Raw genomic sequence first — 110,239 nt, 5'->3', positions numbered from 1 at the left:
GCCTGGATCCTCTGGCCCTCGTTCCTGCTGGCCTGCGTGGTGGAAATGCTGGTGTTCGCGCTGGTCGATCCGGGCGACCTGCACTGGCGCGGCGAAGCGCTGCCGCTGTCGCGCCAGGGCATCTACACGCTGGGCTTCTTCGTCTTCTGGGCGCTGGGCATGGGCTCGAGCGCGCTGACCGCGCTGCTCGGCATGTCCAGGCGCGAGATCAACAGGCCGGAGGATTGACGATGCGCTTGAGCTTGTCGGCGTCGACGATGCGCACATGGCGCTGCTGCACGGCCACGATGCCGTCCTCGACGAACTTCGACAGCGTGCGGCTCACGGTCTCGAGCTTGAGTCCGAGGTAGCTGCCGATCTCTTCACGGGTCATGCGCAGCACGAGCTCGGACTGCGAAAAGCCGCGCGCATGCAGCCGCTGCACCAGGTTCAGCAGGAAGGCCGCCAGCCGTTCTTCGGCGCGCATGCTGCCCAGCAGCAGCATCACGCCGTGCTCGCGCACGATTTCGCGGCTCATGATCTTGTGCACATGGCGCTGCAGGGCCGTGACTTCGCGCGACAGCTCCTCGATGCGGTCGAAGGGCATCACGCAGACCTCGGAATCCTCGAGCGCCACGGCGTCGCAGGTGTGGTGATCGCTCACGATGCCGTCCAGCCCGATGATTTCGCCCGCCATCTGGAAGCCGGTGACCTGGTCGCGGCCGTCCTCGGCCGTGATGCAGGTCTTGAAGACGCCGGTGCGGATCGCATAGAGCGAAGTGAAGCGCTCCCCGTTGTGGAACAGCGCCTCGCGCCGCTTCACCTTGCGCCGCGTCGCGACGATCTCGTCGATGCGTTCCAGCTCCGCGGGCTGCAGGCCCACGGGCATGCACAGCTCGCGCAGGTTGCAGTTGGAACAGGCGACTTTGATGATTTCGGGTGTCATGGCGGTTCGTGCCGGCCGGGAAGAGGACGGCGACGCTTCAAGTTGGTGCCTCGATTGTCCTCCTCCCCCCGAGCACGGGACTTGATGCAGGTCAAGGAAGTCCGGCCCGGTCGTCGGCACAGTCACGGAGCCCCGTGTGCCACATCACCATGCCAACCACCCTTTCTCCCGTCCTCGCTGCGCCTGCGGCCTCCGCCACCTCGGCTTGCGCCGTGCCCGTCATGACGCCCGAGATGCTGCAGCGCTTCGACGTGCAGGGGCCGCGCTACACCTCCTACCCGACCGCCGACCGCTTCGTCGAGGCCTTCGGCAGCGACGACTACGCGCAGGCGCTGCGCCAGCGCGCATTGAGCACCGGCCCCCGCGCGCTGCCGCTGTCGGTCTACGTGCACCTGCCGTTCTGCGCCTCGCTGTGCTACTTCTGCGCCTGCAACAAGATCGTGACCGGGCATCCGGAACGCGCCGAGGCGTACCTGGACTATCTCGAGCGCGAGATTGACCTGCAGGTGACGCAACTCGGGCGCGGTGCGGCCGTGAGCCAGTTGCACCTGGGCGGCGGCACCCCGACCTTCCTCGACGACGCGGCGCTCGCACGCTTGATGGCGATGCTGCGCGCCGCCTTCACCTTGGCGCCCGAAGGCGAATACGCGATCGAGATCGATCCGCGCACCATCGACGCGGCGCGGCTCGAACGGATCGCGGCGCTGGGCTTCAACCGGCTGAGCTTCGGTGTGCAGGACTTCGATCCGGCCGTTCAGAAGGCGGTACACCGCATCCAGCCCGCCGAGCAGGTGTTCGAACTGGTCGCGTCGGCGCGCCGGCTGGGTTTTGCATCGATCAACGTCGACCTGATCTACGGCCTGCCCAGGCAGACCGCGGCGTCGTTCGACCGCACGCTCGAGCAGATCTGCGAACTGCAGCCCGAGCGCATCGCGCTCTATGCCTATGCGCACCTGCCCGAGCGCTTCAAGCCCCAGCGCCGCATCGACCCGGCCGAGCTGCCCGACGCCGTCACCAAGATCGACATGCTCTCGCGCTCGATCGCTGCGCTCACCGCGGCCGGCTACGTCTACATCGGCATGGACCACTTCGCGCTGCCGACCGACCCGTTGGCCATCGCGCGCCGCCAGGGCCGGCTGCACCGCAACTTCCAGGGCTACAGCACGCAGCCGGATTGCGACCTGGTGGCGCTCGGGGTGTCGGCCATCGGCCGGATCGGCGCCACCTACAGCCAGAACGCCAAGACGCTCGAGGAGTACTACGACCTGCTCGACCAGGGCCGGCTGCCGGTGGTGCGCGGCCTCGCGCTGTCGCGCGACGACGTGCTGCGGCGCGCCGTGATCATGGCGCTGATGTGCCAGGGGCAACTGAGCTTCGAGTCCATCGGCCTGGCGCACCTGGTCGACTTCCGCCAGCACTTCGCGGCCGAGCTGGAAGTGCTCGCGCCGCTGGTGGCGCAGGGCCTGGTCACGGTCGATGCGCACGAGATCGAGGTCACGCCCATCGGCTGGTTCTTCGTGCGCGCCATCGCGATGGTGTTCGACCGCTACCTGCAGGCCGACCGCAACCGCTCGCGCTTCTCCCGGATCATCTGATGCAGACGGCGCTCATCGGCACCGCGTTGCTCATGGGCCTGGCCGGCGGCCCGCACTGCGTGGCCATGTGCGGCGCGGCCTGCGCGGGCGTGATCCGCTTCGCGCGTGCGCCGGGAGGCGGCGGTGTGGCGGTGCTGCCGACGCCCGCAGTGTCGGCGTCGGTGGTCTTCCATGCGGCGCGCGTGGCCAGCTATGCGGCCGGTGGCGCACTCGCGGCCACCGCCGTGCAGGGCCTGGCGCTCGCGAGCGAGCAGGTCGCAGCGCTTCGGCCGCTCTGGCTGCTGCTGCACGTGGCCGTGTTCGCCTGGGGCCTGCTGCTGGCCGTGGCCGGGCGGCAGCCGCTGTGGGCGCACAGCCTGGGTCGGCTGCTGGCGAAGCGGCTTCGACCCCGGGAGGGCTCGCGCTGGCGCGTGCTCGCGACGGGCGCGCTGTGGGTCTCGATGCCCTGCGGGCTGCTGTACTCGGCGCTGATGGTCGCGGCCCTGGGCAACAACGCCTGGCAGGGCGCGGCCGTGATGGCTGCGTTCGCCCTCGGAAGCGGCGTTGCGCTGTGGATTGCGCCCTGGCTCTGGCGGCGCCTGCACGGCGTCTTCGGCGAGTCCCGCCGCGAATGGGGCACGCGGCTCGCGGGCGCGGTGCTGGCGGTGGTGGCGCTGCAGGCCGTGTGGCACGACCTGAGCCGGCAGATCGCGATCTGGTGCCAGTAGCGTCCAGATCGACTGCCGCGCGAGCTCACTTCACCAGTTTCAGCGTGCCCTTCATGAGCGACGAGTGGCCGGGGAAGGAGCAGAAGTAGGTGTAGCTGCCGGCCGCGTCCAGCTTGGCGACCGCGAAGCTCACGCTGTCGCTCTCGCCGCCGCCGACGACCCGGGTGTGGGCCACCGCGCGGGCATCGCCGGCCTTCACGTAGTTCTGCGCTGCACCGGCGGCGATGCCGTCGGCCGCGACCGCCTGCACATCGGCCGTCTTGCTCAGGACCCAGTTGTGGCCCATGGCCTGCTTGGGCAGCTTGCCGCTGTGCTTGAGCTTGACGGTGAACTCCTTGCAGCTCTTGCTGACTTCGATCACCGGCTTGTTGAACTGCATGGCGTCGTTGCCCTCGATCTCGATCGTGCAGTCGGCGGCGAAGGCGGGCGCGGCGGCGCAGGCGAGCAGGGCAAGGGCAAAACGAGGGCGAAGCATGGGATGGGTTTCCTGAAGAAGGCGGCAGGTCGAGGTGCCCGCCGCATCACAGGCATTGTGCGAACGGGTGCCGCGCCTTCGTCTGACCTGCATCAAGGGCCGTGCACTTGGGCTGGCCCTTGCGCCGCTCAGGGGCCAGTCTCGATCCCGTGCGATCGCACCTTGTCGTAGTCCCTGAAGTTCATGGCGGTGTCCGGCGGAAGGGTCAGGCGATCGCGGCGGCGTCGCCGGTGCGCGCGAGCAGGGGCCTGACCTGCCAGCTGCCGTCGACACGCTCGAAGCGCAGCGGTTGTGCATTGCCCAGGATGGCCGGCTCGATTGCCACGCCCAGCAGCGCGGCCAGCACGTACAGCGTGCCGCCGTGCGCCACCACCAGCACGGGCGCGGGTTGGGCCAGTGCGTCGGCGAGCGACACGCGGTTGCGGTCGACGAACTGCGCCAGCGTCTCGCCGCCCTCGGGCGCGCAGGCCCAGTCGAGATCGACGGAAGAGGTGCCGATCAGCGCGCCGAAGTGGCGTTCGCGCAGGTCCTCGCGCGCCAGCGGCACGATGCGCAGGCTGGCGGCCACGGTGTGGGCGGTGTCGAAGGCGCGGCGCGCGTCGCTGCAGACGATGGTGCGGATCGGCTCGCCGGTCAGACGCTCGGCCGCGCGCACGGCCTGCTGCTGGCCCAGTTCGCTCAGCGGCTCGTCGACGGCCTGGAAGATGCGCGAGGCGTTGCGGCCGGTCTGGCCGTGGCGCAGGAAATAGAAGTGGTCGCAGGCCGGCGCGATCGGCTGGGCCGAGGCCAGGCGCACGAGTTCGTCGAAACCGGCCGGATGCTGCTGGGTGAAATGCGCGGTGGTGCTCATGGGGCTTTCGAAAGAGGAAGGATCAGCCGATCTTCATGGCGTGGGGGCGCGCCAGCAGCCGGTCGATGTAGGCATCGATCTTCGCACTGCCCGAGCGCCGGCCCATCATGCGCTGCCAGATGAACATCGCGCCGACCATCACGTCGGCCGCGGTGAACTGCGCGCCGAACAGGTAGGGGCCTTCGCCGAGTTCGCGTTCGACCACGTCCTTGACGATCGCGAAGTCGTTCCAGCCGCGCGCGGCCGGCGTCGGCAGCTTCAGCAGATCGTCGCCCATCGAGGGTTCGAGCTGCGCGGTGGCGTAGACCATGAGCGATAGAAAGCGGCCGCGTTCGGCCGTGCCCAGCGGAGGCGCGAGCTTCGTGTGCGGGTACTTCTCGGCGATGTAGAGCGCGATGGCCGGGTTCTCGAACACCCGCGCCTTGCCGTCGACCAGCGCCGGCAGCTTGCCTGCGGGGTTGATGGCCCGGAAGGCAGGCGTCTTGTGTTCCTTCTTCTGGAGATCGACGGGCACGATCTCATAGTCGACGCCGGCCTCGTCGAGCAGCCACTTGGCGATCAGTGCGCGGCTGCGCGGGTTGAAGTAGAGCTTCAGGGTCATCGCGGTCTCCTCAGAATTTGGGAATGCGCAGCGTCTTGCTCACCATCAGCGTGCCCGACAGCGCGAACAGCAGGACCAGCGGGTGCAATTGCCACGGGCCCAGCACCCAGGCGCCGCCCCAGACCGCATCGCCCACGCGACCCTGCCAGGCGGCCCAGGCCAGCACGCCGACCAGCACCACGCTGGTCGGAATGGGCGTGCCTTCGAAGTACTTGACCTTGTCCGCGCCCTCGGACAGCGCTTCGGCCGTGACGTTGTAGCGTGCCAGCCGGCTCACGCCGCAGCAGACGAAGTAGATCAGCACGAGGCAGTCCCAGCCGCCGTCGAGGCCGGCCGCGAAGGCCAGCGCAGCCGGTGCGACGCCGAAGGAGATCACGTCGGCCAGCGAGTCGAGCTCGCGTCCGAGCGCCGAATGGGTCTGGCGCCAGCGCGCGATGCGGCCGTCGAACACGTCGAAGATGAAGGCGGCCGGTGCCAGCGCCGCGGCCCAGAGGAAGTGCGCGAGCGATGGCTTTCCCATGTAGGCCATTGCGAGGAACACCGCGCCGACGCCGCAGGCAGCATTGCCGAGCGTGAACACGTCGGCCAGGTGAAAGCCGCGGATCATGGAGAAGTGCTGGCGCGCCGGCGCGGCGTTGGGCAGGGGAGCGGGCATGGAGCGGTTCCTCGGTGCGGAGATTCGGGCCGCCGGGTGTCGGCTGCTTCAACGCCGCACCTTAGCGCAATCGGCGCGGGCCCCTTGTAGGCCGCCGTCCGGCGTGCGGCGGTCGCCGCTACCTGAGCGCGCCGAAGCGCGCGGTGTAGAGCTGCGTCACCCAGTCGATGAACACCCGCACCCGCGGCGAGAGCTGCCGATGGTGCGGGTACAGCACCGAGTGGACCATCGGCGGGCAGGGCGTGTGCGCGAGGATCTCGATCAGCGTGCCCTCGCGCAATTGCCGGTCGATGCCGTAGCGCGGCACCTGGATGATCCCGCAGCCCTGCTCGGCGCAGATCTTGTAGCTGTCGGCGCTGTTCACGCTGATCCAGCCCTTGAGCGTGTGCGCCTCGATCTTGCCGTCGACCTCGAACAGGTAGGGAAAGACCTCGGGCCGCGACGCCGAGAAGAAATTGACGCCGATGTGCCGCGCCAGGTCGGCCGGTTGCAGCGGTGTGCCGTGGGCCGCGAGGTAGGTCGGACTGGCGCAGGTGACCTGCGGCACCAGCGCGAGCCGCCGGGTGACCAGCGACGAATCGCGCGGCTCGCCGCCGCGCACCACGCAGTCCACGCCTTCGCGCACCAGGTCCACCAGCCGGTCGCCGCTGCCCACCGCGAGCTCGATGTGCGGATAGCGTGCATGGAACTCGCCGATGCGCGGCAGCAGCAGCTCGTTCGCGGGTGCGCCGTGGATGTCGATGCGCAGTCGCCCGCGCGGATTGACGGCCAGTTGCGCGAGCGAGGACTCCGCGTCTTCCAGGTCGCGCAGCAGGTGCCGGCAGCGCTCGTAGAAGGCCTGGCCATCGACCGTCGTGCGCACCTGGCGGGTGGTGCGCTCGAGCAGCCGCACATGAAGCCGGGTCTCCAGCGCCTTGATGGCGTGCGTGGCGGTGGCGCGGGGGATGTCGAGCGCCGTGGCGGCCTGCGTGAAGCTGCCCAGCTCGACGATGCGGGTGAACAGTCGCATGGCATCGAAACGGTCCATGGCGTTTGCTCTTCGTCTTGATTGTTGAGTCTCTTTGGATTCTATTGCTAATTTTTCTGTATTTATTCAATGGATGGAAATAGAGAGACTGCCTCGACCCACCACTGAGAGACGCCATGACCCTGATCCTTCCGCGGCTGATGAGCCTCTATGACCGCCTCGAGCCTCTGAGCTACCTGCTGCTGCGCATCGCCTTCGGGCTGATGCTCATGACCCATGGCGTGCCCAAGCTGCTGGGCCGCAGCCACGGGACCATGGCCGACCCGATGGCGGGCTCGGTCAACCTGATCGCCAACGTGCTGCACCTGCCGGCCGCGCCGCTCATCGGCGGGTTCATCGCGCTGCTCGAAGGCGTGGGCGGGCTGATGCTGGCGGCGGGGTTCCTCACGCGCCTCGTCGCGCCGATGGTGGTGGTGCAGATGCTGGTCATCAGCTACCTGTTGGCGCCGACCTTCCCTTGGATCGACCGCGGCTTCGAGTACCCGCTGATGCTGGTGTTCGTGGCGCTTTTCATCACCGCGCGCGGCGGCGGGCGCGGCTCGGTCGATGCCTGGCGCGGACGCGAGTTCTGACACGCGACCCGATTCTCTCCCCAGAAAGCCCACGATGAACGACACCCCGACATGGCGCGCGGCCGGCGGTCAGCCCGCGCTCAGCAGGCGCACCTTCATGATGACCACGGCAGCCGGTGCCGGCGCGGCCGCTGCTTCCAGCGCGATCGCCGTGACGGGCGATGCCGCCGTGCAGCCCAACCCGCACACCGGCTCGCAGGCCACGCGCGTCACCGTCAACGGCAAGCTGCACGCGCTGATACTGGAACCCCGGGCCTCGTTGCTCGACGTGCTGCGCGAGCAACTGGGTCTCACCGGCGCCAAGAAGGGCTGCGACCACGGCCAGTGCGGCGCCTGCACGGTGCACATCGACGGACGCCGCGTTGCGTCGTGCCTCACGCTCGCGGTGAAGGCCGATGGCTGTGCGGTCACCACCATCGAAGGCATCGAGGCGGCCGACGGCACGTTGCACCCCATGCAGCAGTCCTTCATCGACCACGACGCGCTGCAATGCGGCTACTGCACGCCGGGCCAGGTGATGGCGGCGATTGCCTGCGTGCGCGAAGGCCACGCCACCAGCGACGCGCAGATCCGCGAGTACATGAGCGGCAACATCTGCCGCTGCGGTGCCTATGCAGGCATCCTCGAGGCGATCCGCGAGGCCGCGCCCCGGATGACGCAGATGCGCCGCATGGAGGGCCGCGGCCATGCATGACTTCGCCTACCTCCGACCGCGCAGCACCGGTGAGGCCGTGCACCTGCTCGCGCAACACCAGCCCGGCGCCCGCTACTTCGCGGGCGGCACCACGCTGTTCGACCTGATGAAGCTCGGCGTCGAAGCACCGGCCACGGTGATCGACATCACGCGCATCGAAGGGCTCGCCCGCATCGACACCGGCGACCGCGCGGAGCTGCGCATCGGCGCGCTGGCGGCGATGAGCGACGTGGCGGAGCACACCGTGGTGCAGCGCGAGTTTCCGGCGCTGTCGGAATCGCTCTGGAAGGCCGCCTCGCAGCAGCTGCGCAACATGGCGACCGTCGGTGGCAACCTGCTGCAGCGCACGCGCTGCGCCTACTTTCGCGGCGGCCCCGAGTTCGCCTGCAACAAGCGCGCGCCGGGCAGCGGCTGCGCGGCTCTCGGCGGCCAGAACCGCGGGCACGCGGTGCTCGGCGGCAGCGAGGCCTGCGTGGCGATCTACCCCGGCGACATGGCCATCGCGCTCACGGCCTTCGACGCGATGGTCGACACCGTGAGCCCGCGCGGCGAACGTTCGGTGCCGGTGCGCGAGTTGCACCGCGAGCCCGGCGCCACGCCGCACCTGGAGACGGTGCTGGCGGCCGACGAGCTGATCGTGCGCATCCGCATTCCGCGCGGGCCCGTCGGCCGCGCCTCGACGTACCACAAGATCCGCGACCGCGAGTCGTACGCCTTCGCGCTCGCCTCGGCGGCCGTGGCCGTGCACATACGCGGCCAGCGCGTGGCCGATGCGCGCATCGCGCTCGGCGGTGTCGCGACCCGGCCGTGGCGGGCCACCGAGGCCGAGCGCAGCCTGGTCGGGCTGCCGCTCACGCGCGCCGCCGCACGGCGCGCGGCCGAGCTGGCCTTCGCGGGCGCGAAGCCGCTCGAACACAACGCGTTCAAGGTGGCGCTCGGCATCGAGACGGTGACCGACGCGCTCATGCTGGCCAAGGACAGGAGCTGAAGATGGCAAACCCCACGATCGCGACGAAGAAGAACACGCCGCAGAACATCCCGCGTGCGGGCGCCGAACGCGTCGACGCGCGCGACAAGGTGCGCGGCGCCACGCGCTATGCGGCCGACGACGCGCGCCCCGGCCTGCTGCATGCCGCGCTGGTGCCCTCGCGCATCGCCTGCGGCACCGTCACGGGCATCGACACGGCGGCAGCGCAGCGGGTGCGCGGCGTGCGCAGCGTGCTCACGCACGAGAACGTCGGCACCTTCGACACCGGGGGCTTCCTGATGGGCGGTGGCTTCGGCTTTCAGAGCGTCTATCCGCTGCGCTCGGCGCAGATCGCCTACCGCGGCCAGAGCGTCGCGATGGTGGTGGCCGACACGCTCGAGGCGGCGCGCGAGGCCGCCGCGCTGGTGCGGGTCACGTACGACGCGATGCCGTTCGTGGCGACCCTCGACGCACCCGACGCCGAGCCGCTCGCGCAGACGGCGGTGCTGCCGCAGCCGATGTTCGCCGACCGCCGCGTGGGCGACCCGGAGGGCGCGCTGGCGGGCGCGGCCGTGACGCTGGACCTGCACTACACGCTGCCGGCCCAGCACCAGAACCCGATGGAGATCATCGCCACCGTGGCCGAGTGGAACGACGGCGTGCTCACCATCCGCGAGCCGACGCAGAATGCCGAGGGCGTGCGCCACGGCCTCGCGAAGCAGCTCGGCATCGAGCCGGCGAAGGTGCGCGTGCTGTCGCCCACGCTGGGTGGCGGTTTCGGCCAGAAGAACTCGCTGCAGTCGCACACCGCGCTGGTGGCGATCGCGGCGCGCACGCTGCAGCGGCCGGTGAAGCTGGTGATGACGCGCGCGCAGCTGTTCCACAACGCCAGCTTCCGCCCAGCCAGCCGGCATCGCGTGCGGCTCGGGGCGGACCGCAGCGGTCGGCTGCTGTCGGCGATCCACGAGATCGACCAGCAGACCTCGCGGCACGACCTGTTCCCCTCGATGGGCACCGAGATCACGTCGCGGCTCTACGGCATCTCCAACTTCCTGGGCCGCGAGCGGCTGGTGCGCACCGACGTGCAGACGCCGGGCTACATGCGCGCACCGTTCGAGCACCCGGCGGCCTTCGCCTTCGAGAGCGCCATCGACGAGATGGCCTATGCGCTGGCCCGCGACCCGGTGGCCTTCCGGCTCGCGAACGACGCCGCGGCCGATCCGCTCACAGGCAAGCCGTTTTCGTCGCGCCACGTGGCCGAATGCCTGGTCAAGGGCAGCGAGACCTTCGGCTGGGCCCGCCGCACGATGGCGCCGGGCTCGATGCGCGCGCCCGACGGCAGCCTGGTCGGCTGGGGCGTGGCGATCGGCACCTACAAGGCCGCCATGGCACCCGCCATCGCGACCGTGCGGCTCCACACCGACGGCGTGGTGCGCGTGGCGGTCGGTGGTCACGAGATGGGGCAGGGCATGCGCACGGCCATCGCGGTGACGGTGGCGCGTGCGCTCGGCGCACCGGTGGCTGCGATCGAGATCCTGCTCGGCGACACCGGCGCCGCGCCCCAGCATCTGACGGCCGGTTCCTGGGGCACGGCGACGGCGCTGCCGCCGGTGCTGGAAGCCGCGCAGCGGCTGATGGACGACCTGCGGCAGAACGCGGGCCGCACGGCGAGCGAAAGCGGTGTCACCGCGCTCGCCTTGCTGCGCGCATCCGGCCGCCCGTTTGCCCAGGCCGAGAGCCGCCGGCGTGCGCCGGGCCAGCCCGAGCAGGTGTTCGGCCGGCTGACCGGCGGGCTGCCGGCGGCCGCGGGGCCGGTGTACCCCGATTTCGTCGGCTTCAGCTTCATCGCGCATTTCGTCGAAGTGCGCATCGAGCCGACCACGCGCCGCATCCGCGTGCCGCGTGTGGTCAGCGTGGCGGACTGCGGCATCGTCGCCAGCCCGCGCACTGCGCGCAGCCAGGTCGAGGGCGGCGTGGTCTGGGGCATCGGCGCCGCGCTGCGCGAGGTGAGCGAGGTCGACCCGCGCTACGGCGGCTTCCTCAACGCCGATCTGGCGGAGTACGTGATGCCGGTGGCGGCGGACATCGGCCGCATCGAGGTCGATTTCGTCGGCAAGCCCGACACGCGACTCAATGCGATGGGCGTGAAGGGCCTGGGCGAGGTCGCGATGGTGGGCGTGGCGCCGGCCATCGTGAACGCGGTGTTCCACGCGACCGGCAAGCGCCTGCGCCGGCTGCCGCTGATGCTGGAGGACCTGTTGGAGACCTGAGCCTGGTCGCGGCCGGGCGTCAGGACGCGAAGGCGCGCTGCAGGGCGTGCGAGAGCTCGCCAACCAGCGCCTCGCGCTGCGGCGAGGCGCGCCGGAAGTGGCGGACCACGCCGCCGCGCGATTCCCATTCCGGATGGTTGCGTGCCGGCTGCGCGGCGCGCACCGCGGCCGTTGCGGCGCGGGTGGGCGCGTCGCCGTCCTTCGATGCCTCCGTGTCGATGCGCTGCGTGGCCGCATGGCCGCGCCGCTCCAGCGCCTGCGTGAGTTGCAACTGCCACGCGGCCAGCGCGAACAGCACGCCGTCTTCGACCGTGAGCTCGTGCACGTCGCGCAGCTTGTTGGCGAGCTTGCGGCCCAGCGGGCCCCAGCCTTGCGAGATCGCACCACCGATGGCGCCACCCAGCGCAGCGCCCGCGCCCAGCGAAAGACCGGCCAGTGCGAGGTCGGCGACCACGCCCACGGCGACGCCCACCGCGGCCCCCTTGCCCAGCCGCAGGCTCGCGTCCTTGAGCGCCTCGGGGCTGAAGAAATCCATCGACCAGCGGCCTTCGAGCAGCGGCAGCGCGGCCTCGGCCGCATCGCCTTCGCGGAAACCGTAGAGCGCGAGCAGGTCGGAGGTGCAGCGCTGCGCCTTGGCCGACACGGCCTGCTGCAAGGCCGCGATCTGCGGTGCGCGGCGCGCCGCATCTTCGAACTCGGCCGCGGGCAGCGTGCGACGCGTGGCGGCCACGTCGACCAGCAGTTCGGCGATGCGTGCGGCGGCCTCGTTGCGGCGCTGGGCAAATTCGCTGTCGAGCGCGGCGATCACGTCCTGCAGTTGCGCGCGGCGTTCGCGCAGCAGCGTGACCAGGTCCTGGTACAGATCGTGCTCGGCACCGACGAAAGGCGCGGCCGCATCGAAGCGCACCACCGCGTGCATGCCGTAGGCCGCGAGCAGCGTGCGCCATTCGGGCTCGCGTGCAGCGGCGTCGCGCACGAAGTTGAGCACCGGCAGCACCGGCCGCGCGCAGGAGCGCAGCAGCTCGATCTCGTCGCGGTACTTGGGCAGCACGGGTTCGCGCGCATCGATCACGAGGAAGGCGGCATCGACCTCCAGCAGCGTGCGCAGCACCTTGGCCTCCTGCTCGAAGCTGCCGCGCGCCTCGGGCCCTTCGAGGAAGCGGCGGATGCGCTCGGGCGGCGTGGGGGCATCACCGAGCTGCGCGATGTGTTCGCGCAGGCTCACCGCGTCTTCCAGCCCGGGCGTGTCGAAGAAGCGCACGGCCGCTTGGTCGCGCACCTTGAGTTCGATGCGTTCGACATGGCGCGTGGTGCCGGGACGCGTCGACACTTCGCCGAAATCGACGCGCCGGGTCAGCGTGCGCAACAGCGAGGTCTTGCCGGCATTGGTGTGGCCGACCACGGCGATGCGGATGGCGCTGTCTCCCGTGCGTTCGATGCTTTCCATGTTCACCATCCTGCCAGCGCGTCGGTCAGCCGCTCATGGGCGGCGATGCGCTCCAGGCCGGTGTCGCGCAGCCAATCGCGCCAGCGCCGGATGCCGGCCTCTGACACCATGGCGCTGCCGTCATCGGGCAGCAGCCATAGCCGGCATTCGCCACAGTGCGCGAGCAGCTCGCGCAGCAGGCGCTCGGTGCCGCGGTCGGGGCTGGCCGCCGCGCGGCAGGCCAGCAGCAGCGCGCGTGGTCGCAGCCGCGCCGCAGTGTCGAGCAGCGTGCGGCGCGCCTCGGCGCCGCCGTCGATGCGCAGCCACTGCGCTTCGGCGGGCAGGCCGGCCGGCGGCCAGGCGATGTCGGGCGGCAATTCGAAGCCGACGGCGATCAGCGCATCGCCGGTGTCGAGGGGGCGCAAGGGGGCTTGCGGATGCAAGGCACCGGGGTCGGCGTCGACGATGGCCGGGGGCGCCAGCGCATCGAAGCGCGCGGCCAACCGGCGGTAGTAGGGCGCATCGAGCGCAGGTTGCAGGCCGCGCCGGCGCCACTGCCACATCGCGGCGCTCCAGAGCAGAAGCAGCAGGCGCGGCAGCAGTCCGTAGACCACGATGCAGCCGGTGAGCCACAGCGCCCAACTGCGCTGGCCGACCGCATCGGCCATGCCGCCCGGTGCGAGCACGACGCCAGCATCGGGTGTTGCGAAGCCGAACCACGCGGGCAGTCGGCCCAGCGCCTGCACCGCCTGCAGGAAGAACTGCGGGTCGAGGATGGTCGTCTCCCAGTTCAGCGTGTAGCGGTGAAAGGCCAGCGCGAAGAGCAGGGCGCCCAGCACGACGACGAAGGACAGCGTCCAGATGCCATGGCTCACCAGCCCCAGCGCCCACGGCAGCAGGCGGGCGCGCGACAGCAGCCGCGTGGCGGCGCGCAACAGCACCGGGGCCTGGCCCTTGCGCCCGCCCGCGACGCGCGCCGTGAGCGTCATCCACAACCAGCCGAAAGACAGGCGCGGCGCCCGCAGGGGCAGCAGCAGGCCCACCAGCCAGGCCAGCAACGTCAGCAGATGAACGCCCAGCAGGCTGATCAGCGCCGCCATGATGTTGATGCGCCGCTCGGGGCCACCGACCACGCTGCCGGCCATGGCCAGGCCCGCGAGAACGATCACCAGCACCAGGCCCAGGCCGACCCAGGGCGCCCACAGGCGGGCGCGTGCGAGTTCGTGGGGAAGGCCGAGGCGCTGGCCCAGCAGCTGCGCGCGTTGGGCGATCCGGCCCGGGGTGTCAGATCGCCGGGCGAAGGCTTCGCGCATCGCCGCCGCATCGTCGAGCGGGCCGGCCTCCTCGATCAGCTGGACGGCTTCGGTGATCAGCGCATTCGGCGGCGGCGTGGTTGCGGGCGGGCGCGATGCGATGTTCAACGGCTTTTCTCGGTTCTTCTCGGACGCCGCGGCATGGGCGCGCGGCAGGGTGCGGGAAATTATGCCGTGCGCACCAACGCGAAGGGGCCGCGAACGGCCCCTTCGGATGGCCGGCCTTGCAGCCGGCGCTCTGGCGTATCGAGCTCAGCGCAGGCCGAAAAACGACAGCACTGCGACCACGACCACGACCAGACCGACGATATAGATGATGGAATTCACGCGAGGGCTCCTCTTTGTTGACAACAGCGACAGCCTCTCACGCAGCGGAATTTTCACTGTCGGCGGCCAGCGGCCTGTGCTGTAGGACGCACCGATCTTTGCGCGGAGGGCCCCGAGCCTGCCTTCAGAATCGGCGCTGATTTCACTCTCTCGCCGACCGACATGCCCACGTTTCGCCTTCGCTCCCTCCTCTTCCTGTGCGGCCTGGCCTCTGCCGGCCTTTGCACGGCGGCCGACCCGGCCAGCGACGACACCCGCCAGGCCCGCCTGTTCATCGACGCCGCCGGGCAAGCCCAGTTCGAGCCGCCCGCGGGCTGGAAGCCGTTGTCGACCGCCGAGGGGGAGGGCAAGCGCTTCTTTTTCTACAGCTACGCGCTGCCCGGCGTGAAGGGCGCGCGTGCGGTGGCCCGTGTCTCGCTGAAGCCGGTGTCGCGATCGGTGCGGCTCGCCGACCTGACGCCCGAGGAGCAGAAGGTGGCCGAACGCGCCAGCAGCGCCGCCATCGAAGACATGCAGCGCGAGGTCAACGCCATGCCCGGGCTCGACTTTCTCGCGGGAGGCACGCAGTACATCTACACGGCGCTCGAGGACGGCAAGCGCTTCCACTATTCGCAGTTCATCAACGTGAAAGGCGTGACCCGGAAAGACCAGGCGCTGCGGCCGGCGGTCGCGATTGGGCTGCGCTGCCGCAACGCGATCGCCGAGGGTGCACCCGGCGCGGCCAAGGCGGCCGAGGCGCTGGAGGCGAGCTGCTACCAGACGATGCTCGGACTGCGGACGCAGTAGCAGCGGGCCCGAGGCGCAGCGGGCTTCACTGCTCGCCCAGGAACCCGCCGCTCTGGTGCGCCCAAAGGCGGGCATAGAGCCCGCCCTGGGCCAGCAGGGTGGCGTGGTCGCCTTCTTCGACGACCTTGCCTTCGTCGAGCACGATCAGGCGGTCCATGGCGGCGATGGTCGAGAGCCGGTGGGCGATCGCGATCACGGTCTTGCCCTCCATCAAGCGGTACAGGCTGGCCTGGATCGCGGCCTCGACCTCGGAGTCGAGTGCGCTGGTGGCTTCGTCGAGCAGCAGGATCGGCGCGTCCTTGAGCATCACGCGCGCGATGGCGATGCGCTGGCGCTGGCCGCCCGAGAGCTTGACGCCGCGTTCGCCCACGTGCGCCTCGTAGCCGCTGCGGCCCTTGGCGTCGCCCAGTGAATCGATGAAGGCCTGCGCCTCGGCGCGCTCGGCGGCTTCGCGGATCTCGTCGTGCGGCGCATCGGGCCGCCCGTAGGCGATGTTGTCGGCCACCGAACGGTGCAGCAGCGAGGTGTCCTGCGTGACCATGCCGATGTGCTTGCGCAGCGAGTCCTGCGTGACCTGCGCGATGTCTTGGCCGTCGATCAGGATGCGGCCGCTGTCCAGGTCATGGAAGCGCAACAGCAGGTTCACCAGCGTCGACTTGCCGGCGCCCGAGCGACCGACCAGGCCGATCTTCTCGCCGGGGCGCACCGTCAGCGTCATGTCGTCGATCACGTTCGGGCGGCCCTCGCCATAGCGGAAACTCGCATGCTCGAAGCGCACCTCGCCACGCGGCACGGCCAGCGCCGGCGCGGCCGGCGCGTCGACCACGGTGCGCGGGCGCGACAGCGTCTTCATGCCGTCCTGCACTGTGCCGATGTTTTCGAACAGGCTGGTCATCTCCCACATGATCCAGTGCGACATGCCCTGCAGCCGCAGCGCCATCGCGGTGGCCGCGGCCACCGTGCCGACGCCGACCACGCCGCGCGACCACAGCCACAGCGCCATGCCTGCCATGCCGGCGGTGAGCGCCATGCTCAGGATGTGGTTGGTGATTTCGAAGGCGCTCACCAGGCGCATCTGGGCCTGGCCCGTGGCCTGGAATTCCTGCATCGCCGAGCGCGCGAAGCCGGCTTCGCGCTGCGTGTGCGAGAACAGCTTGACGGTGGCGATGTTGGTGTAGGCATCGGTGATGCGCCCGGTCATGAGGGCGCGCGCATCGGCTTGCGCCTTGCCGATCTTGCCCAGGCGCGGCACGAACCACGCGAGCTGCACGAAGTAGAGCAGCAGCCAGACCACGAAGGGCAGCATCAGCGAGGTGTCGAGCACGGCCGCCAGCACGATCAGCGTGGCGACGTAGACACCCATCGCCACCAGCACGTCGGCCAGCACGAAGATCGTGTCGCGCACCGCGAGCGCGGTCTGCATCACCTTGGCCGTGATGCGGCCGGCGAACTCGTCCTGGTAGAAGGCCATGCTCTGGCCGAGCATCAGCCGGTGGAAATTCCAGCGCAGCCGCATCGGCAGGTTGATGGCCAGCGTCTGGTGCTTGACGATGGTCTGCAGGCTCACCACCACGATGCTCGCGACCAGCGCCGCGCCCAGCCACATCAGCGTGGTGCCGCGGTCCTGCCACAGGCGCTCGGGCACCTGGCCGCCGAGCCAGTCGACGATGCGGCCCAGCATGGCGAACAGCAGGGCCTCGAAGGCCGACATGACGGCGGTGAGCGCCGCCATCGCGCCGATCTTGCCGCGCGTGCCCTTGGTGCAGGCCCAAAGGAAGGCGAAGAAGCCGTCGGGCGGCGGCACGGGTTCGGCGGCGGGGTAGGGCTGGAGAAGTCTTTCGAAGAAACGGAACAAGGCAGGCGGTCTTTCAAGTGGAAAAAGGCGCCAGGCGCCTTTTCGAGAGGGCTCCACTGTACCGGGCGCCCGGGGCCCGCGTGCGCGTCAGGACTTTGTTTACGCTGCCGCCGGTCAGCGTAGGTGCGGACGCACCAGGAATTTCTCGCCGGTCGCGCGCTGGTTGTAGCGCGCAATGGCGGCCGGCGAGAGCACCTCGGTCAGCGACAACTCGCCCGCGTAGCGGCTGGCGAAGGTGGTCTTGAGTTCGGCGGCCACGCGCTGCTTGAGCACCTGCGCGGCGGCGGGCCCGATCTTCTGCAGGAAGGGAAACAGCAGCCAGCCGCCCATGCCCCAGGCCATGCCGAAGCTGCGGTTGAAGGTGGTGGGCCGAACGTCGAGGCCGCCGTAGAGATAGACCTGCTTGTGCGTGCTCGAGCCGTAGCGGTTGTAGACCTTGGCCGTGCGGGCGATCGCAGCCTCCATGCACGAGAGGATCTGGCCGGCCAGCGGTCCGCCGCCGGTGGCATCGAAGGCCAGCGTGGCGCCGGTCGCGGCCAGCGCATCGGTCAGGTCCGCGAGGAAGGTCGGGGCACTGCTGTCGCACACATGGGTCGCGCCCATGGCCTCGAGCAGCGCCACCTGTTCGGGCTTGCGCACGATGTTGACCAGGGCCACGCCGTCGGCCAGGCAGATGCGCTGCAGCATCTGGCCCAGGTTCGAGGCGGCGGCGGTGTGCACCAGCGCGGTGTGCCCTTCACGCTTCATGGTCTCGACCATGCCGAGCGCGGTCAGCGGGTTGACGAAGGACGAGGCGCCTTCGGCCGCCGTGGCGTCGTCGGGCAGCAGCAGGCACTGGTCGACCGGGACCGCGCGGAACTGCGCATACATCGCGCCGCCCAGCACTGCGACAGTCTTGCCGAGCAGCGCCTGGGCCGCGGGGGACTGGCCGGCGTCGATCACCACGCCCGCGCCCTCGTTGCCCACGGGCATCGATTCGTCGAGCCGCGCGGCCATGGCCCGCATCCCGGCCTCGGGGATCCGGGCGGTGAGCAGCGGACGCTCGGCCGTGCCGCCTGCCACCGCGGTCTCCAGGTCGGCGGTGCCGAAGAGCAGGCCCAGGTCCGAGGGGTTGAGCGGGGCGGCTTCGATGCGCACCAGCACCTCATTGTCGGCCACGGCGGGGATGGGGAGTTCGGCGAGCGAAAGCTCCAGTTCGCCGCTGCGTTTGACCAGCGAGCGGAGTTGAAGGGCGGTGCGGGGAATGTCGAGGGCCATGGAGCCTCCAGGAAGGAATGAGCGGGCGCCAGTTTAGGACGCCGTGGCGCTCAGGCCGTGTCGCCGTCGCGGCACAGGGCCTGGCCCAGGTGGTCGATGAAGCTGCGCAGCTTGGGTGCCATGTACTGCCGGCTGGTATAGACCGCGAACAGCGTGACGGGCTGGGCGCTGTACTCGGGCGTCACGCGCACCAGCGTGCCGGCCGCCAGGTCGTCGTCGACCAGCCACTCGGGCAGGAAGGACATGCCCAGGCCTGCGCGCACCGCATGCAGCGTGAGCGTGGTGTCGTCCGAGCGCAGGACAGGGTTCAGCCGCAGCGGTGCCTGCCGGCCGCCGGGCCCCTTGAGCGACAAGCCCTCGATGTTCACATAGCTGGGCACGATGGCGCCGAGCCGGGCCAGCTCCGAGGGGAGCGAGGGCGTGCCGGCGCGCGCCAGCAGCGCGGGCGTGGCGACCAGGTGGAACTGCACGCGGCACAGGCGGCGCGCGATCAGCGCCGGGGAGGGCTCCTGCGTGGCGCGCAAGGCCAGGTCGTAGCCGTCGGCCGCGAGGTCGACCTTGCGGTTTTCCAGGTGCATGTCGACCAGCACCTCGGGAAAGGCCGCGTGGTAGCCGGCCAGCACGCGCGCGAAATGCGGGGTGGCGCACCACACCGGCGCGCTCACCTTCAACTGGCCGCGCGGCGCGTCGTTCTTGCGGCCGATCGCGGCCTCGGCCGCGTCCAGCAGGTCGAGCGCCAGCCCGCTCTGCGCGTACCAGGATTCGCCCGCCTCGGTCAGGCTCAGGTGCCGGCTGGTGCGGTTCAGCAGCCGCGCGCCCAAAGACTTCTCCAGCTGCGCGACATGCTTGCTGGCCATCGGGGCCGAGATGCCCAGACGGTCGGCCGCGGCGGTGAAACTGCCCGCGTCCACCACGTCGCGGAACACCCGGAGGCTGGTCATGCGGTCCATCGATGATTTCCTGTGGAGAAACGAATCGTTGAATCCTAGCCTATCGATTTCCTGTGGAGAAATCTCTAGACTCGTGGCAAAGGAGCACTTCCATGACCCCCACGACTTCCACCGACCGACTGCTGCCCACCTACTTCATCTCGCACGGTGGCGGCCCGTGGCCGTGGATGAAGAAGGAGATGGGCAATGCCTATGCGCAGCTCGAAGCCTCGCTGGCGGACATCCCGCGCCAGATCGGCCGCGCGCCGCGCGCCATCCTCATGGTGTCGGCGCACTGGGAGATGCCCGCCTTCACCGTGCAGGGCCACCCCAAGCCGCCGATGATCTACGACTACGGCGGCTTCCCGGCCCACACCTACCGGGTGCACTACGACGCGCCGGGTTCGCCCGAGGTGGCGCAGCGCGTGATGGCGCTGCTCGAGGCCGCGGGCCTGCCGGCCGCAATCGACCCCGAGCGCGGCTTCGACCATGGCGCCTTCTCGCCGATGGCGGCCATCTACCCGAAGGCCGACGTGCCCATGGTCCAGCTGTCGCTAAAGCGCGGCCTCGACCCGGCCGAGCACCTCGCGCTGGGCCGCGCGCTGGCGCCGCTGCGCCGCGAAGACGTGCTGATCGTCGGCAGCGGCCTGAGCTATCACAACCTGCGCAACTTCGGCCCGCAGGCCAGTGAGGTGTCGAAGGCCTTCGACGACTGGCTCGACACCGCGGTGGTGGGCGCGACGCCGGCCGACCGCGTCGCGCATCTGCTCGACTGGGCCTCGGCCCCTTCGGCCCGCATCGCACATCCCCGCGAGGAGCACCTGATCCCGCTGATGGTCGCGGTCGGCGCGGCCGAAGCCGAAGCGGGCGAACGCGTCTATCACGAGCAAGCCTTCATGGGCGGGATCGCGGTGTCGAGCTTCCGCTTTGGCGCCGCACAGGGCTGAGGCGGCGACGGTCCTGTCCGGCACTGGAGGGCACACCGGTGTCAATGCCCGCCTGCGGGATGGCGTGGCCACGCATGGATCGGATGAGCCCGGCATCGCGGGCAGGTCGTACGACGATGCCCAGGCCGGCGTCTGCGTGATGCCCAAGGCAACGACGACAGAGCGGCCGGACAGAGGCATCAGATCGATCGCTGGTTGACCCGCTTGGAAAGTTGCTCGGCGCTCTCCCTGCGCTCGCTGTAGCGGTCCACCAGGTAGGCGGCCGAGTCGCGCGTGAGCAAGGTGAACTTCACCAATTCCTCCATCACGTCGACCACCCGCTCGTAGTACGAAGATGGCTTCATGCGGCCCGCATCGTCGAACTCCATGAAGGCCTTCGCGACGGACGACTGGTTCGGGATGGTGACCATGCGCATCCAGCGCCCGAGCACCCGCAGCTGGTTGACGGCATTGAAGGACTGTGAGCCGCCCGACACCTCCATCACCGCGAGCGTCTTGCCCTGCGTGGGCCGCACCGCGCCCATGGCCAACGGAATCCAGTCGATCTGCGCCTTCATGATGCCGGTCATGGCGCCGTGGCGCTCGGGCGAGGTCCAGACCATGCCTTCGGACCATTGCGCCAGGTCGCGCAGTTCCTGCACCTTCGGATGGTCCTCGGGCGCGTCGTCCGGCATCGGCAAGCCCCGCGGGTCGAAGATGCGTGCTTCCGCGCCGAGGGCCTGCAGCAGACGTGCCGCTTCCTCGGTCAGCAACCGGCTGTATGAACGCTCGCGCAGCGAGCCGTAGAGCAGCAGGATGCGCGGCGGGTGCGTGGCGCGTTCGGTCGGATGCAGGCGTTCCGGATCGGGCTGGTGAAAGAGCCCCGCGTCGATGTTGGGGAGCTCAGGGCTTGACGACACGCTGCCCCTTCGCATCGACTACGGCCTCGCCGTCTTCCTTGGTGAAGGCGCCCTGTTGCGGCTGCGGCAGGATGTCGAGCACGGCTTCCGAAGGGCGGCAAAGTCGTGTGCCGAGCGGCGTGACCACGATGGGTCGGTTGATGAGGATCGGGTGCTGCAGCATGAAGTCGATGAGCTGCGCATCGGTCCACTTCGGGTCGCCCAGGCCGAGCGCGTCGTACGGTGTGCCCTTCTGCCGCAGCACGTCGCGCACCGGCACGCCCATCGCCGTCGTCAACCGGACGAGCGTCGCTCGATCCGGTGGATTCTTCAGGTATTCGATCACCTCCGGCGCCTCGCCGGTGTTGCGGATGAGCGCGAGCACGTTGCGGGAAGTACCGCAGTCGGGGTTGTGATAGATGGTGATGTGGGTCATGGGATCAGGAATAAAAGTTGCAGGGCATCGGCTCAGCTCAGGCGCAGGGCGAGCGCAGCCAAGGTCACGAAGAGCACCGGCACGGTCAGCACGATGCCGACCTTGAAGTAGTAGCCCCAGGCGATCGTCGTTCCCTTCTTGGCCAGCACATGCAGCCAGAGCAGCGTCGCCAGGCTGCCGATGGGCGTGATCTTCGGGCCGAGGTCGCAGCCGATGACGTTGGCATAGATCATGGCTTCCTTCACTACGCCGGTCGCAGAGGAGGCGTCGATCGACAGGGCACCAATCAACACGGTCGGCATGTTGTTCATCACGGAGGACAGCAGCGCCGTGAGGAAGCCGGTGCCCATCGCCGCGCCCCAGACGCCGCTCTGCGCAAAGATGTTCAACAGGCCGGCGATGCGATCGGTCAGGCCCGCGTTCCGCAGGCCGTAGACCACCAGGTACATGCCCAGCGAGAAGATAACGATCTGCCAGGGCGCGCCGCGCAGGACCTTGCGCGTGCTGATCACGTGGCCGCGCGCAGCGACGGCAAGCAGCAGCGCGGCACCGACGGCGGCGACTGCGCTCACCGGCACACCCAGTGGCTCCAGGCCAAAGAATCCGACCAGCAGGAGGACGAGCACGACCCAGCCAGCGCCGAAAGTTGCTCGATCCCTGATCGCGGCCGAGGGCGTTTTGAGCTGAGCCACATCGTAGGTGGCGGGGATGCCACGGCGGAAGTACAGCATCAGCACGACCAGGCTGGCCAGCACCGAGGCCACGTTGACCGGGACCATCACCGCTGCGTAGTCGTCGAAGCCGATCTTGAAGAAATCGGCCGAGACGATGTTCACCAGGTTCGAGACGATCAGCGGCAGGCTGGCGGTGTCGGCGATGAAGCCGGCGGCCATCACGAAGGCCAGCGTCGCGGCCGGCGTGAAGCCCAGGGCGATGAGCATGGCCATCACGATCGGCGTCAGGATCAACGCAGCGCCGTCATTGGCGAAAAGCGCCGACACGGCGGCACCGAGCAAGACGATGAAGGCGAAGAGAAGGCGCCCCCGGCCGCCGCCCCAGCGCGCGACGTGCAACGCCGCCCATTCGAAGAAGCCGGCCTCGTCGAGCAGCAGGCTGATGATGATCACGGCCACGAAGGTGGCGGTGGCGTTCCAGACGATGCCCCAGACGACGGCGATGTCGCCGAGGTGAACGACACCCAGGAGCAGCGCGATCACGGCCCCGAGCGATGCGCTCCTGCCGATGCCCAGACCTCGCGGCTGCCAGATGACCAGCACGAGCGTGAAGATGAAGATGAGGATGGCGGCCAGCATGGAAGCTTCTGGTTGGGACTGAAGGAAAAAGAGACCGAGCTGGAGGCCCGGTCTGAACTCAAAGCGCTGCGAGAGCGGCCCGCAATTGGGCGTCGTCCAGCGATTCGAAAGGCACTTGCGCGAGCTGGCGCATGCGCTCGCCGACAGCCTGCCGGGTGGCTTCGAATGCAGCGCGCTTCTCGTCGGCGTTCGCACCGACGTTGGACGGATCCGGGTAGCCCCAGTGGATCTTGACCGGCGCGCCCGGCCAGTAGGGGCAGATCTCCTGCGCGGCACTGTCGCAGACAGTGATGACCACGCGCATCTGCGGCGCGTCCGGCTCTGTGAACTCGTCCCAGCTCTTGCTGCGATAGCTGGATGTGTCGATGCCCGCAGCCTGCAGCACCTCGATGGCCGTCGGATTGATGCGCCCGCTCGGGGCGCTGCCGGCGCTGTAGGCCTGCACCTCCACGCCGAGTTGCTTCGCCCAATGGTTCAGCATGCCCTCGGAGAGCACGCTGCGCGCCGAATTGTGGGTGCAGAGAATCAGAATGTTTGTCGTCACTGGCGAGTCCCGATCTCACGCACTTCACGCTGGATCGCCATGCGCTCCAGCTTGTCCATGGGCAGGGACAACATGAACTCGATGCGGCGTTTGAGCGTCACGGCCGTGTCCATGAAGGCGCGCTTCTTTTCTTCCTCGGTGCCTTCCACGGCAGCCGGGTCCGGCAGACCCCAGTGCGCGGTGATCGGCTGGCCCGGCCACACCGGGCACATCTCTCCCGCGGCCTGGTCGCAGACGGTGATCACGAAATCCATCGGCGCTGCGCCTTCCTTGGCGAACTCGCCCCAACTCTTGCTGCTGTAGCCACCGTCTGCGATGTGGAGCGTGCGCAGTGTTTCCAGGGCCAAGGGATTCACCGCACCCTTGGGATGGCTGCCTGCGGAAAAGGCCTTGAACCGGCTGCTCCCAAGTTGATTGAGCAAGCCTTCGGCAATGATGGAGCGAGCCGAGTTGCCGGTACAGATGAACAGCACGTTGTGAAGAGGGGCAGTCATGATGGTCAGTGGGTTGGGGAATTTCGAGCGCCAGGGGGATCGAAGGACGACCTGCTCAGGGCGAACAAGCCAGCGAGCCATCCGAGGCCACGCAAGCCTCGCCTTGGCAGCAGTTTTCCGTGAGGTAGCCAAGCAGGGCCGTCATCTGCTCGAACGCAGCGCGGTAGATGAGGTGGCGGCCCTGACGTTCTTGCGTCACAAGGCCGGCGTGCGTCAGCTCCTTGAGATGGAACGACAGGCTCGTGGCGGGTACGCCGATCGCCTCGACGAGCGCACCCGGCGTCAGCCCCTCCTGGCCCGCCACGACCAGGGAGCGAAAGACCTGCAAGCGCATCGGCTGCGCCAAGGCCGCAAGAAAACGAACGACATCGGTTGATTCCATTATTCAATGATAGTTGAATAATTGGAAGAAAAATGAAGTTTTTGTGACACCTTGGCGGCTCAAGAGCGGCATTCACCGATGTCGCTTTTGGCCGAGGCGGTGTGAAAACCCGCGAAGTTGATGTCCCATGGCGGTGCCCGGCAAGTCCGTGCGCGCCCTCCATCGTCGCATCCCTCCAAACCAGTTTTCGAGCACAAAAGCGGGACTCGCGCTTATTCGTTTTTCTTCTGCCCTTGCTACAAATGGGCGCAAGGCGAAGCCCTCTGCAGACTTTTGCGCGGACAGAATCAGGGGTTTCCACGACGAAGATGGCTCGTTGCCAGCAGAAGCCCGGCGACATCGGGCCGGCAAGTTTCCCGATGACCCAAGAAATTCGCCTCAATGCTTTCATGATGAATTGCATTGGGCACCTGGCCCCCGGCCAGTGGCGCGGTGCGCAGGACCAGTCGACCCGCTACCTCGATCCCGACCATTGGATCGGCTTGGCCACCCTGCTCGAAAAAGGGCTGTTCGACGCCTTGTTCCTCGGCGACGTGATCGGTGTCTACGACGCCGACGGCGCCTCTCCCGATGCAGCCCTGCGGCACGCCGCGCAGGTGCCGATGAACGATCCGTTTCCGCTGATCCCGCTGATGTCGCACGCCACCCGCCACCTGGGTTTCGGCGTCACGGCCTCGGTCACCTATGAGCCGCCCTACCTGCTGGCGCGACGCCTGACGACGCTGGACCACCTGACGCAGGGGCGTGTCGCATGGAACATCGTGACCTCCTACCTGCGCAGCGGTGCGGCGAGCCTGGGCCACACGGCACTGGTCCCGCACGACGAGCGCTACGACAGGGCCGATGACTTCCTTGCGCTTTGCTACAAGCTCTGGGAAGGCAGTTGGGAGGAGGGGGCCGTGCTCCGCGACGCGGAGCGCGGCATCTATGCCGACCCGGGCCGCATCCATGCAGTGTCCCATGACGGGCCCTACTTCCAGTCGCATGGTGTCTACCAGTGCGAGCCCTCGCCGCAGCGCACGCCGCTGCTGTTCCAGGCCGGCGGCTCGGCGCGAGGCACGCTGTTCGCGGCGCGCCATGCGGAATGCATCTTCGTGGGCGCACCGACGCGCGAAGGCGTGCGCCGCACCGTCGCGAACATCCGCCGGCAGCTGGAACTGCAAGGCCGCGCCCCCGACAGCGTGCGCATCTTCGCCATGTTCACGGTCATCGTCGACGCGACCTCCCAACGCGCGCAGTCGCGTTTCGAGGCCTACCGTGAGCGCGCCACGCACGAAGGCGCGCGGGCCCTGCTGTCGGGCTGGACGGGCGTCGATCTGTCGCGCTACCAGCCGCACGACACCTTGACCTACGTGGACACCGAAGCCGGGCAGTCGGCGCTGGCATCGTTCAGCAAGCTGGACCCGCGGCGCACCTGGACCGTGAAGGACGCGGTGGATTTCGTCGCCATCGGAGGACGGGGGCCGGTGGTCGTGGGCAACGCGCAGGACGTGGCCGACGAGCTGCAATCGTGGGTGGAGGAAACCGGCATCGACGGCTTCAACCTGGCCTATGTCGAGTCGCCCCGGACCTTCGAGGACATCGTCGAGTTCCTGATCCCCGAATTGCAGGCGCGCGGTGCCTACAAGAAGTCCTACGAGGCCGGAACCTTGCGCGAGAAGCTGCTGAAGCAAGGCCCGGGCCTCGCCGACAACCACGTCGGCGCCGCCGCTCGCCGGCGCGCCTGAGCACCGACCCTCGGCGGCCGCGCGCCGCCGACTTTCCTTCCTCCGAAATCTTTTCGAAAGCACCGACATGCCCAGAGTTTCCGAACTGGACCCCGCGTCCTTCGACCCGCAGTTCAAGGATCTGTTCGAGCGCTTCACCGGCGGGGGCACCACCTTCGCCGACCAGTTCTCCGTGATGGCCCATGTGCGCCCCGCGGCCGAACACCTGTTTGCCATGCTGCTCGAACTCAAGGCGCGCGAGGGTGTGTCCTATCGCTATGTCGAGATGGCTATCGTGGTGGTGTCCTTGCTCAACCAGTGCACCTACTGCGTCGACAACCATGCGCCGCGCCTGTCGGTGGAGGGCATTTCGCGCGAGGGCGCATTGAACCTGCTCGACTTCGCCGAGCACCCCGAGCTGACGCCGGTCGACAAGGTGGTCGTCGAATACGCGATCGCGGTCACGCAGGCACCGCAACGCATCCGCGATCAGCTCATGACCCGTCTTCGCGCGCATTTCAGCGAGGCCCAGGTGGTCGAGCTGACGCTGCGCATTTCCCTGTGCGGTTTCTTCAACCGCTTCAACCAGGCCCTTCAGATCGGAGAGGAAGACACCGCCGTGCCGACCGCCGAAGTTTCGTCCCCGAGGAGTATTTGATGACCCGTTTTCACCCCCTCTCGCGCCGTACCGCGCTGGCGCTCGCCGCCGGCGGCCTCGCACTGCTGGCCGCGCCGCATGCCGCCCTGGCCCAGTCCGCCGCCGAGCCCATCCGCATCGGCGTGCTCGTGCCGCTGAGCGGTGGCGGCGGTGCCTACGGCGCCGGCATGGCGGACGCCGCGAAGAAGGCCGCCGAGTACATCAACACCGAAGCCGGTGGCGTGCTCAACGGCCGCAAGCTGGAGATCGTGATCGAGGACGACGAGAGCAATCCGACGGCCGGCGTCGCCGCGACGCGCAAGCTGCTCGAAGTGTCCAAGGTGTCGGCCATCGTCGGTCTGTGGAGCAGCGCGGTCGCCATGGCGGTCAAGCCGCTGACCATCGAGAAGGGCATCCCGCTGCTGGTGACCGGCTCGGGCGACGAGGTGACGCAGGGCGACAACAAGGGGCTGGTCTGGCGCTTCCAGGCCACCGGCCGCGACTGGGGCCAGGTCTTCGCACGCGCCGTGGCCAAGGACGGCGCACGCAAGGCTTCGCTGCTGGTGCTGCAGACACCGTTCACGCTCAGCATGGTCCAGCCCTTCGTCAACGAGTTCAAGAAAGGCGGTGGCGAGATCCTCGACATCGTCTACTACAACCCGAACCAGCCTTCGTACCGTGCCGAGGTGGAAAAGGTGTTCGCCAAGAACCCCGATGCGGTGTTCCTGCCCAGCTACCTGCCCGATCTTTCCGCGGTCACGCGCGAGGTCTACCGCGGCGGCTTCACCAGCAAGATCTACGCGAACTCTTCGGCGGCGGACGCCGAGGGCGCCTTCGTGAAGAACGTTGGCAAGGCCGTGGCCGAAGGCATTCATCACGTGCAATCGATTCCGCCCAAGGACTCGACGGCCTACAAGACCTTCGCCAGCCGCGCCGGCATCGCGCCGAACACGCTGGCGATCTTCCCGTCCAACGTGTGGGATGAAATCTCCGTGCTCGCGCTGGCCATCGAGAAGTCGGGCAGCGCCGATCCCAAGGTGTTCTCCAAGTCGATCCTCCAGGTGGCCAACGGCGTCGGCACCAAGGTCGAGAACCCGGTCGACGGCCTCAAGGCCCTGCGCGCCGGAAAGGCCGTGGCCTACAGCGGCGCCGGTTCGCAGTTCACCTTCACGCCCACGGGCGACCAGCTCAATCGCGAGTTCGGCCACTTCGTGATCCGCAACGGCGTGAACGCGCTGGTGGACGTGCTCAAGTAATGGGGGCTGCCGTCATCGAACGCGGGGCCGGTGCCACGGCGCCGCACGCCCGGCTGGTCGCGCGGGACGTGTCCCTGGCCTTCGGCGGTGTGTCCGCCTTGCGCCTGGCGACGCTGGCCATCGCGCCGTCGCGCATCACCGGCATCGTCGGTCCGAACGGTGCTGGCAAGTCGACGTTGTTCAATGTGCTGGCCGGCACGCTGCAGCCCGACCAGGGGCAGGTGCTGTTCGATGGCGAAGACATCACCGGGCTGGCCGTGCACCGCCGCGCACAGCGTGGCATCGCACGCACCTTCCAGCTGTCCAGGGAGCTCGACAGCCTCACGGTGCTCGAGAACCTGTTGCTGGCCGCGCCCGCGCATCCGGGCGACACGCTGCGCGCGGTGTTCCTCGGCCGCGGCAAGGTGCGTCGTGCCGAAGGGCAGGCCAGCGAGCGTGCCGTGGCCCTGCTCGATCGCGTGCGGTTGACCCGGCTGCTCGACGAGCCCGCGGGCAGCCTGTCGGGCGGCCAGAAGAAGCTGCTCGAGCTGTGCCGCGCGCTGATGCGCGATCCCGCGGTCATCCTGCTGGACGAACCGGCCGCGGGCGTGAACCCGGCCTTGATCGACGAACTGGTCGATTTCATCCGCACGCTGCGCGACGAAGGCATGACCTTCGCCATCGTCGAGCACAACATGGAGATGATCGCCGCGCTGTGCGACACCGTCTATGTGCTGGCCGAGGGCACCGTGTTGACGCAAGGCAGCTTCGCCGAAGTCACGGCCGACACGCGCGTGCAACAGGCCTACCTGGGGGGCTGAATGACTGCATCGCTTTCGATCGACAAGCTTCACGCCGGCTACCACGGCAAGAACATCCTGCACGGGGTCTCGCTGGAACTGCCCGCGGGCGGCGCCCTGACCATCATCGGCCCGAACGGCTCCGGCAAATCGACCTTGCTCAAGGCGGTGGTCGGGCTGCTGCCACCATCGGAGGGCCGCTTGCTGCTCGCCGGGCAGGACATCAGCCGCCTGAGCGCACCCGCACGGGCGCAGCGCGGCATGGCCTACGTGCCGCAGGAAGACAACGTGTTCCGCAACATGGATGTGGCGGACAACCTGCGCATGAGCGGCGAATTCCTGCAGTCCACGCGCGCCGCATCCTCCCTGCGCGCGCGCACCGACGCCATGCTGGACCTGTTCCCCGAACTGCGGCCGCATCTCCGAACCTCGGCGGGCCTGCTCAGCGGCGGACAGCGCCAGATGGTGGCGATGGCGTCCGCGCTGATGCAGTCGCCTTCGCTGCTGGTGCTCGACGAGCCCTCGGCAGGCCTGTCGCCACGCAATGCCGAGCTGCTGTTCGTGGCCATCCGCCGCATCCGCCAGACCGGCGTCACGCTGCTGATGATCGAGCAGAACGTGAGGCTCGGCCTGTCCGTGGCCGACACCGGCCTGGTGCTGGTGGCCGGCAAGGTGCGGCGGCTGGGCGCCGCCGATGAACTTGCAGCCGATCCCCGCCTGCACCACCTCTATCTGGGAAGCGGCCAATGATGCAGCTCTTGTTCAATGGCCTGGTCTCCGGCATGTTGGTGGCCTTGCCCGCGTTGGCGCTGGCCCTCACGTTCAGCGTGTTGCGCTTCGCCAATTTCTCCATCGGCGCCATGCTCACGGTCGGGGCGTACCTGATCTATTGGTGCAACACGGCCTGGGGCCTGAACCTGCTGTGGGCCGCGGTCGTGGGCACCGGCCTGGCCGCGCTGCTGGCCGCCGCGATCGATCTCGTCGTGTACCGGCCCTTGCGTGATCGCTCCACGATCACCCTGCTGGTGGCCTCGATGGGCGTGTCCTTCGTGCTCGAGAACGCGGTGAGCTTCCTTGCGGGCAACACACCGGTCGGCTATGCGGTCGACGTGGCGCGCCCGCTGCGTTGGGCCGGGCTGCGGGTCAACCACGAGCAGCTGCTGGGAGCCGGCGTGAGTCTGGCCAGCCTGGTGGTCATCGGCCTGATCTTCGGCTACACCCGGCTCGGCCGCGCCATGCGGGCGGTGGCCGACAACCCGTCGCTGGCGGCCACGCGCGGGGTCTCCCGCCAACGCGTGGCCACCCTCACCTGGTTGCTGTCGGGCGCGCTGGCGGCCATTGCCGGCATGCTGATCGGGCTGGACACCACGCTCGATCCGCAGATGGGCTGGAACTACGTGCTGCCGGTCTTCGCGGCGGCGATTCTCGGCGGGCTGACGCACCCGCTGGCCGCGATCCCGGGCGCGCTCGTGATGGGCGTGTTCGCCGAACTCTCGACCTTGGTGCTGCCGCCGCACTACCGCACGCTGGTCGCCTTCGTGGTGCTCAGCCTGCTGCTGGTCGTCAGGCCTTCGGGCTTGCTGGGCAGGAAGTGGGTCCATAAATGACGACGTATCTTTTCTCCATCCTCGTTCTGGTGACCCTCGCCAGCCTGGCGGGCCTGGCGCTCAACATGCAGTGGGGCCTGACGGGCCTGGTCAACTTCGGCCTGTTCGGTTTCTACATGCTGGCGGCTTACCTGTGTGCGCAGATGGCGACGCGACTGCACTGGAATCCCTGGCTGGCCATGATCGCCGCCATCGCGTTGACGGCCTTGGCGAGCGCGCTGGTGAGCCTGATCTCGATCCGCCTGTCGGAGGACTATCTCGCCATCGTCACCCTGGGTTTTGCCGAGAGCCTGAAGCTCGTGATCACCCACGAGTCCTGGCTCACGCGAGGCAGCCTGGGCATCTCCGCGATTCCGCGGCCGGTGGAGAACGACACGGCCTTCCTTCTGCTGGCGGTGGCCCTGCTGGCGCTGGTGTTCATCGTGTTCGAAATCGTGGCCCGCTCGCCCTTGGGGCGCACGGCCCGGGCGCTGCGCGACGACCCCGTGGTGGTCGCGACGCTGGGCAAGAACGTGCTCGGCCTGCGGCTCAAACTCTTCGCACTGGGCGGCGTGGCCGTGGGCGTCGCGGGTTGCCTGCATGCCTTCTACTACCGCTACATCGACCCCACGCAGTTCGGTCCGATCATCACGGCCTATGCCTTCATGGCCGTCATCATCGGCGGGCGCGGCAGCAACCGCGGCGTGCTGCTGAGCGCGGGCACCGTGATCCTGCTGCTGGAAGGCACGCGCTTTCTCAGCGACTACGTGTCGTGGCTCAGCCCCAGCCAGCTGGCCTCGTTGCGCCTGATGCTGATCGGCGTCGGACTGATCCTGATGCTGATCTACAAGCCCCAGGGAATGACCCGGGAGTACCGGCTGCGCAGCGGGCGTTCGGCCTGAGCGCGCGCAGGCGATGTCCTTGGAAGGCGCGGGCAGAATGGGCGGGTGAACGCCTCCCCCTCTTTCCTCACCGCCACCACCGACGCCGACGCGCGCCGCCTGCTCGCGCAGATCGATGCACGCGCCACCCGGCACGATGCCGAGCACCAGGGCGTGCGCGTGCGCTGGCGCCGCTTCGGCCCCAACGCGTCTGCACTGCCGCCGCTGGTGCTGCTGCACGGCGGCCACGGCAGCTGGATGCACTGGCTGCGCAACATCGAGGCACTGTCGGCCGAGCGTGCGCTGTGGCTGCCCGACATGCCGGGCTTCCACGATTCCGGCGTGCCACCCGCACCCGCGGCGGGCGAGGCCGCCATCGACCCGCTGCTGCGCGCGCTGAGCGGCACGCTCGATGCGTTGATCGGCGCGGGCACGGTCATCGACCTCGGCGGCTTCTCCTTCGGCGGCCTGACCGCGGCGCAGTTCGCGGCCCGCCGCGGCGCGGTGCGCCGGATCGCGCTGCTGGGCAGCGGCGGCCACGGCACGCTGCGCCGCATGACGGTCGAGATGGTCAACTGGCGCGCTGCACCCGACCGTGCCGCGGAGATCGCCGCGCTGCATCACAACCTGGGCGCGCTGATGCTGCACGACCCGGCCGCGATCGATGCGCTGGCCTTCGCGATCCACGACATCTCCTGCCACGGCACGCGCTTTCGCAGCAAGGACGTCTCGCTCGCGGGCGGCCTGCAGGCCGCGCTGGCCGCGCACGACGGTCCGCAATTGCTGGTCTGGGGCGCGTACGACGTCACGGCCGATCCACGCCCGCTGGTGGCCGGCCTGGTTGCCCAGCATCCGCGACGCCGCGGTGTGGTGGTCGATGGCGCTGGCCACTGGGTGCAGTACGAGCGTGCCGAAGAAACGAACCGGCTGCTGCGCGACTTCTTCGGCGCGCAGGGCTGACGCGCTTCAGTCCAGCGGGATCGGCATGCCCAGCAGCAGCTGCGCCATGCCCTTGCCCATCGGGTCGGGCCGCAGCGACGTCGGGCCACCGCCGTCGAGCGCCTCGGTCATGAAGAAGTTGAAGGCGCCGAGCCCCGGCACTTCGTAGCGCGTGACCTCGCCGTGCACCAGGTGCGCGAGGTAGGCGCGCACGCGCTCGGGCGTGAGCACGCGGCGGAGCAGCGTCAGGTCTTGGGGGCGCCGCGCGATCACCGCGATGTTCGAGGTGTCGCCCTTGTCGCCCGAGCGGCCGTAGGCCAGCGAGATCAGCGGGACCTGGCGCATCGACGCGGCCGTCGCCATCGGTTGTGCGCTGCCCGGCCCGGCGCTCGGTGCGGCTGCGCTCGGCCGTACCGGCTCGCCGCCGCAGGGAATCGCCACGCGCTCTTCGTGCTGGCCCATCACGACGCGCGGTGCGGGCAGGCGGTCTTTGGCCACGAGGCAGGAATACAGCCGATAGCGCGGCTCGACCGCGGCGCGCCCGTTGAGCGTGAGCGCGCTGCCGCTGGTGGTGCCGGGCGCGAAGGACACGCCCGGTGCACGCGCCTCGCGCGAAAAGAGCTCCAGCGCCTCCTTGCTCGCATGCGTGACCGCGACACGCGCGATCGCCTCGCGCAGCACGCTGAGTGCGGCGTGCGGGCCGTAGCTGTCCTCGGCGCCCAGCACCGTGACGGCGCTGCGCTCGACGTCGTCCATTCCCCTCTCGCGCAGCAGCCTGCGCACGCGGCCCAGCAGCGCATCGCCGGTGCGGCGCGCCTTCGCCACCGCGTCGGCGCCGAACACGGAGACCTGCGCGGTGCAGCGCCAGCCTTGTTGGTAAGTCGCGGCGAGCTTGTAGGTCGGCGGCGGCGCCATGCCGCGTGCGCCCGTCACGCGCACGCGGTCGGGGCCGGCAGCCACGGCCGTGACCTGGGTGAAGTCGCAGACCACGTCGGGCAGCACATAGCGCGCCGGGTCGCCGACCTCGTAGAGGATCTGCTCGCTGACCGTGGCCGGGGTCACGCAGCCGCCCGTGCCGTCGGGCTTGCAGACGACGAAGCCGCCCTCGGCATCGCATTCGACGTATGGATAGCCGATGTTTTCCCAGTCGGGCACCTCGGCCCAGTCGGTGAAGATGCCGCCGGTGGCCTGGGCGCCGCATTCGAGGATGTGGCCGGCCAGCGAACCGGCTGCGAGCCGGTCGTAGGCCTCGGCGGCCCAGCCGAACTCGTGGATCAGCACGCCCAGCGTGGTGGCGCTGTCGACGATGCGCCCGGTGACCACGATGTCCGCACCGAGCGCCAGTGCGCGTGCGATCGGCAATGCGCCCAGGTAGACGTTGGCGCTGTCGATGGCCTCCGGCATCGCGTCGCCGGTGTAGAAGTCGGGCGTGTGCTCGGCCGCCAGCGCGGGCAGCAGGTCGAGGCTGTCGTCGCCCTCGATGAAGGCGACGCGCGGCGCGCAGCCCATTTCCTTCGCGAATGCTTCGATGGCCGCCGCGCAGCCGCGCGGGTTCAGGCCGCCCGCATTGGCCACCAGCCGGATGCCGCGTTCGAGGCAGCGCGGCAGGATCTCGCGCAGCGTCACCTCGACGAAGTCGCTCGCGTAGCCCAGCGCGGAATTCGTCTTGCGCGCCTGGGCGAAGCTCGACAGCGTCATCTCGGCCAGGTAGTCGAACACCAGGTACTGCATGCCGTCGACATCGACGAGCTGGCGCGGGCCGATCAGGCTGTCGCCGATGAAGGCGCAGGCGCCGCCGATCTTCACGGTCTTCTTGCTCATCGGGTCAGTCCAGCGAAATGTGGAGTTGCCGGATCACGTCGCCATTGACCTTGGCCTCCTGCGCGATGAAGCGCGCGAACTCCGCGGGCGTGCTGCCCACGGGCTCGGTACTGATGGCCGCGAGGCGGGTGCGCAGTTCGGCACCCTTCATCACGGTGGCGATCTCACCGGCCAGCCGCTGCACGATGGCCGGTGGCGTGCGTGCCGGCGCCATCACGCCGGCCCAGGCGTAGGTCACGAGCTCGGGATGGCCCAGCTCTTTGAGGTTCGGCACCTCGGGCAGCAGCGGCGAGCGCTCCTGCCCGGTCACGGCCAGCGCCGTGAGCTTGCCCGGCCGGATGTGCGGGCCCATGGCCGAGATCGCGTCGAACATGAAGCCCACGCGGCCGCTGACCAGGTCGGTGGTCGCATCGGCCGTGCCCTTGTAGGGCACGTGCATCGCGCCCTTCATGCCGGTGGTGCGCGCGAAGCGCTCGCCCAGCAGGTGCGCGGCCGAGCCCACGCCGCTGCTGGCGAAGCTCTGCGGCGCGTTGGCGTCGCCGCCCGAGCGCACGAGGTCGTCCAGCGTGCGCAGGCCCGGGCGCGCCGTGACCAGCACCAGCGAGGTCCGCGTGAGCTGCGCGATGGGCGCGAGGTCGGTGGGCTTGTAGGGCAGGCTGCGGTAGAGCGCCTCGTTGTTGGCATAGGCGCCGATCACCACCAGCAGGGTGTAGCCGTCGGGCGCGGCCTTGGCCACGATGTCGGTGCCCAGGATGCTGTTGGCACCGGGCTTGTTGTCGATCACCACCGGCTGGCCCAGCCGGCCCGCGACCTCCTTCATGACCTCGCGCGCAATGATGTCGGTGTTGCCGCCGGCCGGGTAGGGCACGACGACGCGGATCGGGCGGCCGGGATAGGCCTCCTGTGCGCTGGCGAGACCGATTCCGAAGGTGGCCAGGACGGCGAGGGCGGCAAGACGCAGCGCGTCCTGTGCCCGATGGGCGGATGTCTTCTGCATGTCTGTTGTCTCCGTTGGCCAGCGTCTGGGGCGCCGGGACAAGGCCCGCCGCGTCGCGCTGTGCGGCCCATTATGGAAATCGACCGCCTGTGCGACCAGACCTATCATGGGGTTTTGCGATAACGATCTGGAATCGGTCGTCGACTCTCCGCCATGCAGCTCAAGGACCTTCAATCGTTCAGGATCGCGGCCGAACTGGGCAACCTGCACAGCGCGGCCGACGTGCTGGGCGTGACGCAGCCGGCGCTGTCCAAGGCCATCCAGCGGCTCGAGACTTCGCTGGGCGTGCGGCTGTTCGAGCGCACGCCACGCGGCGTGGCGCTGACCGCCATCGGCCAGGCGCTGTACGCGCGCAACCTGCGGCTGGGCCAGATGGTCGACGACATGCGCCAGGAGGTGCAGGACCTCAAGACCGGCCAATCGGGCGAACTGCGCATCGGCACCGTGCCGGCCGTGGTCGAGTCGGTCGTGACGCCGGTGCTGGCCTCGTTCCTGAGCGCATCGCGCGACGTGCGCTTTCAGGCCCATGTGCAGCTCAGCGGCGTGCTGATGCACCAGCTCGAAACCGGGCTGCTCGACTTCGCGATCGCGGCGGTGCAGGCCGAGACGCCGGCTGCGCTGTCCTGCGTGGTGCTGGGCGAGCAGCAGTCCTTCGTGGTCGCGCGCAAGGGCCATCCGCTGCACCGGCGACCCTTCACGCTGCAGGACATGGCGGGGCAGGCCTGGGCGCTGCCGCCGTCGAACATCGCGCTGCGCACCTGGGTCGAATCGATGTTCGCCGAGGCGGGCATCGAGATGCCGGCGGCCTTCCTGCAGACCGATGCCTCGCCCGCGGTGTTCGCGCCTCTGGTGCGCAGCAGCAACCTGCTGACCGTGATGACCGCGGATTCGCTGGGCGCGAGTACCGGCGCAGGCCTCGCTGCATTGCCCGCGCCGGCGCCGGTATGGGCCTTGCAGATCGGCCTGTTCTGGCGCCGCAATGCCTACTTCTCGGCGCTGATGAAGGACTTTCGCGACCAGGTGGTCGAGGTGTTCAGTGCGCGCGACGCGCTGTTGGATCGGCGGCCGGCGCGGGCAGGGCGCTGAGCCCGTTTCCCCGGATCGAATCTCTTTCTATTGAGAATCATTCTCATGACCGGCTATGATCCCGGCCTCATGAATCCATCCACGCCGTCGAACGGCGCTCTTCTCGCCGTCTTCGAGCAGCACTACGCCGAGCTGGTGCGCTACATCGCGCGCCGCACAGGCAGCGTGGAAGACGCGCGCGGCCTGGCGCACGACACCTGGCTGCGCATCGCCGAGCGCGCGCCCGACAAGGAGGCCGCGCTGGCCGATCCGCGGGCCTACCTGTTCACCATTTCGCACAACGTGGCGATGAACCACCTGCGGCGCGGCAATTGGCTGCAGGGCTACCTGGCCGAGTGCGGGCAGATCGACGGCGCCGCGCCGGCCCAGGCGCCCGACGTGGCCGAGAGCGCGATGTACCGCCAGGCGGTGGCCAGCGTCGAGACCGCGCTGGCCAGCCTCCCGGCGCGGGTGCGCGACGCCTACCTCGCGCACGGCCTGCACGGCGAGAAGCAGGTCGACATCGCGGATCGCCTCGGCCTGTCGATCGACACCGTCAAGCGCGACATCGCGCAAGCCACGCGCTGCATCGAGCAGGCTTTGCACCAGTGGCGGCACACGGCGGACAAGGACAAGGCCACCACGACGCGCACCGGGCGCCGCAAGTCGCTGGCCGCGTTGCTGGGCGTCTTCGCCGTGGGCGTGAGCGGCACGGCCGTGTGGCAGCACGTGCAGCGCGAGGCCTTGAGATTCCAGAGCACGCTGGCCACGCTGCGTGGCCGCATGCTGCAGCGCAACCTGCCCGACGGCTCGGAAGTCACGCTCGATGCGCAGAGCCGCCTCGACGTGGACTACACGGCCGAACGTCGCCTCACGCGGCTGAAAGAAGGCGCGGCCTTTTTCGCGGTCCAACGCGATGTGGCGCGTCCCTTCATCGTGCAGGCGCTCGGCGTGGAGGTCACGGTCCTCGGCACGCGCTTCGGCGTCGAGATCGACGGTGGCCGGGGTGTGATCGTGCAGGTCGAGTCGGGCAGGGTGCGTGTCGATGCCAGCGGGCAAAGCGCCGAACTCGGCGCCGGCCAGAGCCTGCGGATATCCGGCGCAGGGCGTGCGCTGACGAGCGTCGCCAACCCCGCCGCCTGGCGCAACGGCGAACTCGAATTCGACGCCGTGCCGCTGGCCGATGCCCTGGCCCGCGTGGCGCGCTATTCGCCCGCGGCGCTGCGCGTCACGCCCGCGGCCGCACGCCTGCCGATCAGCGGCAAGGTGCGCGTGGCCGACGCACACGGCTGGCTGGCCTCGCTGCCGAGCGTGCTGCCCGTGCGCGTCGATCGGCAGGCCGACGGCAGCATCGAGATCGCGCACCGCTGACCGCGCGATAGCGCGTCTCGCAAAACAAAAAGTCTGCCCCGTTTTTTCCGCTCGTGGGTCTTACAGGTTGTGAACCCGAAACAACCAACCAAGGTCCCCGTCATGCAGAAGAAACTCCAGGCACGCCGCACCGGATTGGCACGCGCCGTTGCCGCCCTCGGCTTTGCGCTGTCGCTCCAGTCCGCCCTGGCGCAGAACGTCGTGTTCGACATTCCCGCCCAGCCGCTGGCGAGCGCACTCAAGGCGCTGGCCGACCAGTCCGGCCTGCAACTCGCGTTCTCGCCCGCGCAGGTGCAGGGCAAGCAGGCGCGCGGCCTCCAGGGCACGCGCGATCCGCGCAGCGCGTTGAATGAACTGCTGCAGGGCTCGGGCCTGCAGGGGCGGGTGGAAGGCACGACGTTGACGGTCCAGCCCGTCGCCACGGGCGCGGCGGATGCGACCTTGCCGTCGGTCACGGTGAGCGCGCAGGCCGATCGCAGCGGCACCACCGAAGGCACGGGCTCGTACACCACGCGCGCGACCGCGGCCGCGACCGGCCTCGCGCTGTCGCTGAAGGACACGCCGCAGTCGATCAGCATCGTGACGCAGCAGCGCATCGAAGACCAGCGCCTGCAGAGCCTGACCGATGTGCTCGCCAACACCACGGGCATCTCGGCCAGCATCAACGACGGCAACCGCATGACGTACTACGCGCGCGGCTTTTCGATCACCAACTTCCAGTACGACGGCATCCCCACGGCCGGCACCTCGAACTGGTATGCGGGCGAGTCCGAACTCGATGCCGCGCTCTACGACCGCGTGGAAGTCGTGCGCGGCGCCACCGGCCTGCTGACGGGCGCGGGCAACCCCGCGGCCTCGATCAACCTGGTGCGCAAGCACGCCGACAGCAAGGTGTTGGCGGGCGAGGTGTCGCTGGGCGCGGGCTCGTGGAGCAACTACCGCGGCTCGGTCGACCTGAGCACGCCGATCACGGCCGACGGCCGGGTACGGGGCCGCATCGTGGCCGCCTACCAGGACAGCGATTCGTACGTGAAGCTCAACAATGTGAAGAAGAAGGTCTTCTACGGTGTGGTGGATGCGGACCTCACGCCCTCGACCAAGCTGAGCATCGGTGCCGACTACCAGGACAACGACCCCAAGGGCACGCCGTGGGGCGGCTTTCCGCTGTGGTTCGGCGACGGCACCCGCACGAACTGGGACCGCTCCGCGACGCCGGCGGCCAACTGGTCGTACTGGGCCACGCAGACCGAAACGGCCTTCGCCACGCTCGAACACCGCTTCGACAACGACTGGAAGGCCCACGTGGGCCTGACCCACAGCAAGCAGTCGCTCGACACCAAGCTGCTGTTCCTCACGGGCTGGCCCGACCGGACCAGCGGCCTGGGCATGAAGGCGATCGGCAGCATCTACAAGGGCTACCGCGAGCAGGACACGCTCAACGCGCAGTTCAGCGGCCCGATCGAACTGCTGGGCCGCAAGCACGAGCTGACCTTCGGCCTGATCAACAGCGAGCAGAAGTACCGCTACGACTACCGCCAGGCGCAGAACCTCGCGCCCGTGGTGTTCGACGAAAGCTGGAACGGCGCTTACCCGGAGCCCGACTGGAGCGCCAGCCGGACGCTGGACGAGGGCAAGGTCACGCAGCGCGGCTTCTACGGCGCGGCGCGCTTTTCGCTCGGCGAGCGCACGAACCTGATCGTCGGCGGCCGCTACAGCACCTGGCGCGACCGCAACGTGGACACTCTGCGCGAGGACAAGAAGTTCATTCCCTATGCGGGCCTGACCTTCGACATCACGAAGCGCACCACCGCGTATGCGAGCTACACCGGCATCTTCAACCCACAGGATGCGCGCGACCGCAACGGCCGCTACCTCGACCCGATCGTGGGCAAGAACTTCGAGCTCGGACTGAAGAACAGTTTCCACGACGGCCGCCTCAACACCTCGGTCGCGCTGTTCAGGATCCAGCAGGAGAACCTCGCGCAGGCCGACGGCGACTTCATGATTCCCGGCGGCCTCGACCAGGCCTACTACGGTGCCAAGGGCGTGCGCAGCACGGGCGTCGACATCGACGTCTCGGGCGAGCTGCTGCCGGGCTGGAACCTGTCGGGCGGCTTCACGCACTACACGGCCAAGGACGCCCTCGACGTGACGGTCAACACCAACCAGCCGCGCACCTTGCTGCGGCTGTTCACGAGCTATCGCCTGGGCGGCAACTGGAACCGGCTCACGCTGGGCGGTGGCGTCAATTGGCAGAGCAGCAACTACACGATCGCGAGCGGTCCCAACGGCCGGGAACGTGTCGAGCAGGAGGCCTATGCGCTGGTCAGCCTGATGGCGCGCTACCAGTTCGATCCGCGCCTGTCGCTGCAGGTCAACGTGAACAACGTCTTCGACAAGGCCTATTACAGCCAGCTCGGCTATTACAGCCACGGTGCCTGGGGCGCGCCGCGCGGCGTGCTCGCCACGCTCAACTACAAGTTCTGAGAACGTGCGAATGAACCTGCTCGCGACGGTTCCTTCACACGTTCCAGCGGTCTGTAGCTGGGCGGCCATGCTTGCGGCCCGTTCGACATTGGCCGCCTTGTCCGACAGCACGGCAGGCGAGGGCTGGCCACAATGAGGCCATGACCCTCGACACCCGCACCCAGAAGCAGAAGATGCTCGCCGGCGATCTCTACGACGCCGGCGACCCCGAAATCCAGGCCGACCTCGCGGCCACGCGCGAATGGCTCGTGCGCTACAACGCCTCGCTGGGCGGCACCAGCGCCGAGCGGCATCGGCTGCTGGTCGAGCGCTTCGCATCGGTCGGCAAGGGCGCGGGCATCCGGCCGCCTTTCCATTGCGACTACGGCTTCAACATCACGGTCGGCGAGGGCGTGTTCCTCAACTTCAATTGCGTGATCCTCGATGTGGTCGAAGTCACGATCGACGACAAGACGCAGATCGGTCCTGGCGTGCAGATCCTCACGGCCGACCATCCGCGTTCGCCGCAGGAGCGGGCCTCGGGGCTCGAGTTCGGCCGACCGATCCACATCGGTCGCAACGTCTGGATCGGCGGCGGCGCGATCATCCTGCCTGGCGTGACCGTGGGCGACGATGCGCTGATCGGCGCGGGCAGCGTGGTCACGCGCGACGTGCCGGCCGGTGCCACCGTGGTGGGCAACCCGGCGCGCGTGCGCACACCGTCGCCCGATCGAAGCCAGGCCTGAGTCGCGACCGATTCGATGTGCCACGCGGCAAGGTCGGGAAGGCCCGTCATGGCTGGCCTCCGCGACCCCGGAGATCGTGTGAACAGGCCCTGCTAGCCAATCACCGACGCCGCATGCCGCCGCCAGAACGCTGCATCCGGCACATCGCCGAAGCCCGCCTTCGCGTTGTCGGTCATGTGCTCGGGCCGGCTGGTGCCCGGGATCACGCAGGTCACGGCCGGGTGGCTCAGCGTGAACTTGAGCAGCACCTGCGCCCAGCTCGTGGCGCCGATCTCGGCGGCCCATGCGGGCAGCGGCTTGTCGCGCAGGCCGCGCAGCAATCCACCGCCGCCGAAAGGCTGGTTCACGATCACGGCCGCGCCGCGCTCGGCCGCGAGCGGCAGCAGGCGCTGCTCGACCGCGCGGTCGTCGATCGAATAGTTGATCTGCAGGAAGTCGAGCTTCTCGGCGCGCAGCACCGCCTCGACATCGCCGAAGGCCGAGGCCGTGTAGTGCGTGATGCCGATGTAGCGGATGCGGCCCTGGGCCTTCCACTCGCGCAGCGTCGCGAGCTGGGTGCGCCAGTCGACGAGGTTGTGCACCTGCATCAGGTCGATGCGCTCGGCCTTGAGATGGGCGAAGGATTGCGTCATCTGCGCGATGCCGGCCTCGCGCCCGCGCGTCCAGACCTTGGTCGCGAGGAAGGCCTTGGCACGGTCCTTGGAAGCGCTCAGCAGTTCGCCCGTGGTCTGCTCCGCGCGGCCGTACATCGGCGAGCTGTCGAGCACCGTGCCGCCCGCGTCGAACAGTGCCTGCAGCACACCCGGCAGGCGCTGGTACTCGGCACTGCCGGGTGCGTGGCCGAAGCCGACCCAGGTGCCGCAGCCGATCACGGGCAGGGCTTCCTTCGTGGAAGGGATGGGGCGGGTGTTCATGGTGGTTTTCTGCTGCGCGGCGGCGCCGAAGGGCAGGCCGGCGGTGGCGACGCCGGTCGACAGGCCGACGGCCATGCGCAGCACCTGGGCGCGCGTGAGTCCGGCGGGGTGGGCGTGTGGCAACGGTGGCATGGCGACTCCTGAGAAGGAAGGGGTGTCAATCGGCAGCGTGTCCTGCGGTGGATGCCCCGGGCGCGGTCGAGTTCCCCGAGGATGCGTACAAGCGCCGCTCCTGCTGCCGCGCGAGCCACAGCGACAGCACGGCCCATGCGGCCGCCAGCGGAATCGCCAGCGCCGCCAGTCCCGCGAAGCCCACGCCCAGGGCGCCGAGGCCGGCCGAGATCCAGCCGCTGACCGCGTCGCCACCGCGGTAGACCACGGTCTCGATCGCGTTCTTGGCCTTGTACTTGGCCTCGCGGCCGACCACGGTGAACAGCACCTCGCGCGCGGGCCGCGCGATGGCGTAGTCGAAGGCACGTCGCAGCGCCTGTGCGCCGGCCAGCACGAGCACCGTGGGCGAGAGCGCCACCGCCGCGAAGGCCAGCGCCGAGGCGATCGGCAGCAGCACCAGCGCCGTGCCCACGCCGAAGCGCTTTATGAGCCGCCCGGTGACGAAGAGCTGCAGCAGCAACGTGAGTGTCGACACGCCCAAGTCGACCAGCGCGAAGAAGCGCGTGCGCGAGGCGGTGTCGGCGAAGGCGCCGGCCACGATGCGGCCCTGCTCGAAGTAGAGGAAGGTCGAGGCCGCGGTGTGCAGCAGCAGGTAGCCGCACAGGCCCAGCAGGTAGGGTGAGCGCGCGATCAGCGCCAGGCCGGCCAGCACGCTGCCGCCGATGGCGCGGTCGTCGCCGGTCGCAGTGGCGGCGCCTGCCGCGCGGTCGTGCGCGGGTGCCTCGCCGTCGCGCGGGTACAGCCGATGGAAGCACTGCAGCGCGGCCTCGAGCAGCAGTGCCGCGCCCAGCGTGAGCGCGACCGGCCCGAGCGTCGTGACCAGCGAAGCGGCCAGCGCCGGTCCGACGAAGGTGCCGGCCGTGCCGCCGGCCGCGATGAAGCCGAACAGCCGCCGGCCCTGTGCATTGCTGAAACAGTCGGCCAGCACGCTCCAGAAGATGCTGATCACGAACAGGTTGAAGACGCTGATCCAGACGAAGAACACGCGGCCCACCCAGGCGCTGTGCACGCCGCTCGCGATCAGCACGCAGAAGACCAGGATGCTCACGGTGAAGAAGCGGTAGGCCAGCGGCACGAAGCGCCGTGGCGGCAGCCGCGTGACCAGCAGGCCGAACAGGGGCACCAGCGCGAGCATCGCGACGAAGGTGGCACTGAACAGCCATTGCAGTTCGTCCGCGCCGCCGGCCAGACCCAGCGCGTCGCGCAGCGGTCGCAGCAGGTAGTAGCCGCCCAGCAGGCAGAAGAACCAGCCGAAGCCCAGCAGCGTTGCGCGCACCTCGTCCGGTCGCACGTCCACGGCATGGTGCAGCCAGCGGTGCAGCAGGGCAGGGGGCGTGGGTGAGGGCGAGACCACGCAGCAAGTTTGCCCAAGAAGCGGCCCGTTGCCGTCCGATGCCCCTGCAATGGCCTTGGCTCTCGGCCTGATCCACGCAACTTGCATACAAGGGTAAACCCCGATGTTTCGTCTGAAACCGGTTTCATACACTGGCCAGCCCACGCATCGCTTGCCTGTCCGCAGGATTTGCCCAGTGAATTACCAATTCCAGTTCGACGCGGTCTTTGCCGCCTGGCCACTGCTCCTCAAGGGCACATGGATCACCGTCCAGCTCTCGTTGGTGGCGACCGTGCTCGGCCTCGTCGTCGCCATCTTCTGCGCCTGGGGCAAGACCTCGGGCCCCGGTTGGTTGCGCTTCATCGTCAATGCCTACATCGAGGTGATCCGCAACACGCCCTTCCTCGTGCAGCTGTTCTTCTTCTTTTTCGCGCTGCCGGCCATCGGCCTGCGCTGGTCGCCCTACACGGCCGCGCTGACCGCGATGGTGGTGAACCTCGGCGCCTATGCCACCGAGATCATCCGCGCGGGCATCGAGTCGATTCCCAGGGGCCAGATCGAGGCGGGCCGCGCGCTCAATCTCAAGCCCTGGGAGATCTTCCGCTTCGTGATCATCAAGCCCGCGCTCAAGGCCATCTACCCGGCGCTCACCAGCCAGTTCATCCTGCTGATGCTGAGCTCGGCCGTGGTGTCGGTGATCTCGGCCGACGACCTGACCTCTGTCGCGGCCAACCTGCAGTCGCAGACCTTCCGCAGCTTCGAGATCTACATCGTGGTGGCAGGCATCTACCTGTTGCTGGCGCTGGCCTTCTCGGGCCTCTTCAAGCTGATCTATCAGCGGACCCTCAACTATCCGGATCGTCGATAGCAATGGCTCGCCCCCAGTCTTCGCGCACTTCGTGTCGCTTCGCCAACCCCCTACCGGGGGCAACACCAGCGGCCCGGCAAAGCCGGTTCCGCGGTGTCACTGGTCTCGCCCCCAGTCTTCGCGCACTTCGTGTCGCTTCGCCAACCCCCTCCGGGGGCAACACCAGCGGCCCGGCAAGCCGGTTCCGCGGTGTTTCCCGACCAAGCCGGCGTCGACTTGACCTCCTGATTGTTCGTTCGCTGACAGACTGAGACTCGACATGCGTACCTTCGGCTTTCCCGAATTCCTCTTCATCCTCCAGGCCGTCCAGTGGACGCTGGCGCTGTCGCTGATCGCCTTCGTCGGCGGCGCGGTGCTGGGCCTGGTGATCGCGCTGGCGCGCACCTCCGAGAGCCGTGCGGCCCGCGGCATCGCCGTCACCTTCATCCAGATCTTCCAGGGCACGCCGCTGCTGCTGCAGCTGTTCCTGATCTTCTTCGGCGCACCGGTGCTGGGGCTGGACATCAACCCGTGGGTCGCCGCGGGTGCCGCGCTGATCCTCAACAGCGCCGCCTTCCTGGGCGAGATCTGGCGCGGTTGCATCGAAGCCGTGCCGCGCGGCCAGATCGAGGCCGCCCAGGCGCTCAACCTGCGCTACGTCGCTCGCATGCGCGACGTGGTGCTGCCGCAGGCCTTCAAGATCGCGCTCGCGCCGACCGTCGGCTACGTGGTGCAGATCATCAAGGGCACCTCGCTGGCGGCCATCATCGGCTTCACCGAGGTCACGCGCGCCGGCCAGATCATCAACAACGCGACCTTCCAGCCGCTGGAGGTGTTCGCCACCGTGGCCGCGATCTACTTCGCGATCTGCTGGCCGCTGTCGCTGCTGGCCTCGCGCATGGAGCGCCGCCGCGCCCAGGCGCTGGCAAGATGAACACACCCCCCGTCTTCGCGCACTTCGTGTCGCTTTCGCCAACCCCCTCGCCGGGGGCAACACCAGCGGCCCGGCAAAGCCGGTTCCGCGGTGTTCCACGAATCGATCGTCCATCACGCTGATTCTTTTCTCGTCGCTTCCTTTCATTCATTCAGGAGACACATCCCATGACCGTTACCACCACCCGCCGCGCTGCCATCGCCGCTCTCGGCCTGGGCGCCGCGCTCACCGTGTTCGCACCCTTCGCCACCGCGCAGTCGATCGCCGACATCAAGAAGAAGGGTGAAGTCACCATCGGCATGCTGGTCGACTTCCCGCCCTACGGCACGACCAACGCGCAGAACCAGCCCGACGGCTACGACGCCGACGTGGCCAAGCTGCTGGCCAAGGAGTGGGGCGTCAAGGCCAACATCGTGCCGGTCACCGGCCCGAACCGCATTCCCTTCCTGCTGACCAACAAGGTCGACCTGCTGGTCGCTTCGCTGGCCGTGACGCCCGAGCGTTCGAAGCAGGTGCAGTTCTCCACGCCCTACGCGGCCGCGACCATCGTGCTGTACGGCAAGAAGGACGCCAACATCAAGGGCGCATCCGACCTCAAGGGCCAGCGCATCGGCGTCGCCCGCGCGTCCACGCAAGACGTGGCCGTGACCAAGGCCGCACCGGAAGGCACGGAGATCCGCCGCTTCGACGACGACGCCTCGGCCATGCAGGCCCTGATGTCGGGCCAGGTCGATGCCATCGGCTGCTCGGTCACCGTCGCGGCGCAGATCGCCAAGCGCGTGCCGGCCAACACCTTCGAGAACAAGTTCACGCTGGTGCAGCAAGCCATGGGCATCGCGATGCGTCCGGGCCAGGAAGAACTGCTGAAGAGCGTGAACGGTTTCGTCGAGAAGAACACGGCCAACGGCGAACTCAACAAGCTGTATCAGAAGTGGCTGGGCGCCGATCTGCCGAAATTGAACTGACCCCCGAGTCTTCGCGCACTTCGTGTCGCGTGCGCCTTCCCCCTTCCAGGGGGCGACACCATCGGCCCGGCAAAGCCGGTTCCGCGGTGTCTCACGCAAGACCAGTGTGCGCGTTCGATGAAGAAACTTTGGAACGAAAAACTATGACCGACGCAGTCACGACCCCTGCCGGCACCGAGCCGATCATCCGCATGGAAGCGGTGAACAAGTGGTACGGCGAATTCCAGGTGCTGACCGGCATCGACCTGAGCGTGCGCGCGGGCGAACGCATCGTGATCTGCGGGCCCTCGGGCTCGGGAAAATCGACGCTGATCCGCTGCATCAACCGGCTCGAGACGGTGCAGAAGGGCCGCATCGTGGTCGACGGCATCGACCTCACGGCCGGCGGCAAGAACGTCGATGCGGTGCGCGCCGAAGTCGGCATGGTGTTCCAGCAGTTCAACCTGTTCCCGCACCTGACCATCCTCGAGAACTGCACGCTGGCGCCGATGCGCTCGCGCGGCATGAATCAGGCGCAGGCCGAAGAGGTGGCGATGAAGTACCTCACGCGCGTGCGCATTCCCGAGCAGGCGAAGAAGTACCCGAGCCAGCTGTCGGGCGGCCAGCAGCAGCGCGTGGCGATCGCGCGCGCGCTGTGCATGTCGCCCAAGATCATGCTGTTCGACGAGCCCACCTCGGCGCTCGATCCCGAGATGGTCAAGGAAGTGCTCGACACCATGATCGGCCTGGCCGAAGACGGCATGACCATGCTGTGCGTGACGCACGAGATGGGCTTCGCCCGCAGCGTGGCCGACCGCGTGATCTTCATGGCCGACGGCAAGATCGTCGAGCAGGCGCCGCCGGCCGAGTTCTTCAGCAACCCTAAGAACGACAAGACCAAGCAGTTCCTGGGTCAGATCCTTTCTTCGCACCAGGCGCACTGATGGCCTCGATTCCCGTACTGATCTCGCTGTCGTCTTTCGGCGCGGCCGAGGTGGGCCGGCACGGCCAGCTCTGGTGTTCCGAACTCGCGCGCGCCGCGGGCGCCGATTCGGTCGAGGTGCGCGGCGAAATGCTGCGTAACGCCGACGCCGAACTGCCCGCGCTCGCGGGCCATGCCTCGGTCTACAGCAGCCCCGAGGGCCTGTGGGCCGAAGGCGGCTGGCTCGACAGCGCGGCGCTGTCGCGCGGCATCGCGGCCGCGACCACGCTGGGCGCCAAGCGCTTGAAGATGTCCATCGGCGACTTCCGCACCACGTCGCACGGTTCGCTGTGGGGCCTGAAGACGCAACTGGCCGAGACGCGCGTCGAACTGCTGATCGAGAACGACCAGACGGTATCGGCGGGCACCTTGCCCGCCTTGCTCACCTTCTTCGACGTGGCCGATCGCGCCGGGCTGAACCTGGGCATGACCTTCGACATGGGCAACTGGCACTGGCTGGGCGAGTGTCCGCTCGAGGCGGCCAAGGCGCTCGGCCACCGCGTGCGCTATGTGCACTGCAAGGGCGTGCAGCGGCTGCCGGCCAAGTGGGTCGCGGTGCCGCTGGCCGATTCGTCGGCCCCCTGGCGCGCCGTGCTGCGTGCGCTGCCGGCCGACGTGCCGCACGCCATCGAATACCCGCTGATCGGCGACGACCTGCTGGCCGCCACACGTCAACAAATCGACTTCATACGCGCCGCCCGCGCCTTGCCATGACCGATACCGCCTTCGACGTCGCCCTGTTCGGCGAAGCCATGCTGCTGCTGGTGGCCGACCGGCCCGGACCGCTGGAAGACGCGCAGTCCTTCCACAAGCGCACCGCCGGCGCCGAGACCAATGTGGCCATCGGCCTGTCGCGCCTGGGCCTGAAGGTGGGCTGGGCCAGCCGGCTCGGCACCGATTCGATGGGCCGCTACCTGATCGCGACCATGAAGGGCGAGGGCATTGACTGCAGCCACGTGATCTGCGATGCGGCACAGAAGACCGGCTTCCAGTTCAAGGGCCGCGTCACCGACGGCAGCGACCCGCCGATCGAATACCACCGCAAGGGTTCGGCCGCGAGCCAGATGACGGCCGACGATGTCGACGTGGCCTGGCTCGGCTCGGCGCGCCACCTGCACGCCACCGGCGTGTTCGCCGCGATCTCCGCGACCACGCTGCCGGCTGCGATCAAGACCATGGACGTGATGCGCGCCGCGGGCCGCACCATCTCCTTCGACCCCAACCTGCGCCCTACGCTATGGGCCTCGACCGAGGCCATGCGCAGCGCCATCAACGACCTCGCCTCGCGTGCCGACTGGGTGCTGCCCGGCATCGAGGAGGGCCTGCTGCTCACCGGCGAAAGCACGCCCGAAGGCATCGCCGCCTTCTATCGCAAGCTCGGCGCGAAGCTGGTGGTCGTGAAGCTGGGCACCGAGGGGGCCTATTACGACAGCGACGTGGCGGGCACCGGTCGCGTCGCGGGCTTCCCGGTCAAGGAAGTGATCGACACCGTGGGCGCGGGCGATGGCTTCGCGGCCGGCGTGATCAGCGCCTTGCTCGAAGGCCGCAGCGTGCCCGACGCCGTGCGCCGCGGCAGCTGGATCGGCGCGCGCGCGGTCCAGGTCCTGGGCGACACCGAAGGCCTGCCGACGCGGGCCCAACTCGACGAGGCGAAGCTGGGATGACTGCTGCAATCCGCAAGAAGGTGCTGGTGTTCCGAGAACTGCCGGAAGATCAGCTCGCACGGCTGCAAGCCGCGCACGATGTGACCGTGGCCAACCCGAAGGTCGCCGCACAGCGCGCGGCCTTCGATGCCGCGCTGCCCGAGGCGCAGGCGCTGATCGGCTCGAGCTGGCCGGTCGATGCGGCGCTGCTCGATCGCGCGCCGAAACTCGAGGTGATCTCCAGCGTGTCGGTGGGCGTCGACAACTTCGCGCTGGCCGAACTGCACCGGCGTGGCATCATGCTCTGCCACACGCCCGGCGTGCTCGACGAGACCGTGGCCGACACCATGTTCGCGCTGCTGATGGCGACCAGCCGTCGCGTGGTCGAACTGTCGAACCTGGTGCGCGAAGGGCAGTGGACGAAGAACATCGGCCCCGATCTGTTCGGCACCGATGTGCACGGCAAGACGCTGGGCCTGCTGGGCTTCGGCCGCATCGGCCAGGCCATCGCGCGTCGCGCGGCGCTGGGTTTCGGCATGCCGGTGCTCTACCACGCACGCCGCCCGGTCGACCTCGCGGTGCAGGCGCCCGAGCTGCAGGGCCATGCGCTGCACACGCCGCTCGACGAACTGCTTGCACGCGCCGATTTCGTGGTCGCGATGCTGCCCCTGTCCGATGCCACGCGCGGCATGATCGACGCCGAGGTGTTCGGCGCGATGAAGCCGGGCGCGATCTTCATCAACGGCGGCCGCGGTGCCACGGTGAACGAAGCCGCACTGCTGGCCGCGCTCGACAGCGGCCGTCTGCATGCAGCCGGGCTCGACGTGTTCGCGACCGAACCGCTGCCGCTCGATTCGGCGCTGCGCACCCATGCGCGCGTGACGCCGCTGCCGCACATCGGCTCGGCCACGCACGAGACGCGCCACGCGATGGCCGAGCTGGCCACCACGAATCTGCTGCAGGCGCTGGCCGGCGAGAGGCCGGGCGCCGTCTTCGACACGGCCTCGGCGTGAGCACCCGGGCACCGCGCAAGAAGCCCGCGGGCCAGCGGGCCACCATCGCCGACGTGGCGGCGGCGGCCGGCGTGTCGAAGGCCACGGTCTCGCGCTTCTTCAACCACCGCGAGCGGCTGCTGAGCCCGGACATCGCGGCGCGCGTGGAGACCGCGATCGCCGCGCTCGGCTATTCGCCCAGCCCCATGGCCCAGGCCCTGAGCCGCGGCACGACGCGCTTGATCGGCCTGATCGTGGCCGACATCACCAACCCCTATTCGGTGGCCGTGCTACGCGGCGCCGAGAAGGCCTGCCAGGACGCGGGCTACCTCGTGATGCTGTTCAACCTCGGCAACGAGAGCGGCCGCGAGCGCGAAGCCATCGACGCGCTGGCCGGCTACCAGGTCGACGGCTTCATCCTCAACACCCTGGGTCGCGGCGCGAGCACCGTCGATGCGGTGGCGCTGCACGGCAGGCCGGCGGTGCTGGTCGACCGGCGGCACGCAGGCATGCAGGCCGACTTCGTGTCGCTCGACAACCCGGGCGCGATGGCGCAGGCTTGCGAGCACCTGCTCGAGGGCGGCTACCGCGAGTTCCTCTACATCACCGAGCCGCAGAAGGGCGTGAGCACGCGGCGGGAGCGCACCAACGCCTTCGGCGACTGCATGGCCGCGCATGCGCCGGGCGTCAAGGGCGAGGTCTTCGAAAGCGAGGAGGGCGACACCGCCGGCCTCGACGCCGCGCTGCGTGCCCTACGCCAGCGGGCCCGGCGCGGGCGGCGTGCGCCGGCCGTGATCTCGGGCAATGCGGTGGTCACCTTGCGCGTGGCCGCGGCCGTGGCGCAATTGGGCTGGCGCTTCGGCGACGACCTGGGCTTCGTCGGCTTCGACGAGGCCGAGTGGTCGCCACTGGTCGGACCGGGCCTCAGCACCATCGCGCAACCCACGGCCGAGATCGGTCGCGGCGCGGCCAACTGCCTGATCGAACGCCTGCGCGGTCTCGACGTGCCGCCGCGTGTGCTGCTGCTGCCGGGCGAACTCGTGGTGCGCGGGTCGTCGCGGCGCGATGCGTCGAGCACCGACGCCTGAACGCGCCGCACTGTCAGCCTGAACGAACGGTCGGCGTTCGTTGGGCCTTCATTCGCCCGCGACGGGCCGTCTCCGAACGATCAGAAAGAACAAAAGACAGGCCAGGGCCAGCAGCCCGAAGAAGGTGAGCCCGAGCATCGAGTTTTCCGAGCCGATGTCACCGAGCAGGGTGCGTGCGTCCAGTGCGACGTACAAGCTGTAGAAGAAGGTTGGCAAGAACAGCACGACGGCCAGCACCCTGGCGGGCTTGCGCGATCGCAGCACCAGCAGGATCGCCAGAACGACCGATGCGGCAAGCAACAGAGGCACGCCGACCACGAGCGTGAGCAGGCCGTGCGGGTTGGACGCGAGCGCCGCGGACGGGCCAAGGACAAGGGCGGCTGCGGTCAGAAGTCGCAAGGTCATTCGCATGGGCTTTCTCCTGGTGTGGACGGCACTGTCTGCGGTCCGGCGCGCGAGGCGTGGGGTGCAGGCGCGGCGACAGGTCATGCGGCGTCGGCCGCCGGGCCATGGCAGGCGACACAGAGCTTGTTTCCGTCCGGGTCGCGGAAGTACGCGCCGTAGTAGTTGTCGTGGTACTGGGGGCGCAGGCCCGGCGGACCTTCGCAGGTGCCACCGTTGTCCAGCGCAGTTCGGTATGCAGCTCGGACGACCTCCCTGGAGGCCGCCGCGAAAGCGATCATCTGCCCGTTGCCGGGGTGATGCGGCTGGCCGTCATGGGGCGTGCAGATCACGAAGAAAGGGCGCGTCCCATCGGCACTGTGCCAGCCCGCCCACGGCCTGTTCCGCTCGCAGAAGCGCAGCGCGAGACCCAGACTCTCCATCACCGGACCGTAGAAGCGCAGGGCGCGTTCGAAATCGCTGACGCTGACGAAGACATGGGAGAACAAGGGGGCTCCTCGGGTCGTTGGAAGGACGGTTTCGACCGCCGGGATGTGGGCAAAGCGGTCGGCCTCCAGCATGCCACAGGGCCGTCCCGGCAAAGCCGCGTCGGCCGTCCGAGCGCCCGCAACCGGCCAGTGCGCCCGGGGGGCATTCGGTGCGCGACGTGGCGGGCCGCGCCGCAGCGTGCGCGTCCTACAATGGCGCGCCGGCACGGGGACACGTGCACACGTTCGTCGAAGCCGACGACCGCGGCAACCCCGGAACGGTCCGTCGTTCCGATCCGCCTCGCACTGCGCGCCATCCGATTCCCACCATGCGTCTGCGCCATCTCGAGATCTTTCATGCGGTGATGCGCACCGGCTCGATCAGTGGCGCCGCGGACCTCCTCAATCTGTCGCAGTCTGCCGCGAGCAAGGCCCTGGTCCAGGCCGAGCACGCGGTGGGCATCACGCTGTTCCAGCGCGTGCGCGGCCGGCTCGTGCGCACGCGCGAGGCCGAGCAGATCTTCGCGCAGACCTCCTTGCTGTTCACACAAGCCGAGAACGTTCAGCGTCTGGTGCGCAATCTCAAGCGCAACCCCGAAGACCATCTGCGCGTCGGCTGCCTGCCCAGCCTGGGGCTGGGCCTGATCCCCTGCGCCTTGGCGGCCTTCCGTGAGCGCTGCCCCGGTGTTTCGCTCGAGCTGTCCACCGGCAACGGCGACGAGCTGCTGGAGCGCCTGCTCGTGCACGAACTCGATGTCGCGGTGTCGTTCGACATGCCCTTGCGCCAGGGGCTCGCGCGGCTGCCGGTGGGCGATGTTCCAGTGGTGCACGTGGCGTCGGAAGCCGATGCCGACGCGGGCGACTGCGTGCATCTGGCGGCGCTGGACCCGCAGCGCTGGATCGGCAGCGGCGGCAGCGATCCGCTGGCGCAACGCATCCGCGATACCTGCGACCGACTGCACCTGCCCGAACCGTCTCCCATGATCGAGACGCGCACCTACTACATCGCGGCCGCTCTGGCGCGCCAGGGCGTCGGTTTCGCACTGGTGGATGCGTTCACGGCGCACGCCATCGCGCACGATCTGCGCATCCGGCCGCTGGAGCCGGCCATGGTTCTCGACGTGGTCGCGTTCCATGGTGTCTCGGCCATGCGTTCGGTGGCTTTCGACACCTTCATCGCGACGCTGCAATCACAGTTCCCGCGGTCCTGAATCGGCGGACTCCGTCGGTCTTTGCATGCGGCCCGTGCACCGGCGTGCGCGGCGGCGGCCTCGGGGTATTCCAAAACGACTACCTTGCGCGCTTCTTTTCCATCGCCGCCACGACGTTTTATTTCAATACTCCGCCTGCGTTCCGCATCCACGACCAGAACCAGGAGACAAGCGACCATGAAGTTCCCATCGACGCGCCGCCTTTTCGTCAGCACGGTGATCGCGCTGGCGTTCTCCGCCGCCCATGCCCAATGGCCGGAACGGCCGATCAAGATCATCGTGGCCTCTGCGCCCGGCGGCAGCCCGGACATCGTCTCGCGCCTGATCGGTGCGGAGCTCGCCAAGCGACTCGGCCAGCCCGTCGTGATCGACAACCGGCCCGGCGCCGCGGGTGCCATCGGCATGGCTGCGCTGGCCAATGCGCCGGCCGATGGCTACACCATCGGCTACGGCAACAACGCCACGCTGGCCACCAACGAGTTCCTCTACGCCAAGCTGCCTTACGACGCGAGAAAGCTCGAACCCATCATCAACACCTCCAGGACCGCAAGCCTGTTCGTCGTGAACAACGACCTGCCCGTGCGTTCGATCCAGGAGTTCATCGCCTACGCCAAGCAAAACCCCAACAAGCTGTCGTTCGCCACGGGCGACGCGGGCGGATCCGGCCACATCGGTGCCGAGCTGTTCAACCGGACGACCGGGATCCAGGTCGTCCATGTGCCCTACAAGTCCGCCTCGCAGGCCATGACTGATCTGATGGGCGGCCAGGTGGCCTACCTCATCGACAACTACTCCGTCGCGGGCCCCCACGTCAACGCGGGAAAGATGCGCGCGCTCGCCGTCACCGCGCGTGAACGCACGCCGCTCTTTCCCGATGTGCCGACGATGGAGCAGTCCGGCCTGCCAGGCTACGACATCACCGCCTGGGGCGGATTCGTGGCCCCGCCCGGCACGCCGAGCGAGGCCATCACGCGGCTGAACAAGGAACTCAACGCCATCATCCAGGAGAAGGAGTTTCGCGAGCGTCTGCTCAAGATCGGCTCCACCGTGGTCGGCGGTAGCCCGGAAGACTTTCGCAGCCTGATGGAGAGAGAGCGCGTCAAGTGGGGGGAGCTGGTGCGCATGGCGGGCGCCAAGGGCAGCTGAGGCGCCGCGCGATCCGATAAACATCCTTCCCGGTGCCTGAACCCTCGTGATTTCACTGTTCGATCCCATCCTGCGCAGCATCCCCCTGGTCGAGAGCGATGAGCCTTTCGTCGATCTCGGCGCTGCGGGCATGCCCGTGCTGGCGGACCATCTGCGCATCGGCGTGTCCAATCCCAGCGAGCACTTCCTGAAGGTGCGCCGGGGCGTTGCGCAACGGCTGTTCGCGGCCGCCGACCGGCTGCCGCCAGGCCTGCGCCTGCTCGTCAAGGAGGGTTACCGACCGCTGGCACTGCAACGGCTCTATTTCACGCGCCGTGTCGCGAGACTGCGCGAGTTGTACCCGAGCGCCACCGAAGTTCATCTGCAGGAACGGGCCGCGCACTACGCGGCACCGCCGGAGGTGGCCGCCCATCCCACCGGTGCAGCCGTCGACCTGACGCTGGCCACGGCGGACGGCATCGAGCTCGCGATGGGAAGCCCGGTCAACGCGAACGATGACCTGTCGTCGGGGAGTTGCTACACGGCCTCTGAATTCATCAGCCGCCAGGCGCGCAGCCACCGGGATCTGCTGATCGAGGTCATGACGCACGCGGGCTTCGTCAACTACCCCGCCGAATGGTGGCACTGGTCTTTCGGCGATCGGTACTGGGCCGTGGTCACGGGTCACCCGCACGGCCTCTACGGCCCCGTCGAGGAGTCGGCGCTGGGCTAGACATTCAACTGCGTCGTCGACAGCACTTCCTTCAGCACCAAGAAGCTCCGGATCTGCCGCACGCCCGGCAGGTAGAGCAGTTGCTCGGCGTGCAGCCGATTGAAGCGCTCGTGTGCACAGCTGCTTTGAAGCTTGATGGCGCCGATGCGAGGCGCGATCCTGGCCATCACGCGCAAGGGGCGCGTCGTGCCCGAACTGCTGCGAGCCTTCGCCCGGCGGGGCGGCGCTACCTGAGCCTCAGCGGCGACGACGTCGAGGCCTTGCGCGAGACCGCGCTGAGGCTGGATGCGGAGATCGACATCGAATGGTCGAGTCTCTCCGCGATGTAGCGCGGTCCGATCAGGGCGAGCGCGTGGGCGCGCTGCCGTAGTGCCTCAGGCCCAGCACCGACAGGCGCTCCGGGCACTCCCAGTACGCCTCGTCCAGCGTCTCGAGTTCGGCCTGCTCGGCCTCGTCGAGCTGCGTGTAGAGGTCCATCAGGCTCCGGATCGCGGGCGACCCGTCCAGCCTGCTGAGCACTGCGCGCATGTGCTTCACCAGTGCGAGCCGCTGCGTGGCGCCGATGGTCTCGAGCGCATCGATGGCGATGCGGCAGTTGGCCTCGCCCCAGTTGCAGAAGAACTGCAGGAAGCCGCCGTTGTGGATGTCGGCTTCCATGCGCCACAACGCGACCAGTTCTTGCGTGCGCGGCGGCAACGCATCGACTTGCCAGCCGGCCTGCCGGAGGGCAGCCAGTGCCTGGTCGAGCTGTTGGTCCCAGACGATGTCGCGCACGTTCACCATGCCCTCGGCCGAGGCCGGCCACAGGTCGGGCCAGACGAGGCCATGGTCGTCGTCGACCCGTTGCCATGCGAGCCGCTGTGCCGGCGTGGCTTTCTCCAGACGGATGTGGCGCTGAAGCGGCTCGTGCAGCAGGCGACCATCGGCCAGCGTGAGTACCAGCTCGGTGGCGTCGATGGCCACCGAGCGGACCGCGAGCCCGGAGGCGCTCATCGTTCGATCCCCTTGCGATAGACCGCACGACTGAGCTCGGTGGCTTCGCTGCCGTCGGCCTTGCTCTTCATCCAGCGCACCGGCCCCTCGAGGTAACCGTCGACCAGCGTGCCTTCGCGCCAGCGGAGTTCGCCCTTCTCGACGGTCAGGAACTGGTGCAGTCGGCCGGTGCCTTCGGGCGCCAGCGACTGGCCGTCGCGGTCGAGCACCTGGAGGTAGCGTTCGCGGCGGGTTTTCTCGTCGTAGACGCTCTCGGTGTTGAGCGCGCCGCCGGGCCAGTAGCGGCTGCGGTGCTCGCCGTCGGCGCGTTTCTCGTGGCGCAGCTGGAGCGTGCCGTCGGCGAAGAAATGCGCATCGCCCAGCGACTGGTTGTCGCGATAGAGCGACGCCGTCTTCGGCATGCCGTTGGCATGCATGGATTCGCGCAGGCCGTGCTTGCTCCACAGCGCGCGCGTGCCTTCATGCGACTGCAGCTTGCCGCCCTTGAGGCGCCAGTTGCCGCCGGCCTGGCTCGGGTAGTGCAGCCAGTTCCGCGTGCGCGTGCCGCCGTAGCCGCTCTCGGTCTGCAGCAGCTGCCGGTCACGCGAGAACCAGACCACGTCGCAGTCGCCATCGCCGCGCTCGAGCAGGTTCGGACCGATGGGGAAGCCGTTCTCGAAACGCAGCCGGTGCGTGCCGTCCTTCAGCGCGACGTGCGCCACGCCGCGGTCCGGCAGGCCGGGCACGGCCGCGATGTCGAAGTAGTCGTGCGGTGACTGCACGATGGCCGCGCACAGCCGTTGCGAGATGGCGTGGTTGACGGCGTAGAAGTCTTTCTCCAGCGCCTCGAAGCGATCACGGTGGCTGGCGAACAGCGATTCCGGCCACGCGTCGCTGTTGCGCGCCGACGCGACCGCCGGCGCCACGTCGGCCCAGGCTGCATGCACCGCCTCGACGAAGGGCAGGGCTTGCGACAGGTGCGGGTTCTGCGCGACGAAGGCGGGCACCTGCGCGAAGCCGGGTGTCGACAGCGCGAGGTTGTAGAAGTACTGCATCACGCCGCCGTTCGAGATCTGGCCGTCGAACAGGTCGTAGAAGTAGGCGGCACGCACCAGCGGCGCGGCGTCGAGGGCCTGCTCCGGCGACAGCGTGTCGATGATCGCGGACGTGAAGTAGGGTGCGGCCTGCAGCAGGCCCGACCAGTCGATCGCGGGGCGAAGGGTGGGGGTGTTCAACGGGGATTCCACTCGAAAGGACGATGGCATGAGTATGCCGAAGCGCATGCGGCGCGCCCTTCGGCCGCCTCGGTGCGGGCTCCTAGAATCTGCGCTCCTGGTCCGACGCGACACGCGCGTTCCGGACGCATCACTCTCCCGGCACCTCGCATGCATCTTCGTTTTCCTTTCCTTCCCTCCGCCTTCCTCGTCCTCGTGCTTTCGGGCTTCCATGGCGGCGCCGCGGCCCAGGCCCCGACGCCCCAGGCGGCCCCTGTCACCACTGCGGTGGCCGCGCCGCGCCTGCGGCTCAGCGAACAGCCCAAGGTCCGCAGCGCCGTGATCGGGCTGCTCGGCTACGCGCGCGGCAATTTCAACGAGGTCGATGCGCTGATCGCCAGCCAGGTGCTCGCCGGCATGCGCTCGCGCCACGACATCACGCGCACCGTCTGGCCTGATGGCCGCATGGTCATCGCGTCCGTCGATGGAGGCGGTCACGGCGAGGAGCGTGCCGCCATGCTGCTCGATGCCGAGGGGCGCTTGCTGGCGCTGGGTCTGGTCAATGGGCACTGCCGGGCACCGGTGAGCAGCGACGAGCGCAAGGTGTGCAACCCCGCGCCCCAGACCGTGCTGTCGATCTTCCAGCCGGCCGGTGCGAAGCAGGCCGATGCCGATCCGCTGGTGGTCTGGGGCAAGACGCTGCCGAAGTTTCTGGCAGTCATGGCCGAGAGCGACGACCCGGTGCTGTCGGCGGACGCGCAGAAGATCGCGAGCGTCGAGTACCTCACCGGCGAGCCGACGACACCGGGCTGGCGCGACGATCAACTGCCCCCGGGATTCCCGGCCTCGCTTCGACCCTTGCTGCTGCAGACGGCCGAGGTGAACAGCACGGCCAGCGCCGGCAAGGTCGTGTTGCCCAAGGGTCTGGCGGGTCAGCCCATGCGGACGGCCTATCAGCGCGCGCAACGCGACGAGCCTCAACTGCCCGATGCCGAGGTGACGCTGCGCAGCTATGCCGCGCTCGACACACTGGTCGATGCCTATGGTGCGCTCACCCAGGGTGCGAGGCCGGAGGAGAGCGGCCGCGAGGTGGTGTTCAACGGCACCGACGGCGCTGGCCGCTACAGCGTCCGGCTGCGCGATGCGCAGGAGACCGGTGTGTTCATCACCGTCTCGAGCTGGAAGCGCCGCTAGCCAGCGAAGCCGCGGGCCAGGCGCCGATCCGGATCAGGCGATCTCGGCGATCAATTCGATTTCGACGCAGGCACCCGTGGGGATCTGCGCCACGCCGAAGGCGCTGCGTGCATGGGCGCCCTTTTCCGGACCGAAGACTTCGGCGAAGAGTTCGCTCGCGCCGTTGGTCACCAGGTGCTGTTCGGTGAAGCTGCCGGTCGAGTTGACCAGGCTCATCACCTTGACGATGCGCACGACCTTGTTGAGGTCGCCGACGGCCGCGTGCAGCGTGCCGAGCAGGTCGATGGCGATGGCGCGTGCGGCCTTCTTGCCTTCTTCGGTCGCGATGTCCGCGCCGAGCTGGCCGACCCAGGACTTGCCGTCCTTCTTGGCGATGTGACCCGAGAGAAAGACCAGCTTGCCGGTCTGCACGAAGGGCACATAGGCGGCGGCGGGCGTGGCCACGGGCGGCAGGGAGATGCCGAGCTGGGAAAGCTTGTCGTAAACGCTCATGAAAAAAAACTCCTGATGAAAAGCCTTGGAGGTTAACGCGGTTGTCCATGGATTTTTGCGTATCCGCAAGAAATCCGGGCGTCGATGCGCGATATGGACGATGTGGGCATGCGCCGCTGGCGCGCAATTTTTCGCGGCGAGCAAGGTCGGATGCGGCGCGATCTGGTGTCAAATTGTAAGGATCGACGCCATGGCGATCTTCCGGCTGGCGTCGATGTGCGGATGCCACGGGGTCCGCACGTCCGTGCCTCTTCACCTGTTCTCCGAAAGCCCCGATCCATGTTCTCTGCGCTCAAACTGCTTTTCCTGTCCGCCGTGCTCGTGCTCACCGGTTGTGCCGCCAACGTGCAGCGCCAAGGCAGCGTCGACAAGCAACTCGTGATCTCGCCGGTCGCGGCCAAGCGCATCACGCTGGAGGTGCAGGGCAGCAAGGCCCTGGCCGCGTCGAAGGATTGGGAGCAGTTCCGCAACGAATGGCGCATCGGCATGGAAGAGGCGACCAAGGCCGCGGGCATGACGCTGGCGCCGGTGGATGCGTCCGCCGCGACGACCACGCAGCCCTCGACCCGGGTCACCGTCAGGATCAACGACTACCGCTACATCACGCGCGGGGCCCGCGTTGCCGTGGGGATCATGACCGGCAATGCCTACATCAATGCCGACGTCTTCTTCACCGAGTTGCCGGGGACGGCGCTTGCGGGCACGCGCAAATACGCGACGACATCCTCCGCCATCCAGGGGGTCTTTGCGCCGATGACCGAGAGCCAGATTCGCGGCATCTGCGACGAGATCGTCAAGGACGTCGCGCAGCACTAGCGAAAGACAGCGGCTGTTCCTTGTCATTCATGTCCGAGACGCGCTGCATGCAAGCCACTTTGCGGCATGTAAACGCACGCGGGGTGGCTGCTTCACCAGTGGCGGACCTTCAAAGGGAGGCTTCATGTTCAACGTACTGACGGACGTCGTCGTCGGAATCTTCGAGTTCATCGTTGACGTCGTTCTCCTCAGAAGACAGCGCCGTAAGCGCGGTCACAGCGACCGCGCATTCTCGGAGGACGCGCGCGCGGTCGCACACTTTGACCTCTTCACGTTGACCTACATCATTTTCGTATCGGTCGCGTTGATGCTTTTCCTGAGCTTCGTCGCTGGTGTTTCCGTGGGCCGGAGCATCGCAGTGGGTGTCGCCGTGGGCGTGGTTTGGGGCGTCTGGCAATACATGCAACTGGTCAACAGGCAGTAGGTGCCTGGGGCTGTGATAGCGGTGCCGTTGGGCGTCCAATGAAATGACAAGGTGGGTCGGGTGGCCCAGGATGCAACCATGTGACGTGGAATAAGTCATCGCTGCCCAAGATCAAAAGCGATTGACAAAGCTGAGAATCGTCGACCAGGCCAGCTCAAGCAAAGCCCATGCGGAAAACAATCCGTTCACCACAAGAAAAAGCGCGCCAACGACAATCACTAAAACGATGAGGTGCATAGCCTTCATACGATGAATTTCCCGGAAAGCGCAACGCAATGTGTCCCGCAAACCTGCAGGATAAGCGGGGTGGTGCGGGGTATTCTGGACGCCAAGTTCTGCTGAAAGTGGCTTGTGGCTTGGGTTTTCACTCTGTTGCTCAACATCCAGGTATAAAAATCCGCGAAACCCGGCAAGCCTTACCTGAGCAAACTATAGCTTCAAGCAGGCAGGGGACCGGACACTCAAGAGCCCGTTTCGGGCTGCGCGATCAAGCCGCGTGTTGAATCAATGATCACTTTGACGACCAAGGCCCACCGCCGGCTTAGGGGCCCAAACGTGCCTGCGATCCTGTGGCAGGATTCGGCCAAAACCTGCCCGCCGGCGGGCGGCATGATTTCGACTGGAGCCACATCGACCAAACGGAGCCCACCATGCTGATATCTGCCACTGTCAGGAACTCCCAGGCCCAGCACGAAGTCGCGGTGCGCACGGGTAGTTCCACGCAGTCTCTTGCTGTGCCGTCCAAGCCTTCTGGTAAAGGTTCGGCAGTCAATGGTGGTGAGTTCCTAATGCTCGCGCTGGCGACCTGCTACTGCAATGACCTCTACCGTGAGGCCGAACGCCTGAACGTCGCCGTTGAGGGGGTCGTGGTCGAGGCGACAGCGGATTTTCCGGGCGCTGGCTTGGCGGCCACCAACATCCAATACAAAGTCAAGGTATCGTCACAAGCGAGACTCGAGGACATCGCCTATTTGGTGCGGCAAACAGATGCGGTCGCCGAAGTTCACAACACCATTCGGGCGGGAGCTGCGGTCACCCTTTCGAGGGACCGCGCTGAACTGTGAGCTGCCCTTTCATTCGGGACATGTGGCAGCATCCGGCCAAAACCGGACCTTCACGGGTGTGGCAGGATTCCCGCCAAGTAGTCGCTCCGCATCACCACCATGAACGTTCATCGCTCCGTTTCGTATCGCGCCCAGCGCATCAGCGGGCCGACCGCAGTCCTAGTCTCCCTGCGGTTCGGAAAGACGCCGGCGCCGGGACCACACATGATTCGACTACTGGGCGAAGGAGAAGGACCGGCCGCGAGATTCGACCTTACTGCTCATCGCGATGAGGTCCTTGCCGGCGTGGCCCGGGCCAATTACGAGCTGAGCGGGTGCTTGGAGGTTGAAGCAATCGAGGTTGTCCCGAGCGACACTCCTGGGACGGGCGACGTGGAGCAGCTTGCCTACGAGGTGGCTGTGGCGGTTCTGCGTGGAACGGTCTGACTGCTGCTCTCGGCCAATAGCAGACCCTCACGACTCGACTCACATGTCTAAGACCAAACCCTTCAGCGCATCGATTCTGTTGCTCGCTCTTCTTGGCACATCGGCCGTGCAGGCAGAGGGTACTGCAGGAGAGCTCTTGCCCCGGATAGTCAAGGCAGACGGTGCCGTGCAGACAAGGGGGCAACTGACCGCTCGTTCGACTTCTGCCACATTCGCCTATGTGGGCGACTTGGCGGTGGTCCTCGCATTCCAAGGCACAAGTGAAATCTCAGATGCCTCCCGCGACGACCTTGACCGGCTGCATCTCAGCGATGCCTTGGCAGTCAAAACGGCGCTTGATAACTTGATGCGTACCTGCCCGCCTAAGTTCGAGAGGTTTGAGGGAAATCTGTGGTCGGTCGATACTCCGTACCGTTGCCAGAGTGCACCATACCTTCTACATGACAGTCTATGGGGTGGGGTCGGACAGAAGCTCGCGAACGGAATTGTTGCCGCCCTGCCAACGGTGGATGGCCCAATCTTTTTTGTACCAGCAGACGACACGGGTGCAGTTGAGCGGCTGAGCCGGTTGGTCCAGACGGAACAAGGACGGTCGATGGCACGACCGCTCTCACAGCATCTGTACCTGAATCGCGGCGGGGAATGGGCAATGCTTTAAGGCGCAGCCAGTAAGTAGGACCGAGCGACTGCCACTTCAGAACGCCAGCTACGTTGCGTTTGCGAACGCAGCTAGCGGCAGCTTTCCGGTGTTGCGTGATGTCCGCTTTGGAGCGACTTGAACTTCTGCTTCGGGCCCAAACTCGCCGGCGATCCTGTGGCAAGATTCGGCCAGAACTGGAACTTCCCAACGCCCCTTCTGAATATGGCAAAACTGTTGAACGTGGACCTTCGGCGTAGCCTTCCGGCGCCTGAAGCATCTCCAGAGTTAAGTGACCTCAATCGACTGTTCGACATTGAAGGCTTTCATCTGAACAGGGGTAGGCGTTTCCATTCACTTTGGGGCGACGTGCGCGTCCAAGTGAAGGATGACAGGGAAAGTCCGCCGGGTTTGACGGACTTCTTCCAGACGGTTCCCTTTGATATTGTGTCCAAGCCTTTTGTCGAACTGCTCGAGCGATTCGACTGCGCTTGCGAGTTTCTCCCGTTGCGGGTTCAGTACAAACGGAACTGGCTGCTTGGCGAGTATTTCGCTCTCAACGTGCTGGCGGTCGTCGACGATGCCGTGGATCGTGACCGGTCGAAGTTCGCGGCCTACGATGAGGGCCCGTTGGAAGAGGTCGAGCATCTCGAACTAAAGCCCTCGGTTCTCGCCGCTAACCCGATCGCCTATCTCAGTGAAATCAGCCGTTGCGTGGTAAGTGATGAACTCGCGGCGGCAATCTCATCCGCTGGCATGCGAGGCGTCGCCGTGTCTCGGCCAGACGAATTCCGGAGCTAGGTTCTGCACGCGTCGTAGGCCGGGCTAGGTCGAGCTCAAGCGTCTGCTTTGTAGGAAGTACATCCGCTCTGGGCCCAGCGAAGCCGTGACGAGGGGGCAAAGTGTCGGTCCCCAAACTGCGTTAGGAGACCGAAATGGAATCACCGCTCGTCTCAACACTCCGCCACCCATGGAACAAGGGCAAGCTCGTTGGACAGAAGAGGCCCTTCAAGCTCAAGGAAATCTGGGCGATCCGCGTGCGCTTGCAGCTTTCCTGCCGAACTCGCGAACTGGCGCTGTTCAACCTTGGCATTGACAGCAAGCTTCGAGCATGTGACCTGGTCAAGCTACGCGTGCGCGACGTGGCCACCGGTGACCGTGCTGCCGCTCGGGCCAGCGTGATCCAGCAAAAAACCGGGCGTCCTGTTCAATTCGAGCTTACGGACCCCACCAGAGAAGCTGTAGCGAACTGGATGAAGGTCGCCCACCTCCGCGCTGAGGACTTTCTGTTTCCGAGCCGGGTGAGCTCATCCCCGCATCTTGGAACACGCCAGTACGCGCGCATCGTTGACAGATGGGTAGAGGAGATCGGGTTGAATTCGGCCGCCTACGGTACGCACTCGATGCGACGCACGAAGGCCTCACTGGTCTATCGCCGCACCAAGAATCTGCGCGCGGTTCAGCTTTTGCTCGGACATACCAAGCTGGAAAGCACCGTGCGCTACCTTGGCATCGAGGTGGAAGATGCGCTGGAGATGGCCGAGCAAACTGACGCCTGATGTACAGGACGCTCGTACGGCGGGCGTCCACAAAAGGCAGAATGCGGCCAGAACCGGTCGTTGGCCGCTACGGCAGAATTCGGCCAAGAGCGGTCGGTCGGTGCTGCCACAGAATTCGACCGTTCGCAGACTGTCCTGAACGTCAGTTGGGGTACTGTCAGGAAATGGATTCGACCGACACAAACCGCCCGTTGACCGCCGCTGAGCACACCCTAGCTCGGTGGATGTTGGAGAACGGCCTCCCAGAGGCTCGGGCATTTATTGAGCAGCTCGATGAGGCCGAAGTAACGCCGTGGCGATGCCCGTGCGGGTGCGCAAGCATCAATCTGCGAATTAGGGGGCGTCCTGCGGCGCCACCGGGCGTCCATGTTCTTGGCGACTATCTATGCGGTCCAGTCGACGCGCCGGCGGGTGCCTTCATTTTCGAAAGCGACGGCGTACTTGCTGGAATTGAGGTGTACTCGCTTGCCAGCGATGCGCCCTCAACGCTGCCTTATCCTCCACTAAGGCAGTTTGGGTAGGCCGGCTCGCGGCCACAAGTCGACACTCGCATGCCCCTCCAGTTTTCAAGCCAGCACAGGAAAAGATGAACACACGTCGCGTCCACGAACTCATGCGAGCTAACTTTCCTGCTACAGGTACCGAAGGTCTCGAATGGACCAACCTCGTTGATGAGCGCAGCCGCCTCATGGAGGACCGGTCGAGGGTTGTCTTGCTGGACCAGTTTGTCAAACGCAACGTGGCGGAGGTGCTCGTGGAGGTTCACCGAAAGCTTGGGGCACGCCTACTTGTCAACGATGTCGTCCCGTACCTCCAACGCTACGTCGGACAAGGCAACATCCGAATCTCGGACCGGGAATTCACAATGTTCGCCGTCCTGGCTGGAAATGGCGTCGGGGTAAGCTGGCGGGCAGCCGCTTAGTCGAGATTCGGCCAGAAGCGGACATCTGCAGCGACCTTAGAACCCGGAAAAATGGTCGACGTTTGACTCAACTCAGCCCGCTCGTGTTCATCCGCTTCGTCTTTCACAAAAAGGACCCGGACTCTGGACGGCGACAGGGTCTATTCCAAGCCCTCTCGGACTTGGAAAGCGGCGGCATCCTAGTCGGCGACGAGCAGGACCGCTATCGGGAAATCTCAGATTGGTTTCGCAAGCAGCTACACAAGCCAAGCAGCTTCACAAGGTCAAGCAGGCCGCACGCGAAGAAGGTCGCCTTGAGCTGGTTCAAAGACACCGCCGTCCTGCACATCGGCAGAATGCGTGAGCTCGCACAGGTTCTGGAAGCGCATGATGTCGCCGTTGATGTGTTGCAAAGCCTAAGGCCTGGCTATGTGGTCTACGAGGACGATTTTCAGGTTGCAGCTGAGCCCTTCGTCGACACACCGACCTAGCTACATCGAAACGCCCCTGAGATTCAGCCTACGGCCACAAGCTGACCTCCGCCCCATCCCTTCTTAGGCCAAAAGAAATGTCATGACCTGGGTCAAAAACGTAGCCGGCTTCAGAGACTTCCTTTCCCTCGTCATCGTGCATGCGCCCGATGATTTCCCCGAAGAAGACTATCTCGCCCCTGGCGAGCAACTCAACCTCGTTCGAGCGTTTGGCGAACTCTACAAAGGCCTGGAGCTGGTGTCGTCAAGCGCCGGCTCAAATCTGATAGATGTGCCTGCGCTTCGCGACCTGCTGGACCGTGCCCTTGTGGCGTACCGCGCCGGTGAAGATGTGAAAGGTGCTCACCTGCTTCAGGAATTTGAGGCGGCTGCATTCAGATGAAGGTCCGCTTCGGAGCGCGGCGTACAGCCGCTTCGGGCCCAAAGCGGGCTTAGGTTTTGCTCGAAAGCAGACGTCTACTCACCCGGCGTAATCCGCCCAGCGTTCCTGTGGGTTTTTCCGGCAAAAGTCATGTGCCTTCAAGAGCCGAGCTCTCGTAAGCCGCTGATTGCCATCGCCGGCAAGCGAGGCGTCGCACTGTTGGGAAAGCCACATGATGAAGAGCTCCGCGCTCGGAAATTCTGTTCGCTCATCCTTATGTTTTGGATAGGCAGCGAGCTCCTCCTCCGACTCTTTAGTAGTAAGCAAATGCCCGTCCTGCAGTGCGCCGTAGACAAAGGTGCCATCGAACTCGCGCAGACCCATGCCGCAGTAGTCGCGATGGCGATAACAAAGCTGCAGCCCCTGCCGCAGAAGTTCAGCTGTGCGCTCGCTGAGTTCCTTCCCGATGGGCACAGTGGCCAACGCCTCTACGTTCTGAACCAAATTCGCGGCTGCGCGCCCTCGCCGCTTGCTCCGAACAGACAGTAAGAAAATCGTTGCTCCAATGATGGGGAGCGGGGCGACAAAGAGAAATGTCTCCCAAACCGTTGCCTGCATCTTTGCTGTCCCTTGAAACTCGATTCTGGGCTGACGCCCGGTGTCCGCTTCTGGCCGACATCAGTCGACAAGCACCGGCTCGCCGTCTACGAATCGGTACTCGTTGCGGCCGAGGGGCTTCCGGGACTCTTGCCCAGCTCGAATTACGAACACCTCGACGGCCTGCCGTACTTCGTCAGAACAGTCCGAAGCGAAGTACGCCACCGATTCAGGCGCCGGAACTGAGGCCATCAATTGACTCGCACCCAGCGAGTTTGCTATCCAAGGCATGAGACCGTTATGAAGGACAGTTGCTCCTGCAAGCCAATGTTGGTCGAAAAAGGCAAACTTCCCGCCATTGGGCAACTCCGCGATGCCCAACAGGAGTCGTGACTCTTGGATTTCGCGGCCCAGGTTCGCCATCGCGATGGTCGCTGCCTCATGTTCGCTACCCGCCCACGTCGAAGCTTCCGCGGGAGTAATCGCCCTCGTCGCACTTCCGAGGTCCTCCCAGAGTAATGCGCTCACTCTGGGTCCGAGGTCCCAATACTCATACGGCTTCGAGCCCAGGGTGCTGAGGATGCCTCGCTGAGCAATGGCCGGGAAAATCTTGGAACGGTCCAGCATTTTTATAGCGTCGCAGCTTTTGAGAGGTGATAAGGACGGCAATGGCCAGGGTGAGCGCAGACCATGGCTGATTGTTGCCTCTAAAGCAGTTGGTGCGCACACGCTTCAAGGTGGAGCCGGCTTCATTTCGCCTAGGGTTGTGAGCGTCGCGAACGTCCGATTCGACGCGATTTCCGCTCAAGTGTCGAATGACGGCTTCTGGCCGACTGTAGCCGGTCGGGCCGCTGTCGCGAAGGGGCCCAAATCGGCAACACGTCAGGCCCGATGCGCATGTCCTTTGCAGCGAAAGCAGGCATCCGTGACTGCTGCACCTTGTCGCCCTCTGCCACAACGTCGTGCTACAGGTGAACCGAATACGATCGGGCATGACGCGCACGCACGACGAACTAGTTCTCAACGAAAAATTTCTCCAGCAGATCCCTCAGATCAAGAGGGTCGCTGAGGGAACGTGGCGTGAGCAGATTGCGATTGCGCTGTGTCACCTCAGCATCGAGCATCACAGTGGCTTGATAACGTTGATTCAAGAACGCCAGCTCAGTCCTGCCCTTGCAATGTTTCGTCCTCAGATGGAGGCATGGCTCCGCTCGATGTGGGTAAGCCAGCAAGCACCCGAAAAAGAGCTGCAAGCGTTCATGAAAGGAGAAGAGTTCGTTCTGGTGGCAAACAAGAGGAATGGCGGGGTGGACAAGAAGAAGCGCATACCCCCACCGATACGAGAAATTATCGAAAGGGTTAGGGACGACGTTGAACGCGAGGCGCTCTTGTCGAACTACGACTCGACTTGGAAGTCGCTCTGCGACATGACACATGGTGGACCGCTTCAGGTCAACGCTCGACTTCAAGCTCACGGAATTGAGACCATCTACCCTGACCTGCACATCGGCGGCCTCGTTCATGCCAGCACGCGACTGGCATACCTTGCGATGATGGAGATGGCGGAGGTCCTACACGACCCCGAACTGCGTGACGGCATCCACGAACTTTTTCTATCGATCTACCCAACACCTCACGTGATGGTCGGAAAAAGCTGACCATCCAGCAACGTACTCGACACCGCACCACGGAACCACGACTGCCAGCGGTGGGGGAAGGCCGCCATGGTCCTGTTCTAAAGTCGCGTGAGTGACCACATTCCGACAAGGACCGATGTCCGCAACGTTCGCAGCTGCGCCACTGGCCCTCCGGCGTCAACGGCAGCAACCAGTCTGAAGCGGACGTTGGGCCCGACGCGCTCAACGTCCGCTTCTGGCCGAGTTCAGCCGCTCAGTTGAGCGTCCGGTCTTGGCCGCAAGCGGCCTGCAAGAGGGATGCTACTGGGGTCTGCTTCGTGGATGAGTGCTGTATGCATAGCGATCGCATGCGGTCCGTGCCGTCGTGCTGCGCATCGAGCCGCTGAGCGTCTCCTCCTGCCGGCCATCCATGGCTCGGTGCATGGGACTGGGGACTATCGGCTCGCCGTCGAAGACGGTCTCTTTCCTATGGTTTTCGCTGCGCGTCGTTCTCGTCGCTGACGTGGTCTAGCAGATCGTCAACAGTGTTGAACGGCACCGTTTCTGCATCCACTTCTCGCGCGTCGACGGCAAGGTCATCGAGAGCAAGTTGTTCGTCAAGCTGAGCATGGATCCAGCTGTCTGGAAACTGGCGCGGCGCTTCGAAGCGCAGAAGTGTCGCTCCGGCGAACACAACGACAGACTTCAAGACCAAGTCGGAGCGCAGGCTGCTGGTCTCCTGCACTGGCTCGTCACCGACGGCCGCCTCAATCTCGCCTACGACCTGGTCGATGATCAGTCCCCACTGCGTTGGCGAGACGCCGAGTATTTGGTCGATGCCGCGCAGCAGCGCCGTAGCGTCCGGTGCTTCTCCGCCCTCGAGTTCAGGATCGACGTTGACCCAAACGTCAGCTTGCGCTGCCAACACTCGAGCCCGGCCCACGACAATGTCCTCGCTCACCTCAACATCGGTCAGTATCCCGCTGCTTGCGATCGCCTCTCTGAATTTGTGGATCACTCCGTCTCCCTGTGTGAAAGCACCGTCCAAGTCTGCTTGTGGCCGTCAGCGGCTGGTGAGGACCGTGGGTTTTCCGCCAACGCCGTCACGGCCGTTGGAAGTGCAAAAAACCTTCTTATGCCAGTACATGTGCGGGGCAGCAAACCAGGTCTGGTTCTCGTCATTCTGGAACTGGGCCAGCTGAGACATGGGTATCCCATACCTGTGGAAAAGAGCGATGAGGTCACGCAGGCTCCCCTGCGAGAGCCGTTTTGACCGGACGACAATGGTGTCCTGCTCCCATCGAAGCACCCCGGGAATCTCGACCGCCCATTCAAACAGATGCTTTTCGTCCAGCTGTGAGCCGAACATGATTCCAGAGCAGTCCAGGTAAACCATTTACGCGTCCGAGCAGGGTGTGATCTTCGAATGCTAAACGGAGGACGAAGGCGAAGGTCCTGTACTGGCCGGATGCTGTCTCAACGAGCGATGGGCTACTCAATTCGGTGCGCCCAAACCCAGGTGGCGCGACGCCGCCTCCACCGCCGCAGCCAAGCCAGTTGCAGGGCTGCTGAGGGGGCGTGGGCCCGCTGTCACGAGCGCGGCCGCGCCACGCATCGAGGCTTGTGCCAGCGCAACGACTGAAGCACCGCCGACATAGGCGCGATCCGCAGCCTCTGCAATGGTCGACAGGTATCCGTCGAGGTCGCCAGCCTTGAACAGGGCCCACGCCCCTGGAACAAGCTGCACCTCGACGGTAGCGTCCGACTGCCGCACCGCATGGGAGAAGAGACGGGACGTTGGGTCAATGGTCGTTTCGACCGCGCACAAGGCGACGATTCTGCCGCCTGCATTCGCGGCGGCAATTGCCAGCGCGCCATCTGTCCTCAGGACAGGGGCTCCCGTGTTTGCTACGGTGGCATCGACAGCCGGCCCCAAGGTCGAACACGTGAGAATCACAGCATCGGCATCTTGAGCGAGCGAAATCAGCGCCAGTCTCGTTGCGTCGGCGATATCGGCGGTCAGTCCGCCAGCCTTCTCGGCTGCGGCCAAAAGGTCGGCTCGGACCTCATGCCGGAGAGCATCAGGCGGAATACCAAGCTCCCTGGCAGTGGCATCAAAAACTGCGATGTTGCTATCGGCAGTGTGGAGACAGGCAATTCGCATAGAACCGATTTCACCTCATTCATCCAAAACATCTTCGAACGGCTCTGCCTACGAGGCACCCAGGACCAACTTGCTGCGCCGGGCAGCGAAGGGCTCCTGTTGGCCGAGCGCCGCCGAGTGCCGCAATCACTAACTCAAGTCCCAGCCGAAGAGGACTTGGTGACAGTGGCGGCACACGAACTTGTAGAGCGCCGAATCACCGCCGGGCCGATAGCCCGTTGTCGCTAGACGCCATCCTTCCTCACCCTGCTGATGAGCGGCCAGCCAATAGCTTTTCGTTTCCTCCGATGCATTCATGACATCCTCGACGGTCGCATCCCCGTGGAACTCGCAAGCGTCCCCGCAATGGGTCAACCACTGCTCCTGTTGCCAGGATACGTAGCCGGGGGTCCGAAGATGGACTTCGGCCACCACGGAATCTGGGACTTGGGCTTGGATCAGCGGGTGGGCGTCGGCAAACGATGCATGGAACTTCTCCGCAGCGTCTCCACTGGCAATGCACCACGGGCAGATGGACTCCCGAAGGTCTTCAACAGCGTAGACCGGCCCGACGTAGATGAACCCCCTCGCTCGACCACAACATGCGCATTGAGCCGGGCTCTGCTTAACCACACCGGTGGCAACGGGGTTGGGGTGGTAGCGAAATGTTGGCAGGGGCTCGGACATGATGGTGCTGGAGGTTCACGGGGAAGGTCTGCTTCCGGCCGCATTGTGCCTTCGCCTTGGCGCCCGCAGCGGCGGGTATGCGGCCACAAACCGTCCAGCATCGGTCAGTCCTGGCAACTCCAGCGCATCCTCGGCCTCGATGCCTGGATCGCGAACGGTGCTTCCCGATAGGTTCGCCATTCGTTCGGTTCCGCCGGTCGAACAGAGATCACAACACCCACTTTCTGCTTGAGAACATTCCTGAATCCCGATTTGAGGCCTGTTTGAATGACCGCGGCACGGCTTGACGATGTGGCGCGCGCGGCTGTTCGCGACCATGCGGCACAACGTCGGCAGCGTGGCCGACTTCCTCAGGCTGCCGTCGAACCGGGTGATCGAACTGGGCGTGCGCATCGAGATCCAGGCGCACGGCGAATGCAGTCAGGCGCCACTTCGCGATTGCGACTGCGACTGCGACTGCGACTGCGCGCCCCCGCGCGTCGCCGACGCTGCTGCGAACTCCGCCGCCAGTTCTTCCGACGGCCGCACCGTCACCCCCACGTCGAGCGTGTGGCGTGCGCCGCCGTGCAGCACGCCGCGCATCGGCGAGACGTCGGCGTAGTCGCGGCCGATGGCCAGCGTGACGTAGTCCTCGCCGGGCTGGCGGCCGTTGGTCGGGTCGAAGTCGGCCCAGTCGCCGGGGCCGTCGGCGCCGGGCAGGTAGACCGACACCCAGGCATGCGAGGCGTCGGCACCGACCAGCCGTGGCTGGCCCGGCGGCGGCTGCGTGAGCAGGTAGCCGCTGACGTAGCGCGCGGGCAGTCCCATGGTGCGGAAGCAGGCGATCAGGATGTGGGCGAAGTCCTGACACACGCCCTTGCGCTGCGCCAGGGCCTCGACCGCGGGCGTGCTGATCTCGGTGCTGGTCGCGTCGTAGTCGAAGTCGCGGTACATGCGCAGCATCAGGTCGGACGCGACCTCGAAGGTCGGGCGGCCCGGCGCGAAGCTGGCGCGGGCGTAGGTGGCGAAGTCGTCGTGCCGCGGCACGTAGCGCGAGGGAAAGACGAAGTCCGATGCGGCATCGAAGCGCGCACCCTTGGCGAAGCGGAAGCGCTCGCGCACCGTCTCCCAGGGCAGGTCGCGCGCGATGCTCCTGGCCAGCACCGGTTCGGAGGTCTCGACCACGCTCTCGGCCTTGACCACCAGGTGCTCGTGCGTCGACTCGAGTGCGAAGAAGGCGCGCGTGTTGCCGTAGACGTCGGCCGACTCGCTGCGTTGCGCGGGCTCGGGCGTGATCGACAGCGCATGGCTCAGCAGCTTCTGCGAGGCGGTCTCGCGCGGCTTCAGGTGCGCGAGGTGCTGCGCGGTCTCGACCGGCGGCACGTAGTCGTAGCGGGTCTCGTGGGTGACGTGCAGGCGCATGGTCGTGGGGGGCTCAGGTCATACGCCTACCGAGCGCACCGACTCGGAAGTGAGCGTGAAGTAGCGGATGCCGATCGCGTCGGACACGTGGTAAGCCGCGGTCTCGCAGAATTCGAAGAGCTGGATCAGCGCCGGGTAGCGGCCGTCGGCATCGGTCTCGCACAGGTGCTCGAGCGTCCACATGGCCGGGTCGGGCAATTCGTACGACAGCGCGGTCAGCGTGCCGGGCGCGCTGCCCGCGAGCTTGGCGATGCGCCCGCGCAGCGTCTGCGTGACCCAGGCCAGCGAACGCGGGTTGTCGCCGTCGAGCACCAGCAGGTCGACCATGGTCGCGACGTCGCGGCGCTGCTGGTAGCGCGCATGGAAGGTGATGGTGCTGTCGAACAGCGCGACCATGGCCTCGAAGCCGCTGACCTCGTGCACCGCGCCGTTGGCGAAGCCCGCGGCCATCGCGCTCGACAGGAAGGCCAGCCGCTCGATGTGGCGGCCGATGGACAGCAGGCGCCAGGCGTCGTCGCGCGTCATGCGGTCGGTCTGCGCGCCGGTCATGGACGACAGGGCGGCACTCGCCACCTCGAGCGAACGCAGCGCGGCGCCCGCGGCCAAGGTGCCGTCGAGCGTCTCGCCGGGCTCCTCGGTGGTTTGCTGCAGGAAGTCGATCTCGGCGCGCACGATCTGGTTCCAGTGGTCCTGCGACAGCCGCTCGCGCACCGCGGCCGCGGCCTGCCGCACGCAGCGCAGGTTGTAGCCCACGCTGCCGCCGGTCTCGACGTTGCCCAGTTCGGCGATCAGCGCGCGCTCGAACACGCGGCGCGACTTGGAGCCGATCGGCACGCCGGGTGCGATCAGCGCATTGCGCGTTGCCAGGCCGTGCAGCCATTCGAGCAGCGGCCGGGAAGAGGGGTCTTCGCCGCCCAGCAGGTCGAGCGTGATGCGCGCCAGGCGCACCGCATTCTCGGCACGCTCGGTGTAGCGGCCCAGCCAGAACATGTTTTCGGCGGCGCGGCTGGTGACGGGTGCGCGGTGCCGCGCCAGCGAGGCCGGCGTGGCCTGCGGCTGCAGCAGCGTCGTGCGGTCGACCTCGCCGTGCGTCTGCACCCACACGTCGGCACTGCTGCCGCCGCGTTGCATCGACGCGATCTGCGCATTGGCACCGGCCAGGCGCGCCAGCCCGCCGGGCAGCACGCGCCAGGACCGCGCGCCGTCGCTGACCGCGAACACGCGCAGCAGCATCGAGCGCGGCGCGATCCGGCCGCGCTCGGCGTGGTCGTGGTTCTCGGCCCAGGTCGGCATCTGCGACAGCGGAAGGTAGCTCTGCACCGTGTGCTCGTCGCCCTGGCGCACGATGCGGCCGGCCCATTCGTCGAGTTCGCGCCGGCCCATGCGGCTGCCCAGCACGGCCTCGAAACTGGTGTGCGAATCCTCGCCCGGATAGGTGGCCTTGATCGCGCAGTCGCCCAGTTGCGGCAGCGCGGCCTCGAGCGCGGCGCGCTCGCCGCACCACCAGGTCGGCAGCGCCGGCAACTGCAGCTTCTCGCCGATCAGGCGCCGGGCCAGCGCGGGCAGGAAACCCAGCAGCGCGGGCGATTCGAGGAAAGCCGAGCCCGGCATGTTGGCCACCAGCAGGTTGCCCGCGCGGATCGCCTGCAGCAGGCCGGGCACGCCCAGCGTGGAGTCGGGGCGCAGTTCGAGCGGGTCGAGGAACTGGTCGTCGAGCCGCTTGATCAGGCCGTGCACCGGGCGCAGGCCTTGCAAGGTCTTGAGGTACACGCGCTGGTCGCGCACCGTGAGGTCGCTGCCCTCGACCAGCGTCACGCCCAGGTAGCGCGCGAGATAGGCGTGCTCGAAGTAGGTTTCGTTGTAGGGGCCGGGCGTGAGCAGCGCGATGTGCGGCGGCGAGCCCGCCGGGCACATGCGCTGCAGGCCTTCCATCATTGCGCTGTAGGTCGCGGCCAAGCGCTGCACGTGAAGCTCTTCGAAGGCCTGCGGGAACTGGCGCGAGATGGCCAGCCGGTTCTCGAGCAGGTAGCCCAGTCCCGACGGTGCCTGGGTGCGCTGCGACACGACCCACCAGTTGCCGTCGGGACCGCGTGCCAGGTCGAAGGCCGCGATGTGCAGCCAGGTGTCGCCGGGCGGCTTCACGCCGTGCATCGCACGCAGGTAGCCGGGATGGCCGCGCACCAGCGCCGCGGGCAGCAGGCCCTCGGCCAGCAACTGCTGCGGACCGTAGACGTCGGCCATCACGCGATCGAGCACGCGCACCCGCTGCTGCACGCCGGCCTCGATCTGGGTCCAGCTTTCGGGCGAGATGATCAGCGGGAACAGGTCGAGCGACCAGGGGCGTTGCGGACCGCCGGCATCGGCGTAGACGTTGTAGGTGACGCCGTTGTCGCGGATCTGCCGCGCCATGCGGGTGGCGCGCTGCGGCAGGTCGGCAAAGCCGCCGCGGCCCAGGTGTTCGAAGAAGCGGCTCCAGGGCGGCGTGAGCTCGGACGGTGCCGGGTCGATGGCGGTCGGGGCGGCAGCCGCAGACGGCGCCTGCGCCGCGTCGTGCAGCACCGGCGCGGGCGCGGTGGTCGGTGCAGCCGCCCGCGCCAGCGCGACCGGCGTCGCCGCGCCGCGCAGTTCGTCGAAATGGCCGGCCGAGGCGGCAGGCGCCAGCGCCGATGCCAGCGCGGCAGGAGATTCGAGCGCCTGGGCTTCGAAGAGGGATTCGTTCAGCGGTTCCACGGTGCGCCGATTGTCACACCGCCGTCATCGACGGCGCCCGGGAACACGTGACAAACGGCCCGTACCCGGCTGCCCCATGCGCATCTTTTCGTGAGACACCGCGGAACCGGCTTTGCCGGGCCGCTGGTGTCGCCCCCTTGAGGGGGAAGGCGAAGCGACACGCAGTGCGCGAGCCCTCGGGGGAGAACCCAATGCGACCGCGGAACCGGCTTTGCCGGGCCGCTGGTGTCGCCCCCTTGAGGGGGAAGGGGAAGCGACACGCAGTGCGCGAGCCCTCGGGGGAGGGCCATCACCGGCGGAGGTCGAGCGTGAACGGGAATTCGCGGCTGCCCGCGAGTTCTATCGTCGCCGGCGGCGTCTTCATCAAGCCCGGCGTGTGGCCGGTGCGGGTGAAGCGCGACATGCGCCGGCTCTCGGCCTCGTAGGCGTTGACCGGGAAGGTGTCGTAGTTGCGGCCGCCCGGGTGGGCCACAAAGTACTGGCAGCCGCCCAGCGAGCGCTTCATCCAGGTGTCGACGATGTCGAAGGTCAGCGGCGCATGCGCGCCGATGCTGGGGTGCAGCGCCGAGGGCGGATTCCAGGCCTTGTAGCGCACGCCGGCGACGAACTCGCCGACCGTGCCCGTGGGCTGCAGCGGCAGCACCTTGCCGTTGACGGTGATCACGTGGCGGCTTTCGTTCAGGCCGGTCACGCGCACCTCGATGCGTTCGAGAGACGAGTCGACATAGCGCACCGTGCCGCCGGCCGAACCTTCCTCGCCCATCACGTGCCAGGGTTCGAGCGCGTTGCGCAGCGACAGCTCGACGCCCATCGCCTGCACCTGCCCGACCAGCGGGAAACGGAATTCGAGGTGGGGCGCGAACCAGTTCGGGTCGAAGGCGAAGCCAGCCTCGCGCATCTCGCTGATCACGTCGTCGAAGTCCATCTTGACGAAGGTCGGCAGCAGGAAGCGGTCGTGCAGCTCGGTGCCCCAGCGCGTGGCCGGCGCCTTGTAGGGCGCGTCCCAGAAGCGTGCGATGAAGGCGCGCAACAGCAGTTGCTGCGCGATGCTCATGCGCGCATGCGGCGGCATCTCGAAGGCGCGCAGTTCCAGCAGGCCCAGGCGGCCGGTGCTGGAATCAGGCGAGTAGAGCTTGTCGATGCAGAACTCGCTGCGGTGCGTGTTGCCGGTCACGTCGACCAGGATGTTGCGCAGCGTGCGGTCGACCAGCCAGGCCGGCATGTTGGCGCCGTAGATCTCGCGGTTCTTCGCGATCTCTTTCAGCGCGATCTCCAGCTCGTAGACCTGGTCGTTGCGCGCTTCGTCGACGCGCGGCGCCTGGCTGGTCGGGCCGATGAACATGCCCGAGAACAGGTAGCTCAGCGAGGGGTGGTTGTGCCAGTAGAGCAGCAGGCTGGCCAGCAGTTCGGGCCGGCGCAGGAAGGGGCTGTCGTTGGGCGTGGCGCCGCCCATCACGAAGTGGTTGCCGCCGCCGGTGCCGGTGTGGCGGCCGTCGGTCATGAACTTCTCGGCCGACAGCCGGGTCTCGAAGGCCGCGTCGTAGAGGAACTCGGTGTGCGCGACCAGTTCCTTCCAGTTGTTGGCCGGATGGATGTTGACCTCGATCACGCCCGGGTCGGGCGTGACGGCCAGCATCTTCAGGCGCGGATCGCGCGGCGGCGGGTAGCCTTCCATCACGATCTGCAGGCCCAGTTGCACCGCCGTGGCCTCGATGGCCGCGACCAGGTCGAGGTAGTCCTCGAGGCGCTTGAGCGGCGGCATGAAGATGTACAGCACGCCCGAGGCGCTGCCGACTTTCTCTGCAGCCGGACCGTTGGCGCGGCGCGGATCGCGCACCTCGACGCACAGCGCGCTGCGCGTGATCCAGTGGGCCGATTCGCCACGACCGGGCTGGCGCGGCGTGGTGCCGTCGGCCTGGGTACTGCCAAGGCCCGTGGCGCTGCCGCTGGCGGCACCGGCGCGACCCGCAGGCGTCTGCATGCGCAGCGCCGCGGCCGAGGCCGGCGGCGTGCCGAAGGCATAGGGCACGGTGCCCATGTCGGCCTTGGGTCCGACCGGCGGACCGGCATAGCGCGCGCGGTAGTCGGTTGCGTCGGGCAGCGTGCCCAGCGGCGCGGTCGGGTCGCGGTCGATCAGGTAGGGGTAGTCGCCCTTGCGCACCCAGGGCTGCGAGTCGAGCGGCAGCCGGTAGCCCATGGGCGAGTCGCCCGGGATCAGGTACATGCGGTCGTCGCGCAGGAACCAGGGGCCGGTCTTCCAGCCCGGGCCTTCGAGGGCGGGCGCGTCGCGGTCGGCGCTCGCGGGTTCGATCGGCAGCATGTAGCCGATCACCGCGTCGAGCTTCTGCGTGAAGACCCGTCGCAGGCGCACGCGCTCCATCTCGTCGTCGAGCTTGGAGTCGAAGGGGTCGACGTTGACCGGCAGCCGGCGCTCGCGCCAGAGGTAGTAGTAGGTGTCTTCGTAGGCCGGCTGGATGTAGCGCTCGGTCAGGCCCAGGCGGTGCGCCAGCACGGTGGTGAAGCGGCGCGCGTCTTCGCTGGTGTAGTGCGTGGGCACGCGCTCGTCGGCGAACAGTTCGGGGTCGTTCCACACGGGCTGGCCGTCGGCGCGCCAGAAGATCGACAGCGCCCAGCGCGGCAGCTGCTCGCCCGGGTACCATTTGCCCTGGCCGAAATGCAGGAAGCCGCCTTCGCCGTATTCGGCACGCAGCTTCTGCACGAGTTCGGTGGCGAAGCCGCGCTTGGTCGGGCCGAGCGCATCGGTGTTCCATTCGGCCGCGTCGCGGTCGCCGGTGGCCACGTAGGTCGGCTCGCCGCCCATCGTCAGGCGCACGTCGCCGGCCGCGAGCCGCTTGTCGACGGCCTCGCCCAGTGCCAGCACCTCGGCCCATTGCTCTTCGGTGTAGGGCTTGGTGACGCGCGGCGATTCATGGATGCGCGTGACCACCATCTCGTGGCCGAATTCGACTTCGGCGTCGTCCACCACGCCTTCGATCGGCGCCGCGCTCGAGGGCGTGGGCGTGCAGGCCAGCGGGATATGGCCTTCGCCGGCCAAGAGGCCCGAGGTGGCGTCGAGTCCGATCCAGCCCGCGCCGGGCAGGTAGACCTCGCACCAGGCGTGCAGGTCGGTGAAGTCGACCGTGGTGCCGCTCGGGCCGTCGAGCGCCTTGACGTCAGGGGTGAGCTGGATCAGGTAGCCCGAGACGAAGCGCGCGGCCAGGCCCATGTGGCGCAGCAGCTGCACCAGCAGCCAGCCCGAATCGCGGCACGAGCCGCTGCCGTTGGTGAGCGTTTCTTCCGGCGTCTGCACGCCGGGCTCCATGCGGATCAGATAGTTGACGTCCGATTGCACCTGCTGGTTGATGCCGACCAGGAAGTCGATGGTGCGCTGTTCCTTGCGGTCGATCTTGTCGAGGTAGGCCTGGACCAAGGGCGTGACCTCGTCGGCCACCAGGTAGGGCGCGAGTTCCTCGGCCTGCGAGTCCGTGTACTTGAAAGGGAAGTTCTCGGCCTGCGGCTCGAGGAAGAAGTCGAAGGGGTTGTAGACCGCCATCTCGACCACGAGGTCGACCGTGACCTTGAATTCACGCGTCTTCTCGGGGAAGACCAGCCGCGCCTGGTAGTTGGCGAACGGATCCTGCTGCCAGTTGACGAAATGCTGCTCGGGTTCGATGCGCAGCGAATACGAAACGATATTGCTGCGGCAATGCGGCGCCGGGCGCAGGCGGACCACCTGCGGGCCGAGCTGCACCGGACGGTCGTACTTGTAGTGGGTGACGTGGTGAAGTGCGGCGTGAATGGACATCAGTGGTTCTCGGAGCGGAGCGGCGACGTGCCTCGGGTGAGACGCATACTAGCCCACTGGCATAGCAATTTACGCGCCATCAGAGCGCTGGAAGGGAGGCCTTGCCGCATGGAACCGGATGCTCTCACGCGACCGCACGAACGGCGCGGCTGGACGGCCTTTGCCGCCATGGCCGGTGCGATCGCGGGCGTGGCCTGGCAATTGCAGCAGCCCGCGCTGTGGTCCGAACCAGTCTATGCCGCGCTCGTGACAGCCGCATTGGCGTGCGCCGTCGCCTGGCGCATCCGATGGCGACTGCGACCCGTCGGTCTGTCCGGGCTCGTGGCGATGCTGTGGATCGGCCTGGTCTTCGGCGCCGGGCTGACCGGCTGGCGCGCGGCCGTGTTCGCATCGCAGGCGCTGGACCCGGCCCTGGAAGGTCGCGACCTGCAGGTCGTCGGCGTGGTCGCACAGATGCCGCAGCACGACGAGAGCGGCACGCGCTTCCGCTTCGATGTCGAATCGGCGCAATGGGCGATGCCGGCCGAGGACGATGCGGCGCCGCACCTGCCTCCACGCCTGGCCTTGGGCTGGTACGCCGAAGGCACGGGGCTCTGGGCCCGCGCGACGCCGGCCGATGACGCGGCGCCACGCCGACGCCCCGAAGCCCTGCATGCCGGCGAACGCTGGCAGCTCACCGTGCGGCTCAAGGCACCGCACGGCAACCTCAACCCCAAGGGCTTCGACCAGGAACTGCAGCTCTGGGAGCAGGGCGTGCAGGCCACCGGCTACGTGCGCGCCGGCGCACAGGATGCGCCGCCCCAGCGCCTGGACGTCACCTGGCGGCATCCGGTCGAGCGCGCGCGTGAGGCCGTGCGCGATGCGGTGTTCACGCGCGTCGCCGACCGCCGCTTGGCGGGCGTGATCGCGGCGCTGGTGACCGGCGACCAGAGCGCGATCGATCGCGTCGACTGGGACGTCTACCGCGCCACCGGCGTCGCGCACCTGGTGTCGATCTCGGGGCTGCACATCACGATGTTCGCCTGGCTCGCGGCCCTGGCCGTGGGCGCGCTGTGGCGCCGCAGCACGCGGCTCATGCTGCGCTGGCCGGCCCAGCAGGCTGCGCTCGTGGGCGGCGTGGCACTGGCTGCGCTCTATGCGCTGTTCAGCGGCTGGGGCGTGCCCTCGCAGCGCACGGTGCTGATGCTGGCCACGGTGGCCCTGCTGCGCATCGCGGGCCGGCGCTGGCCCTGGCCGTGCGTGTGGTTGCTGGCCTGCGCGGTGGTGGTGATCGCCGACCCTTGGGCGCTGATGCAGGCCGGCTTCTGGCTCAGCTTCGTGGCCGTGGCCGCGCTGTTCGCCACCGATGCGAGCGTCCAGGGCGCGCAGGCCACCGGGTGGCGTGCACGCCTCCATCGCCTCGCGCGCGAGCAGGCCGTGGTCACGCTGGCGCTCGCGCCCTTGACGCTGCTGCTGTTCCAGCAGGTGTCGGTGGTGGGCCTGCTGGCCAATGCGCTCGCCATTCCCTGGGTCACGCTGGTGCTGACGCCGCTGGCGATGCTGGGCGCCGTGGTGCCGCCGCTGTGGGACCTGGCCGCCTGGGCGGTGCGCGCGCTGTCGTGGTGGCTCGAGTGGCTGGCGTCCATGCCGCTGGCCACCGTCTCGCTGCCGGCGCCGCCGCTGTGGGCCGCGGCCGGCGGCGTGCTGGGTGGGGTGCTGCTCGCGATGCGGCTGCCCTGGTCGGTGCGGATGCTGGGCGTGCCCTTGCTGCTGCCGGTGCTGCTGTGGCAGGTGTCGCGGCCGCCGGTGGGCGAGTTCGATCTGCTGGTCGCCGACATCGGCCAGGGCAATGCGGTGCTGGTGCGCACCGCGACCCACAGCCTGCTCTACGACACGGGTCCGCGCTACAGCCTCGACAGCGATGCGGGCCAGCGCGTGCTCGTGCCGCTGCTGCGCGCGCTGGGCGAGCGGCTCGACACCCTCGTGCTGAGCCACCGCGACAGCGACCACACCGGCGGCGCGCCGGCCGTGCTCGCGATGCAGCCGCAGGCCGCGCTGCTGAGCTCGATCGAGGCCGGCCATCCGCTGCAGGCGCTGCGGCCGGCGCAGCGTTGCGTCGCCGGCCAGCGTTGGCAGTGGGACGGCGTCGACTTCGAGGTGCTGCATCCGGTCGAAGCCGACTACGCGCGCATCGCGGCCAAGCCCAACAGCGTGTCCTGCGTGCTGCGCATCGGCAACGGACGCGCGAGCGTGCTGCTGGCCGGCGACATCGAGCGCGCGCAGGAGGAGGCCCTGGCAGCGCGCCAGGCCGACGGTGGCTTGCGCGCCGACCTGCTGCTCGTCCCGCACCACGGCAGCAAGACCTCGTCGAGCCCGGCCTTGCTCGATGCGGTGCAGCCCCGTCTGGCGCTGGTGCAGGCCGGCTACCGCAACCGCTTCGGCCATCCGGCGCCGCCGGTGCGCGAGGCCTATGCGGCGCGCGGTACGACCGTCATCGACAGCCCGCATTGCGGCGCGGCGCAGTGGTCGAGCCGGCAGCCACAGGACGTGCGCTGCGAGCGTGCGGCGCAGCCGCGCTACTGGCACCACCGGGTGCCTTGAGCGCCGGGTGCCTGTTCGTGGTGCTGGGCGCAGCCGCGCTGGCGGTGATCGCGCCGCAGCTCATCGTGGCGGCCGGTGGCGCCATCGCATCCATCGACGTGAACCCGGTGCTGGTGGCGGCGCGCGGCGAGGGGGCCGTGGTCGTGGACGCCCTCATCGAGCGAGGAGACTGAGTCGCACTTGTGCAAAGATCGCCCAAAGCATGGCCTTGAACTTGCTAAGCTATGTCGAAGGAGATTGGTCGTTCCATGCACAAATTCGATGAGATGTACGAGCAGCTGCCCTATGCGGGCGCTGCGATCCGGGGGCATTACAAGCGCTACGACCAATGGCTGGCCAAACAGCCCGGCGAACTGATGCGATCCCGGCGCGAGGAGGCCGAGATGATCTTTCGCCGTGTCGGCATCACCTTCGCGGTGTATGGCGCCAAGGACGAGGACGGTGCCGGCACCGAGCGCCTGATTCCCTTCGACCTGCTGCCGCGGATCATTCCGGCGCACGAGTGGGAGAGCATGGAGAGGGGATTGATCCAGCGCGTGACCGCGCTCAACCGCTTCATCTACGACGTCTACCACGACCAGGAAATCATCAAGGCCGGCATCGTGCCGATCGAGCAGATCCGCGACAACGCGCAGTTCCGGCCCGAGATGATGGGCGTGACGGTGCCCAACAACGTCTACTCGAACATCTCCGGCATCGACATCGTGCGCGCGCCCGATGCCGACGGCAACGGCGAGTACTACGTGCTCGAGGACAACCTGCGGGTGCCCAGCGGCGTGAGCTACATGCTGGAAAACCGCAAGATGATGATGCGGCTGTTCCCCGACCTGTTCGCGCAGAACCGCATCGCGCCCGTGGCGCATTACCCCGACCTGCTGCTCGAAACGCTGCGCGCCAGCGCGCCGCCGGCCACGGCCGAGCCCACGGTGGTGGTGCTCACGCCCGGCATGTACAACAGCGCCTACTTCGAGCACGCCTTCCTCGCGCAGCAGATGGGCGTCGAGCTGGTCGAAGGGCAGGACCTGTTCGTCAAGGACGACTTCGTCTACATGCGCACCACGCGCGGCCCGAAGCGTGTCGACGTGATCTACCGCCGCGTCGACGACGACTTCCTCGACCCCGAGGTGTTCCGCCCGACCTCGACGCTGGGCTGCGCCGGCCTGATGCGCGCCTACCGCGCGGGCAATGTCGCGATATCGAACGCGGTGGGCACGGGCGTGGCCGACGACAAGTCGATCTACCCCTACGTGCCGAAGATGATCGAGTTCTACCTGGGCGAGAAGCCGATCCTCAAGAACGTGCCGACCTACATGTGCCGCAACAAGGACGACCTGCAGTACACGCTCGACAACATGAAGGACCTGGTCGTGAAGGAAGTCCACGGCGCGGGCGGCTACGGCATGCTGATCGGCCCGGCCGCGACGCAGGCCGAGATCGAGGAATTCAAGCAGGCGGTGATCGCCAAGCCCGACGGCTACATCGCGCAGCCCACGCTGAGCCTGTCGACCTCGCCCACCTTCGTCGATGCCGGCATCGCGCCGCGCCACATCGATCTGCGGCCCTTCGTGCTGTCGGCCAAGGAGGTGCAGATGGTGCCGGGCGGCCTGACCCGGGTCGCGCTCAAGGAAGGGTCGCTGGTCGTCAATTCCTCGCAGGGCGGCGGCACCAAGGACACCTGGATTCTCGAAGCCGACCGGCGCCCGCGGGCGCCCGCGGCGGCCACCCAGAGCCAGACGCAAACGCAAACCCCCACGCCATCCCAGACCGTCTGAAGCCAGAGGAAAAGCCGAACATGCTGTCACGCACCGCCGACCACCTCTACTGGATGTCGCGCTACACCGAGCGGGCCGAGAACACGGCCCGCATGCTCGACGTCAACTACCAGACCTCGCTGCTGCCGCAGTCGGCCGAAGTCGCCAAGTTCGGCTGGCAGGGCCTGCTGTCGATCAGCGAACTGCTGCCCGCCTACGACAAGAAGTACGAGCAGATCGTGCCGAACGACGTGATGGAGTTCATGGTCAAGGACGAGGAGAACCCGTCGTCCATCGTCTCGTGCCTCAAGGCGGCCCGCGAGAACGCGCGTGCCGTGCGCGGCGCGCTCACCACCGAGGCCTGGGAAACGCAGAACACCACCTGGCTCGAGGTCAACCGCATGCTGCGTGCCGGCGACTTCGAGCGCGACCCGGGCCAGTTCTTCGAGTGGGTCAAATTCCGTTCGCATCTCTCGCGCGGCGTCACCCTGGGCACGATGCTGCAGGACGAGGCCTTCTACTTCTCGCGCCTGGGCACCTTCCTCGAGCGCGCCGACAACACGGCGCGCCTGGTCGACGTGAAGTTCCACGCGCTCAACAGCGAGTTCTTCGGCACCGCCACCGAGGAAGACCAAGAGTACGACTTCTATCACTGGAGCGCGATCCTGCGCAGCGTCTCGGCCTTCGAGGTGTACCGCAAGGTCTACCGCGACGTGATCAAGCCCGAGCGCGTGGCCGAGCTGCTGATCCTGCGCGCCGACATGCCGCGCTCGCTGCATGCGAGCCTGGCCGAGGTGGTGGCCAACCTGGCCAAGGTGCAGAACGACCAGAGCGCTGAAACGCAACGCCGCGCCGGCAAGCTGCTGGCCGACCTGCAGTACGCGCGCGTCGACGAGATCCTGGCCACCGGGCTGCATGCCTACCTCACGCAGTTCCTCGACCGCGTCAACGAGCTCGGTTGGCGCATCAGCCAGGACTTCCTGGTGCCGACGCACTGACGCCTCGCTTGCGGGCCGCGGCGGACGGAACGCGCCGACCGGTCGCTTCCCTGCGGCCGGCTTCGACTGCACGCCTGCGCAAGCTCGGCTACAGAAGGATGCGAAGCCCCGCGATCGCCAGGAACACCGAGAACGCGCGCTTGAGCGTGTCCACGGGCAGCCTGTGCGAGACCATGGCGCCGATCGGCGTCGCCAGCAGGCTGCACGCCGAAATCCCGAGCCAGGCCGGCCCGTAGACATAGCCGAGGCTGTAGGCGGGCAGGTCCGTGCGGCCCCAGCCGGCGGCGAGAAAGCCGACGGTGCCGGCCAAGGCGAGCGGCACGCCGCAGGCCGAAGCGGTCCCGACGGCTGTCTTGACGTTCACGTTGCACCAGACCAGGAAGGGCACGACCATGCTGCCGCCGCCCACTCCCACGATGGCCGAGGTCCAGCCGATGGCGCCCGCCGTGGCGTTGAGGCCGGGCGCGCCAGGCAGGCTGCGCTGCGGGGCGGGCTTGAGGGAGAGCGCCATCTGCAACGCCAGGATCAGCAGGAACACGCCGAAGGCGATGCGCAGCACCTGCGCGGAGAAGAGGCCGGACATCCCTCCGCCGACAACGGCGCCGACCACGATGCCTGGCGCGAGCCGGCGGACGAGGCGCCAGTCGAGCGAGCCGCGACGGTGATGGGCGCGGGCTGACGACAGCGAGGTCACGACGATCGTCGCGAGCGAGGTGCCCAGGGCCATGCGCACCGCGATGTCGGGCGCGAAGCCCTTGAGGTGGAACAGGTACAGCAGCCCCGGGACCACCACCTGGCCGCCGCCGACGCCGAGCATCCCCGACAGCAGCCCCGCGCCGATGCCCAGCGCTGCATAAAGTGTCAGAACCTCCATCCCTGTCTCCCTGCTTTTGATTTGGCGCGCATCATGGTCCGGGTCGTCGCTCGCCGATGTCGCGGGCGAGACCTGCCATGCAGCGGCGTCGCGCCGGCTACAGCTTCTGCGTCGACAGCAGGATGCTGGTCTCGGTGCTCGAGATGCCTTCGATCAGCCGGATCGCATTGAGCACCTGGTCGAAGGCTTCCAGCGAGTCGGCGCGCAGCTCGGCCATCAGGTCCCAGCGGCCGTTGGTCGAGTGCAGGGCCACGACGTTGGAGTGGCCGCGCAGCAGGCGGCTGACCTGCTCGGCGCGCTGGCCTTCGATGCGGATGCTCATGATCGCGCGGATGCGGTGCGCTTCGGCTTCGGGCCTGAGCCGCACGGTGTAGCCGACGATGGTGCCGTCCTTCTCCAGCTTCGCGATGCGGTTCTGCACGGTCGCGCGCGCCACGCGGAGCTTGCTCGCCAGCGTCACCACCGGTGTGCGTGCGTTGTCGCGCAGCAAGGCCAGAAGCTGTCGGTCGGTGTCGTCCATGGCGGATGTCAAAGTGCTGGTGTTGTCGAGCCGAATGTAAGGTTCATCAGGCAAACCGACAAGTTGCGGGGTTCACTCTGGCAGGCCTTCCCGGAACAATGGACAGACGGCTGCGCCGCAGCCGGAGCCTCCGGAGGAGCACACCATGACCCGCTTCATCGACGTTCCCGCGATGTCCCGCCTCGTACAGGAGATCGGCGTGGCCCCCTTCATCGGCGCACTCGCCGACGCCATCCGTGAAGACTTCGTGCGTTGGCCGGATTTCGACAAGTCCGCGCGCATTTCAAATCATTCGGACATCGGCGTGATCGAGTTGATGCCGGTTTCCAACGCCACGCGCTATGCCTTCAAGTACGTCAACGGCCATCCGGCCAACACCGCGCGCGGCCTGTACACGGTGATGGCCTTCGGCGTGCTGGCCGATGTCGAGACCGGCTACCCGGTGTTGCTCTCCGAACTCACCCTGGCCACTGCGCTGCGCACCGCCGCCACCTCGCTGATGGCCGCGCGTGCGCTGGCCCGGCCCGATGCGCGGCGCATGGCGCTGATCGGCAATGGCGCGCAGAGCGAGTTCCAGGCGCTGGCCTTTCACCATCACCTGGGCATCGAGGTGATCACCGTCTACGACACCGACGCCCGCGCGACCGACAAGCTGGTGCGCAACCTCTCGGCCTTCCCGTCGCTGCAGGTCCTCCGCGCCGACTCCGTGGCGCACGCGGTGCGGGGTGCCGACATCGTGACCACCGTCACCGCGGACAAGGCCAATGCCACCATCCTCACACCCGAGATGATCGCGCCGGGCATGCACATCAACGCGGTCGGCGGCGACTGTCCGGGCAAGACGGAGCTGCATGCCGACATGCTGCGCCGCGCCCGCGTGTTCGTCGAGTTCGAGCCGCAGACGCGCATCGAAGGCGAGATCCAGCAGTTGCCGAGGAGCTTCCCGGTGGTCGACCTGTGGCGCGTGCTCGCCGGCACGACCGCGGGACGCGAGAGCGCGGGCCAGGTCACGGTCTTCGACTCGGTCGGCTTCGCGCTCGAGGATTACACGACCCTGCGCTACGTGCACGCGCAGGCCGAAGCGCGCGGGATCGGCGTGGAGGTCGAACTCGTGCCACGGGCCGACGATCCCAAGGACCTGTTTCGGTACACGCGTGGCGACGGCGTGCGCGCACTGATGCGGCGGGTGGCCTGAGGGCGCGATGCCTTGGGGTGCCGGCGCCCGCCTGGCGCGCTTGCCCGGTCCTTGAAACAGCGCCGGGAGGGCGCCCGACCCCGCTATGATTCCTCTTACATTTTGTATCAAAGGGGGGTCTTCATGCGGTTGTTGCGCTTGTTCGTACTGTTTTCCATGTCGCTCTTGCTGGTCGCTTGCGCCATGCCCATGCGGATCGGCCTGAAGCCCGAGGATCGCAGCAAGATCACGACCCTGGCCGCCCATGTGGTCGTGGTGCAGGACGAAGTGATCGCCGCCGTGCAGCCTTCCAATGTCGGCGCGGCCACGGGCGGAGGCCTGATCGGCGCCATGATCGACGCGTCGGTCACCAACAGCCGGGTCAAGGATTCCCAGCAGGCCCTGGGTTCGTTCTACGCGCTCATCGAGGACGTGGACTACCGCAAGGAGTTCAATGAGGCGATCCGCGGCGTGCTGGCCAACTACCAGATCAAGGTGGCCTCGGTCACGACCACGCCGCGTGCGCTGGGCTCCGATGCGCTGGCCAAACTGCGCCAGCAGTTGCCGCCGGGCCAGGCGCTGCTCGTGATCTCGCCGCGCTATTCGCTGACAGCGGACTTCAGGAACTTCGACGTCGAATCGAACGTGACCATGTGGAGCCGGCTCGATGGCCCGAACACGGCAGCGGCGGCCAATGTGCCCATCCAGCGTGGCGTGCTGTACTTCCAGTCCCGGCCGGTGGGAGCGGGCGGCAAGCGCTCGCTCGACCTGTGGGCCGCGGGCAATGCATCGCTGTTTCGCAGCGTCTTGCGCGAGTCGATCGACGAGACCCTGCGCATGACGCTGATCGATCTCGACGTGACCCCCGAGGCGGTCGCCAAGGCGGGCCCGACCGAGGACTTCTCGTTCAACAACGGCGTGGCCACGATGAACATCAAGGGGCAGGTGCTCCGGCGCGGCGATGTCCGCGTGGTCGTGCTCGGCAGCGACCAGAAGATCTACTCGCTGCCCAAGGGCGGCGCCCCCGCCACCACCGCCGCCGCCCAATGAAGGCTGAGAAAATCATGCAAAAGAACAGCCTGACCATCGTGCGCCTCGGCGCTGCATCGCTGCTGCTCGGTGCGACGTTCCTCGCCTCGGCGAACGCTCCCGACTACGGGACGAAGGTCGACATGAAGTACGACCGCAACGCGCGCGAGAGTCTGGCGCTGCAGCCGTACGGCAGCACCTGCCCGGTGCATGTGGTGCCGACCGAGGACGCACGACAGAACAAGGAAACGATCGGCCAGTCGATGAGCGGCGCGCTGCTGAGCGGAGACATCGGCCGTTGGACCACCGATGGCCTGGTCGCGCTCAAGGACTACGGCTATGCGGTCGACGAGACGAGCGGCCTTGAGCCGCCTGCGACCGGGATCACCGTCAAGACCAGCGTGACCCGCGCCTACACCTGGCAAGTGGGGATCAAGATCTTCAGCATGGTGGCCGTCAAGGCCCAGTTCATCGATCGCAGCGGCGTGCTGCAGGAGAAGTACTACCGTGCCCACGGCGACAAGACCAACATGTGGGGCGCCGACGCGGAGTACGTGACCACGCTGAACTATGGCCTGAACAACCTGGTGCCGGCCCTCGCACGCGACCTGCAATCCCTGTGCAAAGGGCAGAAGGTCGAGACTTACACCTATTCGGGACCTGACGACTTCAACAGGAAGTAGCCGGGTCGTCAGCGCAGGAACGCGTCGGCCGCCACCGGAATCGCCGGCGCCTGCCAGCGGTAGCCTCGGACAGCACGTTGCGCTCGGGCATCTGGCCGATGCGGCGGGAGGAGGGCGGCGTGTGTGGCGCTTCGGTGAGGGGCGTGTTCAGGAGGGACGGGGGCAGTCGAAGGCCGGTGGATTCTGCGCCGCGTGCCGCAGCCTCTCGCCGGCAGTGTCCCCAGCGGCGCGAGGTGTTTGGCCGTCGCCGGGCCGTCGGACCTCAGCTCGCCGTGGCCTGACGCACCGCGCGCTCCCAGCGCGCCATCGACTCCTCGGCCTGCGCGCGGCCCATGGTCGGCAGGAAGCGGCGCTCGACCTTCCAGAGCTTCGAGAGCTGGCGCGCGTCGCTGTAGATGCCGGTCGACAGGCCTGCGAGGTACGCGGCGCCGAGCGCGGTGGTCTCGATCACCTGGGGCCGCACCACCGGAATGCCCAGCAGGTCGGCCTGGAACTGCATCAGCAGGTCGTTCACGCTGGCGCCGCCGTCGACGCGCAGCTCAGAGACCGGCGCGCCGCCGGCCGCCACCGCGTCGCGGCTCATGGCCTGGAGCAGCGCGGCGCTCTGGTAGGCGATGCTCTCCAGCGCAGCACGCGCGATGTGCGCGACCGTGGTGCCGCGCGTCAGGCCGGTGATGGTGCCGCGGGCTTCCGCGTTCCAGTAGGGCGCGCCCAGGCCGGTGAAGGCCGGCACCATCATCACGCCGCCCGCGTCGGGCACGCTCTCGGCCAGGCCCTGCACCTCGGCGCTGCCCTTGATGGCCTGCAGGCCGTCGCGCAGCCACTGCACCACGGCGCCGCCGACGAACACGCTGCCTTCCATCGCGTACCGCGGCGTGGCGTCGACCTGCGCGGCGCTGGTCACCAGCAGTCCGTTGTGCGAAGGCTGGAACGCGGCGCCGGTGTGCATCAGCAGGAAGCAGCCGGTGCCGTAGGTGTTCTTGGCCATGCCGGCCTCGAAGCAGGCCTGGCCGAACAGGGCGCTCTGCTGGTCGCCCGCCACGCCGCCGATGGGCAGGGCGCGGCCGAGCAGCGCGGCCTCGGTGTCGGCGAAGTGCGAGCTCGAGGGCTGCACCGTGGGCATCAGCGTCGCGGGGATGTCGAGCATGGCGAGCAGCTCCGCATCCCACTCGTTGCGGTGCACGTTGAAGAGCATGGTGCGCGAGGCGTTGCTCACGTCGGTCACATGGGTCTTGCCGCCGGTGAGCTGCCAGATGAGCCAGCTGTCGATGGTGCCGAAGGCCAGTTCGCCGCGCTCGGCCTGGGCGCGTGCACCGGGCACGTTGTCGAGCAGCCAGCGCAGCTTGGTGCCGGAGAAGTAGGCGTCGATCACCAGGCCGGTCTTGTCGCGGATGGTGTCGGCCATGCCGTCCGCGCGGAGCTTCGCGCACAGCGGCTCGGCACGCCGGTCCTGCCAGACGATCGCGTGGTGCACAGGCTGGCCGGTCCGGCGGTTCCACAGCACGGTGGTTTCGCGCTGGTTGGTGATGCCGATGGCATGGATGTCGGCGGCTTGAAGGTTCGCCTTGGCCAGCACCTCTTGCGCGGTGGCGAGCTGGCTGCGCCAGATCTCCATCGGGTCGTGCTCGACCCAGCCCGGCTGCGGGTAGATCTGCGTGAGTTCCTTCTGTGCGATGGCGACGATGTGGCCTTCGCGGTCGAACACGATGCTGCGCGAGCTGGAGGTGCCTTGGTCGAGGGCGAGCAGGTAGGTGGTCACGGATTCATCTCCTATATGTTCGGTCTGGCGCCTTCCCCCTCCGGGGGAAGGCGGGGATGGGGGCCTTCGATCAGGCGCCGCGCCTTTCCGGAGGCTGCGTGCCCCCACCCCAACCCTCCCCCGGCGGGGGAGAGAGAAAAATCATCATGCGTTGTCGGCGATCTCCAGGCGCACCTGCGCCCGCTCGAGCAGCGCAGGGAACGGTGCCGGTGGCGTCGCATCCGTGAACAGCCGGTCGATCTGCGCCAGCTCGGCGAGGTGCACCATCGCCGGCCGGTTGAACTTGCTGGCGTCGGCCGCGAGCCAGACCTCGCGCGCCTGCGCGACGATGGTCTGCGCGACCTTGACCTCGCGCAGGTCGAAGTCGCGCACCGTGCCGTCGGCCTCGATGCCCGAGCAGCCGATCAGCGCGATGTCGACCTTGAACTGGCGGATGAAGTCCATCGTCGCCTCGCCCACGATCGCGCGGTCGCGCGCGCGCACCGCGCCGCCGGCCACGATCACTTCGCAATGGGGGTTGTCGGCCAGGATGTTGGCCACGTGCAGGTTGTTGGTGATGACCCGCAGGCCGGTATGGCGCAGCAACGCCTTGGCGATGGCTTCGGTGGTGGTGCCGATGTTGAGGATCAGCGAACAGTCGTTGGGCACCTGGCCCGCGACGGCGCGCGCGATGCGTGCCTTGCCGTCGGCGTTGAGCGATTCGCGCAGCCGGTGGCCGAGGTTCTCGGTGGTCGAGCTCGGCACCCGCACGCCGCCATGGAAGCGCGCCAGCAGGCCGTCGTCGGCCAGGCGCTGCACGTCGCGCCGCACGGTCTGCAGCGTCACGCCCAGCATCTCGGCCAGCTGCTCGACGGTGGCCGAGCCACGGCCTCGCACGGTGTCGAGCAGGCGGATCTGGCGGGGGTTGGCGTTCACGTTTTTGGGGTGCTGATGCACAGGTCTCAGTTTAAATCGAAAGAAAACGAATTGATTTTAGGGGAAAATACGGAGAAAATCGCAGCATAAGGAATCGAAATGGACAAATACGAAGCGCCTGTGGGTGATCTGCGCTGCGACGTGCTGGTGGTCGGCGGCGGCATCAACGGCTGCGGCATCGCGCGCGACCTGGCGGGCCGCGGCTACCAGGTGGTGCTGTGCGAGAAGGACGACCTGGCCTCGCACACCTCGTCGTCGTCGACCAAGCTGATCCACGGCGGCCTGCGCTACCTCGAGTACTACGAGTTCTCGCTGGTGCGCAAGGCGCTGCAGGAGCGCGAGGTGCTGCTCAAGAGCGCGCCGCACATCATGTGGCCGCTGCGCTTCGTGATGCCGCACGACCCGTCGATGCGGCCGGCCTGGATGATCCGCATCGGCCTGTTCATGTACGACCACCTGGCCAAGCGCGAGGTGCTGCCGGGTTCGCGTTCGGTCGACCTGCGCCGCCACGCGGCCGGCCAGCCGCTCAAGCCGCAGTACAAGCGCGGCTTCGTGTATTCCGACGGCTGGGTCGACGATGCGCGGCTGGTGGTGCTCAACGCCATTGACGCCCGCGCGCGCGGTGCGCAGATCCTCACGCGCACCTGCTGCACCCGCGTGCAGCGCGACGAGAGCGGCTGGACCGCCACGCTCGAAGGTCCCGAGGGCGTGCGCAGCGTGCGTGCCCGCGCCGTGGTCAATGCGGCCGGCCCCTGGGCCGAGTCCTTCCTGCGCGGCACGGCCAAAGCCGCGAAGGGCGAGGCGCTCGCGACCAAGAGCCTGCGGCTGGTCAAGGGCAGCCACATCATCGTGCCGCGCGTGTTCGCGCACGACCATGCCTACATCTTTCAAAACCCCGACAAGCGGATCATCTTCGCGATCCCCTACCAGGACGACTACACGTTGATCGGCACCACCGACGTCGAGGTCGGCGCCGACGACGCCGGCGCGTCACGCATCTCGACCGAGGAGATCGAGTATCTGTGCGAACAGGCCAGCCGCTACTTCGAGAAGCCGGTTGTGCCGGCCGACGTGGTGTGGACCTATTCCGGTGTGCGCCCGCTGCTCGACGACGCCTCGGGCGACCCGTCGGCGGTCACGCGCGACTACCTGCTCGAAGCCAACACCACGGCAGCGCCGCTGCTGTCGGTGTGGGGCGGGAAGATCACCACCTTCCGCAAGCTGGCCGAGGATGCGGCCGACGAGGTGGGCCGCATGCTCGGCGACCCGCGGCCGGCCTGGACCGGCGGCGCCTACCTGGCCGGCGGCGACCTGTCGGGCTGGATCGGTGCGCCCCAGCGTCCCGACACCGACTTCGAGCGCTTCGTCGCGGCTGTGCAGGCGCGCCATGGCTGGCTGCCCGCGCCGCTGGCCCGCCGCCTGGCGCATGCCTACGGCGCGCGCATCGCCAACCTGCTGGGCGATGCGGCCTCGATGGCCGACCTGGGCGAGGAAGTGGCGCCCGGCCTGCATGCGCGCGAGCTGCGCTACCTGCAGGCCGAGGAGTGGGTGACGACGGCCGACGATGCGCTGTGGCGCCGTTCCAAGCTGGGCCTGCGCTACACGCCGGAACAGCGCGAGCGTGTCGCGCAGTGGCTGCAGCGCCTCAACTGAACTCGACGACCACCGGCTGGTGGTCCGACGCCTGCGTGACGCCGTCGACTTCGATGCGGCGCACGCGCGGCGCCAGGCTTTCGCTCACGAAGACGAAATCGCAGGCCACGGGCTCGGGCCCGTAGGTGCGGTCGAACAGGCGGAAGGTCGGCGCATGCGGCGTGCCGCCATGGCGCAGGCGCCACGCGTCCTGCAGTTGCTGCGCGCCGCCGGTGCCGAAGCCTTCCTGGATCGCCGCGTACTCGGGCTCGGTCGGCTCGAGATTGAAGTGGCCACACAGCACTGCGTGACCGGTGTGCACCTTGGTCTGGAAGGGCGAGCGGCTGTCGTCGGCCAGCGGCGGCGCTGCCGCGTGGGCGCAGGCCTCGATGTGCAGCGCGCGCAGCGCAAGTGCCTGCGCCATGCGCTGCGGCTTCGAGTAGTACTCGAGGTGCGTGGTCATCACGCGCACCGGCCCGAGCACCGGGCTTTGCAGCGTCACGACCGTGCACATGCGCGGCATGCTGCGCACGCCGGCATCGGCCGGCCAGGGCAGCGCATGGTGCTGCACCTGCGCGACCGGCAGCCGCGTGGCGATCAGGTTGCCGAAGCGCATGCGTCGCCCCGCGGCATCGAACTCGTCGACCGCGGCACCGAAGAAGAGCTGGAAGCCGGGCAGCAGCGCCTGCAGTTCGGCCGGCTGGTCGCCCGGACCGCCCGGCATGTCGGCATAGCCCTGCGAGATCTCCTGCAGGCACAGCACGTCGAAGTCGGCCATGGCGCGCGCGCCCTCGACGATGCGCCGCGGGCTCACGGCGCCGTCGAGGCCGCGGCACCATTGGGTGTTCCACGTCACAAGCTTCATCTGAATTCTTTCGTGAGACACCGCGGAACCGGCTTCGCCGGGCCGCCGGTGTCGCCCCCGGAGAGGGGGTTGGCGAAGCGACACGCAGTGCGCGGAGACTGGGGGTGAGTCATTTAATGCCTGCGCGCATGAAGCTCTGGACGAACTGGCGCTGAAAAAGAAGGAAGGCGATCAGCAGCGGCGCCGAGGTCATCAGCGTCGCGGCCGTGATGATCGACCAGTCGATGCCCTGGTCGACCGAGGAGAAGACCTGCAGCCCGACCGTGAGCGGCCGCGCCTTGACGCTGTTGGTCACGATCAGCGGCCAGAGGAAGTTGTTCCAGTGGTAGCTCACCGACACCAGCCCGAAGGCCACGTAGATCGGCCTGGCCAGCGGCACGTAGACGCGCCAGAGGATCTGCAGCGCGCTCGCGCCTTCCATGCGTGCGGCCTCGTCGAGTTCCTTCGGGATGCCCATGAAGGTCTGGCGCAGCAGGAAGATGGCCAGCGCCGAGGCGAAGTAGGGCAGGCCGATGGCGAACAGGCTGTCGATCAGGCCCAGACTGGCCATGGTGCGGTAGTTCTCGACCAGCAGCAGGTCGGGCATGACGGTGAGCTGCACCAGCACCAGCGAGAAGACGATGTCGCGGCCGCGGAACGCGTAGCGCGCAAAGGCATAGGCCGCCATGGTGCTGAGCACCAGCTGCGCCGCGAGGATCATCACCACCAGCAGCGTGGTGTTGAGGAAGTAGCGCGCGAAAGGCGCGGCCTCCCAGGCGCGCGCGAAGTTGTCCAGCGTGAGCGGCGCGTTCCAGACGAAGCGCGCCGCGTACTCGGGCGCATGGAAGGCGGTCCACACGGTGTAGATCAGCGGCAGCACCCAGGCCAGCGCGAGCAGCCAGGCGGCCAGCGTGTCGAGCCGGGTCGGCGCGTTGTACGCGAGCCGTTGCGAGGGCGCGGCCTTCATCGGTAGTGCACCTTGCGGTCGAGCACGAAGAACTGCAGCAGTGTCACGCCGACCAGCGCCACGATGATGACCATGGTGAGCGCCGAGGCATAGCCGGTGTCCCAGAAATTGAAGCCGACCTCGTACAGGTGGTAGAGCAGCAGCGTCGAGGCGTTGTCAGGGCCGCCGCGCGTGAGCACGAACAGATGGTCGACCATGCGGAAGGCGTTGATCACGCAGTTGATCAGCACGAACAGCGTGGTGGGCATCAAGAGCGGCCACTGCACGCGCCGGAAGAAGTACCAGCGCGACGCGCCCTCGATCGCGGCCGCTTCGCGCAGGCTCGGGTTGAGCGACTGCAGCGCGGCCAGGTAGAAGATCATGAAAAAGCCGGCTTCCTTCCACACCGCCACCAGCGTGACCGCACCGAGCGCGGTGCTCGGGCTGCCCAGCCAGTTGTGCGAGCCGAAGCCCAGCGCGCCGCTGACCTGCTCGAGCAGGCCGTACTGCGGCGTGTAGAAGAACAGCCAGATGTTGGCCACCGCGATCATCGGCAGCACGGTGGGCGTGAAGTACGCCATGCGCAGGAAGGCACGGCCCGCGATGCGCTCGTTGACCCACAGCGCCATCGCGAGCGCGAGCCCGATCGACAACGGAATGGTCGCGCCCGCGAACCACAGGTTGTTGACCAGCGCCTTCCAGAACACCGGGTCGTCGAGCATGACCTGGTAGTTCTCCATTCCCACCCACACCGCCGGCCGGCCGCCCTTGGGCGTGGACTGGAAGCTGTGCCACAGCGTGCCGATCACCGGCCAGTGGGTGAAGACCAGCAGGATCAGCGACGCGGGGAGCAGCAGCAGCCAGGCCTGCACGGCGGTGTGGCTGCCGCGGTGGACGGAAGGGCTGCCGCGCGTGCTCACTTGTAGTTTCGGAGGATGCGGTCGGCTTCCTTCTGCGCGTCCTGCATCGCCTGGGCCGGCGTCTTGGTGCCGGTCAGCGCCGCCTGCAGGCCGTCGTTCAGGGCCTTGGTCACGCGCTGGTTCTCATGCGTGGAGAACTCGGCCACCGACACCGGCAACTGGTCGCGCGCCACCAGCGCGGCCGGGAAATCCTGGCCGTACTTCTTGAGCGTGGGCGTGTCGTAGGCGGCCTGCGACACGGCGACGTAGCCGGTCTCCATGCTCCATTGGGCCGCGCGCTCGGGCTGCGTCACCCACTTGGCGAACTTGAAGGCGGCTTCCTGCTGCGCGGGCGTCGACTTCTTGAAGATGTAGAAGTTGCCGCCGCCCGTGGGCGAGCCCTTGCGCTTGTTGCCCGGGATCATGCCGACGCCGAAATCGAACTTGGCGTTGGCCTTGATGTTGGTCAGGTTGCCGGTGGTCGTGTAGATGATGGCGGCCTTCTTCTCGAAGAAGTCCTTGGGCGTGGTGCCCCACTCGACGACGCCCGGCGGGTGGATGCCGGCCTTGCCCAGGTCGACCCAGAACTGCAGCGCCTCGATCACCTTCGGATCGTCGAACTTGACCTGCGTGCCGGCCTCGTTGGCGAGGAGGGTGTCGTTGGGCGTGGTCAGCGTCTGGAACAGCCAGTAGGGGAAGCCGCTCGACGGGATCTGCACGCCGTACTGCGTGGTCTTGCCGCCGGCGTCCTTCTTCGTGAGCCTGGTCGCGACGTCCTTGAGCTCGGCCCAGGTCGTGGGCGCCTTGTTCGGGTCGAGGCCGGCTTCCTTGAACAGGTCCTTGTTCCAGTACATCACGACCGTCGAGCGCTGGAACGGAATGCCCCAGGTCTTGCCGCCGGTCTGGCTGTTGGCCATGAAGGCCTTGTAGAAGCTGCCCATCCAGGCCTTGTCTTCGGCGGTCTTGGCGAAGTCGTCGAAGGGCACGATGGCGTCCTCGTCGATCAGCGTGAACATGTCGGTCGACAGCAGCACCGAGGTGACCGGCGGCGTGCCCGACTTGTGGGCCGTGAGTGCCTTGACGATGGTCTCTTGATAGGTGCCGGCATAGATCGGCGTGACCTTGATGCCCGGGTGCTCCTTCATGAAGCCGGCCGCGAAGCCGTCGATGGTCTTGGCGATCGGGCCGCCGACCGCAACCGGGTAGTAGAACTGCAGGTCGACCGGTGCTTGGGCCTGCGCGATGCCGGCGAGGCTGGTGAACAGGGCCGTGGCCGCCAGGGCCTTGACGAAGGTGTTGCGTTGCATGGGGACTTCTCCTCGAAATGAAATGGTTGATGGGGGGCGCTGCGCGTCAGTGCGCCGTTTCGGTGCGCCGGCCCGCCGCATCGAAGCCGTGGGCCTCATCCGGTGCCCACCGCAGGCCGACCTGGTCGCCCGGGGCCGCCACGTGCTGGCCCGCGGCGCGCACCAGCAGCGTCTCGCGGCCGACCGCGCAGCGCAGCACCAAGTCGGCGCCCAGGTACTCGACGCTGCGCACCACGGCGGGGATGCCTCGCGCGTCGAGCGTGATCGCCTCGGGCCGCACGCCCAGCATGGCGGCGTGCACGCCCGATGCGGCCTCGCTGCCCGCGATGCGCCCGTCGGCCTCGAGCGCGACCAGGTTCATGGGTGGCGTGCCGATGAAGCGCGCCGCGAAAGTGGTGGCCGGCTGCGCATAGAGCGTGCGCGGCGTGCCGGCCTGCTCGACACGGCCCTGGTGCAGCAGCACGACCTGATCGGCCATGCTCATCGCCTCGGTCTGGTCGTGCGTGACGTAGACCACGGTCAGGCCCAGCTTCTGCTGGAGTTCGCGCAGTTCGCGGCGCATGTCCTGGCGCAGTTGCGCGTCGAGGTTGGACAGCGGCTCGTCCATCAGGCAGACCTTGGCCTGCGCGACCAGCGCACGGCCCAGCGCCACGCGCTGCTGCTGGCCGCCCGAGAGCTGGCCGGGCTTGCGGTCGAGCAGCGCGCTCAGGCCCAGCAGCTCGGCCGCCTCGCGCAGCCGGCGTGCGCTCTCGGCGGCGGGCACCTTGCGCACCGACAGGCCGAAGCCGATGTTCTCGCCGACGCTCAGATGGGGGAAGAGGGCGTAGTTCTGGAACACCATCGCGATGCCGCGCTGGGCCGGCGGGAGGTCCGTGACGTCACGGCCATCGATCAGCACCTGACCGACGCTGGCGGTCTCGAGGCCGGCAATGATGCGCAGGGTGGTGGATTTGCCGCAGCCCGAGGGGCCGAGGAGGACGCAGAAGGAGCCGGATTGAATCTGCAGATCGACAGCATGCAGGGCCGTGCTGTCGCCCCAGGATTTGGCGACGCCGTTCAGGGCGATGGAAGACATGTCGCAGTGTAGGAATGAACTGTGACAAGTGTGTTGCCTCTCTGCTCAGTGTTTTCCTAGGAGGGAGGGCATGCGAAACTTCGCTACAGTGATCTCGCCTGTCCGGGCTTCGTATATCTAAGGAAAATTCATGAGCAAGAAAGTCGCTTACGTCACCGGTGGCATGGGAGGCATCGGAACCGCCATCTGCCAACGCCTGCACAAGGACGGTTTCACGGTCATCGCGGGCTGCGGCCCCACACGCGACTTCAGCAAGTGGCTCAACGAGCAGAAGGCGCTGGGCTACGAGTTCCACGCATCGGTCGGCAATGTCGGCGACTGGAATTCGACGGTCGATGCCTTCGGCAAATCGAAGGCCGAACACGGCAGCATCGACGTGCTGGTCAACAACGCCGGCATCACGCGCGATCGCATGTTCCTCAAGATGACGCCCGAGGACTGGAGTGCGGTGATCGAGACCAACCTCAACAGCATGTTCAACGTCACCAAGCAGGTGGTGGGCGACATGGTCGAGAAGGGCTGGGGCCGCATCATCAACATCAGCTCGGTCAACGGCGCCAAGGGCCAGGCCGGCCAGACCAACTACTCGGCCGCGAAGGCCGGCATGCACGGCTTCACGATGGCGCTGGCGCAGGAGCTCGCGGCCAAGGGCGTGACCGTCAACACCGTGAGCCCGGGCTACATCGGCACCGACATGGTCAAGGCCATCCGCCAGGAAGTGCTCGACAAGATCGTCGCGACGATTCCGGTCAAGCGCCTGGGCGAGCCCAGCGAGATCGCGTCGATCATCTCGTGGCTGGCGACCGACGAAGGCGGCTATTCCACCGGCGCCGATTTTTCGGTCAACGGCGGCCTGCACATGCACTGAGCGCTGCGCGCGCCGGCAGAAAAAGAGACCCGCTTCGGCGGGTTTTTTCATGGGTGTCATGCAGCGGCGGGAGCGTGGACGCTACAGTCGCAGCAACGCCCTGCGCCTGTTCATCGCGCAAGCTTCTCCAGCGAATTCCAGCAAGCGACACCCACCGGATGCCCCACAGCGTTTCATTGATCAACACCATCGCCGCAGGGCTGGGCCTGGCGCTCATCCTCGGCTTCCTGGCGGCGCGCGTGCGCCTGCCGGCGCTGGTCGGCTACCTGCTGGCGGGTGTGATCATCGGACCGTTCACGCCCGGCTTCGTGGCCGATGCCGAGATCGCCGCGCAGTTGGCCGAGATCGGCGTGATGCTGCTGATGTTCGGCGTGGGGTTGCATTTCTCGCTCGACGATCTGCTGGCGGTGCGCAAGATCGCGGTGCCCGGCGCGCTGGTGCAGATCGGCGTGGCCACGCTGATGGGCGGCGCATTGGCCACCTGGTGGGGCTGGGACCTGGGTGGCGCACTGGTCTTCGGGCTGGCGCTCTCGGTGGCCAGCACCGTCGTGCTGTTGCGCGCGCTCGAGAGCCTGGGCCTGCTCGACTCCTACACCGGCCGCATCGCGGTCGGCTGGCTGGTGGTGGAAGACCTGGCGATGGTGCTGGTGCTCGTGCTGCTGCCGCCGTTGGCCAGCACGCTGGGCGGGGCTGCCGATGGTGCCGACGCCGGCGCGATCTGGACCACGCTGGGCATCACGCTGCTGCAGGTCGGCGGCTTCGTGGCGTTGATGCTGGTGGTCGGCCGTCGCGTGTTCCCCTGGATCCTCTGGCAGGTGGCGCGCACCAATTCGCGCGAGCTCTTCACGCTGTGCGTGGTGGCCGCGGCGGTGAGCATCGCCTTCGCATCGGCCGCGCTGTTCGGCGTGTCCTTCGCGCTGGGCGCCTTCTTCGCCGGCATGGTGATGCGCGAGTCGGAGTTCAGCCAGCGCGCGGCCGAGGAATCGCTTCCGCTGCGCGACGCCTTCGCGGTGCTGTTCTTCGTGTCGGTCGGCATGCTGTTCGACCCGTCGGTGCTGATCGACCGGCCGTTGCAGGTGCTGGCCGTGGTGCTCGTGATCGTGGTGGGCAAGTCGATCGCGGCCTGCGTGCTGGTGCTGGCCTTCCGCTACCCGTTGAACACCGCGCTCACGGTGAGCGCGAGCCTGGCGCAGATCGGCGAGTTCTCCTTCATCCTGGTCGGCCTGGGCGTCGCGCTCAAGCTGCTGCCGCCAGAGGGCCAGAGCCTGATCCTGGCCGGCGCGCTGATTTCCATCGCGACCAACCCGCTGTGGTTCAGCCTGATCGCGCCGCTGCAGAAATGGCTGCGCGCGCATTCGTCCTTCGCGCGTTCGCTCGACGCGCGCGACGACCCGCTGGCCGAACTGCCCACCACCACCGAGGCACGCTACCTGTCGCGCCAGGTGGTGCTGGTCGGCTACGGCCGCGTGGGCCGGCGCATCGCCGCGGCGCTGACCGTGCACCACATTCCCTTCGTGGTGGCCGAGCAGAACCGCGAACTGGTCGAAAAGCTGCGTGCCGAAGGCGTGGCCGCGGTGTGGGGTGATGCGGCCGAGCCGGCGGTGTTGATCCAGGCGCACATCGCGCGGGCCCGTGTGCTGGTGGTGGCCACCCCCGATGCCATGAACGTGCGCCAGATGATCGAGACCGCACGCACCCTCAACCCGGCCATCGAGACCGTCGTGCGCAGCCACAACGAAGACGAGGCGCGGTTGCTCACGCAGGAGGACGCGGTGACGGTGTTCCTGGGTGAAGAAGAACTCGCCCAAGCGATGGCGCGTGACGTCGTTCGCCGGGCCGTGCCGGCCTGAACCCGCTGGCCGATCCGTCGATCAGAGGTCTTCGATCACCAGCATCCGGTAGCGCTGCGCGATGGCGTACGGCACGGTGCGCACCACCTCCATCAGCCGCTCGGCCGTTTCCTCGTCCTTGGTCTCGACCAGCAGGGCTGTATGGCCTTCGCGTGCCAGCTTGGTGTAGGCCCGCACGGTGGCGCCCTCGGTGCCGGCCGAGGGCAGGGGATTGTCGGCGTCGGACGTGGTCGGCGTGATTTGCGACAGCACCACTTCGGGCGGGATCAGGTAGATCGCGTCAGCGTCGAAGCCATGGTCGCGCAACTTCTGGCCCACGTGCCTGGCATCGTCCGCATTCGGGAACATCACCATGGAATGACCGGTGGGGTAGAAGGCACCGCCGATGGCGGCGGTCATGTGGGATTCAAGCGCAAAGTTCTTCATGGTGGGGCCTCTTCAGTCACGGCGCTGGGCCGAAACCATCAGCCTAGAAGGCCTGCTGCGCAGCAGGTGTAGGAGAAGCGTGAAAGCGCGTGAAGCCGCCAGGCCTGCCGCTGAGCGCTGCATTGGCGCATGACGAGGGCATGGGCTATTACAAAAGAAGACGTTTGTCATGAATCGTGACTTTGTGCCCTGGCAAAGTGGCCGGCCTTGCATAGCATCGGGCGTGCCGTCGATCACTCCCTCCCTTTCGTTCATGTCGCCCCTGCGAAACATCGCACTGACCGTTCACGAGCTCGAGGAAGGGGAGTTCCATTGGGTGCTGGTGGAAGCGCCCGGCGTCGATGAGACGCTTCCCTACTTGCCGCTCGATGCCTCCGACGATGCCTACGACAACTACAGCGCTGCGCTTGTCGCGGGACTGGCGGCCATGCGGCGGCTGTTCGGCAAGGAGGGGCCGCGCGGCTGAGGCCGAGGTCGGCCGTTAGCGGCGGCGAAGGGTGCCGCGCGCGGTGGGCCGGATGTGAACGGGTTAACGCGCATGCCGCGCGGCGGTGAATGTTGCCTGGCTCTGTGACAATCTGTATTCCGCCCCTAGCCAGAGGAATGCAGATGACGAGGTCGCGACCTGTTCCCCTTTCCGCCACGGTCCTGTTGCTGTGTACCGTCACGCTGGCGTCTTGTGGCGGAGGAGGGGGTGGTGGAAACGGCGGCGAGACGACCGCCCCTGTGGGCGCCGCGTTGCCGGCCCCCGCGGCCATGATCGCGCGCGCCAAGGCGCTCGAACTCGACACCGCCTATGTCCCGCCACCCGGCGATGTGCTCGAGTTCCACACTTCGGGCTATGCGAAGACCATGTGCTCCGCGGCCTTCATCACCGGCCTGAATCCGGATGTCGCCGTCGAGAACGTGGGTTTCTTTGCCGGCCCCTATGCCTGGCGCCAGGCCGTGGGCAAGCCGGTCTTCGATTACGCGAAAAAGGAAGTCCGCATCACCATGCCCAACAGCAGGGTGATCACGGCCCGCTACCACGGTTCGCAGGGCTGCATCACGTTGCCGTCCGGGCGCGACGACGTGCTCTTCACGCCGGCGACCGTGCAAAGCGCGCTGCCCAGCGCCGACAGCCTGCCCTGGCCCATGGGCGACGTGCTGCCCACCGACCCGGTGGTCGGCCTCGACACCGCCAAGCTGACCCAGGCGGTGGACGCGGCCTTCGCGGCGCCGGAGGCCTACACGGCAGCCTTCGTGGTCACGCACAAGGGGCGCATCGTGGGCGAGCGCTACATGCCGGGCATCAAGCCGACCACGCCGCTCGAATCCTGGTCGATGGGCAAGAGCGTGGTGGGCACGCTGATGGGAGTGCTGATCAAGCAGGGTGTCTACACCCTCGACCAGCCGGCACCGATCCCCGAATGGCAGACGGCCGGGGACCCGCGACAGAAGATCCGGATCTCCGACATCCTGCACATGTCGAGCGGGCTGCGCATCAAGGCGCCCGAGGACCCGGACTTCGACCCCCAGGGCACCTACCCCGACCACACCTACTTCTACACCGGGCGCATCAACATCTTCAACTACGCGGCGACCCGGCCGCAGCAATGGCCGCCCAACACCGTGGGTCGCTACCGCAACACCGACCCCGTGCTCGCGAGCTACCTGGTGCGCCTCGCGGTCGAGAAGCGCGGCGAGGCGTACCTGTCGTTCCCGCAGCGCGCGCTGTTCGACAAGATCGGCATCCGCTCGATGGTCATGGAGACCGATCCCTACGGCAACTTCATGACGCAGGGCTACGAGTTCATGGCGGCGCGCGACTGGTCGCGCCTGGGCAACCTGTACCTGCAGGACGGCGTGTGGAACGGCGAGCGCATCCTGCCCGAGGGCTACGTGAATTTCGTCAGCACGCTGGCGCCCGCCTGGGCCGCCGACAAGCGACCCATCTACGGCGGCTTCTTCTGGCTCAACGGCTCGGGCCAGTACCCGGTGCCGACCTCGGCCTACTACATGCTGGGCGCGGGCGGCCAGATCACGCTGATCGTTCCGTCGCACGACCTGGTCGTGGTCCGCATGGGCTTCGACCGCGGCGCCACACCGTCGGAGACCTCGCTGCGAAAAGCACTCACGCTGCTGATGGAAGCCGTGCCGCGTTCCAGTGGGAAATGACGACATGCATCACGGTTCTCCTCTTCACCCGCCGCGCGTGCTGCGCCTGGCTTTTTCGGTGCTGATGGTCGGCACGGCGCTGCTGCTGGCGTCCTGCGGCGGTGGTGGAGGCGGCGGCACCGAAGCGCCGGCGCCGAATCCGCCTGCGAACCCCGGCACCGGAAACGGCTATCCCCATGCCGCGGAGCCGATCGGCACGGTGCGCCAGATGTACGACGGCGTGCTCTCGCCCGACCTGGCCGTCACCACCTACCGCAACATCGACCGGCTGTTCCCGACCCGGACGATCGAGGCGGGCGGCACGCCTTATCCGTTGCCCACGGCCACGACCCAGCTGACGCAGCTGCGCTTCGTGGCCGGCGCCCGAGACTACGGGCTCGACGAATTCTTCGCCGCGAGCCGCGTGGCCGGCCTGCTGATCCTCAAGGACGGCAAGATCGCCCACGAGAGCTACCGGTACGGCAACACGCAGAAGACGCGCTGGATGTCGATGTCCGTTGCCAAGTCGGTCACCTCGACCCTGATCGGCGCGGCCGTGCAGGACGGCCTGATCGCAAGCATCGACGACCCGGTGGTCAAGTACGTGCCACGGCTCAAGGGCAGCGCCTACGACGGCGCGACCGTGCGCGACGTGATGATGATGGCCTCGGGCGCACGCTGGAACGAGGCCTACACCGATCCGACCTCCGACCGCCGCCAGATGCTCGAGGCACAGATCGGCCAGACGCCCGGGGCGCAGATGACCCTGATGAGCAAGCTGCCCCGCGCGGCCACACCCGGCACGGTCAACAACTACAGCACCGGCGAGACGCAGGTGGCCGGCGAGATCGTCTACAACGCGGTGAAGAAGCCGCTGGCGCTGTACCTGTCCGAGAAGATCTGGTCGCGCATGGGCATGGAGGCGCCGGCGAACTGGTGGCTGGATTCCCCCAACGGCGTGGAGATCGGCGGCAGCGGCATCAGCGCGACGCTGCGCGACTACGGCCGCTTCGGCCTGTTCATGATGAACGACGGCGTGATCGACGGGCAACGCATTTTGCCGCCTGGCTGGGTGGCCGAAGCGGGCTCACGCAAGGTGCTGAGCGGCGGTACGCCGCTGGCCTACGGCTATCTCTGGTGGATCCCCGGCGGGCGCTCGGGCGACGACGGCGCCTTCTACGGCACGGGCATCATGGGCCAATACCTCTACATCAACCGCAAGGAGAAGGTCGTGATCGTCGTGTGGGGTGCGCAGCCGCAGCCGACGGGGGCGGGGCTGCCGATGGTGCCGTTCTTCGATGCGGTCGTGGGGGCGTTGCAGGGGGTGAAGTAGGAGGCTTTTTCAGCTTCGCGTTTCCCCTGACGATCCGCGCCTGATGCCCGCCTAGAGTGGCGGTTTCATGGACGTCTTCAGGCGGAACTTTCGGTTCGGCCGCCATCCTCTCGAGCGTATTGATGATCAGCGACTTTGCACGCTCTGCATGGGCGCGGTGGTGGAGCGGAAGGCGGCTCGACTGCCTTGTGGCCGCAGTGATCCTGACGGTGGTCGCGTGCTTCGCGATCCATGAGAGTTGCGCGACCGAGGATGGGCATTCGCTGCGCTGCCTGCTGTATGCCTTCGGGATCCAGCAACTGCCAGTGAAGTGAAGCGCTGCGGGCGGGGCGACCGGCCCGAATGTCCCGTGCGACGGGGGCGCGGGCGGTAAACAGGGAAAATGGCGCCTTCGAGCGAATCCGTGCTCCGCGCCAAGGTGTGCGCCTGGTGCTGGGAGTGTTCGCCTGTCCGACAAAGAAACCATGCCCTTGAATCCCACGCTTCGCGCCGATCGCCTGTCCATCGCCCCCATGATGGACTGGACCGACCGCCATTGCCGCTACTTCCACCGCCTGCTGACCCGCCACGCGCTGCTCTACACCGAGATGGTCACCACCGGCGCGCTGATACACGGCGACGTGCCGCGCCACCTGCGCTTCAACGCCGAGGAGCATCCGGTGGCCCTGCAGCTGGGCGGCAGCGAGCCGGCCGACCTGGCGCATTGCGCCAGGCTGGGCCAGGACTGGGGCTACGACGAGATCAACATCAACTGCGGCTGCCCCAGCGAGCGTGTGCAGCGCGGCGCCTTCGGGGCGTGCCTGATGAACGAGCCGCAGCTGGTGGCCGATTGCGTGAAGGCCATGGTCGACGTCGTCGACGTGCCGGTCACGGTCAAGCACCGCATCGGCATCGACAAGATCGAAAGCTACGACTTCGTGCGCGACTTCGTCGGCACGGTCAGCGAGGCGGGCTGCCAGACCTTCATCGTGCATGCGCGCAATGCCTGGCTCAAGGGCCTGTCGCCCAAGCAGAACCGCGAGATCCCGCCGCTGCGCTACGAGCTCGTGCACCGGCTCAAACACGACTTTCCGGCGTTGCGTTTCTCGATCAACGGTGGCATCGCCCAGACCGTGCAGGTGCACGAGCAACTGCGCCTGCTCGACGGCGTGATGGTCGGCCGCGAGGCGTACCACAACCCCTGGTGGCTGGCCGAATGGGACGCGGCTTTTTTCGGTGACGCGCCGCGCGAGATCGACCGCGAGGACATCGAGCGGCAGATGTGCGACTACATGGTGCGCGAGGCGGCCGAGCACGGCACGCCCTGGTCGAACATCGCGCGCCACATGCTGGGCCTGCGCAACGGACTGCCGGGTGCGCGGCGCTGGCGCCAGGTGTGGAGCGACCACAAGCAGAAGGGGCGGCCCCCGCACGAGGTGATGGCGCTGGCGCACGAGCCGGTCGAACAGCCGGCCTGACGCCCGGCTTGGGCCTCAGGCGGGCTGCAGTGCCGCGGGGGCCCGGAAAGTCTTGGGGATGCCCGCCGCCGCCACGCCGCTTCGCATCGGCTCGTCCGGCAAGGCTTCGCGCAGCAACGCGCGTGCAGCCAGCAGGGCCGGCAGGTCGATGCCCGTGCGATGGCCCATGGACTCCAGCATGAACACCAGATCCTCCGTCACGATGTTGCCCGAAGCGCCCGGTGCGAAGGGGCAGCCGCCGAGGCCGGCCAGGCAGCTGTCGAAGTCGTAAATACCTTGTTCCAGCCCCGCCAGCGCATTCGCCAGGCCCAACCCCAGCGTGTCGTGCAGGTGCAGTTTGGTCAGGCGCGCGCCGATGGCGTCCTGCACGGCGCGCACGGTGTCGCGCACCAGCGCAGGGTGGGCGTAGCCGACGGTGTCGGCCAGGGCCACGCGGTCCACGCCGGTGGCAGCAAGTGCCGCGGCCACCTGCACCACGCGCTCGCGCGACACCACGCCTTCCATCGAACAGCCGAAGGCGGTGGCAGCGGCGGCGTCGATGCGCATGGGGCGCGACTGTGCGCGCGCCCAGTCGACGATGCTGCGCACCATCTCCACTTGCGCGTCCGTGCCCTTGTTGACGTTGGCATGGCTGTGCGTGTCGCTCACCGAGATCGGGATGGCCAGCACATGCGCGCCGGCCTCGTGCGCGGCGATCGCGCCCTTCAGATTGCAGGCCAGCGCGCAGACCGTCAGGCCCTCGATGGCGAGCGCGCCGCGCACCACCTCGCCGGTGTCGGCCATCTGCGGGATCATGCGCGGCGACACGAAGCTGCCGACCTCGATTTCCTTCAGGCCGGCCGCGGCCAGCTGGGCGATCCAGCGCAGCTTGGTGTCGGTGGCCATGCGGCCGTGGGCCATTTGAAGGCCGTCGCGTGGCCCGACTTCGCATACGTTGACGGTGGGGGTCATGGGGAAGGTTCCTGCGGTGGTCACTCGATCTTGATGCGGGCGGCCGCGATGATCTCGCGCGACTTCTGGATGTCGGCCTTGATCAGCGCGGCGAACTCTTCCGGCGAGCTCGGCGCGGCGTCGAAGCCCTGCGCCTGCAAGGCGGTCTTCACATCGGGGCGGACCAGGATCTTGTTGATGTCGGCGTTCAACCGCGCGACCAGTGGTGCCGGGATACCGGCCGGGCCCATCACGCCGTAGAAGCTGATGGCGTTGAAGTCCTTGTAGCCGAACTCCGCCACGGTGGGCACCTCGGGCAGGCTCGCGTTGCGCTTGGCCGAGGTCACGGCCAGCGCGCGCACCTTGCCCGCATGGATCAGCGTGGCGGCCGACGAGATCGACGAGCCGGCGAAGCTCAGGTGGCCGCCCATCAGGTCGGCGAGCGCCGGGCTCGAGCCCTTGTACGGCACGTGCTGCAACTTGCAGCCGGCGGTGATCTGCAGCAGCTCCATCGCGATGTGCACGCCGCCGCCGGTGCCCGAGGTGCCGTAGGTCAGCTTGTCGGGGTCGGCCTTGGCGGCCTTGATCAGGTCGGCCAAGGTCTTGAACGGCGAGTTGTCGTGGACGAGGATCACCAGCGGCGTGACGGCCGCCAGCGCGATCGGCGTCAGGTCCTTGATCGGGTCGTAGGCCGTCTTCATCAGCAATGGAATCAGCGAGATGTTGTCGGACTGCGCGATCACCAGTTCGTAGCCGTCGGGCTTGGCCCTGGCCGCCTCCGCCAGCCCCAGCGCGGTGCCGGCACCGGGCCGGTTGTCGGGCACCACCGACCAGCCGTTCATCTCCGACAGCTTGGTGCTCAGCAGCCGGCCCGTGAAGTCGGTGCCGCCGCCCGGCGTGGACGGGATGATCAGGCGGATCGGCTTCGCGGGCCAGGCCTGGGCCCAGGCGGGCAGGGCGCTCAGGCCGCCGGCGGTGCCGGCCAGAGCCATGAGGTTGAAGTGGCGTCGTTTCATCTTGTGTCTCCTGTCGTCTTTTGGAATTCGTTTTTCTTCACCGTCGCATGCACCGCTGCTTCGAAGGGCGCTGCGCGGCTACACCGCCACCACGCCCCGACTCACCAGCTGTGCGATGCGCGCCGCGTCCAGGCCGAGGCCGTGCAGGATGTCGTGGGTCTGTGCGCCGATGGGTTGGGGGTCGAGCCGCTTGCCGACCTTCTGGCCGTCGAACTCGATGGGCAGCGCCGCGGCCGTCACCTGCTGGCCGTCGGGCATGGTGGTGGCGATCAGCGCGCCGCCTGCATGCAGGTGCGGGTCGTCCAGCAGGTCGTGCGGTTGGCGGATCGGGCCGTAGGACAGGCCCGAGGCCTCCAGCGCGGCGCACAGTTCGACGGTCTTCCAATCCTTGAGGATCTCGGCCACGGCGGGCACCAGCCAGGGCCGCGCGGCTTCGCGGTCGATGGCGGAGAACAGCCGCTGGTCGTCCGCCCAGCCGGGCGGCAGGAAGTCGCGGCAGAAGGTGCGCCAATTGGCGTCGCTCACCACGGCCACGAACACGCGCCCGTCCTGGGTGTCGAAGATGTCATACACGCCCCACGGTGGCGTGCGCTTGTCGCCCATGGGAATGGGCGGCGTGCCGGTCAGCTGGTATTGCGCGATGAATTGCGCCACCAGCAGCAGGTTGTTCTCGAACAGGCCGGCGCGCACGTGGCGGCCCCGGCCGGTGCGATGGCGGTCGTTGAGCGCGGCCAGCGCGCCCACGACACCGAAGGTGCCGCCCAGGATGTCGTTGACCGAGGGCGCGACGCGCTGCGGCGCGCCGGTGCCGCCGTTGATGTAGGCCATGCCGCCCATCATCTGCACCACCTCGTCGAGCGCGGTGCGCTGCTTGTACGGCCCCGACAGAAACCCCTTGAGCGAGACGTAGATGAGGCCGGGGTTCTCGGCCGACAGCGAGGCGTAGTCCAGCCCGTATTGCGTCAGGCTGTCGTCGCGGAAGTTCTCCACCAGCATGTCGCAGCCCAGGGCCAGCTGGCGCACCAGCGCCTGGCCTTCGGCCGACTTGAGGTCGACCGCCAGGCTCTGCTTGTTGCGGCTGAACACCGGGAAGTAGCCGATGCCCGAGCCCTTGAGGCGCCGCGTGCGGTCGCCGTCCAGCGGCTCGACCTTGATCACCTCGGCGCCCAGGTCGGCCAGCACGAGGCCTGCCGCCGGGCCCATGATCATGTGCGAAAGCTCAAGCACCTTGATGCCGCGCAGCGGCAGGTCGTTGTCGGGCAGGAAGTTCGGGTTGTCTGGCGGGAGGGTTGCAGTCATCCGGGGATGATCCGCCGCCACCTCGATTCGCCAAAGTGGTGCTTCGGCACCGTTGCACTCTCGTTCGAAGAGGGCTGGGTAAACCCCGTGGCCGCTAATCCGTGACCGCGGCGCTGGCGCGCAGGTGGTCGACGAAGGCTCGCGCGGCCATCGGCAGCGTGTCGAGGTCGCGCACGGCGATGAAGCTGCGCGGCTGGGCCCAGTCGTCCGACAGCGGCACGAAGCGCAGGTCCAGCGTCTTCTTCTCGGCCGCCAAATACAGCGGCGCCACGCCCACGCCCATGCCGCGCGCGACCAGGGTGCAGATGGTCTCGAAGGAGCTGACGCGCGCCCGCACCGTGCGCGAGGTCCGCGCCTCGCGCGCAGCGTCGTCGAACACGTGGCTGATGCCGCTGTCGCGCGTGAGCTCCACCAGGTCGTCGCCCAGCAGTTGCGCATAGCGCAGCCGTTGCGCGCCCGCCAGCGCATGGCCGCCGGGCAGCACCGCCGCCAGCGCATAGCGCCGGTAGGGGAAGACATGCAGGCCTTCGTGGCTGGCGAACTCCGAGGCCACGCCCACGTCGGCCAGGCCTTCGCGCACGCGGCGGTAGATGACCGGCGTGGTGCGCTCCTCCACGTCGATCTCGATCTGCGGGCGCTCGGCGCGGAACTTCATGATGTCGGCCGGCAGGTCGCCCGATAGCGAGGTCACGCTGGCCAGCACCTTGATCAGGCCGCGCACGCCGTCGACATAGCCGGCCATCTCGCGCTGCATGCGGTCCATGCCTTGCAGGAGCGCGCGCGCGTGGTGGGCCAGCGCCTCGCCGGCAGGCGTGGGGTGCACGCCCTTGACGCTGCGGTCCAGCAGCGGCACGCGCAGCTCGGACTCCATCTCGGAGATGCGCTTGCTGACGGCCGAGGGCACGATGTTCTCGCGCGCCGCGGCGCGGGCGATGCTGCCTTCCTCCAGCGTGGCGAGGAAGAGGCGGATGGAAACGGGGTCGAGGTCACGCATGGCGGGCCGCCTTTCACATGCCGGAGGCATAGGGCGCGAAGCCGCGCTGGTTCTCGTCGATCTGCAACGTGCGGCCTAGCGGCGGAAAGGCGCGCTGGGCGCAGTCGGCGCGGTCGCAGACCTTGCAGCCGGCGCCGATCAGGGTGGCGGCGTCGGGGTCGATCAGGTTGACGCCCTTGGCATAGACCAGACGATCGGCATAGCGCGCGTCGCAGCCCAGCGCCACCGCGAACATGCGCTTGGGCGTGCCATAGCCGCTGCGCCGGTGCTCCACGGTGCGGGCAATCCACAGGTAGGTGCGGCCATCGGGCATGCGCGACAGCTGCGTGAGGATCGCGCCGGGTTGCGAAAAGGCCTCGTAGACGTTCCAGAGCGGACAGGTGCCGCCGTGGCGCGAAAAATGGAAGTCGGCCGTCGATTGCCGCTTCGAGACATTGCCCGCGCGATCGACCCGCACGAAGAAGAAGGGGATGCCCTGGCCCGGCGCGTGACGCATGGTCGACAGCCGATGCTCGATGGTCTCGAAGCCGACGCCGAAACGGTCGCTCAGCAGTTCGAGGTCGTACCGCAGCGCATGGGCCGCCTCCTGGAACAGGCGGTTGGGCAGCACCAGCGCGCCGGCGAAGTGGTTGGCAAAGCCGAGCCGTGCCAGGCTCCGGGCCTGCGAGCTGGTGAAGGATTCGGCCGTCGTGAATGCGTCGATGCGGGCGCCCATCTCGAGGAAGGCGAGCTGCACGCCGAGCTGGAAAGCCTGTTGCCCCGCGTCCATGTCGGTCGCCAACGACAGCGTGCCGGTGGCCGCGTCGTAGCTGCGAAGTGCATGGTCCGAGGTGCGGCCGGCCGTGTCCTGGCGCTCCTGGATGCGCACCTGCACGCCGTGCCGCTGGAGCAGCCGCTCCAGCAGGCGGGCGCGCAGCTCGACGGCGCTGACCGTGCCGGGCGGCAGTCCGGCCATCAGGGTGGCATGGAGCTCCTCGGCCAGCTCGTCCAGCACGGCCATGTGGTGGTGGCGCGCATAGAAGAACTCGCGCACTTCCTCATAAGGCTGGAGGCGGGCCGCAGGGTCGCCGGCCAGCCGGTCGCCGTCGGCCCCGGCGGCGATGGAGGACAGTTGCTCTTCCACGGCGCGCGAGCGCTTGTGCAGGTTGAGCAG

Annotated in this window: 110 protein-coding genes and 2 pseudogenes (2 of these 112 cut by a window edge); 59 read left to right on the top strand and 53 right to left on the bottom strand. The window is 67.8% G+C overall.

Going from position 1 to position 110,239, the window contains the following annotated elements; all coding sequences use genetic code 11:
* On the top strand, positions 1–228 hold the 3' portion of the coding sequence (locus ACSFBC_RS03675) for a hypothetical protein (RefSeq protein WP_435508939.1). 24 nt of this gene lie to the left of the window's left edge; the window shows 228 of its 252 coding nt (coding positions 25–252); its start codon lies off the left edge, out of view; the stop codon is at positions 226–228.
* Here ACSFBC_RS03675 and fnr read toward each other — a convergent pair.
* Positions 209–925, bottom strand: a complete 717-nt coding sequence (gene fnr, locus ACSFBC_RS03670; RefSeq protein ID WP_435508938.1) for a fumarate/nitrate reduction transcriptional regulator Fnr — start codon at positions 923–925, stop codon at positions 209–211. The genes ACSFBC_RS03675 and fnr overlap by 20 nt on opposite strands.
* Before the next feature lie 221 nt (positions 926–1,146).
* Between fnr and hemN the strand changes: the two genes are divergently transcribed.
* Both hemN and ACSFBC_RS03660 read left to right on the top strand, forming a co-directional pair.
* Positions 1,147–2,520, top strand: coding sequence for an oxygen-independent coproporphyrinogen III oxidase (gene hemN, locus ACSFBC_RS03665; RefSeq protein ID WP_435509260.1), 1,374 nt, complete (start codon positions 1,147–1,149; stop codon positions 2,518–2,520).
* Positions 2,520–3,227, top strand: coding sequence for a sulfite exporter TauE/SafE family protein (locus ACSFBC_RS03660; RefSeq protein WP_435508937.1), 708 nt, complete (start codon positions 2,520–2,522; stop codon positions 3,225–3,227). The genes hemN and ACSFBC_RS03660 overlap by 1 nt, the downstream gene beginning before the upstream one ends.
* A 25-nt stretch (positions 3,228–3,252) precedes the next feature.
* Here the strand turns inward: ACSFBC_RS03660 and azu are convergent, their stop codons facing one another.
* The 5 genes from azu to ACSFBC_RS03635 all read right to left on the bottom strand — a co-directional run bounded on the left by azu (position 3,253) and on the right by ACSFBC_RS03635 (position 6,835).
* Complete coding sequence (azu, locus tag ACSFBC_RS03655; RefSeq protein ID WP_435508936.1) at positions 3,253–3,702, bottom strand: azurin; 450 nt, start codon at positions 3,700–3,702, stop codon at positions 3,253–3,255.
* 205 nt (positions 3,703–3,907) lie between these two features.
* Positions 3,908–4,552, bottom strand: coding sequence for a histidine phosphatase family protein (locus ACSFBC_RS03650; protein WP_435508935.1), 645 nt, complete (start codon positions 4,550–4,552; stop codon positions 3,908–3,910).
* 22 nt (positions 4,553–4,574) lie between these two features.
* Positions 4,575–5,153 (bottom strand): glutathione S-transferase family protein, encoded by a 579-nt coding sequence (locus ACSFBC_RS03645; RefSeq protein ID WP_435508934.1) that lies wholly within the window; start codon positions 5,151–5,153, stop codon positions 4,575–4,577.
* A 10-nt stretch (positions 5,154–5,163) separates the two neighbouring features.
* Positions 5,164–5,808 (bottom strand): CDP-alcohol phosphatidyltransferase family protein, encoded by a 645-nt coding sequence (locus tag ACSFBC_RS03640; protein ID WP_435508933.1) that lies wholly within the window; start codon positions 5,806–5,808, stop codon positions 5,164–5,166.
* Positions 5,809–5,926: 118 nt separating this feature from the next.
* Positions 5,927–6,835: a LysR family transcriptional regulator gene (locus ACSFBC_RS03635; protein WP_435508932.1), complete on the bottom strand. Its 909-nt coding sequence runs from the start codon at positions 6,833–6,835 to the stop codon at positions 5,927–5,929.
* Positions 6,836–6,951: 116 nt separating this feature from the next.
* On the opposite strand from ACSFBC_RS03635, the gene ACSFBC_RS03630 reads away from it, so the two are divergent.
* The 4 genes from ACSFBC_RS03630 to ACSFBC_RS03615 are packed head-to-tail and all read left to right on the top strand — an operon-like array spanning position 6,952 to position 11,338.
* Positions 6,952–7,407, top strand: coding sequence for a DoxX family protein (locus ACSFBC_RS03630; RefSeq protein ID WP_435508931.1), 456 nt, complete (start codon positions 6,952–6,954; stop codon positions 7,405–7,407).
* 34 nt (positions 7,408–7,441) lie between these two features.
* A complete protein-coding gene (locus tag ACSFBC_RS03625) occupies positions 7,442–8,101 on the top strand; it encodes a (2Fe-2S)-binding protein (protein WP_435508930.1) in 660 nt (219 codons plus the stop codon).
* Positions 8,094–9,089 carry an FAD binding domain-containing protein gene (locus tag ACSFBC_RS03620; RefSeq protein WP_435508929.1) on the top strand — a complete coding sequence of 332 codons (996 nt, stop codon included), beginning with the start codon at positions 8,094–8,096 and terminating at the stop codon, positions 9,087–9,089. The genes ACSFBC_RS03625 and ACSFBC_RS03620 overlap by 8 nt, the downstream gene beginning before the upstream one ends.
* A gap of 2 nt (positions 9,090–9,091) precedes the next feature.
* Positions 9,092–11,338, top strand: a complete 2,247-nt coding sequence (locus tag ACSFBC_RS03615; protein WP_435508928.1) for a xanthine dehydrogenase family protein molybdopterin-binding subunit — start codon at positions 9,092–9,094, stop codon at positions 11,336–11,338.
* Positions 11,339–11,357: 19 nt separating this feature from the next.
* Here ACSFBC_RS03615 and ACSFBC_RS03610 read toward each other — a convergent pair whose 3' ends face one another.
* The 3 genes from ACSFBC_RS03610 to ACSFBC_RS03600 all read right to left on the bottom strand — a co-directional run bounded on the left by ACSFBC_RS03610 (position 11,358) and on the right by ACSFBC_RS03600 (position 14,461).
* Positions 11,358–12,785: a GTPase/DUF3482 domain-containing protein gene (locus tag ACSFBC_RS03610; RefSeq protein ID WP_435508927.1), complete on the bottom strand. Its 1,428-nt coding sequence runs from the start codon at positions 12,783–12,785 to the stop codon at positions 11,358–11,360.
* Between the two features lie 2 nt (positions 12,786–12,787).
* Positions 12,788–14,185 (bottom strand): DUF2868 domain-containing protein, encoded by a 1,398-nt coding sequence (locus ACSFBC_RS03605; protein WP_435508926.1) that lies wholly within the window; start codon positions 14,183–14,185, stop codon positions 12,788–12,790.
* A gap of 144 nt (positions 14,186–14,329) precedes the next feature.
* A complete protein-coding gene (locus tag ACSFBC_RS03600; RefSeq protein ID WP_435508925.1) occupies positions 14,330–14,461 on the bottom strand; it encodes a hypothetical protein in 132 nt (43 codons plus the stop codon).
* Between the two features lie 105 nt (positions 14,462–14,566).
* Between ACSFBC_RS03600 and ACSFBC_RS03595 the strand changes: the two genes are divergently transcribed.
* On the top strand, positions 14,567–15,190 hold the full coding sequence (locus ACSFBC_RS03595; protein WP_435508924.1) for a hypothetical protein: 624 nt from the start codon (positions 14,567–14,569) through the stop codon (positions 15,188–15,190).
* A 25-nt stretch (positions 15,191–15,215) separates the two neighbouring features.
* On the opposite strand, the gene ACSFBC_RS03590 is transcribed toward ACSFBC_RS03595, so the two are convergent.
* The 3 genes from ACSFBC_RS03590 to ACSFBC_RS03580 form a co-directional block, all read right to left on the bottom strand.
* The gene (locus ACSFBC_RS03590; RefSeq protein ID WP_435508923.1) at positions 15,216–17,045 is read right to left on the bottom strand and encodes an ABC transporter ATP-binding protein; all 1,830 of its coding nucleotides are present in this window, start codon (positions 17,043–17,045) and stop codon (positions 15,216–15,218) included.
* Between the two features lie 114 nt (positions 17,046–17,159).
* Positions 17,160–18,302 (bottom strand): zinc-binding dehydrogenase, encoded by a 1,143-nt coding sequence (locus tag ACSFBC_RS03585; RefSeq protein ID WP_435508922.1) that lies wholly within the window; start codon positions 18,300–18,302, stop codon positions 17,160–17,162.
* 50 nt (positions 18,303–18,352) lie between these two features.
* Positions 18,353–19,252 carry a LysR family transcriptional regulator gene (locus ACSFBC_RS03580; protein WP_435508921.1) on the bottom strand — a complete coding sequence of 300 codons (900 nt, stop codon included), beginning with the start codon at positions 19,250–19,252 and terminating at the stop codon, positions 18,353–18,355.
* Between the two features lie 92 nt (positions 19,253–19,344).
* Between ACSFBC_RS03580 and ACSFBC_RS03575 the strand changes: the two genes are divergently transcribed.
* A complete protein-coding gene (locus ACSFBC_RS03575; RefSeq protein ID WP_435508920.1) occupies positions 19,345–20,178 on the top strand; it encodes a DODA-type extradiol aromatic ring-opening family dioxygenase in 834 nt (277 codons plus the stop codon).
* A gap of 179 nt (positions 20,179–20,357) precedes the next feature.
* Here ACSFBC_RS03575 and arsH read toward each other — a convergent pair whose 3' ends face one another.
* The 6 genes from arsH to ACSFBC_RS03545 are packed head-to-tail and all read right to left on the bottom strand — an operon-like array spanning position 20,358 to position 24,225.
* On the bottom strand, positions 20,358–21,092 hold the full coding sequence (gene arsH, locus ACSFBC_RS03570) for an arsenical resistance protein ArsH (RefSeq protein WP_435508919.1): 735 nt from the start codon (positions 21,090–21,092) through the stop codon (positions 20,358–20,360).
* Entirely contained in the window at positions 21,061–21,492 is a 432-nt protein-coding gene (gene arsC, locus ACSFBC_RS03565) for an arsenate reductase (glutaredoxin) (protein WP_435508918.1), read from the bottom strand. Before arsC ends, arsH begins: the two co-directional genes overlap by 32 nt.
* Positions 21,493–21,524: 32 nt before the next feature.
* Entirely contained in the window at positions 21,525–22,805 is a 1,281-nt protein-coding gene (locus ACSFBC_RS03560; RefSeq protein ID WP_435508917.1) for an arsenic transporter, read from the bottom strand.
* A gap of 58 nt (positions 22,806–22,863) precedes the next feature.
* Positions 22,864–23,349: an arsenate reductase ArsC gene (locus tag ACSFBC_RS03555; RefSeq protein ID WP_435508916.1), complete on the bottom strand. Its 486-nt coding sequence runs from the start codon at positions 23,347–23,349 to the stop codon at positions 22,864–22,866.
* The gene (locus tag ACSFBC_RS03550; RefSeq protein ID WP_435509259.1) at positions 23,346–23,846 is read right to left on the bottom strand and encodes an arsenate reductase ArsC; all 501 of its coding nucleotides are present in this window, start codon (positions 23,844–23,846) and stop codon (positions 23,346–23,348) included. The genes ACSFBC_RS03555 and ACSFBC_RS03550 overlap by 4 nt, the downstream gene beginning before the upstream one ends.
* Positions 23,847–23,898: 52 nt before the next feature.
* Positions 23,899–24,225 (bottom strand): ArsR/SmtB family transcription factor, encoded by a 327-nt coding sequence (locus ACSFBC_RS03545; protein WP_435508915.1) that lies wholly within the window; start codon positions 24,223–24,225, stop codon positions 23,899–23,901.
* 359 nt (positions 24,226–24,584) lie between these two features.
* On the opposite strand from ACSFBC_RS03545, the gene ACSFBC_RS03540 reads away from it, so the two are divergent.
* The 8 genes from ACSFBC_RS03540 to ACSFBC_RS03505 all read left to right on the top strand — a co-directional run bounded on the left by ACSFBC_RS03540 (position 24,585) and on the right by ACSFBC_RS03505 (position 32,030).
* Positions 24,585–25,952: an LLM class flavin-dependent oxidoreductase gene (locus ACSFBC_RS03540; RefSeq protein WP_435508914.1), complete on the top strand. Its 1,368-nt coding sequence runs from the start codon at positions 24,585–24,587 to the stop codon at positions 25,950–25,952.
* Positions 25,953–26,019: 67 nt separating this feature from the next.
* Positions 26,020–26,589, top strand: coding sequence for a carboxymuconolactone decarboxylase family protein (locus tag ACSFBC_RS03535; protein ID WP_435508913.1), 570 nt, complete (start codon positions 26,020–26,022; stop codon positions 26,587–26,589).
* The gene (locus ACSFBC_RS03530) at positions 26,589–27,824 is read left to right on the top strand and encodes an ABC transporter substrate-binding protein (RefSeq protein ID WP_435508912.1); all 1,236 of its coding nucleotides are present in this window, start codon (positions 26,589–26,591) and stop codon (positions 27,822–27,824) included. The genes ACSFBC_RS03535 and ACSFBC_RS03530 overlap by 1 nt, the downstream gene beginning before the upstream one ends.
* The gene (locus ACSFBC_RS03525) at positions 27,824–28,624 is read left to right on the top strand and encodes an ABC transporter ATP-binding protein (RefSeq protein ID WP_435508911.1); all 801 of its coding nucleotides are present in this window, start codon (positions 27,824–27,826) and stop codon (positions 28,622–28,624) included. Before ACSFBC_RS03530 ends, ACSFBC_RS03525 begins: the two co-directional genes overlap by 1 nt.
* Entirely contained in the window at positions 28,625–29,353 is a 729-nt protein-coding gene (locus ACSFBC_RS03520) for an ABC transporter ATP-binding protein (RefSeq protein ID WP_435508910.1), read from the top strand.
* Positions 29,350–30,210: a branched-chain amino acid ABC transporter permease gene (locus ACSFBC_RS03515; protein WP_435508909.1), complete on the top strand. Its 861-nt coding sequence runs from the start codon at positions 29,350–29,352 to the stop codon at positions 30,208–30,210. Before ACSFBC_RS03520 ends, ACSFBC_RS03515 begins: the two co-directional genes overlap by 4 nt.
* Positions 30,207–31,091 (top strand): branched-chain amino acid ABC transporter permease, encoded by an 885-nt coding sequence (locus ACSFBC_RS03510; RefSeq protein WP_435508908.1) that lies wholly within the window; start codon positions 30,207–30,209, stop codon positions 31,089–31,091. The genes ACSFBC_RS03515 and ACSFBC_RS03510 overlap by 4 nt, the downstream gene beginning before the upstream one ends.
* A gap of 45 nt (positions 31,092–31,136) precedes the next feature.
* The gene (locus ACSFBC_RS03505) at positions 31,137–32,030 is read left to right on the top strand and encodes an alpha/beta fold hydrolase (protein WP_435508907.1); all 894 of its coding nucleotides are present in this window, start codon (positions 31,137–31,139) and stop codon (positions 32,028–32,030) included.
* Positions 32,031–32,036: 6 nt separating this feature from the next.
* Here the strand turns inward: ACSFBC_RS03505 and ACSFBC_RS03500 are convergent, their stop codons facing one another.
* Complete coding sequence (locus ACSFBC_RS03500) at positions 32,037–33,830, bottom strand: acyclic terpene utilization AtuA family protein (RefSeq protein WP_435508906.1); 1,794 nt, start codon at positions 33,828–33,830, stop codon at positions 32,037–32,039.
* A 4-nt stretch (positions 33,831–33,834) separates the two neighbouring features.
* On the bottom strand, positions 33,835–34,827 hold the full coding sequence (locus ACSFBC_RS03495; RefSeq protein WP_435508905.1) for a Bug family tripartite tricarboxylate transporter substrate binding protein: 993 nt from the start codon (positions 34,825–34,827) through the stop codon (positions 33,835–33,837).
* A gap of 153 nt (positions 34,828–34,980) precedes the next feature.
* Here ACSFBC_RS03495 and ACSFBC_RS03490 point away from each other — a divergent pair, with 153 nt between their 5' ends.
* The 4 genes from ACSFBC_RS03490 (at position 34,981) to ACSFBC_RS03475 (ending at position 40,475) form a co-directional block, all read left to right on the top strand.
* Positions 34,981–35,913: a LysR family transcriptional regulator gene (locus ACSFBC_RS03490; protein WP_435508904.1), complete on the top strand. Its 933-nt coding sequence runs from the start codon at positions 34,981–34,983 to the stop codon at positions 35,911–35,913.
* Between the two features lie 45 nt (positions 35,914–35,958).
* Positions 35,959–37,263 carry a sigma-70 family RNA polymerase sigma factor gene (locus ACSFBC_RS03485; protein ID WP_435508903.1) on the top strand — a complete coding sequence of 435 codons (1,305 nt, stop codon included), beginning with the start codon at positions 35,959–35,961 and terminating at the stop codon, positions 37,261–37,263.
* Between the two features lie 102 nt (positions 37,264–37,365).
* Positions 37,366–39,750, top strand: a complete 2,385-nt coding sequence (gene fhuE, locus ACSFBC_RS03480; RefSeq protein ID WP_435508902.1) for a ferric-rhodotorulic acid/ferric-coprogen receptor FhuE — start codon at positions 37,366–37,368, stop codon at positions 39,748–39,750.
* A gap of 140 nt (positions 39,751–39,890) precedes the next feature.
* Positions 39,891–40,475 carry a sugar O-acetyltransferase gene (locus ACSFBC_RS03475; RefSeq protein WP_435508901.1) on the top strand — a complete coding sequence of 195 codons (585 nt, stop codon included), beginning with the start codon at positions 39,891–39,893 and terminating at the stop codon, positions 40,473–40,475.
* Between the two features lie 92 nt (positions 40,476–40,567).
* Here the strand turns inward: ACSFBC_RS03475 and ACSFBC_RS03470 are convergent, their stop codons facing one another.
* Together ACSFBC_RS03470 and ACSFBC_RS03465 are read right to left on the bottom strand one after the other, a co-directional pair.
* Positions 40,568–41,521 carry an aldo/keto reductase gene (locus ACSFBC_RS03470; protein ID WP_435508900.1) on the bottom strand — a complete coding sequence of 318 codons (954 nt, stop codon included), beginning with the start codon at positions 41,519–41,521 and terminating at the stop codon, positions 40,568–40,570.
* 25 nt (positions 41,522–41,546) lie between these two features.
* On the bottom strand, positions 41,547–42,914 hold the full coding sequence (locus ACSFBC_RS03465; protein WP_435508899.1) for an NTP/NDP exchange transporter: 1,368 nt from the start codon (positions 42,912–42,914) through the stop codon (positions 41,547–41,549).
* A gap of 175 nt (positions 42,915–43,089) precedes the next feature.
* On the opposite strand from ACSFBC_RS03465, the gene ACSFBC_RS03460 reads away from it, so the two are divergent.
* The 8 genes from ACSFBC_RS03460 (at position 43,090) to ACSFBC_RS03425 (ending at position 50,323) form a co-directional block, all read left to right on the top strand.
* Positions 43,090–43,761 (top strand): amino acid ABC transporter permease, encoded by a 672-nt coding sequence (locus tag ACSFBC_RS03460; protein ID WP_435508898.1) that lies wholly within the window; start codon positions 43,090–43,092, stop codon positions 43,759–43,761.
* 259 nt (positions 43,762–44,020) lie between these two features.
* Entirely contained in the window at positions 44,021–44,674 is a 654-nt protein-coding gene (locus ACSFBC_RS03455; RefSeq protein WP_435508897.1) for an amino acid ABC transporter permease, read from the top strand.
* 167 nt (positions 44,675–44,841) lie between these two features.
* Positions 44,842–45,639, top strand: a complete 798-nt coding sequence (locus ACSFBC_RS03450; RefSeq protein ID WP_435508896.1) for a transporter substrate-binding domain-containing protein — start codon at positions 44,842–44,844, stop codon at positions 45,637–45,639.
* Between the two features lie 143 nt (positions 45,640–45,782).
* Entirely contained in the window at positions 45,783–46,562 is a 780-nt protein-coding gene (locus ACSFBC_RS03445) for an amino acid ABC transporter ATP-binding protein (RefSeq protein ID WP_435508895.1), read from the top strand.
* Positions 46,562–47,314: a sugar phosphate isomerase/epimerase family protein gene (locus ACSFBC_RS03440; RefSeq protein WP_435508894.1), complete on the top strand. Its 753-nt coding sequence runs from the start codon at positions 46,562–46,564 to the stop codon at positions 47,312–47,314. The genes ACSFBC_RS03445 and ACSFBC_RS03440 overlap by 1 nt, the downstream gene beginning before the upstream one ends.
* Positions 47,311–48,264 carry a sugar kinase gene (locus ACSFBC_RS03435; RefSeq protein WP_435508893.1) on the top strand — a complete coding sequence of 318 codons (954 nt, stop codon included), beginning with the start codon at positions 47,311–47,313 and terminating at the stop codon, positions 48,262–48,264. The genes ACSFBC_RS03440 and ACSFBC_RS03435 overlap by 4 nt, the downstream gene beginning before the upstream one ends.
* Positions 48,261–49,256, top strand: coding sequence for a 2-hydroxyacid dehydrogenase (locus ACSFBC_RS03430; RefSeq protein WP_435508892.1), 996 nt, complete (start codon positions 48,261–48,263; stop codon positions 49,254–49,256). The genes ACSFBC_RS03435 and ACSFBC_RS03430 overlap by 4 nt, the downstream gene beginning before the upstream one ends.
* Entirely contained in the window at positions 49,253–50,323 is a 1,071-nt protein-coding gene (locus tag ACSFBC_RS03425; RefSeq protein WP_435508891.1) for a LacI family DNA-binding transcriptional regulator, read from the top strand. The genes ACSFBC_RS03430 and ACSFBC_RS03425 overlap by 4 nt, the downstream gene beginning before the upstream one ends.
* 48 nt (positions 50,324–50,371) lie before the next feature.
* On the opposite strand, the gene ACSFBC_RS03420 is transcribed toward ACSFBC_RS03425, so the two are convergent.
* Positions 50,372–50,734, bottom strand: coding sequence for a hypothetical protein (locus ACSFBC_RS03420; protein WP_435508890.1), 363 nt, complete (start codon positions 50,732–50,734; stop codon positions 50,372–50,374).
* 74 nt (positions 50,735–50,808) lie between these two features.
* Positions 50,809–51,213: a VOC family protein gene (locus ACSFBC_RS03415; RefSeq protein WP_435509258.1), complete on the bottom strand. Its 405-nt coding sequence runs from the start codon at positions 51,211–51,213 to the stop codon at positions 50,809–50,811.
* 308 nt (positions 51,214–51,521) lie between these two features.
* On the opposite strand from ACSFBC_RS03415, the gene ACSFBC_RS03410 reads away from it, so the two are divergent.
* The 3 genes from ACSFBC_RS03410 (at position 51,522) to ACSFBC_RS03400 (ending at position 54,261) form a co-directional block, all read left to right on the top strand.
* The gene (locus tag ACSFBC_RS03410; protein WP_435508889.1) at positions 51,522–52,403 is read left to right on the top strand and encodes a LysR family transcriptional regulator; all 882 of its coding nucleotides are present in this window, start codon (positions 51,522–51,524) and stop codon (positions 52,401–52,403) included.
* Positions 52,404–52,580: 177 nt separating this feature from the next.
* The gene (locus ACSFBC_RS03405; RefSeq protein WP_435508888.1) at positions 52,581–53,549 is read left to right on the top strand and encodes a Bug family tripartite tricarboxylate transporter substrate binding protein; all 969 of its coding nucleotides are present in this window, start codon (positions 52,581–52,583) and stop codon (positions 53,547–53,549) included.
* A 46-nt stretch (positions 53,550–53,595) separates the two neighbouring features.
* Complete coding sequence (locus tag ACSFBC_RS03400; RefSeq protein ID WP_435508887.1) at positions 53,596–54,261, top strand: M15 family metallopeptidase; 666 nt, start codon at positions 53,596–53,598, stop codon at positions 54,259–54,261.
* On the opposite strand, the pseudogene ACSFBC_RS03395 reads toward ACSFBC_RS03400, so the two are convergent.
* From ACSFBC_RS03395 to ACSFBC_RS03385, 3 genes and pseudogenes are all read right to left on the bottom strand, one after another.
* A pseudogene (locus ACSFBC_RS03395) lies at positions 54,258–54,371 on the bottom strand (Lrp/AsnC family transcriptional regulator); the annotation flags it as partial. The gene ACSFBC_RS03400 and the pseudogene ACSFBC_RS03395 overlap by 4 nt on opposite strands.
* 229 nt (positions 54,372–54,600) lie before the next feature.
* Entirely contained in the window at positions 54,601–55,254 is a 654-nt protein-coding gene (locus ACSFBC_RS03390; protein WP_435508886.1) for a DMP19 family protein, read from the bottom strand.
* A complete protein-coding gene (locus tag ACSFBC_RS03385; RefSeq protein WP_435508885.1) occupies positions 55,251–56,468 on the bottom strand; it encodes a DMP19 family protein in 1,218 nt (405 codons plus the stop codon). The genes ACSFBC_RS03390 and ACSFBC_RS03385 overlap by 4 nt, the downstream gene beginning before the upstream one ends.
* Positions 56,469–56,618: 150 nt before the next feature.
* Between ACSFBC_RS03385 and ACSFBC_RS03380 the strand changes: the two genes are divergently transcribed.
* Entirely contained in the window at positions 56,619–57,641 is a 1,023-nt protein-coding gene (locus ACSFBC_RS03380) for a hypothetical protein (protein WP_435508884.1), read from the top strand.
* A 33-nt stretch (positions 57,642–57,674) separates the two neighbouring features.
* Here ACSFBC_RS03380 and ACSFBC_RS03375 read toward each other — a convergent pair whose 3' ends face one another.
* Positions 57,675–58,133: a RidA family protein gene (locus ACSFBC_RS03375; protein WP_435508883.1), complete on the bottom strand. Its 459-nt coding sequence runs from the start codon at positions 58,131–58,133 to the stop codon at positions 57,675–57,677.
* 84 nt (positions 58,134–58,217) lie between these two features.
* Between ACSFBC_RS03375 and ACSFBC_RS03370 the strand changes: the two genes are divergently transcribed.
* Positions 58,218–58,949 (top strand): hypothetical protein, encoded by a 732-nt coding sequence (locus ACSFBC_RS03370; RefSeq protein WP_435508882.1) that lies wholly within the window; start codon positions 58,218–58,220, stop codon positions 58,947–58,949.
* A 124-nt stretch (positions 58,950–59,073) separates the two neighbouring features.
* Positions 59,074–59,373, top strand: coding sequence for a hypothetical protein (locus tag ACSFBC_RS03365; RefSeq protein WP_435508881.1), 300 nt, complete (start codon positions 59,074–59,076; stop codon positions 59,371–59,373).
* A 111-nt stretch (positions 59,374–59,484) separates the two neighbouring features.
* Here ACSFBC_RS03365 and ACSFBC_RS03360 read toward each other — a convergent pair whose 3' ends face one another.
* On the bottom strand, positions 59,485–59,619 hold the full coding sequence (locus ACSFBC_RS03360; RefSeq protein ID WP_435508880.1) for a hypothetical protein: 135 nt from the start codon (positions 59,617–59,619) through the stop codon (positions 59,485–59,487).
* A gap of 404 nt (positions 59,620–60,023) precedes the next feature.
* Between ACSFBC_RS03360 and ACSFBC_RS03355 the strand changes: the two genes are divergently transcribed.
* The 7 genes from ACSFBC_RS03355 (at position 60,024) to ACSFBC_RS03325 (ending at position 64,833) form a co-directional block, all read left to right on the top strand.
* Entirely contained in the window at positions 60,024–60,437 is a 414-nt protein-coding gene (locus ACSFBC_RS03355) for an OsmC family protein (RefSeq protein ID WP_435508879.1), read from the top strand.
* Positions 60,438–60,906: 469 nt separating this feature from the next.
* Positions 60,907–61,521, top strand: coding sequence for a DUF1444 domain-containing protein (locus ACSFBC_RS03350; RefSeq protein WP_435508878.1), 615 nt, complete (start codon positions 60,907–60,909; stop codon positions 61,519–61,521).
* Between the two features lie 117 nt (positions 61,522–61,638).
* On the top strand, positions 61,639–62,301 hold the full coding sequence (locus ACSFBC_RS03345; protein ID WP_435508877.1) for an imm11 family protein: 663 nt from the start codon (positions 61,639–61,641) through the stop codon (positions 62,299–62,301).
* 134 nt (positions 62,302–62,435) lie between these two features.
* On the top strand, positions 62,436–63,059 hold the full coding sequence (locus tag ACSFBC_RS03340; RefSeq protein ID WP_435508876.1) for a tyrosine-type recombinase/integrase: 624 nt from the start codon (positions 62,436–62,438) through the stop codon (positions 63,057–63,059).
* A 586-nt stretch (positions 63,060–63,645) separates the two neighbouring features.
* Positions 63,646–63,981, top strand: coding sequence for a hypothetical protein (locus ACSFBC_RS03335; RefSeq protein ID WP_435508875.1), 336 nt, complete (start codon positions 63,646–63,648; stop codon positions 63,979–63,981).
* A gap of 83 nt (positions 63,982–64,064) precedes the next feature.
* Positions 64,065–64,451 (top strand): hypothetical protein, encoded by a 387-nt coding sequence (locus tag ACSFBC_RS03330; RefSeq protein ID WP_435508874.1) that lies wholly within the window; start codon positions 64,065–64,067, stop codon positions 64,449–64,451.
* Between the two features lie 82 nt (positions 64,452–64,533).
* Positions 64,534–64,833: a hypothetical protein gene (locus tag ACSFBC_RS03325; RefSeq protein WP_435508873.1), complete on the top strand. Its 300-nt coding sequence runs from the start codon at positions 64,534–64,536 to the stop codon at positions 64,831–64,833.
* 78 nt (positions 64,834–64,911) lie between these two features.
* Here the strand turns inward: ACSFBC_RS03325 and ACSFBC_RS03320 are convergent, their stop codons facing one another.
* Both ACSFBC_RS03320 and ACSFBC_RS03315 read right to left on the bottom strand, forming a co-directional pair.
* The gene (locus tag ACSFBC_RS03320) at positions 64,912–65,430 is read right to left on the bottom strand and encodes a hypothetical protein (RefSeq protein ID WP_435508872.1); all 519 of its coding nucleotides are present in this window, start codon (positions 65,428–65,430) and stop codon (positions 64,912–64,914) included.
* 60 nt (positions 65,431–65,490) lie between these two features.
* Positions 65,491–66,036, bottom strand: a complete 546-nt coding sequence (locus tag ACSFBC_RS03315; protein ID WP_435508871.1) for a hypothetical protein — start codon at positions 66,034–66,036, stop codon at positions 65,491–65,493.
* A gap of 365 nt (positions 66,037–66,401) precedes the next feature.
* On the opposite strand from ACSFBC_RS03315, the gene ACSFBC_RS03310 reads away from it, so the two are divergent.
* A complete protein-coding gene (locus tag ACSFBC_RS03310; RefSeq protein WP_435508870.1) occupies positions 66,402–67,067 on the top strand; it encodes a DUF6988 family protein in 666 nt (221 codons plus the stop codon).
* Between the two features lie 445 nt (positions 67,068–67,512).
* Here the strand turns inward: ACSFBC_RS03310 and ACSFBC_RS03305 are convergent, their stop codons facing one another.
* The 4 genes from ACSFBC_RS03305 to ACSFBC_RS03290 all read right to left on the bottom strand — a co-directional run bounded on the left by ACSFBC_RS03305 (position 67,513) and on the right by ACSFBC_RS03290 (position 69,855).
* Positions 67,513–68,043: a hypothetical protein gene (locus ACSFBC_RS03305; protein WP_435508869.1), complete on the bottom strand. Its 531-nt coding sequence runs from the start codon at positions 68,041–68,043 to the stop codon at positions 67,513–67,515.
* A gap of 45 nt (positions 68,044–68,088) precedes the next feature.
* Positions 68,089–68,421, bottom strand: a complete 333-nt coding sequence (locus ACSFBC_RS03300; protein WP_435508868.1) for a hypothetical protein — start codon at positions 68,419–68,421, stop codon at positions 68,089–68,091.
* Between the two features lie 99 nt (positions 68,422–68,520).
* Entirely contained in the window at positions 68,521–69,075 is a 555-nt protein-coding gene (locus tag ACSFBC_RS03295) for an aspartate/glutamate racemase family protein (protein WP_435508867.1), read from the bottom strand.
* A gap of 243 nt (positions 69,076–69,318) precedes the next feature.
* Positions 69,319–69,855, bottom strand: a complete 537-nt coding sequence (locus ACSFBC_RS03290) for a CbrC family protein (protein WP_435508866.1) — start codon at positions 69,853–69,855, stop codon at positions 69,319–69,321.
* 289 nt (positions 69,856–70,144) lie between these two features.
* Here ACSFBC_RS03290 and ACSFBC_RS03285 point away from each other — a divergent pair.
* A pseudogene (locus ACSFBC_RS03285) lies at positions 70,145–70,243 on the top strand (KUP/HAK/KT family potassium transporter); the annotation flags it as partial.
* A 32-nt stretch (positions 70,244–70,275) separates the two neighbouring features.
* On the opposite strand, the gene ACSFBC_RS03280 reads toward ACSFBC_RS03285, so the two are convergent.
* The 3 genes from ACSFBC_RS03280 to ACSFBC_RS03270 all read right to left on the bottom strand — a co-directional run bounded on the left by ACSFBC_RS03280 (position 70,276) and on the right by ACSFBC_RS03270 (position 77,791).
* The gene (locus ACSFBC_RS03280; protein WP_435508865.1) at positions 70,276–71,256 is read right to left on the bottom strand and encodes a transglutaminase family protein; all 981 of its coding nucleotides are present in this window, start codon (positions 71,254–71,256) and stop codon (positions 70,276–70,278) included.
* An 18-nt stretch (positions 71,257–71,274) separates the two neighbouring features.
* Positions 71,275–73,986 carry a circularly permuted type 2 ATP-grasp protein gene (locus ACSFBC_RS03275; protein ID WP_435508864.1) on the bottom strand — a complete coding sequence of 904 codons (2,712 nt, stop codon included), beginning with the start codon at positions 73,984–73,986 and terminating at the stop codon, positions 71,275–71,277.
* Between the two features lie 289 nt (positions 73,987–74,275).
* Positions 74,276–77,791 carry a transglutaminase family protein gene (locus tag ACSFBC_RS03270; protein WP_435508863.1) on the bottom strand — a complete coding sequence of 1,172 codons (3,516 nt, stop codon included), beginning with the start codon at positions 77,789–77,791 and terminating at the stop codon, positions 74,276–74,278.
* Positions 77,792–77,899: 108 nt separating this feature from the next.
* Between ACSFBC_RS03270 and ACSFBC_RS03265 the strand changes: the two genes are divergently transcribed.
* From ACSFBC_RS03265 to ACSFBC_RS03250, 4 genes are all read left to right on the top strand, one after another.
* Positions 77,900–80,371 (top strand): DNA internalization-related competence protein ComEC/Rec2, encoded by a 2,472-nt coding sequence (locus tag ACSFBC_RS03265; RefSeq protein ID WP_435508862.1) that lies wholly within the window; start codon positions 77,900–77,902, stop codon positions 80,369–80,371.
* Positions 80,368–80,544: a hypothetical protein gene (locus ACSFBC_RS03260; protein WP_435508861.1), complete on the top strand. Its 177-nt coding sequence runs from the start codon at positions 80,368–80,370 to the stop codon at positions 80,542–80,544. The genes ACSFBC_RS03265 and ACSFBC_RS03260 overlap by 4 nt, the downstream gene beginning before the upstream one ends.
* Positions 80,545–80,619: 75 nt before the next feature.
* Entirely contained in the window at positions 80,620–82,143 is a 1,524-nt protein-coding gene (locus ACSFBC_RS03255) for a circularly permuted type 2 ATP-grasp protein (RefSeq protein WP_435508860.1), read from the top strand.
* Positions 82,144–82,163: 20 nt separating this feature from the next.
* Positions 82,164–83,120, top strand: coding sequence for an alpha-E domain-containing protein (locus ACSFBC_RS03250; protein ID WP_183027700.1), 957 nt, complete (start codon positions 82,164–82,166; stop codon positions 83,118–83,120).
* Between the two features lie 88 nt (positions 83,121–83,208).
* On the opposite strand, the gene ACSFBC_RS03245 is transcribed toward ACSFBC_RS03250, so the two are convergent.
* Together ACSFBC_RS03245 and ACSFBC_RS03240 are read right to left on the bottom strand one after the other, a co-directional pair.
* Positions 83,209–83,994 carry a sulfite exporter TauE/SafE family protein gene (locus ACSFBC_RS03245; RefSeq protein ID WP_435508859.1) on the bottom strand — a complete coding sequence of 262 codons (786 nt, stop codon included), beginning with the start codon at positions 83,992–83,994 and terminating at the stop codon, positions 83,209–83,211.
* Positions 83,995–84,091: 97 nt separating this feature from the next.
* Positions 84,092–84,514, bottom strand: coding sequence for an Lrp/AsnC family transcriptional regulator (locus ACSFBC_RS03240; RefSeq protein ID WP_435508858.1), 423 nt, complete (start codon positions 84,512–84,514; stop codon positions 84,092–84,094).
* A 145-nt stretch (positions 84,515–84,659) separates the two neighbouring features.
* Between ACSFBC_RS03240 and ACSFBC_RS03235 the strand changes: the two genes are divergently transcribed.
* The 3 genes from ACSFBC_RS03235 (at position 84,660) to ACSFBC_RS03225 (ending at position 87,400) form a co-directional block, all read left to right on the top strand.
* Positions 84,660–85,709 carry an ornithine cyclodeaminase gene (locus ACSFBC_RS03235; RefSeq protein WP_435508857.1) on the top strand — a complete coding sequence of 350 codons (1,050 nt, stop codon included), beginning with the start codon at positions 84,660–84,662 and terminating at the stop codon, positions 85,707–85,709.
* 156 nt (positions 85,710–85,865) lie between these two features.
* Positions 85,866–86,738 (top strand): hypothetical protein, encoded by an 873-nt coding sequence (locus tag ACSFBC_RS03230; protein WP_435508856.1) that lies wholly within the window; start codon positions 85,866–85,868, stop codon positions 86,736–86,738.
* 14 nt (positions 86,739–86,752) lie between these two features.
* A complete protein-coding gene (locus ACSFBC_RS03225) occupies positions 86,753–87,400 on the top strand; it encodes a hypothetical protein (RefSeq protein WP_435508855.1) in 648 nt (215 codons plus the stop codon).
* 262 nt (positions 87,401–87,662) lie between these two features.
* Here ACSFBC_RS03225 and glpK read toward each other — a convergent pair whose 3' ends face one another.
* A complete protein-coding gene (gene glpK / locus ACSFBC_RS03220) occupies positions 87,663–89,159 on the bottom strand; it encodes a glycerol kinase GlpK (protein WP_435508854.1) in 1,497 nt (498 codons plus the stop codon).
* A 144-nt stretch (positions 89,160–89,303) separates the two neighbouring features.
* On the bottom strand, positions 89,304–90,074 hold the full coding sequence (locus ACSFBC_RS03215; protein ID WP_435508853.1) for a DeoR/GlpR family DNA-binding transcription regulator: 771 nt from the start codon (positions 90,072–90,074) through the stop codon (positions 89,304–89,306).
* A gap of 99 nt (positions 90,075–90,173) precedes the next feature.
* Between ACSFBC_RS03215 and glpD the strand changes: the two genes are divergently transcribed.
* On the top strand, positions 90,174–91,727 hold the full coding sequence (gene glpD / locus ACSFBC_RS03210; RefSeq protein WP_435508852.1) for a glycerol-3-phosphate dehydrogenase: 1,554 nt from the start codon (positions 90,174–90,176) through the stop codon (positions 91,725–91,727).
* Here the strand turns inward: glpD and ACSFBC_RS03205 are convergent.
* The 5 genes from ACSFBC_RS03205 to ACSFBC_RS03185 all read right to left on the bottom strand — a co-directional run bounded on the left by ACSFBC_RS03205 (position 91,720) and on the right by ACSFBC_RS03185 (position 96,777).
* The gene (locus ACSFBC_RS03205) at positions 91,720–92,571 is read right to left on the bottom strand and encodes an endonuclease/exonuclease/phosphatase family protein (protein ID WP_435508851.1); all 852 of its coding nucleotides are present in this window, start codon (positions 92,569–92,571) and stop codon (positions 91,720–91,722) included. The two genes, glpD and ACSFBC_RS03205, sit on opposite strands and share 8 nt — an antisense overlap.
* Positions 92,572–92,680: 109 nt before the next feature.
* Positions 92,681–93,517 (bottom strand): carbohydrate ABC transporter permease, encoded by an 837-nt coding sequence (locus tag ACSFBC_RS03200; RefSeq protein WP_435508850.1) that lies wholly within the window; start codon positions 93,515–93,517, stop codon positions 92,681–92,683.
* Complete coding sequence (locus ACSFBC_RS03195; protein ID WP_435508849.1) at positions 93,514–94,416, bottom strand: carbohydrate ABC transporter permease; 903 nt, start codon at positions 94,414–94,416, stop codon at positions 93,514–93,516. Before ACSFBC_RS03195 ends, ACSFBC_RS03200 begins: the two co-directional genes overlap by 4 nt.
* On the bottom strand, positions 94,413–95,702 hold the full coding sequence (locus tag ACSFBC_RS03190) for an ABC transporter substrate-binding protein (protein WP_435508848.1): 1,290 nt from the start codon (positions 95,700–95,702) through the stop codon (positions 94,413–94,415). Before ACSFBC_RS03190 ends, ACSFBC_RS03195 begins: the two co-directional genes overlap by 4 nt.
* Positions 95,703–95,748: 46 nt before the next feature.
* Positions 95,749–96,777 (bottom strand): ABC transporter ATP-binding protein, encoded by a 1,029-nt coding sequence (locus tag ACSFBC_RS03185; RefSeq protein ID WP_435508847.1) that lies wholly within the window; start codon positions 96,775–96,777, stop codon positions 95,749–95,751.
* Between the two features lie 130 nt (positions 96,778–96,907).
* On the opposite strand from ACSFBC_RS03185, the gene phbB reads away from it, so the two are divergent.
* Both phbB and ACSFBC_RS03175 read left to right on the top strand, forming a co-directional pair.
* Positions 96,908–97,645: an acetoacetyl-CoA reductase gene (phbB, locus tag ACSFBC_RS03180; RefSeq protein ID WP_435508846.1), complete on the top strand. Its 738-nt coding sequence runs from the start codon at positions 96,908–96,910 to the stop codon at positions 97,643–97,645.
* A gap of 158 nt (positions 97,646–97,803) precedes the next feature.
* Positions 97,804–99,495: a cation:proton antiporter domain-containing protein gene (locus ACSFBC_RS03175; RefSeq protein ID WP_435508845.1), complete on the top strand. Its 1,692-nt coding sequence runs from the start codon at positions 97,804–97,806 to the stop codon at positions 99,493–99,495.
* A 21-nt stretch (positions 99,496–99,516) separates the two neighbouring features.
* Here the strand turns inward: ACSFBC_RS03175 and ACSFBC_RS03170 are convergent, their stop codons facing one another.
* A complete protein-coding gene (locus ACSFBC_RS03170; RefSeq protein WP_435508844.1) occupies positions 99,517–99,921 on the bottom strand; it encodes a hypothetical protein in 405 nt (134 codons plus the stop codon).
* A gap of 253 nt (positions 99,922–100,174) precedes the next feature.
* Here ACSFBC_RS03170 and ACSFBC_RS03165 point away from each other — a divergent pair, with 253 nt between their 5' ends.
* The 5 genes from ACSFBC_RS03165 (at position 100,175) to dusA (ending at position 104,847) form a co-directional block, all read left to right on the top strand.
* Positions 100,175–100,387 carry a hypothetical protein gene (locus ACSFBC_RS03165; RefSeq protein WP_435508843.1) on the top strand — a complete coding sequence of 71 codons (213 nt, stop codon included), beginning with the start codon at positions 100,175–100,177 and terminating at the stop codon, positions 100,385–100,387.
* A gap of 290 nt (positions 100,388–100,677) precedes the next feature.
* Positions 100,678–102,078 (top strand): serine hydrolase domain-containing protein, encoded by a 1,401-nt coding sequence (locus tag ACSFBC_RS03160; protein ID WP_435508842.1) that lies wholly within the window; start codon positions 100,678–100,680, stop codon positions 102,076–102,078.
* Positions 102,079–102,082: 4 nt separating this feature from the next.
* Entirely contained in the window at positions 102,083–103,390 is a 1,308-nt protein-coding gene (locus tag ACSFBC_RS03155; protein WP_435508841.1) for a serine hydrolase domain-containing protein, read from the top strand.
* A gap of 122 nt (positions 103,391–103,512) precedes the next feature.
* The gene (locus ACSFBC_RS03150; RefSeq protein ID WP_435508840.1) at positions 103,513–103,704 is read left to right on the top strand and encodes a hypothetical protein; all 192 of its coding nucleotides are present in this window, start codon (positions 103,513–103,515) and stop codon (positions 103,702–103,704) included.
* A 198-nt stretch (positions 103,705–103,902) separates the two neighbouring features.
* The gene (gene dusA, locus ACSFBC_RS03145) at positions 103,903–104,847 is read left to right on the top strand and encodes a tRNA dihydrouridine(20/20a) synthase DusA (RefSeq protein ID WP_435509257.1); all 945 of its coding nucleotides are present in this window, start codon (positions 103,903–103,905) and stop codon (positions 104,845–104,847) included.
* A gap of 15 nt (positions 104,848–104,862) precedes the next feature.
* On the opposite strand, the gene ACSFBC_RS03140 is transcribed toward dusA, so the two are convergent.
* The 5 genes from ACSFBC_RS03140 to ACSFBC_RS03120 all read right to left on the bottom strand — a co-directional run.
* On the bottom strand, positions 104,863–105,798 hold the full coding sequence (locus tag ACSFBC_RS03140) for a hydroxymethylglutaryl-CoA lyase (protein ID WP_435508839.1): 936 nt from the start codon (positions 105,796–105,798) through the stop codon (positions 104,863–104,865).
* Between the two features lie 20 nt (positions 105,799–105,818).
* Complete coding sequence (locus ACSFBC_RS03135) at positions 105,819–106,793, bottom strand: Bug family tripartite tricarboxylate transporter substrate binding protein (RefSeq protein ID WP_435508838.1); 975 nt, start codon at positions 106,791–106,793, stop codon at positions 105,819–105,821.
* A 78-nt stretch (positions 106,794–106,871) separates the two neighbouring features.
* Complete coding sequence (locus tag ACSFBC_RS03130; protein ID WP_435508837.1) at positions 106,872–108,092, bottom strand: CaiB/BaiF CoA transferase family protein; 1,221 nt, start codon at positions 108,090–108,092, stop codon at positions 106,872–106,874.
* Positions 108,093–108,186: 94 nt separating this feature from the next.
* The gene (locus tag ACSFBC_RS03125) at positions 108,187–109,086 is read right to left on the bottom strand and encodes a LysR family transcriptional regulator (RefSeq protein ID WP_435508836.1); all 900 of its coding nucleotides are present in this window, start codon (positions 109,084–109,086) and stop codon (positions 108,187–108,189) included.
* Positions 109,087–109,099: 13 nt separating this feature from the next.
* On the bottom strand, positions 109,100–110,239 hold the 3' portion of the coding sequence (locus ACSFBC_RS03120) for a short-chain fatty acyl-CoA regulator family protein (protein WP_435508835.1). 321 nt of this gene lie beyond the right edge of the window; only the last 1,140 of its 1,461 coding nucleotides appear in the window; its start codon lies beyond the right edge, outside the window; it ends in the stop codon at positions 109,100–109,102.

This window comes from Variovorax frigidus (assembly GCF_051216515.1).
GTDB lineage: Bacteria > Pseudomonadota > Gammaproteobacteria > Burkholderiales > Burkholderiaceae_C > Variovorax.
The sequence above is the reverse complement of the archived record's forward strand: the minus strand, read 5'-3'. Positions and strand labels throughout refer to the sequence as shown.

Excerpts from the sequence above, each read along its gene's own strand:
- ACSFBC_RS03585 (WP_435508922.1), bottom strand. The coding sequence starts at position 18,302 with ATGGCCCTCGACATTCCCCGCACCGCCCTTCAACTCCGCTCGCTGGTC.
- ACSFBC_RS03445 (WP_435508895.1), top strand. The coding sequence starts at position 45,783 with ATGACCGACGCAGTCACGACCCCTGCCGGCACCGAGCCGATCATCCGC.
- ACSFBC_RS03360 (WP_435508880.1), bottom strand. The coding sequence starts at position 59,619 with ATGAAGGCTATGCACCTCATCGTTTTAGTGATTGTCGTTGGCGCGCTT.
- ACSFBC_RS03535 (WP_435508913.1), top strand. The coding sequence starts at position 26,020 with ATGCCCAGAGTTTCCGAACTGGACCCCGCGTCCTTCGACCCGCAGTTC.
- ACSFBC_RS03125 (WP_435508836.1), bottom strand. The coding sequence starts at position 109,086 with ATGCGTGACCTCGACCCCGTTTCCATCCGCCTCTTCCTCGCCACGCTG.
- ACSFBC_RS03440 (WP_435508894.1), top strand. The coding sequence starts at position 46,562 with ATGGCCTCGATTCCCGTACTGATCTCGCTGTCGTCTTTCGGCGCGGCC.
- ACSFBC_RS03365 (WP_435508881.1), top strand. The coding sequence starts at position 59,074 with ATGTTCAACGTACTGACGGACGTCGTCGTCGGAATCTTCGAGTTCATC.
- ACSFBC_RS03435 (WP_435508893.1), top strand. The coding sequence starts at position 47,311 with ATGACCGATACCGCCTTCGACGTCGCCCTGTTCGGCGAAGCCATGCTG.
- ACSFBC_RS03235 (WP_435508857.1), top strand. The coding sequence starts at position 84,660 with ATGACCCGCTTCATCGACGTTCCCGCGATGTCCCGCCTCGTACAGGAG.
- ACSFBC_RS03520 (WP_435508910.1), top strand. The coding sequence starts at position 28,625 with ATGACTGCATCGCTTTCGATCGACAAGCTTCACGCCGGCTACCACGGC.
- ACSFBC_RS03290 (WP_435508866.1), bottom strand. The coding sequence starts at position 69,855 with ATGTCCGAGCCCCTGCCAACATTTCGCTACCACCCCAACCCCGTTGCC.
- ACSFBC_RS03245 (WP_435508859.1), bottom strand. The coding sequence starts at position 83,994 with ATGGAGGTTCTGACACTTTATGCAGCGCTGGGCATCGGCGCGGGGCTG.
- ACSFBC_RS03350 (WP_435508878.1), top strand. The coding sequence starts at position 60,907 with ATGTCTAAGACCAAACCCTTCAGCGCATCGATTCTGTTGCTCGCTCTT.
- ACSFBC_RS03230 (WP_435508856.1), top strand. The coding sequence starts at position 85,866 with ATGTCGCTCTTGCTGGTCGCTTGCGCCATGCCCATGCGGATCGGCCTG.
- fhuE (WP_435508902.1), top strand. The coding sequence starts at position 37,366 with ATGCAGAAGAAACTCCAGGCACGCCGCACCGGATTGGCACGCGCCGTT.
- ACSFBC_RS03485 (WP_435508903.1), top strand. The coding sequence starts at position 35,959 with ATGACCGGCTATGATCCCGGCCTCATGAATCCATCCACGCCGTCGAAC.
- ACSFBC_RS03390 (WP_435508886.1), bottom strand. The coding sequence starts at position 55,254 with ATGAGCGCCTCCGGGCTCGCGGTCCGCTCGGTGGCCATCGACGCCACC.
- ACSFBC_RS03475 (WP_435508901.1), top strand. The coding sequence starts at position 39,891 with ATGACCCTCGACACCCGCACCCAGAAGCAGAAGATGCTCGCCGGCGAT.
- ACSFBC_RS03165 (WP_435508843.1), top strand. The coding sequence starts at position 100,175 with ATGTCGCCCCTGCGAAACATCGCACTGACCGTTCACGAGCTCGAGGAA.
- ACSFBC_RS03355 (WP_435508879.1), top strand. The coding sequence starts at position 60,024 with ATGCTGATATCTGCCACTGTCAGGAACTCCCAGGCCCAGCACGAAGTC.
- ACSFBC_RS03250 (WP_183027700.1), top strand. The coding sequence starts at position 82,164 with ATGCTGTCACGCACCGCCGACCACCTCTACTGGATGTCGCGCTACACC.
- arsC (WP_435508918.1), bottom strand. The coding sequence starts at position 21,492 with ATGACCCACATCACCATCTATCACAACCCCGACTGCGGTACTTCCCGC.
- ACSFBC_RS03530 (WP_435508912.1), top strand. The coding sequence starts at position 26,589 with ATGACCCGTTTTCACCCCCTCTCGCGCCGTACCGCGCTGGCGCTCGCC.
- ACSFBC_RS03470 (WP_435508900.1), bottom strand. The coding sequence starts at position 41,521 with ATGCCACCGTTGCCACACGCCCACCCCGCCGGACTCACGCGCGCCCAG.
- ACSFBC_RS03455 (WP_435508897.1), top strand. The coding sequence starts at position 44,021 with ATGCGTACCTTCGGCTTTCCCGAATTCCTCTTCATCCTCCAGGCCGTC.
- ACSFBC_RS03155 (WP_435508841.1), top strand. The coding sequence starts at position 102,083 with ATGCATCACGGTTCTCCTCTTCACCCGCCGCGCGTGCTGCGCCTGGCT.
- ACSFBC_RS03335 (WP_435508875.1), top strand. The coding sequence starts at position 63,646 with ATGAACACACGTCGCGTCCACGAACTCATGCGAGCTAACTTTCCTGCT.
- dusA (WP_435509257.1), top strand. The coding sequence starts at position 103,903 with ATGATGGACTGGACCGACCGCCATTGCCGCTACTTCCACCGCCTGCTG.
- ACSFBC_RS03560 (WP_435508917.1), bottom strand. The coding sequence starts at position 22,805 with ATGCTGGCCGCCATCCTCATCTTCATCTTCACGCTCGTGCTGGTCATC.
- ACSFBC_RS03660 (WP_435508937.1), top strand. The coding sequence starts at position 2,520 with ATGCAGACGGCGCTCATCGGCACCGCGTTGCTCATGGGCCTGGCCGGC.
- ACSFBC_RS03370 (WP_435508882.1), top strand. The coding sequence starts at position 58,218 with ATGCGCGATATGGACGATGTGGGCATGCGCCGCTGGCGCGCAATTTTT.
- ACSFBC_RS03420 (WP_435508890.1), bottom strand. The coding sequence starts at position 50,734 with ATGCGAATGACCTTGCGACTTCTGACCGCAGCCGCCCTTGTCCTTGGC.
- ACSFBC_RS03380 (WP_435508884.1), top strand. The coding sequence starts at position 56,619 with ATGCATCTTCGTTTTCCTTTCCTTCCCTCCGCCTTCCTCGTCCTCGTG.
- ACSFBC_RS03175 (WP_435508845.1), top strand. The coding sequence starts at position 97,804 with ATGCCCCACAGCGTTTCATTGATCAACACCATCGCCGCAGGGCTGGGC.
- ACSFBC_RS03160 (WP_435508842.1), top strand. The coding sequence starts at position 100,678 with ATGATCGCGCGCGCCAAGGCGCTCGAACTCGACACCGCCTATGTCCCG.
- ACSFBC_RS03280 (WP_435508865.1), bottom strand. The coding sequence starts at position 71,256 with ATGCGCCTGCACGTCACCCACGAGACCCGCTACGACTACGTGCCGCCG.
- ACSFBC_RS03315 (WP_435508871.1), bottom strand. The coding sequence starts at position 66,036 with ATGCTGGACCGTTCCAAGATTTTCCCGGCCATTGCTCAGCGAGGCATC.
- ACSFBC_RS03630 (WP_435508931.1), top strand. The coding sequence starts at position 6,952 with ATGACCCTGATCCTTCCGCGGCTGATGAGCCTCTATGACCGCCTCGAG.
- ACSFBC_RS03635 (WP_435508932.1), bottom strand. The coding sequence starts at position 6,835 with ATGGACCGTTTCGATGCCATGCGACTGTTCACCCGCATCGTCGAGCTG.
- ACSFBC_RS03575 (WP_435508920.1), top strand. The coding sequence starts at position 19,345 with ATGACCCCCACGACTTCCACCGACCGACTGCTGCCCACCTACTTCATC.
- ACSFBC_RS03510 (WP_435508908.1), top strand. The coding sequence starts at position 30,207 with ATGACGACGTATCTTTTCTCCATCCTCGTTCTGGTGACCCTCGCCAGC.
- ACSFBC_RS03450 (WP_435508896.1), top strand. The coding sequence starts at position 44,842 with ATGACCGTTACCACCACCCGCCGCGCTGCCATCGCCGCTCTCGGCCTG.
- ACSFBC_RS03150 (WP_435508840.1), top strand. The coding sequence starts at position 103,513 with ATGATCAGCGACTTTGCACGCTCTGCATGGGCGCGGTGGTGGAGCGGA.
- hemN (WP_435509260.1), top strand. The coding sequence starts at position 1,147 with ATGACGCCCGAGATGCTGCAGCGCTTCGACGTGCAGGGGCCGCGCTAC.
- ACSFBC_RS03580 (WP_435508921.1), bottom strand. The coding sequence starts at position 19,252 with ATGGACCGCATGACCAGCCTCCGGGTGTTCCGCGACGTGGTGGACGCG.
- ACSFBC_RS03205 (WP_435508851.1), bottom strand. The coding sequence starts at position 92,571 with ATGAAGCTTGTGACGTGGAACACCCAATGGTGCCGCGGCCTCGACGGC.
- ACSFBC_RS03240 (WP_435508858.1), bottom strand. The coding sequence starts at position 84,514 with ATGGACGACACCGACCGACAGCTTCTGGCCTTGCTGCGCGACAACGCA.
- ACSFBC_RS03300 (WP_435508868.1), bottom strand. The coding sequence starts at position 68,421 with ATGGTTTACCTGGACTGCTCTGGAATCATGTTCGGCTCACAGCTGGAC.
- ACSFBC_RS03130 (WP_435508837.1), bottom strand. The coding sequence starts at position 108,092 with ATGACTGCAACCCTCCCGCCAGACAACCCGAACTTCCTGCCCGACAAC.
- ACSFBC_RS03495 (WP_435508905.1), bottom strand. The coding sequence starts at position 34,827 with ATGCAGAAGACATCCGCCCATCGGGCACAGGACGCGCTGCGTCTTGCC.
- azu (WP_435508936.1), bottom strand. The coding sequence starts at position 3,702 with ATGCTTCGCCCTCGTTTTGCCCTTGCCCTGCTCGCCTGCGCCGCCGCG.
- phbB (WP_435508846.1), top strand. The coding sequence starts at position 96,908 with ATGAGCAAGAAAGTCGCTTACGTCACCGGTGGCATGGGAGGCATCGGA.
- arsH (WP_435508919.1), bottom strand. The coding sequence starts at position 21,092 with ATGCGAAGGGGCAGCGTGTCGTCAAGCCCTGAGCTCCCCAACATCGAC.
- ACSFBC_RS03140 (WP_435508839.1), bottom strand. The coding sequence starts at position 105,798 with ATGACCCCCACCGTCAACGTATGCGAAGTCGGGCCACGCGACGGCCTT.
- ACSFBC_RS03225 (WP_435508855.1), top strand. The coding sequence starts at position 86,753 with ATGCAAAAGAACAGCCTGACCATCGTGCGCCTCGGCGCTGCATCGCTG.
- ACSFBC_RS03270 (WP_435508863.1), bottom strand. The coding sequence starts at position 77,791 with ATGTCCATTCACGCCGCACTTCACCACGTCACCCACTACAAGTACGAC.
- ACSFBC_RS03500 (WP_435508906.1), bottom strand. The coding sequence starts at position 33,830 with ATGAGCAAGAAGACCGTGAAGATCGGCGGCGCCTGCGCCTTCATCGGC.
- fnr (WP_435508938.1), bottom strand. The coding sequence starts at position 925 with ATGACACCCGAAATCATCAAAGTCGCCTGTTCCAACTGCAACCTGCGC.
- ACSFBC_RS03410 (WP_435508889.1), top strand. The coding sequence starts at position 51,522 with ATGCGTCTGCGCCATCTCGAGATCTTTCATGCGGTGATGCGCACCGGC.
- ACSFBC_RS03200 (WP_435508850.1), bottom strand. The coding sequence starts at position 93,517 with ATGAAGGCCGCGCCCTCGCAACGGCTCGCGTACAACGCGCCGACCCGG.
- ACSFBC_RS03610 (WP_435508927.1), bottom strand. The coding sequence starts at position 12,785 with ATGGAAAGCATCGAACGCACGGGAGACAGCGCCATCCGCATCGCCGTG.
- ACSFBC_RS03310 (WP_435508870.1), top strand. The coding sequence starts at position 66,402 with ATGACGCGCACGCACGACGAACTAGTTCTCAACGAAAAATTTCTCCAG.
- ACSFBC_RS03595 (WP_435508924.1), top strand. The coding sequence starts at position 14,567 with ATGCCCACGTTTCGCCTTCGCTCCCTCCTCTTCCTGTGCGGCCTGGCC.
- ACSFBC_RS03170 (WP_435508844.1), bottom strand. The coding sequence starts at position 99,921 with ATGAAGAACTTTGCGCTTGAATCCCACATGACCGCCGCCATCGGCGGT.
- ACSFBC_RS03375 (WP_435508883.1), bottom strand. The coding sequence starts at position 58,133 with ATGAGCGTTTACGACAAGCTTTCCCAGCTCGGCATCTCCCTGCCGCCC.
- ACSFBC_RS03515 (WP_435508909.1), top strand. The coding sequence starts at position 29,350 with ATGATGCAGCTCTTGTTCAATGGCCTGGTCTCCGGCATGTTGGTGGCC.
- ACSFBC_RS03615 (WP_435508928.1), top strand. The coding sequence starts at position 9,092 with ATGGCAAACCCCACGATCGCGACGAAGAAGAACACGCCGCAGAACATC.
- ACSFBC_RS03320 (WP_435508872.1), bottom strand. The coding sequence starts at position 65,430 with ATGCAGGCAACGGTTTGGGAGACATTTCTCTTTGTCGCCCCGCTCCCC.
- ACSFBC_RS03185 (WP_435508847.1), bottom strand. The coding sequence starts at position 96,777 with ATGTCTTCCATCGCCCTGAACGGCGTCGCCAAATCCTGGGGCGACAGC.
- ACSFBC_RS03640 (WP_435508933.1), bottom strand. The coding sequence starts at position 5,808 with ATGCCCGCTCCCCTGCCCAACGCCGCGCCGGCGCGCCAGCACTTCTCC.
- ACSFBC_RS03620 (WP_435508929.1), top strand. The coding sequence starts at position 8,094 with ATGCATGACTTCGCCTACCTCCGACCGCGCAGCACCGGTGAGGCCGTG.
- ACSFBC_RS03645 (WP_435508934.1), bottom strand. The coding sequence starts at position 5,153 with ATGACCCTGAAGCTCTACTTCAACCCGCGCAGCCGCGCACTGATCGCC.
- ACSFBC_RS03325 (WP_435508873.1), top strand. The coding sequence starts at position 64,534 with ATGACCTGGGTCAAAAACGTAGCCGGCTTCAGAGACTTCCTTTCCCTC.
- glpD (WP_435508852.1), top strand. The coding sequence starts at position 90,174 with ATGGACAAATACGAAGCGCCTGTGGGTGATCTGCGCTGCGACGTGCTG.
- ACSFBC_RS03650 (WP_435508935.1), bottom strand. The coding sequence starts at position 4,552 with ATGAGCACCACCGCGCATTTCACCCAGCAGCATCCGGCCGGTTTCGAC.
- ACSFBC_RS03545 (WP_435508915.1), bottom strand. The coding sequence starts at position 24,225 with ATGGAATCAACCGATGTCGTTCGTTTTCTTGCGGCCTTGGCGCAGCCG.
- ACSFBC_RS03135 (WP_435508838.1), bottom strand. The coding sequence starts at position 106,793 with ATGAAACGACGCCACTTCAACCTCATGGCTCTGGCCGGCACCGCCGGC.
- ACSFBC_RS03540 (WP_435508914.1), top strand. The coding sequence starts at position 24,585 with ATGACCCAAGAAATTCGCCTCAATGCTTTCATGATGAATTGCATTGGG.
- ACSFBC_RS03340 (WP_435508876.1), top strand. The coding sequence starts at position 62,436 with ATGGAATCACCGCTCGTCTCAACACTCCGCCACCCATGGAACAAGGGC.
- ACSFBC_RS03430 (WP_435508892.1), top strand. The coding sequence starts at position 48,261 with ATGACTGCTGCAATCCGCAAGAAGGTGCTGGTGTTCCGAGAACTGCCG.
- ACSFBC_RS03625 (WP_435508930.1), top strand. The coding sequence starts at position 7,442 with ATGAACGACACCCCGACATGGCGCGCGGCCGGCGGTCAGCCCGCGCTC.
- ACSFBC_RS03190 (WP_435508848.1), bottom strand. The coding sequence starts at position 95,702 with ATGCAACGCAACACCTTCGTCAAGGCCCTGGCGGCCACGGCCCTGTTC.
- ACSFBC_RS03265 (WP_435508862.1), top strand. The coding sequence starts at position 77,900 with ATGGAACCGGATGCTCTCACGCGACCGCACGAACGGCGCGGCTGGACG.
- ACSFBC_RS03255 (WP_435508860.1), top strand. The coding sequence starts at position 80,620 with ATGCACAAATTCGATGAGATGTACGAGCAGCTGCCCTATGCGGGCGCT.
- ACSFBC_RS03490 (WP_435508904.1), top strand. The coding sequence starts at position 34,981 with ATGCAGCTCAAGGACCTTCAATCGTTCAGGATCGCGGCCGAACTGGGC.
- ACSFBC_RS03525 (WP_435508911.1), top strand. The coding sequence starts at position 27,824 with ATGGGGGCTGCCGTCATCGAACGCGGGGCCGGTGCCACGGCGCCGCAC.
- ACSFBC_RS03405 (WP_435508888.1), top strand. The coding sequence starts at position 52,581 with ATGAAGTTCCCATCGACGCGCCGCCTTTTCGTCAGCACGGTGATCGCG.